Origin of the sequence: Delftia sp. WSY_7 (assembly GCF_043104845.1) — a bacterium.
GTDB lineage: Bacteria > Pseudomonadota > Gammaproteobacteria > Burkholderiales > Burkholderiaceae_C > Comamonas > Comamonas tsuruhatensis.
Genome location: NZ_JBICLB010000024.1, coordinates 1 through 115,343, shown reverse-complemented (window position 1 = coordinate 115,343; position 115,343 = coordinate 1). Strand labels below are relative to the sequence as shown.

Sequence of the window (115,343 nt, the reverse complement as noted above, 5' to 3'; positions counted from 1 at the left end):
CTGGCCATCGTGCTGCTGGCCAAGGCCATGTTCTACCTGCATTGGTAATGGACCCGCGCGGTCCCGGCCCGTGTCAACCGCGTTAAGCTCGCTGCTCGCATGGCTTGGAGCACGGGAGCGCAGAGGTGGCATCGCATTGGCAGCCGGGCTTGATCGCCCTGCACGGTAATCAGACGGAGGTGCTGGCCGACACGGTGCTGGCATGGCTGGCTGCGCACCCGCTGGACGTGCTGGAGCCGGAGGTGGTGCTGGTGCAGAGCAACGGCATGGCCGAGTGGTTCAAGATGCGCATGGCCGAGCAGCTGGGCGTGTGCGCCGCCGCGCGCGTGGAACTGCCCGCGCGCTTTGTATGGCGCAGCTACCGCCAGGTGCTGGGCCGCCAGGCCGTGCCGCGCGAATCGCCGCTGGACAAGACACCCATGACCTGGCGGCTCATGCGCCTGCTGCCGCAGTGCCTGCATCACCCGGCCTTCGCCCCCATTGCAGGCTTTCTGCGCCCCGGCGAGCCCGAGCGGCTGCTGCAGCTGGCCCAGCGCCTGGCCGACCTTTTCGACCAATACCAGATCTACCGCGCCGACTGGCTGGACGCCTGGGAGGCCGGGCATGACGTGCTGCCCATGCCCTTGCGCCCTGGTGTGGCGGACGCCTCGGTGCCCGAAGGCCAGCTGTGGCAGCCGCGCCTGTGGCGCGCCGTGCTGGCCGAGCTGGACGAGGACCAGCGCGGCGCCACGCGCGCGCGCCTGCAGGGACGGGTTCTGGCCGCGCTGCAGTCGGGCGAAGCGCCGGCCGCGCCGCTGGCGCGCCGCGTGGTGGTGTTCGGCATCAGCCAGCTGCCGCTGAGCCTGCTGGAGTTCCTGGCCGCCATTGCCCGCCACAGCCAGGTGCTGCTGGCCGTGCCCAATCCCTGCCGCTTCCATTGGGCCGACGCCATCGACGGGCGCGAGCTGCTGCGCATGGCGCGGCGCCGCCAGCCGCTGCGCGGCGGCCGCGACCTGGCGCAGCTGCCGCTGGAGGCCATGCATGCCCACGCCCATCCGCTGCTGGCCGCCTGGGGCCGGCAAAGCCGCGACTATGTGCGCCAGCTCGACGCCTTCGACACCACGGGTGCCGCAGCCCAGCTGCAGATGCCGCGCGTGGACCTGTTCGACGAAACCGATGCCGAGGACCTGCGCACCGCGCCGCTGCTGGCCCAGGTGCAGCAGCGCATACGCGACCTGGTGCCGCTGGCCGAGCACCCGCCGCTGGAGGTGGCGCGTGCCGACCGCTCCATCGTCTTTCACAGCGCCCACAGCGTGGTGCGCGAGCTGGAGGTGCTGCACGATCAGCTGCTGCAGATGCTGGCCCGGCCGACCGATCCCGGGCAGCCGGGGCAGGCACCGCTGGCACCGCGTGACGTCGTAGTCATGCTGCCGTCCATAGAGACCGCCGCGCCCTCGATACGCGCCGTGTTCGGCCAGTACGGCAGGCATGATCCGCGCCACATTCCCTTTGACATTGCCGACCTGGGCGCACGCGCCAGCAGCCCGCTGGCCGTGGCCCTGCAATGGCTGCTGCGCCTGCCGCAGCAGCGCTGCCGGCTCAGCGAGCTGTGCGACCTGCTGGACGTCCCAGCGATTGCCGCGCGCATGGGTCTGGCGGCCGACGACCTGCCCCAGCTCACGCGCTGGATGGCGGGGGCCGGCATCCGCTGGGGCCTGAATGCACCGCAGCGCCAGTCGCTGGGCCTGCAGGCCTGCGGCGAGCACAACAGCGCCTGGTTCGGCCTGCAGCGCATGCTGCTGGGCTATGCCAGCGGCGTGGCGCAGGACGGCCAGGCCTTCGGCGGCATCGAGCCCTATGACGAAGTGGGCGGCCTGTCGGCCGAGCTGGCCGGCGTGCTGGCCGCGCTGCTGGAGCGCATGCTGGCGTGGTGGCGCGAGGCCGAGCAGCCCGCCATGCCCGAGGCCTGGGCGCAGCGCTTTCGCGCGCTGCTGCAGGACTTCTTCAAGGCGCAGGACGATGAGGACGAGGCCATGCTGGCCGCACTGGACGCCGCTCTCACGGACTGGCAGCGCGCCTGCGAGCAGGCCGGCTATGCGCAGGCCGTGGAACTGAGCGTGGCCCAGGAGGCCTGGATGCAGGCGCTGGAGCAGCCCTCGCTGTCGCAGCGCTTTCGCGCCGGTGGCGTGACCTTTTGCACGCTGATGCCCATGCGCGCCATTCCCTTCGAGGTGGTCTGCCTGCTGGGCATGAACGATGGCGACTATCCGCGCCGCGCCACGCGCAGCGACTTCGACCTGATGGCGCTGCCCGGCCAGCAGCGCCCCGGCGACCGCGCGCGCCGCGACGATGACCGCCAGCTCATGCTCGAAGCCCTGCTGTCCGCGCGCCGCGCGCTCTACATCAGCTGGACCGGCCACCATGTGCGCGACAACAGCGAGCAGCCGCCCTCGGTCCTGGTCTCCCAGCTGCGCGACTACCTGGAGGCCGGCTGGCGCGGCGAAGGCGGCCAGCCGCTGCTGGCGCAGCGCACGCAGCAGCACCCGCTGCAGCCCTTCAGCCGCCGCTATTTCGAAGAAGGTTCGCCCTGGACCACGTATGCGCGCGAATGGCGGGCCGCGCATGCGCAGTCTGACGGCACGGACGCGTTGCCTCCGCTGCCCGCGCAGCCGCGCCCGCCCTTTGTCCCCGACGCCTCGGCGCCGCTGACGCTGGCCCGGCTCACCGATTTCCTGCGCCACCCGACGCGCGCCTACCTGCGCCAGCGCCTGCAGGTGCGCTTCGAGCAGGAGGACAACCCGGTCGTGGACGAGGAACTGTTCCAGCTCGACGGCCTGACCGAATACCTGCTGGTGCAGCAGTTGCAGCAGCAGGTGGCGGCCGGCCTTTCCGAGCCCGGGCAGGCGCCCCAGGCCATGGAAGACAGCGTGCGAGCCGCCGTGGCGCGCCTCACGCGCTCGGGGCGGCTGCCGCTGGCGGGGCTGGGCGAGCGCGGCGCGCGGGCGCTGCAGTCCTCGGTCACGCCTTCGCTGCGGGCCTGGCGCCAGCAACTGGATCGGTATGCCCATCCCGCGCCGCGCAGGCGGCTGCTGATCGAGGACGATGGCCTGGTGTTCGACGACTGGATCGACGGGCTGCGCCAGTCCTGCGAAACCGAAGAGTCCCCCGATGCGGACGACGCACAGTGCTGGCTGCTGCTGGACCCGCGCAACCTGCTCAATGCCAAGGGCCGGCCCCATGCCGACAAGCTCATGCCGGTCTACCTGCGCAGCCTGGTGCTGGCCGCCAGCGGCTCGCAGGCCGAGTTGCGCGTGGTGGCGCGCGACGGCCTGGTGCAGGTCCTGCCCATGGACCCCTCCGAGGCGCTGGCACGGCTGCGTGCATTGATGGCCCTGTGGCGCGAAGGCCAGAACGGTCCGCTGCCCCTGCCGCTGCGCAGCGGCCTGGCCATGGCCGAAGGCCTTCCCGCTGCGGCACAGCAGGCCTATGAGGGCGGCCATCTGGTCGGCGGCGAAGGCGAGGACCCGTCCTGGGCCCGCTGCTATCCCGATTTCGAGGCCTTGGCTGCCGATGGGCGCTTCGAGGCCCTGGCCCATGCCGCCCACGCGCCGCTGCTCGACTGGATGGCCGCGCAGGTGCAGGTCCAGCCCTACCAGGCGGATGCACCATGAGCACCAGCGAAGTGACCGGCGGCGTGACCAGCCATGTGCTCGACGCACAGCGTTTTCCGCTGTGGGGCAGCCGCCTGATCGAGGCCAGCGCCGGCACCGGCAAGACCTGGACCATCGCTGCGCTCTACCTGCGCCTGGTGCTGGGGCATGGCGAGGGCAGCCTGGACGGCATCAGCAGTACGGCCTTCGAGCGCCCGCTGATGCCGCCCGACATCCTCGTCATGACCTTCACGCGCGCGGCCACGCGCGAGCTGTCCGACCGCATACGCAAGCGCCTGATCGAGGCCGTGCAGTGCTTTCGCGGCGAGGCCGAACCTGCGCCCCACGACGGCTTCCTGCATGCGCTGCGCGAGGCCTACCCTGAAGGCGCGGCCCGTGAACGCGCGGCCTGGCGCCTGGCCATGGCGGCCGAATGCATGGACGACGCGGCCATCCACACCATCGACGCCTGGTGCCAGCGCATGCTGCGCGAGCATGCCTTCGACAGCGGCAACCTCTTCGACGAAACGCTGGAGCCCGACGAAAGCCAGCGACAGACCGAGGCCGCGCAGGACTACTGGCGCCAGCAGTGCTACCCGCTGTCCGACGAGCTGCTGGACGAGGTCCTGAAGATCTGGCCCCACGTCGGCGCCCTGGTCGATGACATGCGCGCCCTGCTGCGCGAGCCCCCCGTGCCCGGCGCGGGCGAGGGCAGCCTGGCTGACTGCCTGCAGCGCGCCATGGAGCAGCGCCGCAGCCGCCTGCTGGCCCTGGCGGCCGGCTGGGACGACAAGGCCCAGCGCCTGCAGCGGTGGCTGGATGGGCAGCTCGACGGGCAGGGTGCGTTGTGGGACAAGCGCAAGCTGCAGCCCGCGCGCTACACCGGCTGGCTGGCCGCGCTGGCCGACTGGTCGCGCGCCCCGCTGGACGGCCCGCTGGCGCTGACCGAGGCCGCGCGCCACCGCCTCAGCCCCGAGGGCCTGGCCGAGGCCTTCAAGGGATCGGCCGGCGATGTGCTCATGCCGCTGGAGCTGGCCGAGTTGCAGGCGCTGCTGGTGCAGCTGGAGCAACTGCCGCCCGTCAGCGTGGCCGTGCGCCTGCATGCGGCCGCGCGCGTGGCGCAGCGGCTGGCCCACCTCAAGCGCCAGGCCGGCAGCTTCGGCTTTGCCGACATGCTGCAGCGCCTGGACACGGCCCTGGCCGGCGACAACGGCGCCGTGCTGCGCGAGCGCATCCTGGCCCAGTACCCGGTGGCGCTGATCGATGAATTCCAGGACACCTCGCCGCTGCAGTACCGCCTGTTCGACCAGATCTACCGCACGGCGGCCAACGACCCGCACAGCGCCCTGCTGCTGATCGGCGACCCCAAGCAGTCCATCTACGGCTTTCGCGGCGCCGACATCTACAGCTACCTGCAGGCGCGCCGCGCCACCGAGGGGCGCCACTACGTGCTGGGCACCAACTACCGCTCCACCGAGGCGCTGGTGGGCGCCGTCAACCATTGGTTCGCGCAGGCCGAGCAGCGGCCGGGCGAGGGCGCCTTCATGTTCCGGCGCGGCAGCCACAACCCGCTGCCGTTCGAGCCCGTGGCCGCCCAGGGGCGCAGCGAGCAACTGCACACGCGCGACGGCGCCATGCCCGCCCTCACCGTGGCCTGGAGCGCGGGCCGCGACGAGGACACCGGCATTCCCCTGCCTTTGTCGGCCGACGAGGTGCGGCGGCGCTTCGCGGCCCATTGCGCCGAGCAGATCGTGCAGTGGCTGGCCGACCCGCAGGCCGGCTTTGTGCAGCCCGATGGCCGCCTTGTGCGCCTGCGGCCTGCCGACATCGCCGTGCTGGTGCGCACGGGCCGAGAGGCGGCTGCCGTGCGCCGAGAACTGCAGGCACGCGCCGTGGCCTCGGTCTACCTGTCGGACCAGGATTCGGTGTTCGCCAGCGACGAGGCCCATGACCTGCTGTACTGGCTGCGCGCCGTCGCCGCGCCGCTGGATGCCCAGGCCGTGCGCGCGGGCCTGGCCACGCGGCTCATCGGCCTGTCGCTGGACGAGCTGGCCTGGCTGGCCGCCGACGAGGAAGCCTTTGACGCGCGCAGCGAGCAGCTGCGCGAACTGCACAGCATCTGGCTGCGCCTGGGCGTGCTGGCCATGCTGCGCCAGACCCTGTACCGCCTGGACCTGCCCGCGCGCTGGCTGCAGGACCCGGCCCTGGGCGGCGAGCGGCGCCTGACCAACTACCTGCACCTGGCCGAGCTGCTGCAGACCGCCAGCGCCCAGCTGGAGGGCGAGCAGGCCCTCATCCGCTGGCTGGCCACCCAGATCGAGGCGCCGGGCAGCGGCAGCGAAGAGCAGGTGGTGCGCCTGGAAAGCGATGCCGACCTGGTCAAGATCGTCACTGTGCACAAGAGCAAGGGCCTGGAGTACCCGCTGGTCTGCCTGCCGTTCGCAGGCAGCTTCCGCCCCATGGAGCGGGCCAGAACGCCGTTCCTGACCCTGTCCGCGCAGGAGGGGGTGGAAGACGATGCCGCCCCGGCCCGCCGATTGCTGCTGGACTTCAGCGACGAAGACCTGGCCCAGGCCGACCGCGAGCGGCTGCGCGAGGACCTGCGCCTGTTCTACGTGGCGCTCACCCGCCCGCGCCATGCGCTGTGGCTGGGCTTGGCCCCGCTCAGGCGCGGCAACGGCAAGACCTGCGTGAACGAGCAGGGCGCCGCCGGCTACCTGCTGGGCGGCACCGAGCCGCGCTCGGCCCAGGGCTGGCTTGACGGCCTGCGACAGCTGTGCGGAGAAGACCCGCACATGGCCTGGCGCGATCTGGACGCCGAGCCGCTGCAGCGCACGCGCTGGCAGCCGCCGGACGCTGCCACGCCGCTGCACGATGCCCGGCCCTACGACGCGCGCTTCGACACCCGCTGGGGCATCGGCAGCTTCTCTGCCCTGGTGCGTGCCATGGCCGCGCCCAGCCTGCCCGTGCTGCCCGTGGCCGTGCAGCGCCCGGCCGAGGATGAGCAGGCGCTGGAGCCGCCGCCATCGCCGGAACTGGCGGACATTGCCGGCCTGGCCGGCCTGGCGGGCCTGCAGCCCCTGCAGGATGGACCGGCCGCTGGGCCTGCGGTCTGGCACCGCTTTTTGCGCGGCCCCGTGGTCGGCAACTTCGTGCACGACCAGCTTGAATGGCTGGGCGGCGAAGACTTTGCCCTGCCCGTGGACGGCCAGGGTGCGCTCGCTGATCGCCTGGTGCGCCGCTGCGAGCGCGCGGGCCGGGGCGAGCAGGCGCGCGACCTGCTGGCCTGGCTCACGGCCGTGGTCCACCAGCCGCTGGCGCCGCTGGATGTGACGCTGGCCACGCTGGGGCCGCAACTGTCCGAGATGGAGTTCTGGCTGCCCGCGCGCCAGCTGCCGGCCGATCGCATCGACCAGCTGTGCCGGCGCTTCATCCTGCCGGGGCAGGAGCGGCCCGTGCTGCCCCAGCGCTCGCTGCACGGCATGCTCATGGGCTTTGCCGACCTGGTGTTCTGCCACGAGGGCCGCTACTGGGTGCTTGACTACAAGAGCAACCACCTGGGCCCGGACGGCGCCGCCTACGGCCAGGAGGCCCTGGCCCGCGCCATGCTCCACCACCGCTACGACGTGCAGGCCGCGCTCTACCTGCTGGCCCTGCACCGGCTGCTGCGCAGCCGGCTGGGCACGGCCTACGAGCCGCAGCGCCAGCTGGGCGGCGCGCTGTACTACTTTCTGCGCGGCATCGATGGCCCGGCCGGTGGCATGCATGCCATGGCGCCCGAGCTGCCCTTGCTCGATGCGCTCGATGAACTGCTCGGTCCCGGCCGCGCCAACGCGGAGGAACTGCCATGAGCCCGCGCCCCCGTTCGCGCACCATCGATACGGCCACGCTGGACCTGTTCGATGAACGGCCGGGCGGCGAACCGCCGGGCGACGACTCGCCGGGCGACGCATCGCTGGGCGGCAAACCGCTGGGCGGCAAACCGCTGGGCGGCAAACCGCCGGGCGCCGTGCCGCCAGGCACCAATGAAGTGCTGGCCCTGCTGCGCCGCTGGGCCGACGCGGGCCTGCTGCGCCGGCTGGATGCGGCGCTGGCTTCCTTCGTCGCCGGGCAGGATGCACAGGCCGGGCCCGCCTTGCTGGTGGCCGCCGCGCTGCTGGCGCAGATGGAGGGGCGCGGCCACAGCTGCCTGCCCCTGGCGCCGCTGGCCGGCCACCCCAACGACGTGCTGGCCTGGCCGGCCGATGCGCTGCCCGCGCAGCAGGCCCTGTGGCAGATGCTGCCCGCGCGCCTGTCCGGCTGGGTGGCGGCGCTGAGCGCCAGCCCCGTGGTGCGCGTGGTGCACGGGGAGCAGGTAGATGGACAGGATGGCAGCGAGGACCTCGGCCAGCCCCTGGTGCTGGCCGGCGCAGACGGCCCCGCGCCGCTGCTGTACCTGCGCCGCTACTGGGACTACGAGCGCGCCGTGGCCGCGCACGTCATCCAGCGCACGGCGGCGCAGGCCGTGGCCGGACAGCCGCTGGACGAAGCCCAGGCCCGGCGCTGGCTGGACCGGCTGTTTCCGACTGCGGCGGAGGGCGGTCCCGTGGACTGGCAGAAGCTGGCCTGCGCGCTGGCGCTGCGCGGCCGGCTGTCGGTGATCACGGGCGGCCCCGGCACCGGCAAGACCTATACCGCCGCACGGCTGCTGGCCCTGCTGTTTGCCACGGCGCCCGACGCCGGCCAGTTGCGCGTGGCCCTGGCCGCCCCCACGGGCAAGGCGGCTGCGCGGCTGAAGCAATCGATCGACGGGGCCTTGCTGCAATTGCAGGGCAGCATGGGCGGCGAGATCGACCTGGCGGGCCTGGTGCAGCGCATGGGTGCGGCGCGCACCCTGCACTCCATGCTGGGCGCGCGGCCCGATACGCGGCACTGGGGATTCCATGCAGGGCGGCAGCTGGACGTGGACGTGCTCATCGTCGATGAGGCCTCCATGGTCCACCTGGAGATGATGGCGGCGCTGCTGGAGGCACTGCCGGCCGGCGCCCGCCTGGTGCTGCTGGGCGACAAGGACCAACTGGCTTCGGTGGAGGCGGGCGCCGTGCTGGGCGACCTGTGCCGCGATGCCCAGGCCGGGCGCTACCTGCCCGACACGCTGGACTACGCACTGCGCGTGGCGGGCCAGCGGCTGCCGCCGCAGTTCGCGGCGCCCGACGGCGATCGTGCGCCAGCGCTGGCGCAGCACACCGTCATGCTGCGCGAGAGCCGGCGCTTCGGGGGCCCCATCGGCCAGCTGGCACACGCCGTGAATGCCGGTGAGGCGGTGAAGGCCCAGGCCCTGCTCGATGCCGGCACGCAAGCCGGCGCCGGTTCCGAGCTGTGGGAACGCCATGGCGGCGGCGTGCACGCCGTGACCGAACTGGCCGTGCACGGGCGCGGCGGTCTTGCCAGCTATGCCCTCTATGCCCAGGCGCTGCAGGGCCGGCCGGATGCGGCCGGCGCCGACGAGGTAGCGCACCGCGCCTGGGTGGTCGCTGTGCTGCAGGCCTTCGAGCGCTTCCGGCTGCTGTGCGCCGTGCGCGAGGGCGATTGGGGCGTGTCCGGCCTCAACCGCGCGGTGGAGCAGGCCCTGGATGCGCAGGGCGTGATCCGCCGAGGCGGCGAATGGTATGCGGGCCGTCCCGTCATGGTCACGCGCAACGACGCGCAGCTGGGCGTGTTCAACGGCGACATCGGCATTGCGTTGCCGGGAGCGCACCAGGGGCAGCCAGGGCAACTGCTGCGCGTCTACTTCCTGCAGGGCGACGAATTGCGCTCGGTCGGCGTCAGCCGCATGGCCCATGTGGAGACCGCCTTCGCCATGACGGTGCACAAAAGCCAGGGCTCGGAGTTCGAGCACACCGCCCTGGTGCTGCCCTCGCGCGGCGGCAGCGTGCTGGGGCGCGAGCTGGTCTACACCGGCATCACGCGCGCCCGCCAGGCCTTCTCGCTGTTCTCCGAGGTGCCGGGCCTGCTGGCCTCGGCCGTTGGCAGCCCCACGCAGCGCGCCAGCGGGCTGCTGCGCTGGCTGCAGGAGTGAGTGAAGGCCCCGCGCCTCAGGCCGGGGTCTTGTCGCTGGCGTAGCGGGACATCATCAGCGCCGTATTGGTCTTGCGGTCGGCATTGACCTGCTGCACCGTGGGCCGCTCGGCCATGCGCGCCAGGTACTCGCGCACGGGCAGGTCGGCCAGAACGTCGCGCCCGCCAACGATCTTGCTGGCCGCGCTGACCAGGGGCAGGTGGACGATGGCGCAGCAGTCGGCCAGCGTGAAGCTGTCGCCCGCCACAAAGGGGGAGAAACGCGCGAGTTTGGCGAAGGCCGCCACGTTCTTGTCGAGTTGGGCCAGCGTGCGCTCCCGGGTGGAGTCGCTGACCTGGCCGCCGAAGAAGGCCTGCGGGTAGAGGATGCGCGCCACCAGTTCCAGGTGCAGGTCCAGGTACACGCACAGCTCGCGCACCTTGGCGGCCTCGAAGGCGTCGGCCGGCAGCAGGGCCGGCGAGGGCGACAGCGTCTCCACGTACTCGACCATGGCGGCCGACTCGCACAGACCCCGGCCGTCGTCGATGCGCAGGTAGGGCACCTTGCCCAGCGGAGAAAGCGCCATGTCGGTCTCTCCCAGCCAGGCCAGTTCCTCGTTGAAGGGCAGCTGCTTTTCCAGCAGGGCCAGCTTGACCTTGTTGTAGTAGTTGCTGGCCGCGAATCCGCACAGGGTGAGCATGGGTGTCTCCTTGGGTTGTTTGTGGTGAAGGCGAGGGTGCGCGCCTGTGATGGTAGGGGCGGGTAGGGCATGGCGCGGTCCCGGAGATGACGACTGGGGCAGACCCCTAGAATGGCGCCATGCCGCTTCGCCTGCCCTCCACCTTGGCTGCCTGCGCCCGCTGGGCGCTGGGCCTGTGGCTGTGCGTGGCGCTGGCATCGGCGTTTGCTCCGCTGGCGCGCGCCTCGGGCTGGGAGCGCCTGTGCTCGGCCGCTGGCGAATCGGTCTGGGTGCCCTCGCCGGCCGGTCAGGACAATGCCCTGGCCGGCAGCCACGGCATCGACTGCCCGCTGTGCCTGCCCCCGCTGGCGCCGCCGCCCGCCCGGTGCAGTGCGGCCCCGGCACCGCTGGTGGCAGATGCGCAGCCACGGGCGCACCCGGACTCCGTCCACAGCCTGGCCATGCCGGCCCTGCCCCAGGCCCGCGCACCGCCCCGGTGACTCCCGGATTCACTCCCGCTTCCTTCGCTTGGCCAACCCTTTTTGCAAGGCACGAAGACCGTGCCGCAATGCATTGAAATTTCTGGAGAAACCGTGATGACACTGCGTCAATGGACCACCCCTTTCCTGATCGCCGCCTCCCTGTCCATGGGCCTGGCCCATGCCCATGCCGATGCGGCCCATGTCAAGGCCGACGCCGCCTGGGCGCGTGCCAGCGTGCCGGGCCAGCAGGCCACGGGCGCCTTCATGCGCCTGACGGCCGAGGAGCCGCTGCGCCTGGTGGGCGTGGAGTCGCCCGCCGCCGGCGTGGCCGAGGTGCATGAAATGAAGATGGAAGGCGATGTGATGCGCATGCGCGCCATCGACGGCCTGGACCTGCCCAAGGGCGTGGCCGTGGACCTGAAGCCCGGCGGCTACCACGTCATGCTGCAGCAGCTCAAGAGCCCGCTGCTCAAGGACAGTCAGGTACCCATCACCCTGGTGTTCAAGGACGCCAAGGGCGAGACCTCGCGCCTGAGCCTGCAGGTCCCCGTGCGCGCCATGGCGCCCGGCGCAGGTGCGGCATCGGCTGCGCAGGGCGGCGCGCATGGCGGACACGGCGGACATGCCGGCCACTCCCACTGAGCTTTTTGTCATCCACCGGGTTTGTGCGCAGCGGGCCGTGCATGACTTGCGATGGACTTGGCGTGTGCCTGGGTTAAGCTGAGCGCATGGCCGGTGTGCTTCACCGGCATGTTCTTCCAACCCAGTCCTAGCGAGTGCTGCCATGAGTGATGCGTCCTCCTTCGGTTTCGGCAAGTTCATCCCCGGTTTCGACTTCCTGCAGGGCCTGGCCCAGAGTGCAGGATCGGCCACCGCCCGGCCCCTGGGGCGCCTGCCCGAATGGGTGGCGCCCACGGTGAGCATCGAAGAGGTGGACAAGCGCATCACCGAACTCAAGGCCGTGCAGTTCTGGCTCGACCAGAACGGCAAGGCGCTGGCCGCCACCATCCAGGCCCTGGAAGTGCAGCGCATGACGCTGTCCACCTTGCAGGGCATGAACGTCAGCATGGGCGAGCTGGCGCAGGCCTTCCAGTTCCCTGCAGCCGCAACCGCCGCGGCCACCGCTGCGGCCAAGGGCGCCGCCAGCGCGGGGCAGGGCGACCTTTCGGACTGGCCCATGTCCTCGGCCGCCAGCCGGGCGAGCAAGAAGGAAAAGCCGCAGCCCGAGCCCGCACAGGCCGCTGCCGCGCCGCCTGCAGCCCCCGAGGCGGGCAAGGCCGCCGACAGACCCGCAGCCGCGGAGACTGCGGCGCCCAAGGACGAGTCCGCCCAGGCCGCCGCCATGGGCCAGGCCATGCAGTGGTGGGGCGCGTTGACCCAGCAATTCCAGCAGATCGCCGCCAAGGCCATGGCCGAGCCCATGGCCCCGGAGGCCGTGGCGGCCGCCCAGCGCGCCACCGGCATGGCCGGGGACCTGGCCAAGGCCACCATGGACCGCATGGCGGCACAGGCCAGCGCCTTTGCTGCGCAGGCGGGCAAGGCGGCGGCGGTCTCCCCTGCCAAGGCGCCGTCCGCAAAGCCGGCGGCCAAGGCTGCGGTGCAGGCCGAAGCCCCCAGGACCGCTGCCAAGGCTCCCGCCAAAGCGGCTGCCAGGAAAACCGCTGCAAAGGCTGGAGCCAAGGCGCCGGCCGCCAGCAAGCCGGCAGCCAAGAGCCGGCCGGCGCGTTGACCGATCGGGCCGGACCCATGGATGCGCAAGGCCCCAGCCACCCGCAAGCCGGGTGCTGGCGGGGCTAGAAAGAAGGTTGGTATGTCGTTGTTTCCTGTAGGCCATGCCAGCCATTCCGACTGGCGCGCCGCGGCCGACGCGGTGCTGCAGCAGCTGCGCTTGCAGATGGCCGGGCCCGGCCACGCGCAGCGGCCCCGTCTGGGACTGGTGTACCTGTCCCATGCGCATGCCGCCCACGCACGGCCACTGCTGCAGCATCTGGCCAGGGCCCTGCCCCATGTGGCGGACTGGGCCGGCTGCTCGGCCGGCGGCGTTCTGGCCATGTCGCATGAGTACCTGTCAGGAACCGCGCTCGCGGTGATGCTGCTGGATGTACCGGCCGCCCACTACCGCCTGTATTCGGGCCTGGCGCCCCTGCATGCGCCTGGCGGCGAGGCCGGCTTCACCGCCCATTCGGCCCTGGTCCATGCCGCAGGCGGCCAGCCCGAGCTGGCCGAGCTGCTGTACGAGCTGTCCGAGCGCACCGAGTCCGGCCTGCTGTTCGGCGGCGTGGGCGATGACGGGGAAGATGGCGTGGAGGGCGTGCAGATCGCCTGCCGTACCGAGGATCTGCATGCGCAGCATGCGGACGCGCGCGGCATTTTTCGTGGTGGCTTTTCAGGCGTGGCCTTCGGTGCCGGCGTGCCCTGCATCACGGGCATGGCCCAGGGCTGCGTGCCGCTGGGCGAGGGGCTGGAGATCACCGAGGCGCGCGGGGCCCTGGTCACCGGGCTCGATGGCGATCCGGCCCTGCAGCGCCTGCTGCAACTGCTGGGCGTGGAGCTGGAAGGCAGCGACTGGCAGCCCGCGCTGACCACGGTCCGCACCACGCTGGCGGCCATTGCGCCGCCGGGCCGGGGCCTGGCCCACGGCGTGCTGACCGAAGAGGCCCAGGTGCTGACCCTGGTCGGACTGGACCCGCTGCGCCAGGGCGTGGCCCTGTCATCGGCCGTGGAGGCCGGGCATTCGGTGATCTTCTGCCGCCGCCAGGCCCAGGTCGCGCGCCAGGAACTGCTGCAACTGGGCGCTGCGCTGCGCGATGCGGCGGAGCCCGAGGAGGCGGCGCCCGAAGGCGAGGTACAGCCCCGCATCCGTGGCGCCATCTACATCAGTTGCCGGGGCCGCGGCGGCGGCCTGTTCGGCGGCCCCGATGCCGAACTGCGCACCCTGCGCCACGCACTGGGCGATGTGCCATTGATCGGCTTCGTTGCCGAAGCCGAGATCATGGACGCCCGCCTGCACCGCTTCGCCGGGGTGTTGACGGTGTTCACTGCCTAGGCGTCGTACACGCCGTACACACGGTACACACCGTCTGCACCTCAGACCGCGCGCGGGCGCACCGTGCCTGCGCTGCGATCCGGGTCCATGGCTGCGGCTCCCAGAAAATCGAAATCCACGGCCGGCTGCCTGCCGCTGACCAGGTCGGCCAGCGCCATGCCGGAGCCGCAGGCATGGGTCCAGCCCAGCGTGCCGTGGCCGGTGTTCAGGAACAGGTTGGCGATGGGCGAGCGTCCGATCAGCGGCACATTGCTGGGCGTGGCGGGGCGCAGGCCGCTCCAGAACTGGGCGCGGCCGGTATCGCCGGCGCCGGGGAACAGCTGCTGCACGCGCCGCACGATGGCCTCGCAACGCACGGGGTCCAGGTTGCGGTCGTAGCCGTTGAACTCGGCCGTGCCCGCAATGCGCAGGCGGTCGCCTTGCGCGCCCGTGTAGCGCGAGAACACCAGCTTGAACTCGTCGTCCGTGAGGCTGACCTGATAGGCCTTGGCGGGGTCCAGCACCGGCAGGGTCACGGAGTAGCCCTTGGCCGGATAGATGGGCAGGCGCAACCCCAGCGGCTGGGCCAGCAGCGGGCTGAACGAGCCCATGGCCAGCACATAGGCGTCGCCCTGGATGCGTTCATAGCGGCCCTCGGCATTGGTCACCTCCACATGGTCGATATGGCGGCTGGCGCCCGCGCCCGTGGTGCGCAGCGCCGTCACGTGGTGGCCGTGGCGGAACTGCACGCCCGTGGCGGCGGCAATGCGCGCCAGCTCACGTGTGAAGAGGTTGGCGTCGCCTGATTCATCCTCGGCCGTATAGGTGGCGCCCGCTATCTGCCCGCGCACATGGGCCAGGGCCGGCTCCAGGCGCACGGCCTCGTCGGCATCGATCAGGCGGCGGTCGCAGCCCAGGGCCTGCATCTGCTCGGTGGGCTTGAGCGCGCCCTCGAACTCGCGGGCGTTCGTATAGAAGTGCAGGATGCCCTGCATGCGCTGCTCGTACTGGATGCCGGTGTCCGACCGCAACTGCTGCAGGGCCTCGCGGCTGTAGGTGCCCAGGCGAACGATCTGCTGGATGTTGTGGCGCGTGCGCGCGGGCGTGCAGTTGCGCAGGAAGGACAGGCCCCAGAGCCACTGGCGCATGTCGGCGCGCAGGCGGAAGAGCAGGGGGGCGTCCTGCCGGCCCAGCCAGCCCAGCAGCTTCAGCGGTGCGCCGGGGTTGGCCCAGGGCTCGGCATGGCTGACCGAGATCTGCCCGCCGTTGGCGAAACTGGTTTCGGCGCCGGGCGCTGCCTGGCGGTCGATGACGGTCACTTCATGACCGAGGGATTGCAGATAGTAGGCCGACGTGGTGCCGATCAGGCCGGCTCCGAGAACGATGACGCGCATGACGATGCCCTTTCAAAGGCATGTGCCGGGTCACGCGAAAGCTGGCCGCTATGGTCTGGATAGCAGGCAGCCGGCGTCCGTCGTGACGCAGCTGCCGCTCCCCCTGTCCTTGGTACCTGAGAGATTCACCACCGTCCATGGGAACGGGGCTTGCTCCTTCGGTGCGCCGCACATTGCGTGCGGCGGCTCTCCAGACGGCATGTTGTGTTTGCAGTACGGAACCTGAGCGTGTATGGGAGTTTGCGCCTTCGGTGAGGCTCGGCACCGTGGCGCCCGCCTGCTCTCCTGCAGGGGCGATTCTATGGGGCTTGCGCAGCCAGTTCCAGTCGTATTGGGGATACCACCAGTTACCTGTATGTGGTGTGGCTGATTCAGGGTATTCCCTAGATCGCTCAAGCGCCTCCCTCGTAGCGCTGGGACGAGTCTCTGGTTTCATGTAAAAAAACTATTGAAATAGAAAAAAACATGATTTAGCCTATCGATATGTGCAGTGGTTTGTCAGTGCATGTTCTGGTCGATTGGACCTGCATGGGTTAACCATGGGTTGTATATATGTCTGATAGGCGACTTACCGTTGCACAGGTGCGGGTCCATGGAAACTGGTCCGTCACTGAAAAAATACAAGCACGGTGAATATGGTTTGTCGAGGGAGGAATGTTTTGCGTCGCAAACCCGACTGAAGGTGTGTCCGCTCAATGGGTAGTGGAGCAGCGCGCAAGCGTTGATGGAAATCCGCCTTTTTTTGATTGACGCGCAGGATCTGCGCGAAAAATTTTGCTTCCAAACTCACCGGCTGCAAGGTGAGTTGTGGGCTCGTGATTCAAATAGAACTATTCGAGGTACGGCGATGCAAATGCGCTGGGTACAACTGATGGCCATTGCCATTGGGAAAATCATTTTCCTGTCATATCTCCTTGAGAAAACGGGGAATATCATGCATGCTCTCAATCGCCTGCCTGGTTCGGCATTTTTTCGCAAGTGGCGTGCAGCGAAGTGCCTTTTCTCTTTGCTGCTGCTTTCATGCGCGGGTATCTCATCCACGGCACTGGCGGCGACCATCGTCTTCACGGTCACCGACAACAGCGACGCTCCCAATGCCAATGCAACGACACCAACCACCTGTGTCAGCACGCTGGGGGGCACCTTTGCTGGCGCATGTACGCTGCGAGCGGCCATTCAGGCAGCCAACTACACGCTGCAAACACTGGATCCGAGTGCCGATGTTTCCATCGTCTTTGCGCCGACACTGACCACGTCGGTACGAACCATACAGAGCGGGACATCCAAGGATGCGGCGGGAAACCTCCATCCGTATGTCGACAATCAGACGGTTTACGTGCGCTGTGCCAATACATTCATCAGCGGAGCCCAGTCCGGCGCCGTGACGGGAGCCACCAATGCCTGTGGTCAAAGCCAGATGATCAGCGGCGGCGATACGGGCACCACCACTGGTGCCGGTGGTGCCTGGTACTGGCTCAAAGGCACCGTGCCAGCCGGCACGGGCTCGTTGACCATCGATTTCGGGGGAGTCATACAAGTCCAGAACTGGGCGGACTCCCCCTGGGAAACTTTTTATCTTGGTGGGAAGAACATCACGCTCACCAATTCGCCCAACATGACCTGTGGCGAAGCGGTATTCGTCGTTGGCTCCCCGGCGAACAATATCACCATTGATCGCGTCGGCTTGGTGAATGTGGCGCCAACCCCTGCGGGAGAGGGGACGCCGTTCAACTGCGAGCTGTACGCGGAGATTCATCAAGGCGCACAAAACGTATTCTTTACCAATAGCACGATCAATTCCGCGATATGGAATGGAAATTACGGCAATAACAAGGGCTCGGCCATTTCCGTTGCCGCAAGCAACGGTGCAGGCACAGTTTCCAACATTGTTGTCGATAATTTCACGGTAACGAATCTGCCCAACCCTATCGGGGGAATGCAGCTCGAGCAGTTCTTCCAGGTCATGTCGAACATGACCGTCAACGGATTGACGATCAAAGATTCGAATATCGCACTGAGTCCGACTGGTGGAAATGCGCCCAGGGCCGTGGTGTCGGTTGATGGAACGATCAACCTGGGCAATGGAATTGGTCTTGCCGTGACGGGTAATACCTTCTCGCTGCCTATCGCCGCCTATACCGCTTCATCGCCAATGCATGTGTCGGCACCAACGGTGAATACGGCAGCCTCAGGCACGACGCAGGTAGTGACGGTGACCGATAACAATTTCACTGGCGGCGGGGACGGTTTGAATATTAGTGGGACGGGTACGGCACCAGGGTTGATTGGCAACAACAAGATGACAAGCCAGTCGAGAAGTGCCATTCGTATCACTACGCATGATTTCTTCAAGATTTCTCAGAACACGCTGTTTTCCGTGCCTGTGGCTGCAAACTCAGGTATCAGTTTGCTGACGACGGCCAATGGACAAACCGGATGGACCCCGACCCTTGGCGTTGGCGCCAGTGACACCGCCGCCTGCACCTGGACATTCAATATCACGGCAAATGCCAATGCGAGCGAGCCGGCACCGTATACGGTGGAAGCCTTTTGGTCGCCGACCGGCGCGGGCGCCAACGACGCACAGGTCTATCTGGGCTCAGGGACCATGGCCGGAGCCTCGGGAACGCTGACCGTTCCTTCGTATCTCAGCGGCCAGGTGCGGGTCACAGTGACGGACAGCAATTCCGGTGGAGCCCAGACCTCGCAGCTTTCAACGGCGGCAAGCGTCACCGGTTTTCCCTGTGCCCTGAAATCCGGCGTTCTGGCGACGACCAACAATCAACCTGTCGGCAGCAGCGACTTGCTGGAGGTCTACATTGTTGACGGCCAAGGCAATGCCTGGACGGGGGGCAGTGACACCGTTACCTTCGCAGCGCCGCCTGCAGGTGTCACGTTCAATGGCAGCTCCGCCGCAGTCAGCTGCACGACCGACTCCAGCGGAAAGTGCGCGTCTCCCATCAATGCCAGCAGCAGTGTCGCCGGAACATTCACGACACCCGTGACCTTGTCGTCGTCAGTCGCTGGTGCCACGTTCTCCAATCTTCCATTGGGTGGAAGTCCGGTATCTGGCGCAGTGACCTATCAGCCTTCGCCGGTTGCTTACAGCTTCACCGGACTGCCGGCCAGCACGAGCGGGTCTGAAATCGCCGCGAGTCCGCCATCGATTGCGGCCAATGGCGTCTCCACCAGCACCTTGGCCGTGCAGTTGAAGGATGCGTTAGGCAACCTTGTCACCACCTGTACCGATACGGTGGCCTTCACCCTCAATGCGGGGACGCAAGGCGTTCCTGCCGTCAGCGTCACGGGCTGCAGTGCCGGCATGTACACGGGGACGGTGACATCGCCGGTGCTGGTCGGCAGCGGCACCTTCGGGTTCACCATCAACGGGGCTGCGGCTGTTGCCACCGCAACGGTCTCCTATGCGGCCGCAACGCCGAGCACGAGTGCATCGACGATAGTCGCCACTCCGGCATCGATCGTGGCCAACGGCAGCTCCACCAGCGTGCTGCGCGTGCAACTGGTCGATGCCAGCAGCAATCCGATCAACACGTGCACGAACACGGTGGCGTTCACCCTGAACGGCGGAACGCAGGGAACGCCCAATGTGGGCGCGGCCTCGTGTACCGCCGGCATCTATACGGGCACCGTCACATCGCCCACGGCGGTCGGCAGCGGGATCTTCGGATTCACCATCAACGGCTCTGCCGCAGTTGCTACGGCTTCAGTGAGCTACACGGCGGGTCCGCCAAGTACCAGCGCCTCGACCATCGTTGCGAGTCCGACCTCGATCATTGCCAATGGCACTGCAACCAGCACATTGACGGCGCAGCTCAAGGATGCGTCAGGCAATTCGATTGCGACCTGTGCCAACACGGTGGCCTTCACGCTGAACGGTGGAACACAGGGCTCGCCCGCGGTCGGCGCGGGGGCGTGCAGCGCAGGGGTGTACACGGCCACCGTCACGGCACCTACCGCAGTCGGCAGCGGCACCTTTGGTTTCACCATCAATGGCTCGGCCGCCACGGCTACGGCTGCGGTGAACTACACGGCCGGCTCGCCCAGCAATGGCGCGAATGGAAACCTGATCAGTGCCAGTCCGCTCAGCGTTGTCGCAGACAACACTGCCACGAGCTCGATCAGCGTGACCCTGCGCGATGCCAATGGCAATCCCGCCACGGATACGGTGGCGCACACGATTGTCTTCACCAAAACGGGCGTGGGCACGACCACGCCGGCCGCACCCACGTGCACGATCGCGGCCAACGCCAATCCGGCCACCTGCTCCGTGACGGTGAAATCGGCCACGGTCGGCACCGCAAGCTTCACGGCGACGGACAACGGAGAGGCCGTGAGCAATGGCAGCCCGGTATCGGTCAACTTCATTGCCGGGCCGCCCAGCAATACAGCCAGTGGCAATCTGCTCAGTGCCACACCGCTCTCGGTGATGGCCGACGGTACGAGCACCGGCACGGTGACCGTCGCACTGCAGGACGCCAATGGCAATGCAACCGTCGATACGGTTGCCCACACCATCGGCTTTGTCCATACCGGCGCCGGCACGCCGTCGGCAACTTCCTGCACGATTGCGGCCAATGCGAATCCAGCGCGCTGCTCCATCACGGTGACATCCACCGTCGCGAGTGCGGCGAGCTTCACAGCCACGGACAACAACGGCACCACCACCCAGAGCGTGGCCAATGGCAGTCCGGCCGTGATCAACTTCACGGCCAATGCCGCCGACCCCGCCAGGTCGGGGGTGCGTACCGTCAGCAGTCCGGCCACGGCCAATGGCTCGGCGACGGATGTGCTTGAAGCGTTTGTGGGAGATGTCAACGGCAATCCGGTGGCCGGAAGCGTTGTCACGTTCTCTCCCACCGCAAACATCACCTTCAGCGGTACCTGCACCACCAATGCGGCTGGTACCTGCCAGGTCACCGCCAGGACAACCGTCGCGGGCTCCTACGCTTCCGGCGCAAGCATCGCGGGGGGCGCATTGAGCGGCAGCGGCATCAGCTCCGGCGGCAATACGTACGGCGCTACGGCTGCCTATGTCTTTACGGCAGGTGCCGTCGATCCCGCCAATTCGACCATGTCGGTCGATGTGAACAACCAGGCAGCCGGCGGCGGCCAGGACGTCGTTTCCGTGGTCACCAAGGATGCGTTCGGCAATCCGGTCACCGGCGTTGCCGTGAACTTCAGCGTGACGCCTGCCGGAGCGGCACCTGCCACCGCCAGTTGCACGACTGCGGGTGCGGCGGCGACCTGCTCGGTGTCGTTCACCAGCGTGACCGCATCGACTTACTCGGCTGCCGCCACGGTGGGTGCAACTGCCATCGGCAACAGCCCGCAATCGATGGCCTTTGTCGCCGGCAATGCCTCGGCAAGCAACTCGGGCCTGCGTGTCGTGAGCGACAACGCGGCGGCAAATGGCACGGCAACCGATGTGGTGGAAGCGTATGTGCGCGATGCTGGTGGCAACCCCAAGGGCGGCGAGGTCGTCACCTTTGCCGGTACCCCCGGCGTGAAGCTGAACGGTGGCGCGGACGGCGCGTCAGCCACTTGCACCACTGGAACAAGCGGCACAACTCTGGGCATCTGCTCGATCACTGCCACCAGCACAGCGAGTGGGACCTACAGCATTGCCACCAGCATTCCTGCCGGAACCCTGGGTGGCACGTTCACCGTGGGAGCAAACGCGTATTCGCCAAGCGCCGCACAAATTCATTTTGTGAGCGTGGTGAACCTCAGTGTCACCAAGGCCAACCCAGGCAGCCTGGCCGTAGGTTCGCCCTTCAACTACACCTTTACGGTAGCGAATGCAGCGAGTGCCTTCGGTTCTGCCAGCAGCGTGACCATCAAGGATCTGGTGCCTGCGGGCATCAGCATCACGGGCGTGCCGACCGGCGCGAACGTGGCCAGTGCAACATGCACCCCTAACGCCTTCCCGTTTGCGGGTAATGGCAGCGCCGTGCTGACTTGTACGGTGAACTTCACGACCTCGGTCGCAGCGGGTGGCAGCACCAGCTTCAACCTGCCGGCTGTTCCGACGGCGGTGGGTTCAAGCACCAACACGGCCTCCTACGATCCGTCGGGTGGCATCAGCCCGGTCAATCCGACGGCCGGTTGCACGACAGACTGCGCTTCCACACCGGTGACTCCAGTCACGCCTGGCACGCCTGCGCTGACGGTCACCAAGGCCAACCCCGGTAGTCTGGCTGTGGGCACGCCCTTCAACTATGCGTTCTCCGTGTCCAACGCCGCTGGAGCGTTTGGTCCTGCCAACAGCGTGACCATCAAGGACATGGTGCCTGCGGGGATCAGCATCACGGGCGTGCCGAGCGGTGCGAACGTGTCCAGCGCGACCTGCACGCCCAATACCTTCCCCTTCGTGGGCAATGGCACGGCGATCCTGTCTTGCACGGTGAGCTTCACCACGCCGGTGGCGGCCGGTGGCACCACCAGCTTCAACCTGCCAGCTGTGCCGACAGCGGTGGGCTCGAGCACGAACACGGCTTCCTACGATCCGTCGGGTGGCATCAACCCGGTCAATCCGACGGCCGGTTGCACGACGGATTGCGCATCGACGCCTTCCACGCCGGTGGCCCCTGGTACGCCTGCGCTGACGGTCACCAAGGCCAACCCCGGCAGCCTGGCTGTGGGGACTGCGTTCAACTACGCCTTCACGGTAGCGAATGCGGCTGGAGCGTTTGGCCCTGCCAACAGCGTGACCATCAAGGACCTGGTGCCTGCGGGGATCAGCATCACGGGCGTGCCGACCGGTGCAAATGTGGCCAGCGCGACCTGCACGCCCAATACCTTCCCCTTCGTGGGCAATGGCACGGCGATCCTGTCTTGCACGGTGAGCTTCACCACCCCGGTGGCAGCTGGCAGCAACAGCAGCTTCAACCTGCCGGCTGTGCCGACGGCTGTGGGTTCGAGCACGAACACGGCCTCCTACGATCCGTCGGGCGGCATCAGCCCCGTCAATCCAACGGCAGGGTGCACGACAGACTGCACTTCCACACCGGTGACCCCGGTCACGCCAGGCACGCCTGCGCTGACGGTCACTAAGGCCAACCCGGGTAGCTTGGCTGTGGGCGCGCCCTTCAACTACGCGTTCTCCGTGGCCAACGCTGCCGGGGCCTTCGGCCCCGCCACCAGCGTGACCATCAAGGACCTGGTGCCGGCAGGCATCAGCATCACGGGCGTGCCGACCGGTGCGAACGTGGCCAGTGCAACCTGCACACCCAACGCCTTCCCGTTTGCGGGTAATGGCAGCGCCGTGCTGACGTGCACGGTGAACTTCACGGCGGCAGTGGCGGCCGGTGGCAACACCAGCTTTAATCTGCCGGCAGTGCCGACGGCGGTGGGTTCGAGCACGAACACGGCCTCCTACGATCCGTCGGGTGGCATCAGCCCGGTCAATCCGACGGCGGGTTGCACGACGGATTGCGCATCGACACCGACCACACCGGTCACGCCTGGTACGCCTGCGTTGACAGTCACCAAGGCCAACCCCGGTAGCCTGGCTGTGGGCACGCCGTTCAACTACGCCTTCACGGTAGCGAATGCGGCTGGTGCCTTCGGTCCTGGCACCAGCGTGACCATCAAGGACTTGGTGCCTGCGGGGATCAGCATCACGGGCGTGCCGACCGGCGCAAACGTGGCCAGTGCAACCTGCACACCCAACGCCTTCCCGTTTGCGGGCAATGGCAGCGCCGTGCTGACTTGTACAGTGAACTTCACAACCTCGGTCGCAGCCGGGGGCAGCACCAGCTTCAATCTGCCGGCTGTTCCGACGGCTGTGGGCTCGAGTACGAACACGGCTTCCTACGATCCGTCGGGTGGCATCAGCCCCGTCAATCCGACGGCAGGGTGCACGACAGACTGCGCTTCCACACCGGTGACTCCGGTCACGCCAGGCACGCCTGCGCTGACGGTTACTAAGGCCAACCCGGGTAGCTTGGCTGTGGGCGCGCCCTTCAACTACGCGTTCTCCGTGGCCAATGCTGCCGGTGCCTTCGGTCCCGCCACCAGCGTGACCATCAAGGACCTAGTGCCTGCGGGGATCAGCATCACGGGTGTGCCGACTGGTGCGAATGTGGCCAGTGCAACCTGCACACCCAACGCCTTCCCGTTTGCGGGCAATGGCAGCGCCGTGCTGACTTGTACAGTGAACTTCACGACCTCGGTCGCTGCCGGGGGCAGCACCAGCTTCAATCTGCCGGCTGTTCCGACGGCTGTGGGCTCGAGTACGAACACGGCCTCCTACGATTCGTCGGGCGGCATCAGCCCCGTCAATCCAACGGCAGGGTGCACGACAGACTGCACTTCCACACCGGTGACCCCGGTCACGCCAGGCACGCCTGCGCTGACGGTCACTAAGGCCAACCCGGGTAGCTTGGCTGTGGGCGCGCCCTTCAACTACGCGTTCTCCGTGGCCAACGCTGCCGGGGCCTTCGGTCCCGCCACCAGCGTGACCATCAAGGACCTGGTGCCTGCGGGTATCAGCATCACGGGCGTGCCGAGCGGCGCAAACGTGGCCAGTGCAACCTGCACACCCAACGCCTTCCCGTTTGCGGGTAATGGCAGCGCCGTGCTGACGTGCACGGTGAACTTCACGGCGGCAGTGGCGGCCGGTGGCAACACCAGCTTTAATCTGCCGGCTGTGCCGACGGCTGTGGGCTCGAGCACGAACACGGCCTCCTACGATCCGTCGGGTGGCATCAGCCCGGTCAATCCGACGGCGGGTTGCACGACGGATTGCGCATCGACGCCTTCCACGCCGGTCACGCCTGGCACGCCAGCGCTGACGGTCACCAAGGCCAACCCGGGCAGCCTGGCTGTGGGAACTGCGTTCAACTACGCGTTCTCCGTGTCCAACGCTGCCGGTGCCTTCGGCCCCGCCACCAGCGTGACCATCAAGGACCTGGTGCCCGCAGGCATCAGCATCACGGGCGTGCCGACCGGTGCGAACGTGGCCAGTGCAACATGCACCCCTAACGCCTTCCCGTTTGCGGGTAATGGCAGCGCCGTGCTGACTTGTACGGTGAACTTCACGACCTCGGTCGCAGCGGGTGGCAGCACCAGCTTCAACCTGCCGGCTGTTCCGACGGCTGTGGGTTCGAGCACGAACACGGCCTCCTACGATCCGTCGGGTGGCATCAGCCCGGTCAATCCGACGGCCGGTTGCACGACAGACTGCGCTTCCACACCGGTGACTCCAGTCACGCCTGGTACGCCAGCGCTGACGGTCACCAAGGCCAACCCGGGCAGCTTGGCTGTGGGCACGCCCTTCAACTATGCGTTCTCGGTAGCGAATGCGGCCGGTGCCTTCGGCCCTGCCACCAGCGTGACCATCAAGGACTTGGTGCCTGCGGGTATCAGCATCACGGGCGTGCCGACCGGTGCGAACGTAGCCAGTGCGACTTGCACGCCCAATACCTTCCCCTTCGTGGGCAATGGCAGTACCGTGCTGACGTGCACGGTGAGCTTCACCACGCCGGTGGCGGCTGGCAGCAACAGCGGCTTCAATCTGCCAGCTGTTCCGACGGCGGTGGGTTCAAGCACCAACACGGCCTCCTACGATCCGTCGGGCGGCATCAGCCCCGTCAATCCGACGGCAGGGTGCACGACAGACTGCGCTTCCACACCGGTGACTCCGGTGACGCCAGGCACGCCAGCGTTGACGGTCACCAAGGCCAATCCCGGCAGCCTGGCTGTGGGCACGCCGTTCAACTACGCGTTCTCCGTGTCCAATGCGGCCAGTGCCTTTGGTCCCGCCACCAGCGTGACCATCAAGGACCTGGTGCCTGCGGGCATCAGCATCACGGGTGTGCCGACCGGCGCGAACGTGGCCAGCGCGACCTGCACGCCCAACACCTTCCCCTTCGTGGGCAATGGCACGGCGATCCTGTCTTGCACGGTGAGCTTCACCACACCGGTGGCAGCTGGCAGCAACAGCAGCTTCAATCTGCCGGCTGTTCCGACGGCGGTGGGTTCGAGCATGAACACGGCTTCCTACGATCCATCGGGCGGCATCAGCCCGGTCAATCCGACGGCTGGTTGCACGACGGATTGCGCTTCCACGCCGGTGACTCCAGTCACGCCGGGTACGCCTGCGCTGACGGTCACCAAGGCCAATCCCGGCAGCCTGGCCGTGGGCACGCCCTTCAACTACGCGTTCTCCGTGTCCAACGCTGCCAGTGCCTTCGGTCCTGCCACCAGCGTGACCATCAAGGACCTGGTGCCTGCGGGGATCAGCATCACGGGCGTGCCGAGCGGTGCGAACGTGTCCAGCGCGACCTGCACGCCCAATACCTTCCCCTTCGTGGGCAATGGCACGGCGATCCTGTCTTGCACGGTGAGCTTCACCACGCCGGTGGCGGCCGGTGGCACCACCAGCTTCAATCTGCCGGCTGTGCCGACGGCGGTGGGTTCGAGCACCAACACGGCTTCCTACGATCCGTCGGGTGGCATCAGCCCGGTCAATCCGACGGCGGGTTGCACGACAGACTGCGCTTCCACGCCGGTGACTCCGGTCACGCCTGGCACGCCAGCGCTGACGGTCACCAAGGCCAACCCTGGCAGTCTGGCCGTGGGTACGGCGTTCAACTACGCCTTCACGGTAGCGAATGCGGCTGGTGCCTTCGGCCCCGCCAACAGCGTGACCATCAAGGATCTGGTGCCCGCAGGCATCAGCATCACGGGCGTGCCGACTGGTGCCAATGTGGCCAGTGCGACCTGTACTCCCAACACCTTTCCGTTTGCGGGCAATGGCACGGCGATCCTGTCTTGCACGGTGAGCTTCACCACGCCGGTGGCGGCCGGTGGCAACACCAGCTTCAATCTGCCGGCTGTTCCGACGGCGGTGGGTTCGAGCACGAACACGGCCTCCTACGATCCATCGGGCGGCATCAGCCCCGTCAATCCGACGGCAGGGTGCACTGTGAACTGTGCATCGACACCAGCAACGCCGGTCACTCCCAGCACGCAGGTGCCGGTGGCTCCGACGCTGACGGTTTCGCCGACCACGGTGGGAGGCTATCCGCAGATTTCCGGCACCGGCACGCCGGGCTACACGATCACGGTGAAGGATGGCTCGACGACGCTGTGTACGGCAATCGTCGCGGCCGATCAGACGTGGAGCTGCACGCCGGGCGGCGGCTTGCCGACGCCGGGTCTGCACACGATCAGCGCGACCCAGACCAATCCAGGCAATGGCAATACCGGACCTGCCACAACGACTTCGCTCAACGTGCTCGGAAAGACCTTCACGGGTCCGACAGCCACCGGGGCAGGCAATGCCACGGCGACCTTGAGCGGTGGTGGCGCGGGCTGCGGGTTCGATGTGTCGCAGTCGTCCTTCGTCGCGGCTGCGGCGGGTGCGCCGGGCCAGTTGAGCTTCCCGTACGGCAATGTGCACTTCGTGGCCCGGGGCTGTACGGCCAGCAGCTCGATCACGGTCAGCGTCACCTGGCCGGGGCCGGTGACCGGCATGGCGTACTGGAAGTTCGGTCCAGCGTCCGCAGGGGCGGCGGACTCCTGGTATCAGCCTCCGGGTGCGGTGGTGTCGGGCAATACGACCTCGGTGGTGGTCACCGATGGCGGCCAGGGTGATGACGATCGCGCAGCCAATGGCGTGATCGTGGATCCCAGCGGTCCGGCGCGTGTGGGTGCGGCGCCGGGTGCCCGGCCGATCCCTGCGCTCGAACCGCGCATGCTCGCCATGGCCATGCTGCTGATGCTGGCCGCAGGCCTGTGGAATCTGCGCCGCAGACGCGGTTGACACACGGTTGAAGAGGCGCTGAACCATCGCCTGCCGAACCTGTTTCGGCAGGCGATTTCCATTGGGTAGAGGCGCTGTATCCCGGCGGCTCCAGCCTGCACGAAACCCCAGGCCGCCTTGCGGGCCTATCGCGCGTGCAACACGCCGTAAATGAGAACAATTTAGAATTTCGCGCTGATGGGTGCCTTGCATCCCTGGGTCCCGGCCGACGCACAGGCGCCTGGCCCCTTCATTCCTGCACGCCTGCCTTCCATGCACCGTTCTGTCCTGATGTTCCGTTGCGCACCGTGATGGACCGCTGAACGCCGCCGCCTGCTCCCCATGACTTTCAAGAAAATCTGGTTCCAGTTGCACTGGTTCGTCGGCATTACGGCCGGCACGGTGCTCATCGTCATCGGGCTGTCGGGCGCGGTGTTCTCGTTCCATGAGGATATCCTGGGATGGATGAATCCCGGCACTGCCTCCGTGCCCGCGCGCGATGCCGCGCCGCTGGCGCCGCCGCAGATTGCGCAGGCGCTGCGCGAGGCCGGCGAGCAGCGCGTGGTCCAGCGCATCACCGTCTTTGCCGAGCCCGGCCGCTCGGCCCAGGTGGCCTTCAAGCCGCCGGCCGGCCAGCGCCGGGGCCAGACGGTCTTTGTCGATCCCTACACGGGCGCGCAACTGCCTGAGCAGCACGGCGCGGAGTTCTTCGAATGGGTGGAGCGCCTGCACCGCTGGCTGCTGCTGTCGCGCGATGACGGCAAGCCGATCACGGGCACCCTGGCCGGCCTGTTGCTGATGCTGTCGCTGTCGGGCCTGTACCTGCGCTGGCCGCGCCGGCCGCTGTCCTGGCGCACCTGGCTGACCTTCGACCCGGCGCTCAAGGGCCGCTCCTTTCTCTGGGGCCTGCACTCGGTGGCGGGCACCTGGGCCCTGGTGGCCTATGTGGTGTTCACCTGCACCGGCATGTACTGGGCCTTTGGCGTGGTGCGCAGCACGGTGGATGGCTGGGCCGGCGTGCCGCCGCGCGTGGCCGCTCCCGCGGCGCCGTCCTCGAAACCCGGTGGCGGCCGGCCTGAGCCGGCTGGCGCGCAGCAGCCCATCGACATCGCGCCTGGCTGGGCCGCCTTCGAGCGCATCGCCCATGGCTGGCAGTTCGCCCAGCTGCGCCTGCCCGAGCGCGCGGGCCAGCCCCTGCAGATCAGCTGGCTGGATGCCGATGCCGCCCATGAGCGCGCGCGCAACCAGATGGCCCTGCTGCCCGATGGCACGGTGCAGCGCGACGAGCGCTATGCCGACCTGCCCACGGGCCGCCGCGCCGTGGGTGCCATCTACCCGCTGCACGTGGGCACTTATTTCGGCATGCCGGGGCGCATCTTCATGACGCTGGCCTCGCTGATCATGCCCCTGTTCGCCATCACGGGCTGGATGCTCTACCTGGACCGCCGGCGCAAGGCGCGTGCCCTGGCCAAGGAGCGCCAGGCGCTGATGGCGGACCCGCCACCGTCCGCCCCTGCGGGCCAGGACACCGTGCTGGTCGCCTTCGCCAGCCAGGCCGGCCGCGCCGAGCGCCTGGCCGTGGCCACCGTGGCCGCGTTGCGCGGCGCAGGCATGGCGGCCAGCCTGCAATCCGTGGCGGCGCTGGATGCCGAGCAACTGCGCCACCACCGGCGCGTGCTCTTCGTGGCCAGCACCTTCGGCGAAGGCGACCCGCCCGATGCCGCGCGCCGCTTTGCCCGCCTGCTGGGCGCGGCCTCGGGCTCGGCCCTGCCGCACCTGCAATACGGCCTGCTGGCGTTGGGCGATCGGCAGTACGCGGCCTTCTGCGGCTTTGGCCATGCACTGGACCACCAGCTGCGCCGCCTGGGCGCACAGCCCGTGTTTCCGCTGATCGAGATGGATGGCGAGGACGCCCAGGCCTGGCATGCCTGGCAGCAGGCGCTGGCAGGGCATTTCGGCGCCGTGCTGCCCGTGTGCGATGCCCTGCCTGCGTCTTCGGCGGAACCGCTTGCCGATGCCACGGCCTTTGCCTCATGGCCGCTGCAGGCGCGCAGCCTGTGCAACGCGGGCAGCCAGGGCGCAGGGCTTTATGTGCTGGACTTGGCACCGCCCGAAGGCGTGGCCCCGCTGTGGCGGGCTGGTGCGCTGGCCGAGGTGCTGCCACGCCATGGCGCAGCCACCGTGCAGGCCTGGCTGGCCGTCCAGGAATGTGATGGTTCGGCCCCCGTGCAATGGCGCCAGCAGAGCTGCACGCTGGGTGAGGCGCTGGCCGCCAGCGTGCTGCCGGCCCCGGGCGATATCGCCCCCGGCACCGCGCCCCAGGCCGTGGCCGATGCGCTGCGGCCGCTGCTGCCGCGCAGCTACTCGGTCGCCTCGCTGCCGCAGGACGGCCATGTGCGGCTGCTGGTGCGCCAGGCCCGCCATGACGGTGGCCTGGGCGTGGCGTCGGGCTGGTTGACGGCACATGCGGCCCCGGGCACATCCGTGGCCATGAGACTGGTGGAAAACCGCGCCTTCGAGCCGCGTGAAGAGGCAGATGCCGAGCCCGATGCGCCGGCCATCTTCATCGGCAACGGCTCCGGCTATGCCGGCCTGCGCGGCCACCTGCTGGCGCGCATGCACGCAGGCCGCCACCGCAACTGGCTGCTGTTCGGCGAACGCCAGCGGGCCCATGACGGGTACTGCGAGGCCGAGGTCTCCGGCTGGCTGGCCGCAGGCAAGCTGCAGCGCGCCGACTTCATCTACTCCCGCGACCAGGCCCGGCGCCGCTACGTGCAGGACGCCCTGCGCGAAGCCGCCGACCCCCTGCGCGACTGGATCGCCGACGGCGCCGTGCTCTACGTCTGCGGCAGCGCCGACGGCATGGCCGCAGGCGTTGATGCCGCGCTGGCCGACATCCTGGGCGCTACCGCCGTCGAAGATCTGATCGTCGAAGGCCGTTACCGCAGGGATGTGTACTGAGGTGAAGCGCCGCGTCTTAATGCACAGCGCATGAAACTGGCGCGGCCTAAGTCAGGGACACCGAGCAAGGGCCGCCCCGCCGCGAGGGTGTCGTCCCCCTCCCGCGTAGCGAGAGAGGGCGCCGTGCATACGGGGGAAGGCGCGTAAGCGCCTCAGGGGGTGATGTACCTCTCCTTGCCGAGATTGAGCATCAACCGGTTCGCCCAGCCGAACAGCGCGGCCGAGTGCAGCATGTCCAGGATTTCCTGGTCCGTGAGGCCGGCATCGCGCAGCGGCTGCAGCTGGGCAGCGCCAAAGCTGCCCGGCGCGCGCGTCAGGGCCAGCGAGGACTGGATGATGGCGCGTTCGCGCGCATTGGTGCCGGCCGTGTCGGGGTCGTCGAACATCTGTGCCATGACATCGTTGCGCTTGGCCAACTGCTCGAAGCGCTGGGCGTGGACCGATGCGCAGTACACGCAGCCGTTGGAGCGCGAGACGGCCGTGGCCGCCACCTCGCGCTCGGCGCGCGACAGGCCGCCGGGCGCGTACATGATGGCGTTGAAGGCCTGCGAGCGCTCCGACAGCACGCGCGGCTGGCGGGCCAGCAGCAGGTAGAAGTCCGACGTGCGCGCCTTGGGGTGGCTCAGGTCCAGCACGGCCTGCTGCTCGGCCGTGGCCGTGGCGGGGTCGAGCACGGGCAGCCAGGACGTCCAGTCCAGCGTCTCGCTGGTGTAGCCGTTGCGGCGCAGCGGCTCGCCCGGTGGCGGCAGGTTGGCGGGGTGCACGAAGGGTGCGGCGGCGGCTTCGGCAGCCGGTGCGCTGGCCTGGCCGCCCAGCGCGTCCATGGCCTGCACGCCCGCGAACAGGCGCAATTGGTAGGCGATGAAACCCACCAGCTGGGCCACCAGCACGGTGTCGTCGATGGACAGGCCGGACTCGGGCATGGCCAGCAGGGCGGCGCGGTCGCTCTCGGCGGGGTGCAGGGCCAGGGTGCGCACAAAGTGCAGGGCCGCATCCAGGCGGGCGTTGCCGGTCTGGGCGCCGGGCTGGGCCAGCACGGTGCGCAGCGCGGGCGTCAGGGCGTCGCCCAGGGATTCGGCACGCTGGCGGTATTCATCGGCCAGGGCCTGGACGCCGCTGACGCGGCATTGCTCGCTGGCCAGCACCAGACGCTCGGCGCGCGACAGGCTGTCGGCCAGGCCGTCGCCCAGCAGCAGGTCCTCGCAGGCCTGGGTGGCAATGGCCACCTTGTCGCGCTGGCGGCGCGTGGCGAAAACGGGGGACTGGTCGGTCAGGCCGGCCAGGCGGTCGATGGTGTCGTTGGCGGTGGTCATGGGTGTCTCAGGTCTTGTCTGCCAGGGCCCGCACGCGGGCTTCGGGGTCGGCGGGCGTCCATTCGCCGCCGTCGAGCTCGGGCTCGGAATAGGACTGCAGCTGGGCGTAGTGGTGTTCCAGGTCCTCGCGGTAGAACAGCGAGGCCAGGCCCTGGGCCAGCTTGCGTGCGCCGTCGCTGATGGCGGGGATATCACCCGACACCGTGCCGTGCGACAGCGCGGCCGGATAGCAAAAGCAGTGCACATGGTCCAGGCCGGGCAGGGCGCCGGGCGTCTTTTCCTGGAACTCGAACAGCGGGCCCAGGTCGGGCGAGTCCGACAGTTCCTGGTCCTCGGCACCCGCCTCGGGCACGAAGCGGTCGCTCCAGATGCGCACCTGGGGCGCCAGGTCGGCGAACTCGGGGCGCTGGCGCCAGTCGATGGCAAAGCCGGTGGAGACGATCAGGAAGTCCAGCGTAAACACGCCGCGCGGCGTGCTCACGCGCAGCTTGTCGCCTGCCTGCTCCACCTTCTGCACGGCGCAGCCCAGGTTGAAGTGGGCGTTGGCGTGGCGCGAGACGCGCAGCGTGCTGCCGTGCGGCGGTGGCACCTGCTGCACGTTGATGTAGTGGCGTATGCGCCATTTCCAGGCGTCGGGCAGCAGGAACTGGCCGTGCGTGAGGCCGGGCGTGCCCGAGCCCTTGGATTTGTTGATGCGCGGCAGGTCGCTGCGGCGCACCAGCAGGTCCACGCTGGCGGCGCCGTTCTCCAGCGCGGTGGCCGCGCTGTCCATGGCCGACGAGCCCGCGCCCACCACGCCCACGTGCAGGCCGGCCAGGCGGCGGTAGTCGAGCACGTCGGAGGAGTGCGCCCAGCGGCTGCGGTCCACGCCCTGCATGAAGGCGGGGATCTGCGGGCCGCCCAGGCCGTCGCGGCCCGTGGCCAGCACCACGCGGCGCGCCAGCCAGGTGCGCGAGGCGCCATCGGCCGTCACATCGACCTCGACCGTGCCGTCGGCCTGCGGGCGGATGGCGGTGACCTGGTGGCCATTGCGCACGTCGCAGCGCATCACGCGGCGGTACCAGCGCAGGTAGTCCATCCACTGCAGGCGCGGGATCTTGTCCAGCGCGGCCCAGGCTTCGCGGCCCCATTGGGCGATGAACCAGGCGCGGAAGGTCAGCGAGGGCAGGCCCAGCGCGGGGCCGGTCAGCTCCTTGGGCGAGCGCAGGGTTTCCATGCGCGCCGTCGTGGCCCAGGGGCCTTCGAAGTCCAGCGGGGCCTTGTCCAGCAAAACGGCCGCGATGCCCAGCTGGGACAGCGCGGCCGACAGGGACAGGCCGGCCTGGCCGGCGCCGATGACCAGGACATCGTGCACGGGCTGGCCGTCGCGGGTGGAGGGAGGGATCCAGGCCTTGGCAGGCCAGCCCAGGGCGACGAGGTCGTCGCGCAGGCGTTCGTCAAGGGCAGCCAGGCCCGCAGGGGCCGCGGCTGCCGGTTCGGTCAGGGACATAGACTCACCAGGAACTCACGAGGAAAGGCGCGCCAGCGGGGCAGGGCCTGCGGGCGCGCGCGGCATCAATCGATGCTGATTTTCGCGTCTTTGACCACCTGTGCCCATTTCAGGCGGTCGTTGTGCACGGTTTTCTTGAACTGCTCGGGCGTCTCTATGCGGATGGCATTGCCCTGGGACTCGAAGCGCGCACGCACCTCGGGCAGCTCCAGCACCTCGCGCACGGCCTGGCCGAGCTTGGCCACGATGGCCGGGTCCGTGCCCTTGGGCGCGAAGATGCCGAACCAGATCGAGCTGTCGAAGCCCTTGGTGCCCGTCAGGCCGCTGGAGGCGATGGTGGGCACTTCCTTGATCACTTCCACGGGCTTGGCCGTGGTCACGCCCAGCAGGCGCACCTTGCCGCTCTTGTAGTGCGGCAGCACGGTCTGGACCTGGTTCATGATGCAGCAGGTCTCGCCGCGCAGCACCGAGGTGATGGCCTCGGGGCCGCCCTTGTAGGGCACGTGGACCATGTTCAGCCCCAGGCGCGCATTGAACTCTGCAAAGGCCATGTGCGTGCCCGCGCCGTTGCCCGTGGAGGCGTAGTTGTACTTGCCGGGGTTGGCCTTGATCTCGTCCACGAACTCCTTGAGGTTCCTGACGTTGATCACGTTGGGGTTGATGGTCAGCACGTTGGACACATCGATCAGCGGCGCCACGGGCACGAAGTCGGTTTCCACGTCAAACGGCAGCTTCTTGTAAAGCGCCGCATTGCTGCCGTGCGTAGCCGCCGTGCCGAAGGCCAGCGTGTAGCCGTCCGGCTTGGCGCGCGCCACGATCTCGCTGGCGATGTTGCCGGCCGCACCCGACTTGTAGTCAATGATCAGGGGCTGGCCCAGGCGCTGGGACAGCGGCTCCTGCACGCCGCGCGCGATCACGTCCACGCCCGAGCCTGCCGGGAAGCCCAGGATCATGGTCACGGGCTGGTGCGGCCACGAAGCCGCCGAATCGGCTGCCACCGCTGCGGTGGAGCCGAGGACGGCCAGGGCCGCGGCGGCGGCGGGAATCCAGGAGCGGAAAAGCGAGGGGCGCATGGTGTGCAGGGAAATCCGGTGAATCAATTCCCATATTTTCCTGAGAACTTAATGAGCCACTTTTATATGCATATGTTGGTATGAAGCCAGTGTGGGCATGGCCGCAGCGCTCAGCAAAAAGCCCGCCGATGGGGCGGGCTTCATGCCGGGCGCAAGCGCCCATCAATGGCGGTAGGGGTTGTTGGGGCGGCGGTCATGGCGGTCCGGCACGCCGTCGCGGTCACGGTCCCAGCGGCCGGGTGCGTAGCCCCAGCGGCCACCGTGCTGCGACCACACGGGCTGGCGGTACACATAGCCGGGGCGCGCCTTGACCCAGTGGCCGGCCACCCAGGCATGGCGGTGGCCCTGCGGGCGCCAGTAGCCCGGCGCCCACACATAGCCGCGGCGCGGTGCCGGAACGGCCTCGTAGCGCATGGGGGGCGGCGCGCCGAACTGCACAGAGATGGCGGCACCCGGCGCCGCGTAGGTCACGTTGGCCTGGGCCTGCGCGGTCCCGGCCCATCCGGCCAGGGCCACGGTCGCGGCGATCAGCGGTGTGCGAAGGGAAATCATGGCGGCTCCTTGTCCTTGGTTCATCGGGCTGGAGTCCCTGTGACGGGAATCCATGACTGCATGGTGCGAGTGCTGCGTCAAGCCCGGGTTGCCGCGACGCGAAGTCTTGCAATCTTGTGTATCGCCTTGGTGAAGCCTTGTTGCCAGGTGCTGCAGCGCAGGCTGCCGTCCTGCAGCCGCCGTCAGACAGTGCCTCTTCTCAGGGCCGTGAACGCCGTGAATTCCCAGCTGCGCATGGCCAGCACCAGGGTGTAGCCCTCGCGCTGGCCCGGCGGCAGGCGCTGGTCCTGCAGGTGCTGCTGGGAAAAATCATGGGCCAGCCGCTGTATGCGTTCCACGAAGCTGGGCGCCAGATGCCGGCCGATGGAGCCGTGCACCATCAGCATGCCTTCGCCCGGCTGGTCGAAGCCGCCGCCGAAATAGTCGAGCACGGCGTTCTCGCGGAAGTACTCCATCACCGGCCCGCGTGCGCGCCAGCGGAAGGTCTTGGCCAGGCGCAGCCGGTAGCGGTTGCCGGGGCGCAGTTCGATGATGCCGATGCGGTCCAGCTGGGCCAGGTAGCGGATGCCTTCGGCCTCGGTCATGCGGTAGGTGGCCACGATCTGCTCCAGCGTCCACTGGCTGAGCACGCAGATGGCCATCAGCAGCAGCTTGCGGTCGGCGACCACGGCGTTCTCCTGCTCGGGCGTCATCTCCTGCAGCAGCGGCTGGCTGTCGGCCACGCGGCGCGCCAGGTCGGCGAAGTCCAGGCTCAGCGCGCGGCAGATGGCATCGATGCGCGACAGCGGCATGTCGCCCTTGGCCAGCATGCGCTTGACGCTGGACTCGGCCATGCCCAGGGCGCGCGCCAGGTCGGCATAGGTCATCTGGGCGGCCTTGAGTTCCTTCTTGAGGGCGATGACGAGGTCGGCGGTGGTGCTCATGGGTAGCGATTATCGATACCCGAGGTGCTGGTTTGCGCGGCGGGTGCAGAAAAACGATGCTGGAAGGGCCGATGGCTCGCCACACTCCGCCTCACTTTTCACGAGGAGCAACACATGCCATCCGTATCGATTTCACCGGCCGCCGCCCTGCGCGCGCTGTACTGGGGCGCTGCCCTGCTGCTGCTGGCCGCCTGGCTTGGCCCCGCCGTGCCGCAGCCGCAGGACTTTCACGCATTTGCCGATCAGCGTGCCTGGGGGGCGCTGCCCCATGCGCTGGATGTGCTCAGCAACCTGGGCTTTGCCTGGGCCGCCGTGGCGGGCGCGCGCCTGCTGCTGGACCGGCGTAGCCAAGCGCTGGCGCCGGCCCTGCGCTGGCTGGCCGCGCTGTTCTTCACGGGGCTGGCGTGTTCGGCCATAGGCTCGTCCGTCTACCACTGGGCACCCCACGATGCCACCCTGGCCGGCGACCGGCTGGGCATGTCCATGGCCTTTGCCGGCATGCTGGGGCTGGCGCTGCAATCGCGCATTGCCGACCGCGTGGCCGTGCGTGCCGCGGTGGCCATGCTGGTCGCCGCCGTGGCCTCGGTGCTGGTCTGGCTGCATGGCGGCAACCTGCTGCCCTGGGCGCTGGTGCAGGGCGGCGGCATGCTGGCGGTGCTGGGCCTGGCCTGCGTGGCGCCGCGCCATGGCGCGCTGGCGCTGCGCCTGGGCGTGGTGATTGCCTGGTATGGCGCGGCCAAGCTGCTGGAGTGGGGCGATGCGGCCGTCTTCGAGGCCACCGGCGGGCTGGTGTCCGGCCACAGCCTCAAGCATGTGGTGGCGGCGGCCGCCGCCCTGCCCGTGATCGCCGCGCTGCGTGCGGCCGGCACGGCGCGCATGACCAGTACGGGCACAATGTGCGCCGATGCGTGCGGCCACGGCGGCGCCACCAACCGTTGAGGGAAGACAAGATGTTCCAGCAAGAGACCGGCAGCCCGTCTGCCCCCACCGCAACGGCCGGCGCCGTGCCATCGGCCGCGCACGAGCACCCCAACCAGTTCGCCCTGCTGGGCCAGCGGCGCTTTGCGCCGTTCTTCTGGACGCAGTTTTCCGGGGCGGCCAACGACAACCTGTTCAAGTTCGCGCTCACCGTGATGGTGACCTACCAGCTCAGCGTCTCCTGGCTGCCTTCGGCCATGGCGGGGCTGGTGATCGGGGCGCTGTTCATCCTGCCGTTCCTGCTGTTCTCGGCCACCTCGGGCCAGCTGACGGACAAGTGGGACAAGACGCGCATGTTCCGCCTGGTCAAGAACCTGGAGATCGCCATCATGGCGCTGGCCGCCTGGGGCTTCATCCAGGCCAATGTGCCCTTGCTGCTGGGCTGCGTCTTCCTGATGGGCCTGCACTCCACGCTGTTCGGCCCCGTGAAGTTCGCCTACCTGCCCCAGGTGCTCAGCGAGCGCGAGCTGACGGGCGGCAACGGCATGGTGGAGATGGGCACCTTCGTGGCCATCTTGCTGGGCAACGTGGCCGGCGGCCTGCTGGTGGCCGTGCCCGAGGTCGGCCATCTGCAGGTGGCCGTGGCCTGCCTGGCGCTGGCGGTGATCGGGCGGATCTTTGCGCAGTTCATCCCCAATGCGCCGGCCACCGATCCGCACCTGGTCATCAACTGGAACCCCTTCACCGAAACCTGGCGCAACCTGCAGCTGGCCCGAGAGCAGCCCGCCGTGTTCCGCTCGCTGCTGGGCATCAGCTGGATGTGGTTCTTCGGCGCCGTGTTCCTCGCCCAGTTCCCCAGCTTTGCCAAGGAGGTGCTCCATGGCGACGAGCATGTGGCCTCGCTGCTGCTGGTGGTGTTCTCGGTGGGCATTGGCACGGGCTCGCTGCTGTGCGAGGTGTTCAGCCGCCGCCATGTGGAGATCGGCCTGGTGCCGCTGGGCGCCATCGGCATGAGCGTGTTCGCCGTGGACCTGTTCTTTGCTTCGCGCGCACTGCCGGCCTCCGAGCTGATGGGCGTGGGTGCCTTCTTTGCCCAGCCCGCGCACTGGCGCGTGATGGCCGACCTGGGCATGCTGGCCCTGTCGGCCGGCATCTACAGCGTGCCCATGTACGCGCTGATCCAGATGCGCAGCCAGCCCACGCACCGCGCGCGCATCATCGCGGCCAACAACATCCTCAACGCGCTGTTCATGATCGCCTCCAGCGTGCTGGCCGGCGCGCTGCTGGCGGCGGGCTTCAGCATTCCCCAGGTATTCCTGATCACGGGCATTGCCAATGCCGTGGTGGCGGCCTACATCTTCTTGCTGGTGCCCGAGTACCTGCTGCGCTTCGTGGCCTGGGTGGCCTCGCGCTTCGTGTACCGCTTCAAGGTGCAGGGCGACGAGCACATTCCGGCCACCGGCGCGGCCATCCTGGCCTGCAACCATGTGAGCTTTGTCGATGCCGTGCTGCTCATGGCCGCCAGCCCCCGGCCCATCTACTTTCTGATGGACCACCGCATCTTCCGCGTGCCCGTGCTGGGCTGGCTGTTCCGCCTGGCCAAGGCCATCCCCGTCGCGCCCCAGAAGGAAGATCCCGCCACCTACGAGGCTGCCTTCGAGCGCGCCGCCCAGGTGCTGCGCGAGGGTGATCTGCTGGCCATCTTCCCCGAGGGCGGCATCACGCGCGACGGGCAGCTGCAGGAGTTCCGGGGCGGCATCATGAAGATCATCGAGCGCGCCCAGGCCGATGGCCTGCAGGTGCCCGTGGTCCCCATGGCGCTGACCAATCTCTGGGGCTCGTACTTCAGCCGTATCGAGCAGGGCGGCGCCATGGTGCGGCCCTTCCGCCGTGGCCTGTTCAACCGTGTGGGCCTGAACGTGGGCCAGCCCATGGCCCAGGCCGAGGTGCAGCCCGCGCTGCTGCGCGAGCGCGTGCAGCGGCTGCTGGCGGCTTAAGAGGGGCTCTGTTCCTCCACCGTGAAGCTCAGGCCGGCATTGGCCTTGAGCCTGGCGATGAGCGCGTCGCCCATGGCAGGCGCCGTGGTCCAGATGCCGCCGGGCGTGTCCGGGGCGTCCTGCAGCAGGCAGACGGCGGCCTCGGTGATCATCTTGGACGTGGAGCCGTAGCCCGGATCGCGGTCGCCCTTGACGCCCACGCGCAGGCTGTGGCCAGCCGCGTCGGTGCCGATGAACAGCACGTCGTAGAAGCCCGATTCGCGCTCTTCGCGCGATGGCCCCTCGCCAGGCTTGGGGCCGTCGTCCGCGCCCAGCGACTTGTCGGCCGCCACGGCGTTGGCCAGGGCCTCGCCCTTTTCGCCCGCGCCTGTGACCATCATCTCGTCGTAGACAAAGTCGGCGCCATAGGCATGGCCCAGCAGAAAGTTGGAGCGGTGCACGTTGCGCGTGTTGATGGCCGCCATCACGAAGGGCGCCACCCACAGGCCCAGCACCTCGTCCACCATGGGCTTGCTGCCGGACGGCTGGCGCGGGCCCTCGAAACCCGGCGTGAGCGAGAACGGATTGCGCAGCAGCTCCAGCACGCCCGGCTGGGCGGCGGCCGCCGCCATGGTGGCCTTGAGGCTGGCGGCCGTGCCGCCCGAGAAAGTGCCCTTCATCTTGCGCACCCGGCCCCGCACGCGCTGGGCGGGCTGGCCGAAGCGGGCCTGCATCTCTCGCTGCAGCATGAACACGCCCAGGTCGAAGGGAATGGAATCGAAGCCGCAGGAGAACACGATGCGCGCGCCGCTGGCCCGGGCTGCGGCCTCGTGGGCATCGATCATCTGGCGCATCCACGCTGGCTCGCCGCACAGGTCCACATAGTCCACGCCGGCGCGGGCGCAGGCGGCCACGAGTTCGTTGCCGTAGAGCTGGTAGGGGCCCACCGTGGTCAGCACCAGGCGGGCCTGCTCCATCAGCGCCTGCAGGCTTGCGGGATTGCCGGTGTCGGTCACCACCAGCGGGGTATCGGCGGGCGCGCCCAGCTCGTCGCGCACGGCCGCGAGCTTGGCGGCATTGCGCCCGCCCATGGCCCAGCGCAGGCCGCTGCCTGCGGGGTAGCGCCTGAGCAGGTACTCCACCACCAGCCGGCCCGTGAAGCCGGTGGCGCCGTGGACGACGAGGTCAAAGGGTTTGGTCATGGGAGATCTCCATCAATCAGCGTGGCGAACGTGCGATTGCCCGCTGCACTGCAGCCGGGGTGGGCGCATTGTCTGTGGCGCGCCGCAGGGTTCCTGTCGCCCAGGTGCCGTGCCCGATGTCCTGTGTGCTGGTGTCACATGCAGGAACTTTTTGGGGTGTAAACAACAGTCAAAAACTTGAAAAGTACCGTTTGAAGATACTCGATGGCCTGTGTCTGGCCACTGTTACGGTTGAATGCAGACACGCAAGTTACGTCTGGGCACCATGCGTCCCGTGTTCAACCAATGCCCTTGAGGGGCACCTCGGCAAATGTCCTCTTCTCCCATCGTCGTTCAGCGTGATACCCGGGCCTGGCAACTGCAGGTGTGGGTGTCGTTCGGCATTGCGGTCTCGCTGTGCGCCATCGGCCTGGCATGGCTGCCCGGCGAGCAGCTGGAGCAGGCCTTCATGGTGATGGGCTATGTGTTCTGCCTCTCGGCCGCCTTCGTGCTGGCCAAGTTCGTGCGGGACAACGAGGGCGGCCGCAGCGGCGCAGGCGACACGCCCATGTGGAAGCTGGTGGTCTGGGGCGGCTTTGCCGTGTCCATGGCGCTGACCGGCTGGGGGCTGGTGAGCATGGACATCAACGTGACCTACAAGGCCTTCCTGGGCGTGAGCTGGCTCTATCTCATCACCACCGCCTTCACGCTGGCCAAGATGCTGCGTGACCGCCACGAGGCCGACCTGGCGCAGGCCCGCATGCATGGCCGCCGCGAGGCCGCGCAACCGGCCGACGCCGAGTGATGTCCACCCCTTCCCCGCATTTCCAGGAGTCCAAGCAATGATGGTCAACCAATCCGTTTTCACGCGCCTGCCGCGTGCCCTGCTGGCCGCTGGTGCGCTGTGCGCAGCCCTGGCCATGGCGCCTGCCCATGCGCAAAGCGAGGCCTCGGTGGCGCTGTCCATGCTGCCCGTGGCCTCCGTGGTGGGCACGGCTTCGGTGGCTTCGGCGGCCGCTGGCGCCGTGGTGGCCGTGCCTGCCGCTTTGTCGGTGGGCGGCGCGGTGCTGACCGTGAAGGCGGTGCAGGCCTCGGCCACGGGCACGGTCTACCTGCTGGAGCGTGCCTCCGACGGCGCCCAGGCCAGCGTAGAGGTGGTGGGGCGGGGCGCCTCCGCCTCGGCTTACGCCGTGGGCACGGTGCTGACCTGCAGCGTGATCGGCACGGGCGTCATCATCTCGGCGGCCGGCAAGGTGCTGGCCTTCATCCCCAACGAGATGGGCAAGGCCCTGCTGCACAACGAACGCCTGTGATGCCCGCCATGAAACCGCTGCTTTCTCCTTCCCCTGCAGCCCGTGCCGCCTGCCTGGGCCTGCTGCTGGCCGCCGCGCTGGGCACGGCCCATGCAGGGCGCAGCTGCGAGGACAAGCCCCTCACGCCCCAGTCCCTGCAAAAGGGGCTGGACCTTGCCCAGCGCACCTCGCAGGCGCTGGATGCCGAGTACGCGAAGAACGGCACCCGTGTCGTGCTGCTGGCGCGCGTGGGCCAGGACCTGAGCAAGTACGACCTGCACTACTCGCACTACGGCTGGGCCTACAGGACCCCCGAAGGCCCCTGGCGCGTGGCGCACAAGCTCAACGAATGCGGCACGGCCGGCGGCCATGTCTACCGCCAGGGCCTGGGCGAGTTCTTTCTGGACGACCTGTGGCGCTACGAGGCCGGCGTTCAGGTGCCCACGCCCGCCGTGCAGCAGGCGCTGTGGACCTTTCTGACCCAGCCCCAGACCGTGCTGCGCCTGCAGCACGAGCCCTACAGCATGGTCAGCTATGCCTGGGGCCAGCGCTACCAGCAGTCCAACCAGTGGGCCACCGAAACCCTGGCCGCCGCCATGGAGCCGGCCACGGTGCAGCGGCGCCAGCAGGCCCAGGCCTGGCTGCAGTTCAAGGGCTACGAGCCGGGCGTGCTGGTCATCCGCGCGCTGTCGCGGCTGGGCGGGCGCGTGACGGCCGCCAACATCGCCTTCGACGACCATCCCAACGACAAGCGCTATGCCAGCCGCATAGAGACCGTGACCGTGGAGTCGGTGACGCAGTGGCTGCAGCGCAGCCAGCTGGCGGGTCCGGTGCGCGTGCTGCCCTGAGCCGGACCGGCTCTTCCTCCGCCTGCGGTCTTCCTCGGCCGCAGGCCACTGAAACAGGAGTTTCCCCATGAGCAAGGCCCTGCGTCTGCCCGAGAAATGGTTCCGCCGAGGCCTGTGGCTGGTGGCGGTGGTGTTCGCGTCCTTCCTCATCGGCCTGGGCGGCCTGGTGGTGGGCGACCTGCCCCAGGTCGAGTCGCCGCGCACGGTGGAGGACTTCATCGCGCCCGAGGCGGCCGAGCCCGTGAAGGCCGAGATCAAGGCCGCCGATGCCGACCACGACAAGGCGGAAACGGCGCTGGAGAACGCACGGCTCAAGTACCAGGCCGCGCAGTCGCGCTACCGCTCGGCGCGCGAGACCTTCGACAACTGGGTGGCCACGCGCCGTGCCACCGCCCGGCCCGAGCAGGACAGCGAACTGCTGTCGCGCACCCAGGCGCTCGATGCCATCAAGCAGGAAGAGAACACCGCCCGCGCCTCCGTGGAGCGGCTGCAGGATACGAGCCTGCGGGCGCGGCAGCGCCTGGACGCGGCCAACCGCCAATGGGACGATCTGCGCGACGGGGCCATGGAGGCCTGGCGCACGGAGATGCGCGCCGTCGAGCTGCGTGTCTTTCTCTACCGCCTGGCGCTGACCCTGCCGCTGCTGCTGGCGGCCGGCTGGCTGTTCGCCAAACAGCGCAAGAGCACCTGGTGGCCCTTCGTCTGGGGATTCATCTTCTTTGCGCTGTTCGCTTTCTTCGTTGAACTTGTGCCGTACCTGCCCGACTACGGCGGCTACGTGCGCTATGTGGTCGGTATCGTGGTGACGGTGCTGCTGGGGCGCGCGGCCATCCTGGGCCTGAACCGCTATCTTGAAAGGCAAAAGCAGCAGGAATCGCTGCCGGAGACGCAGCGGCGCCAGGAACTGGGCTACGACGTGGCCCTGGCCCGCCTGGCCAAGGGCGTGTGCCCGGGCTGCGAGCGCCCCGTGGATCTGAAGGACGGCGCCATCGACTTCTGTCCCCACTGCGGCATCGGCCTGTTCGACCGCTGCGGCAGCTGCAACACCCGCAAGAGCGCCTTTGTACGCTTTTGCCACAGTTGCGGCACCCAGGCCGATGGCCACAGCAGGAAGGCGGGCGCGGTGCTGCCCCGGGCGCAGGAGCCCGGGCCGGCGCCAGGCTGAGCCGGCCTGGCCGTCAGGGGCTCCAAGCCCCTTGAAGCTGCACGGGGTTGTGGTACACCATGGCTTGCGCGCTCGGCCGGGGCGCAGATGTCTTCAGCGAGGATGCCATGTCACGCCAGCTGCCGTATCCCCCACAACACACGCCAGCGCAACCCGCCCACCCACCGGCCGGCGGGTCCGCCCATGTCCTTCCCCTTGCGGCCTGGGCCGTGGGGGCGGCCCTTCTGGCAGGTCATGTGCTGGCGGGCCCTTCTTCATGGAAAGCATGGGCGGCCTACGCCGCGCTGTCGGCATTGGCCGGCATGGCCTGGATCTGGCGCTGCCATGCAGCCGGCTTGCCGCTGACCCGGACGCTGCGCGGCCATGGCTGGATACAGGCCACGATGGCCTTGCTGCTGGCGGCATGGCAGCCGACCCTGGCCTGGGCTTGTGCCCTGCTGTGGCTGGCGGCCGTCGCCTGGCTGCCCTGGGATGGCGAGCGCGAGCAGGCGCTGCATCTGCCCACGGGCCAGGTGGTGGTGCTGTGCGCCATGCTGGCCATGCTCTGCGCCGTGGTGGTGGCCAGGCCCATGCCGCAGATGGCGCCGGGCCCGGTCGCCGTGCGCATCCTGTGGCTGGCCAGCGTGCTGCTGCCGCTGGCCGTGCATGCGCTGGCGCTGTGGCAGGCGCTGAGCCGCATGCAGCGCCAGTACACCGAGGAGCTGGCGCAGCTGTCGAGCTATTGCGGCCAACTGGCCGACGATGTGCAGCAGTTGCAAAAACGCGTGGGCTCGCTGCAATTGCCCACGGGGCGCGACACACTCACCGGCGTGGCCAATTACGCGCGATTGATGGATGTCGTCGATGGCCTGCGCGAACGCCATGCCCGCAAGCCCGAGCCGTTTTGCGTGGTGCTGCTGGAGCTGGACCCGTGGGTGGAGCGCGTGGGTGTTCACCAGGCCTACAAGGGCCCCTCGCTGCAGGACCGCGTGCTGCTCATGCTCAGCGGCCTGCTGGTCACGCATCTGCGCACCGTGGACGGCATAGGCCGCTACCGCGACGACACCTTCATGCTGGTGATGCCCGATACCGCCTCGGTCCAGGCCGTCTGGGCACTGCAGCGCGTGCGCGAGGGTGTGCGCCAGCAGCGCTGGAGCGAAACGCCCATCCCCGATCCCGACAAGGACCCGCTGACCCTGACCCTGGCCGTGGCGGAGTTCCAGGCGGGCGAGACCTCGGAGCGGCTGGTGCAGCGGGCCGAGGCAGCCCTGTTGCATGGCCGCGCCTGCGGGCGCAACCAGATCGTGGTGGCCGAGGATGTGCGGCCGCCGCGCGCGTCCTAGACGCACAGCCTGCGATAGGGCCTGTTCATCCCCTGCGGGGGAGCGCGCTCCTCGGGATTTCCCGGATGCGGTCACAATGGGCGCCCATCGGGGCCGCCGGCCCGCCGCGCTTCATTGCATGCCCGTGCTTTCCTCCATTTCCCGGAATCTTCCCGACCGCCTCCTTTGGGGGCCGAAGCCGGCGTCACCGCTGGTGGACGAGGCGCTGCACCTGGAGCGCTGGAAACGCCGCACCTGGCAGCTGCACATCTCCGTGCTGCTCAGCCATCTCTATGCGCTGCTGCTGTTCCTGGGCCATGCATGGGCCGGCTACGCGCCCTGGCCCGTGGTGCTGGGCTATGGACTGTGGGTGGCGGCCGGCATGGGCTTCATCACCTGGGCCTATGCCAGCGACTGGTGCCACAAGCTGCGCGATCCGGGCATGTTCCTCACGCACCAGCTGGTGTCCATCATCGGCGTGCTGGGCATGGTCATGGCGGCACCCGCGCTGGCGTTCCAGTCGATGGTGATGCTGATCGCCTTCAGCGCCGACGGTTTTCTCGCGCGCAGCCGCACCAGCTTCTGGCTGACGTGGATAGGCACCCTCGTTGCCGTGGCCGCCATCATCTGCTGGCGGGGTCCGCTGATGCGCATGACCACGGACACGGCTGCGGGCCAGCTGCTGGCCTTCGGCGTGGTGCTGGGGGCCGTGGTGCGCTGCAGCGTGCAGGCGACCTTCTTTCGCAGCATGCAGTACCGGCTGGGCATCGCCAATGACAAGCTGGCCGCTGCGCTGGCGCAGATCGAGGCCTTGCTGCGCCATGACGACCTGACCGGCGTCAGCAATCGGCGCGGCGTGATGGAGCGGCTGCACGAAGTGCGCACCGCCGCCCAGGAGCGTGGCGAGGTGCTGTGCGTGGCGTTGCTGGACATAGATCACTTCAAGCGCATCAACGACAGCTTTGGCCATGAAGGCGGCGATCGCGTGTTGCGCGCTTTCGGCGCGCTGCTGAAGTCGCAGCTGCGCAGTACAGATGGCGTGGGCCGCTATGGCGGCGAGGAATTCCTGCTGGTGCTGCCGGACACCGGCCTTGCCCAGGCCGGCGAATTGCTGGAGCGCCTGCGCCTGCGCATTGCCGAGGCTCCGTGGACGCACACCCTGGGCGATGGCGCCCGCGTCACCTGCACGCTGGGCGCGGCGCAGTACCGCACGGGCGAATCGGTGGAGGCCACCATCGCGCGCGCCGATGCGGCGCTGTACCGAGGCAAGGCCCAGGGCCGCAACTGCACGGTGCTGGAGCCGCAACAGGCCCCGCAGGCCTTGAGCGGCGCCCCGGCCCCCCGGACTGATGCCGGAATGCCTGACCGCTTGTGAGTGCAGCTCACGACGAGTGACAGAAAACATCGTTATTCATGCGCACCGATCGTCCATAGCATCGGCATCCATGCTCGGAATGGACAAGGGTGCAAATATGAACCAATGGTTCGCTGAAATCGCCGGCAACGGGCCCGAGGGCGCTGGCATCGTGGTGTCTGCGCAAGGCTGGGATAGGCATCTGCAGTCCGGCCCCCGCCAGTTGCAGGCCGGCCCGCTCCGCGCCGAACTGGCCGACGGCGGCCTGCGCAATGTCCGCTATGGCGGCGTCGACATCCTGCGCTCCATGGCCTTTGTGGCGCGCGACGGACAAGGTGACCGCTGTGTGCATGGCGCGGGCGAACTGAGCCTGCGCGAGCGGGCCGGCCGCTTCGAGGCCTTCTACGAAACGGTGGTGGACTGCGAGGAGCTGAGCCTGGCCTGGCGCGTGCGCATCGTGGGTTCGGCGCGCGGACTGAGCTTCACGTGCTGGGCGCGTGCCCAGGGGGATGTCGACGGCGGCCTGCAGCGGGGCCTGCGCGCCGGGCGGGCGGGCCTGGAACTGGTGTATCCGCTCAAGGTCCTGGCTGGCCGGCCCGTGCATGTCCAGCATGTCGATGGCAGCGCCGAAACCACCGTGCTGCCCGAGCCCGATGCGCTGCAGCGCCTGTCGCAGCTGTCTGGCATCGCCCATGAGCCCGCACCGGGCCTGCAGGTGGATTGCCGCCTGGAAGGCGCCGAGTTCGAGATGCTGGGCCAGCGCTGTGGCGGCAAGGCCTTTTTCCGGCTGCAGCCGCGCGCGTTGTCTCCTTCGCCCTCCTACCCGTTGACCCGGGGCCGGACCCTGGTGCAGATGGCCGGCCTCTCGTTTGTCTCGCCCGGCGCCCTGCAGTAGCACCGCAAGCAGCGCCAGGCCAGGCCTGGCCGGGCCTGGCCTGGCCTGGCCGGGTCAGCCTGTGCCTTGCAGGCGGGCGGCCTGCACGGTGGCCTCCAGCAGCTTTCTCTCCCTTTGCAGGTGGGCGGTGAACTGGGCTTGCTCCATGACCATGGGCTTGAAGCCGGCCTCGGCCAGCTTGCGCACCAGTTCCGGCTCGGCCAGCACGGCGGCGGTCTCCCGGGCCAGGCGCTCTGCAATGCGGGCATCGGTGCGGGCTGGCAGCAGCAGGCCTTGCCAGGCTTCGACATCGAACGCCTGCCAGACCGCCGTGTCCGACAGGCTGGGTGTCTGCGGCAAGGTGGCGGCCCGCTGGCGCGATGTCACCCCCAGGCCGCGCAGCTTGCCCTCGCGCACGAAGGACTGGACCAGGGCCACGGGCAGCACGGCCAGGTCGATCTGCCCGCCTGCCAGCTCGGTCAGCGCCTGCGGGCCGGATTTGTAGGGCACATGCGTCCATGACAGGCCGGCCTGCTGCTGGAGCATTTCGGCCGTCAGGTGCAGGCTGGTGCCCACGCCGTCGGTGCCCACGGTCAGCCGGCCCGGTTGCTGGCGTGACAGCTGCACCAGCTCGGCCGCCGTGGCGGCCGGCAGGTCGGGGCGGCCTGCCAGCACGAAGGCCGAAGAGGCCACGGGCGCCACGGGCAGCAGCTCCCTGAGGCCGTCATAGCGAAAGCGTTCTGGCGAGACCAGCGGCGCGATCAGCACGCAGCTGGCCACGCCAAACAGCACGGTGTGCCCGTCGGGCCGGGCCTTGATGACACGCTGGGTGGCGATGGTGCCCGAGGCGCCCACCGTGTTCTCTATGACCACGGGCTGGTGCAGCCGCTCGGCCAGCCTCGGCATGACAAGGCGTGCGGCCACGTCCACGCTGCCGCCTGGCGAGAAGGGCACCACCACGGTCAGCGGCTGGCTGGGCCAGGCGTCGGCCCCAGCCGTGGAGGCGCGGGCTGCCGGCGCAAGCCAGGGCGCGCCCAGCATCCAGGCCGCCAGTTGCCTGCGGTTGAGGCTCATGCCAGCCTCCCGGCAGCGCCCAGCCAGGGCAGCTGGTCCGCGTGGTAGCGCCAGGTCTGGAACACGCTGTTGAGCCGGCCGGGGCCGGTGCGGCGCGCTGCGGCATCGGGATACTCGGCGAACCAGGGCAGGATGTATTCCCAGACCACTTCCCCCGCAGGCGTGACCTCGAAGAGCCGGCCCGTGGCCGATTCGGTGATGTGGGTGTTGCCGTTCCACAGGCGCTGGGCATTGCCCATGAAGGCGGTGTAGAAGGCGTTGACCATCTCGTCCTGGTAGCTCCAGACCACGCGGTGGTCGGCCGGATCGATCTCCACCACGCGCGAGAAGGCCACGTGGGCGCCTTCGCGGAAGTTGCCGTTGTCGAAGGCCAGGATGTGGCCGTTGGCCAGTGCCACGGGCGCATGCTGGTGCGAGACCACGGAAGGTGGAATGTGCAGCGTCACCGCGCCGCTGGCCTTGTCCACGGCGATGATGCCGGAGGTGGTGCGCAGGCTCATGAGCACACTGCCGTCGGCCCTCACGCCCAGCCCGTTGACCAGCGGCCAGTGGTATCGGCCAAAGCCCGGGTGGATGGGGAAATCCTCGGGCTCCAGGTGCTCCCAGGCCTTCCACTCCCAGACCAGGCGGCCGCTGCGGTCCACCTCGCGGATCACGTCGCCGTACATCACCTCGCCGGTTCCGTGCGCGGTGCCGCCGGGCACGCGCTCGGCAAAGCCCTCGGGCACGGGCGCGCAGGCGGCATAGAGCAGGTGGCCGTTGGGCAGCCATTGCGCGTCATGGTGGTGGTCCGGGTCCTCGTGGCGCCAGACGATCTCGCCCTGCGGCGTGACCTCGTAGAAATCGCCACCGTGCCACATGGACCACGGCGCATAGCGGTCGGGCGAGCGGGGATGGTTGCCGTTGTAGCCCAGGTTGCCGTTGGGCAGGATCACGGCATGGCGGCCCGCGCGCACGGGCAGTTTCCATTCATGGGCCACGCGGCCCTCGACGTCCACCAGGTAGACATGGCCGTCGGCCGTCTGCGGCGCGATCAGGGTGTAGCCGCCGGCCGAAAGGGCGGGGTCGTGGGCGATGAGTCCGACGCCGCGGCGGCGCTGGGTGACTTGGTCTACGGTGCTTGCCATGGGCTGCTTTCAAAGGAGGGCGGGGAATGAGCGCCACTGTAGGCAGTCGCAAGCGTCAGGAATAGCTGTTTGTTTTGGATGAGGTGTCAGATAAAAATTTACACTCCGCGCCATGCCCGCAATCTCCCAGGCCTTTCGCTGTTTCGACGAGGTGGCGCGCCGTGGCTCGGTGCGCAAGGCCGCCGTCACGCTGCACCTGACGGCGGCGGCCGTGAACCAGCAGATCCTCAACCTGGAGGCCCAGGTCGGCGTGCCGCTGTTCGACCGCCTGCCGCGCGGCATGCAGCTGACAACCGCCGGGGAGCTGATGCTGGCGGCCGTGCGGCGCAGCCAGCGTGACTTCGACAACGCGCTGGCCCAGGTGGAGGACCTGCGCGCCCTGCGCCGGGGCCATGTGCGCGTGGGTGTGTCGCATGCCACGGCCGAGTACCTGCTGCCGCTGGTGATCTCCAGCCTGCATGCACGCTATCCGGGCATCACCTTCAGCGTGCGTTCGGGCACGGGCGAGGAGCTGCTGCGCGGCGTGGCGCAGGGCGAGATCGATGTGGCCTATTGCCTGCGCCGCCCGCCGCCGCCCGGCGTGCAGGAGGTGCGGGCCTGGCCCCAGCCGCTGGGCGCGGTGATGGCCCCCGGCCATCCGCTGGCCACCGAGCCGCGCCTGCTGCGCCTGCGCGATTGCGTGGCCTATCCGCTGATCCTGATGGCGCCGGGCATGGAGCTGCGCAGCATGCTGGAGCAGATGGACAGCGCAGCCCTGCACCAGCAGCGGCCGCTGGTGGAGACCAGCTCCGTGCCCATGGTGCGGCGCCTGGTGGCCGGCAGCACGGCCCTGGGATTCCTGGTGCCCGACAACGTGGCCGAGGATGTGGCGGCCGGCCGCCTGCTCTGGCGGCCCCTGCACGATGCAGGAGCACAGCTGCCAAGCTGTCTGTACCAGCGCATCGGCTACACCAGGGCGGCCGCCATGCGCCTGTTTCTGGACGAGCTGGAGCGCGTGGCCGACGAGATGCGCGCCGGCTTCGAGACCGGCGTGTCCTGGTCGCTCAAGGATATGGCGACCTGAGTGGAACCGCTGACGCTGCGGCGTCAGACGCCGCGAGCGCGCTCGGCCTTGAAGCGCGCGCGCATTTCGCTGAAGTTGCCGGCCTCCAGCGCGTTGCGCACTTCCTGCATCAGGTTCAGGTAGTAGTGCAGGTTGTGGATGGTGGTGAGCATGGGGCCCAGCATCTCGCCGCAGCGGTCCAGGTGGTGCAGGTAGGCGCGCGAGAAGCCGTCGCGTCCGCCTTGCTCCCAGCTCACGCCGCTGGCGCCGGCGCAGGCGTGGCAGGTGCAGCTGGGGTCCAGCGGCTGGTGGTCGGTCTTGTGGCGTGCATTGCGGATCTTCAGGTCGCCATAGCGCGTGAAGATGGTGCCGTTGCGCGCATTGCGCGTGGGCATGACGCAGTCGAACATGTCCACGCCGTCGGCCACGCCCTGCACCAGGTCCTCGGGCGTGCCCACGCCCATCAGGTAGCGCGGCTTGTGGGCCGGCAGGCGGTGCGGCGTGTGGGCCATGATGGCCAGCATTTCGTCCTTGGGCTCGCCCACCGAGACGCCGCCCACGGCGTAGCCGGGGAAGTCCATCTCGACCAGGGCCTGCAGCGATTCCTCGCGCAGGTTCTCGTACATGCCGCCCTGCACGATGCCGAACAGCGCGTTGGGGTTGCCCAGGCGCTGGAATTCGTCGCTGGAGCGCTTGGCCCAGCGGCGGCTCATCTCCATGCTCTTGCGTGCCTCGGCCTCGGTGGTCTTGTGGCCGTTGGTCTCGTAGGGCGTGCATTCGTCCAGCTGCATGACGATGTCCGAGTTCAGGATCGTCTGGATCTGCATGCTGACTTCGGGCGACATGAACAGCTTGTCGCCATTGACGGGGCTGGCGAAGTGCACGCCTTCCTCGGTGATCTTGCGCATGGCGCCCAGGCTCCAGACCTGAAAGCCCCCCGAGTCGGTGAGGATGGGCTTGTCCCACTTCTCGAAGCCGTGCAGGCCGCCGAAGCTCTGCATGATGTCCAGCCCCGGGCGCATCCACAGGTGGAAGGTGTTGCCCAGGATGATCTGCGCGCCCATCTCCTGCAGGCTGCGCGGCATCACGCCCTTGACGGTGCCATAGGTGCCCACGGGCATGAAGATGGGTGTCTGCACCACGCCGTGGTTGAGCGTGAGCTGGCCGCGGCGCGCGTGGCTGGAGGGATCGGTCTTGAGCAGGTCGAATTGCAGCATAGCCCTCCATTGTCCCAGATGGCCGCATGTGCGTGTCGGACGCTCCGTGACTGTCCCCGGAGCCCGTCTGGCTTAGCCGGCCCGCGTCTACACTGGGGTGGTTGCGATTCGCCAGCTACAAAAAAGGAGGTCCGCATGCTGAAGATCATGATTGCCGTCGATGGGTCCGAGCCCTCGCTGGATGCCGTGCACCACGCCATCTCCCTGGTGCGCCAGGGCCTGCAGGCGCATTTCGTGCTGGCCCATGTGCAGCAGGAGGCCTCGCTGTTCGAGCTGGCCACGCAGGACTCGGACATGATCGCCGCCGCCAGCGTGGACGCCGGCATGCACCTGGTGGCGCCGGCCGTGGCCCTGGTGCGGGCGGCCGGCATTTCCTACGAGGTGGAGATCGGCCTGGGCGAGCCCGCCGCCGCGCTGGCCGACATTGCCGAGAGCACGGGCTGCGAGCAGATCATCATCGGCGCGCTGGGCCAGGGCGGCCTGCGGCGCGTGCTGATCGGCTCGGTCTCGCGCGAGGTGGCGCGCAACAGCCGGCTGCCCGTGACCATCGTCAAGCATGCCGAGCCGCACGATGAAGAAGGGGAAGAGGACCTGGGTCCCGAGTGAGGGGGTGCCGGGCGCGCGCGGGCTTTCAGGCGGCCCGCCGTTGCTGGCCCTGATGGGACTGGTGCCGGCCTGCATGGGCGCCGTAAGCTCCGTAGGCACCATGAGCGTGCGCATGCGCGTGGGGTTGCAGCTTGCCGTGCGGCAGGCTGGCCAGACGCTGGAACATGCGGCGGCAGTAGCCGCGTATGCCCAGGCATTTGTTGATCTCATCCACCGGCAGGGGCCCGGAGACCACGACGATGCTGTCGGCCTGGTCCCAGTCGCCGGCCGCGCGCAGCCGCCTGCGCGTGCACAGCGCCCAGGCATGGATGCGCGTGGGCGAGCCATGCTCATGGACCTGGCCCGTGACCAGGTCGAAGGCAATGGCCACCAGCTCGGTCCTGAGCCGGCAGCGGCGCTCGCCCGTGATGGCACTGGGCGTCTCGCGCATGTCGTACAGGCAGTAGCTGCCGGCCTTGAGCTGGTATTGCAAATCCATGGCGGACCTCCGCGGTTCGTTCTGGGGCGGGTTTCCGGGCCTGTGTGGAAAGGCCCGGGGCATCGGCGCATTCTGACGCATGGCCCCGGCCGCTGGCAATGCAGCCAGCGGGGCGGGGCTTCCCCGCGAAGGGCAAGCGGCAAAGCGTGCCCGCGAGGGCCGGCCTTCTAGAAGTCCAGAAGGCTGAAGCCCACGCTGAGCACGGTGCGCTTGTAGTTGTAATCGATCAGGCTGTCACCGTATCCGCTGAAAAGCTGGACATGCAGGCGCAAATTGCTCTTGCCACCGTTCCATCCTTCGCCTAGGGTGCGCAGCCATTCGACGCGGCCGGAGCCGCGGCCCTGGCCCAGCGAGCCGCGCGCAGTGAAGCCCAGATAGTTCTGCGCATTGACGTTCCAGCCCAGTTTCACCTCGCCCCGGCCTATGTAGTCCTGGATGCGCGGGTTGTCGTCGTGCTCGGCGCTTTCGCGGATGCGCTGCCAGGCCTTGGCGTGCAGCTGCCAGCGGTTGTCCAGCTCGAAGCCGGTCATCAGATACCAGCGGTTCCAGCTGCGCGACAGCGGATCGCTCTGGCCGTTGGACTGGTGCACCAGTCCCACGCCGCTGTAGCGCCAGCGCCAGCCGAAGGGCAGCCGGGCATCGGTGGGGTAGACGTAGAAGATCTCGGGCTCGTGGTCCGTGTTGCGGAAGGGCCGCGAGATGGCGGGGCTGAACAGCTGCCAGTACGACTGCTGGGTGTAGCCGACCCACAGCGAGTCCTTGCCCGCCGAGGTGCTGCCGGTCAGCAGGCCCTGGGCGACCTTGGTGCGCACCGACAGCTGCACGCGCATTTCCTCGGTCTTGTAGGGCTGCGACTGCGCAGGGTCCTTGCCGGGCGTGGTGGGCTGCCGGTTGACATGGTCGGCCGTCACCACGGACACGGACATGGGCCGATAGCCGCGGAAGCTGAAGGTGCCGCAGTCGCTGCCCGGTTCCAGCTCGAAGTAGCGCGACAGCTCGCTGTAGCGCGGGTCGCGGCAGCCGCCGTTGGTGGGGGTGGTGGGCAGCGCCAGGCCCTGGCCGCTGTCGGCCGTCACCACGGGGGCGGGCGTGGGCAGGGCGCCAGGATCGGCTGCGGCGCTGGCGGCCGGAGCACTCCAGCCGGTGGCTGGCGGCGCGGTCAGCGGTTGCTGCTGCTGTGCCCAGGTGTCGAAGCAGGCCAGGCGAGACTGGTTGTCCGTGGTGGCGGCGCACTGGCGCCAGGCGTCCTCGGACAGGGGGCGGGGCGCTGTCTGCGCCTGGGCGCCGAGCCAGGGCGTGGCGCCCAGGCCCATGGCCAGGGCCCACTGCAGGGGTGTCGGCGTGCGGCTTGGGCGCTTGCGGCGATCCAGGTGTGGAGGATTCGTCATGGCAGGGGTCCGGTGATGGAAGGAGCGAAGAGTAAGGGGTAATGAGTGAAGAGGCAGCAGGGGGCTCGTGTGCAGGCTCGGGGGCCGGTCAGGGCGCGAGCTTGCGCAGCACGAAGGGCCGGGGCGCGGCATCCTCGCCTTCGAGGTAGTTGCCGCGGATCTCGCGGGCGCAGCTGCCTTCGACGACATCGCCCAGCCAGGTGGCGGTGATGCGCTTGCCGTCGGCGCTTTCTTCCAGCGTGATGTGGTCATCGGCCACGTCGCCGACCATGGGCCGGGTGTCTGCGCCGCGCGCGATCGTGCCCTTGACGTTGCCCTTCCACTGGGGGTGCGGTCCCAGCTGCAGGCGCACGGGCTGGGCCTGGCCTTCGACCGTGCCGGTCCATTCGCCCTGCAGCTGGCTGTCCTTCATTTCCTCGCCCTCGGGGCATGAGAGAGGGGGCTGTGCGGAGGCTGTGCGGGCGGCCTTGGGTGCGGCCTTGGTCTGGGCGGTGGACTGTGGGGTGGGCTGTGCGGTGGGCTGCAAGGCGGTGCTGGAGCAGGCGGCGGTCACGGCCACCAGCGCCAGGCTGAGAACGGGGCGGTAAAAACGCATGCGGTGTCTTTCGGGGAATCAGGAGTCGGCGGGCGTGGACTGCTGTGCCTTGAGCGCGAACTCGGCGCGCAGCTGGCGCAGCTTCTCGCGCGGGTCTTCGCGCGAGGTGGCGGCGTCCAGGCCCATTTCCTTGATGAAGCGGCTGGGCAGGGTGGAGACCATCTCGCGGCCCTTCTTGCGGCGCTTGGTCCAGCTCACGGCCAGCGATCGCCGGGCGCGCGTGATGCCCACGTACATGAGGCGGCGCTCTTCCTGCAGGCGCTGGGCGGTCTCGTCGCTGACCTTTTGCTGGCGGCCATCGTCGTCGTCGAGCTTGAAGGGCAGCATGCCCTCGGTCACGCCGACCAGCATCACATGCGGCCATTCCAAGCCCTTGGAGGCGTGCAGCGTGGACAGGATGACCATGTCCTGCTCCTTCTCGCGCTCGCTGATGGTGGACAGCAGGGCGATGTTGCGCGCCACCTCCAGCAGGCTCTTGACCTCGGTGTGCGTGGTCGTGCCCGCCGCATCCTCGATCTGGCCGCCGGCGCGCTGGGCCATCCAGTCGCAGAACTCCAGCACGTTGCTCCACCGCGCGGCGGCCACCGATTCGCTGTCCTCGCTGTCGTAGAGGTACTGCTCGTAGCCGATCTCCTTGAGCCAGTCGAGCATGAAGCCGCGCGACTGCTCGGCGCCCAGCGTGTGGCGGGCGCGGTATTCGAGGTCGTTGATGTAGCGGCCGAACTCCAGCAGGCTGTCATGCGCCTTCTTGGGCAGGGCCGCTTCCAGCATGTGCGCGAACAGGGCGCCGAACATGCTGAGCTTGTGCTGCGAGGAAAACTCGCCCAGCTTGCCCAGCGTGGTGTGGCCTATGCCGCGCCTGGGCGTGCCGATGGCGCGCAGGAAGGCGGGGTCGTCGTCGTTGTTGATCCACAGCCGGAACCAGGCGCACAGGTCCTTGATCTCGGCGCGGTCGAAGAAGCTGGTGCCGCCCGAGACCTTGTAGGGAATGTTGGCCTTGCGCAAGGCCTTCTCGAAGGGCTTGGCCTGGTGGTTGGCGCGGTAGAGGATGGCGAAATCCTTCCAGTCCGGCGGCGGGTTGCTGGCCGCGCGCAGGCTCTGGATGCGGGCCACGGCGCGCTCGGCCTCGTGCTCCTCGGTGTCGCAGTCCACGATGCGCACGGGCTCGCCTTCGCCCAGCTCCGAGAACAGCGTCTTCGGATAGAGCTTGGGGTTGGGCTGGATCACGTTGTTGGCCGCACGCAGGATGGCCGAGGTGGAGCGGTAGTTCTGCTCCAGCTTGATCACCTTGAGCTGCGGGAACTCCAGCGGCAGCTTCTTGAGGTTGTCCAGCGTGGCGCCGCGCCAGCCGTAGATGCTCTGGTCGTCGTCGCCCACGGCCGTGAAGTGGGCCCGGCTGCCCACCAGCAGCTTGAGCAGCTCGTACTGCGTGGCGTTGGTGTCCTGGTATTCGTCCACCAGCACATGGCCCAGCAGGCGCTGCCATTTCTCGCGCACCTCGGCGTGGTTCTTGAGCAGGCGCATGGGCATGCCGATCAGGTCGTCGAAGTCCACGCTCTGGTAGGCGGTCAGGCGCTCTTCGTAGCGCTGCATGATCAGCGCCGTGCTGCGTTCGTTGTCGTCCTGGGCCATGGCCAGGGCCTTGCGGCTGTCCCAGCCGGCGTTCTTCCAGTTGCTGATGGTCCATTGCCACTGGCGCGCCGTGGCCAGGTCGGTGGTGCCGCCCGAGCAGTCCTTGAGGATGCCCGTCACGTCGTCGGCATCCAGGATGCTGAACTGGGGCTTGAGGCCCAGCACATGGCCGTCCTCGCGCACCATGCGCACGCCCAGGGCGTGGAAGGTGCAGACCAGCACATCCTTGGCCTGTCGGCCGATGAGGCCGGCTGCGCGCTCGCGCATTTCGGCCGCTGCCTTGTTGGTGAAGGTGATGGCTGCGATGCGCCGTGGCGCCATGCCCGTCTCGATCAGGCGTCCGATCTTGTGCGTGATCACGCGTGTCTTGCCCGAGCCCGCGCCGGCCAGGACCAGGCAGGGGCCTTCGGTGTAGTGGACGGCCTGGAGCTGGGCCAGATTGAGTCCTGCGGACATGGGTGCGTTGCGCGGGGAAAGGCGTGAAAGTGAGGGAAGCGGGAGCATACCGCTTCGGGGATCGGGGCCGTCCGGGCAGGTGTAAGCACCCTTGGAATTCGGCGACAAATCTCGCGACCCGCGGGGAGCTGTCTGTGGCTGTACAGCCACCGATAGAAAAGTTCACATTGATGGGTGTGATCGTTGAGCGAAAACTATCGAAAATATCAGTGCTCGCCTATATTTGCTCCAGGCGACCTCGATCTGTTCATTTCCCGCTGCTATCCGGGGAGGCGTTGAAGTTGGCTCGCACTACCGATGAGATTGGCCTGGCTGCCGAGCTGTGGTCGCCGCTGCTCAAGCAGCGTTTTGAGACATTGTTTGCCGTGGCGTCCCGCAAGTCGCTGCGCGGCTGGCGGCAGGTGCCCCTGGTCAGCGCCCAGGTGCTGGTGGTGGACGGCAGCCTGCCCGTGCCCGAGGCGGCCGGATGGCTGCCTTGCGTGGTCTATGTGGGCGGTGTGCCCCAGGGGCAGCACCTGGAACGCACGCCCCAGCGCCTGGCCACCTATCTGGATCTGGATTTCACGCTCTCCGACCTGATCGACATGCTGGACCGGGCCGCCGTCTTTCTCATGGACTGGACGGTGCGCCAGCAGGTGGCGTCCTCGCAGACCCTGGTGCGCGCGCTGGATGACCTTCGGCAGCAGGCTGAGGGCTGCCGCTATCAATTCCGGCTCAAGGCCTGGGTGGCGCTGCCCGCGCCCTGGAACAGTGCCGAATCCCTGCGGGCCCTGGCCATGCTGTGCCGTGGCCCGATGGATGTGGCCACACTGTGCGAGCACAGCGGCATGGCGCCTGCCGCCGTGGCCGAGCTGCTGCGCCACCCCCGGCTGCGCGGCACGCTCGATTGCAGCCTGAGGCCGGCCCGTGCGGACGATCCGACGCCGCTGGGCGGCCACCGCGCGCAGGCGCACGGGGCTGCCACTGCCGTGGCGCCAGGCCTGTCGCGCCAGTGGGTGCAGCGGCTGACCGGCTGGATACGCCGCGGAGGGCAGGCATGAGCATGTGGATGAGCGACCAGCCCGGTGCGGGACTGGTGCGGGTGAGCCTGATCGGCCCCATGGGCATCGGCAAGACCACGGCGCTGCGCAGCCTGTGCGGAGCGCTGATGGCCGCAACGGATGTGCCCAATCTCGACCGGGCCGCCCATTCCAAGGAGTTCACCACCGTGGGCGCGGAGTTCGGCGAGATCGATCTGGGCGAGGGAATGCGGCTGCAGCTGGTGGGCAGCCCGGGCCAGGACCGCTTCGACTTCGTGCGCCGCTGGGTGCTCAATGCTTCGGTGGGCGTGCTGCTGATGGTGGATGTGCGCGATGCCTCGGCGCCGGACTATGCCGCGCAGCTCCTGTCCGAGATCGCCACCTTGGAGGTCGAACCCCAGGTGCTGCTGCTCAGTTGCCGTGACGCCAGCGAACAACAGCAGGAGGCGTTCAGCACCGCCTTGGCCGATCGAGGTCGCGGTATAGTGCCTGTCATCCAGGCGGACCCCCGTGACCGGCAGCAGTTGCTGGATGCGCTGGGGGTGCTCGTTTCCTTGCTTTCCTTGCAAAGTCAGGCATGAAGACACCAACGCATCCCCAGATTTCCTCCACCGTGATCGAAGCTGGCCAAGTTGCACTCAATCGCGTGGTGGCGCCTCTCGAGGGCGTGCATATCGCCTTGCTGTGCACGCCCGATGGTTTCGAGATCACGGCCCTGCGGGTCAAGAGCGAGCTGCCGACGGAGCGCCTGTCTGCCATGGCGGGCTCGCTGATGGCCATGGCAAAGGCCGTGGCCGCCGAGATAGGCCACAAGTCCTGCCACCGCCTGACCTTCGAGACCGAACTGGGTACCGTCCTTTTCCAGGCCGTGGGCGGCAGCCACCCGGCCATCCTGTGCATGGTGGTCGATCAAAGCGCCCTGCTGGGACGTGCGCTGTGGGCCGCGGGCGAAGTGGCCGGCGATCTGTCCCGTCTCTGATCCCCGTATCCGATTCAAGAGTTTTCTCCCCCGAGGAGCGGGCGCGATGAGTCCATCGCATCGCCTGCCCTTGCTATTTGAAAGAGGTGGCATATGGCTTCGATACATGATTCTCTGAACGGCCTGCTGGGCATCGATGGCGCCCTGTGCGCAGCCCTGGTGGACAGCACCAGCGGCATGCTGATGGGCAGCGCGGGCTCCGGCCTCGACATGGAGCTGGCCGCCGCCGGCAACACGGAGGTGGTGCGCGCCAAGCTCAAGACCATGCGCATGCTCAAGCTGGACGATGCCATCGACGACATCCTGATCACCCTGACCCACCAGTACCACGTCATCCGGCCCGTGGCCGCCCATGAAGGCGTGTTCTTCTACCTGGTGCTGGACAAGAGCCGCTCCAACCTGGCGCTGGCCCGCCGCAAGGTGCAGGAGATCGAAAAGGACCTGGCACTCTGAGAGCGCCCGCGCTCTTGCCGCCAGACCTGCCGGAGACGGATTCCGGCAGGTTTTTTTTCGCCCGCCGTCACCGGTGCGCCACGGGCGCGCAGCGTACGCGCCGGCTTGCTGCCAGAATCGCCGCGTGCTGTCCGTCCTGCTGATCACCTTCCCCTTCTTCGCTCTCGTGGCCTGCGGCTTCGCAGCCACCTGGCGTGGCGTGCTGCCGCAGGCGGCGATACCGGGGCTCAACGCCTTCGTGCTGTATTTCGCGCTGCCCTGCATGCTGTTTCGCTTTGGCGCGCAGACGCCGATCGCGCAACTGCTGGATGTGGGCGTCTCCGTGGTCTACCTGCCGTGCGCGCTGCTGATGGTGGGCGCCACCGTGGCGCTGACCGTGCGGCGCGTGGGCTGGAACGATGCGGCCTTCGGCGCGCTGGTGGCGGCCTTTCCCAACACCGGCTTCATGGGAGTGCCCATGCTGGTGGCGCTGCTGGGCGAGCGTGCGACGGGCCCGGTCATCGTCACCATGGCCATCGACATGGTGGTGACCACCTCGCTGTGCATTGCGCTGTCGCGCCTCGGAATGCCGGGCGGGCACGGTGTGACGGTGGCATTGCGCCGCGCGCTGGCGGGCATGGCCTCCAACCCCATGCCCTGGTCCATCGTGCTGGGCGCAGTGGCGTCGGCTGCGGGCTGGACGCTGCCCGGCCCCATCGACCGCACCGTGGCCATGCTGGCGGGCGCGGCCTCGCCCGTGGCGCTGTTCACCATAGGCGCCGTGCTGGCGCGCTCGCAGATGAACAGCCATGAGCGCGTGGCCGCGCGCGATTACGTGCCCATCGCGCTGGCCAAGCTGCTGGTCCATCCGCTGCTGGTCTGGGCCGTGGCCCGCGCGGCCATGGCGCTGGGCCTGCCGCTGGGTGAGGAGGCCTTCGTGGCCCTGGTGCTGCTGGCCGCACTGCCCAGCGCCAGCAATGTCTCGCTGCTGACCGAGCGCTTCGGTGCGCATGGCGGGCGGGTGGCCCGCATCATCCTGGTGTCCACGGTGCTGGCCTTCCTGAGTTTCTCGGGTGCCGTGGCGTTGATGACCTGAGCAGGTCCGAGCGGCAGGCCTGGGCAGGCCCGGTCAGTCCAGGCCTGTCGGCAGGCTGGCGCTCTCTACAATCGCGCCCATGTTTTTCACCACCTTGACGGGATTGCATGAAACCCTCCCCCTCTGTCCCGGCCGGCGCCCCCACGGGCGCGGGCCTGCTCTGGATGGTGACGCTGGCCTGCCTGCTCTGGGCCCTGGTGTCCTGGCTGGCCAATGGCAATCTGGACGGCTACCACGACATGCTGGAGAACTATGCCTGGTCCCAGCCGCTGCAGCTGGGAACGCACAAGCACCCGCCGTTCTTCGCCTGGGTGGTCGGCCTGTGGTTCATGGTGTTTCCGCAGAACGACGCCTTCTACCGCCTGCTGTCCTATGCCAATGTGGGCGTGGGCCTGTGGGGTGTCTATGTGCTGGGCCGGCGCCTGGGGCTGGCGCGCCTGGCGCCGCTGGGGGCGCTGCTGCTGCTGTGGTGCTTCCCGTATACGACGCTGGCCGGCAAGTTCAACGCCAACAGCCAGCTGCTGTCCCTGTGGCCCTGGGCGGCGGCCCTGCTGCTGGCCAGCTGGCAGGAAAAGGGTGTGCGGGGCCTGACCTTCAGCGTGGCCCTGGGCGTGGTCTCGGCCGCCTGCATGCTCAGCAAGTACTACAGCGGCGTGTTCCTGGCCGGTTTTCTGCTGCCCATCCTCCTGGTGCGCGAAGGTCGCCAGTGGCTGCTCACTCCCAGGCCCTATGTGGCGCTGGCAGCCTTTGGCCTGGCGCTGGCGCCGCATGTGGCCTGGATTGCCCACCACCAGTGGGTGACGCTGGGCTATGCCATGGACCAGGGCGGCGGGCAGGTGGTGTGGGGCTATGTGCTGCGCTTTGCGCTGGCGCCCATCTTCTACTGGCTGCCGGCCTGGCTGGCCGTGTGCCTGGTGTATGGCTTCATGCAGGCCCGCCAGCAAGGCGGTGGCTGGCTGCGCTGGAGCGCGCGCTTTCTGCGCCGCAGCTGGGCCTGGCAGGGGCGGGGCGACACCTTGTTCTGGCTGGCCCTCATGCCCTGGCTGACGACGCTGGGCTTTGGCGCCACCGGCGTGGTGGAGCTGTCCACGCCCTGGGCCATTCCCATCGGCTATGCCTTCGTGCTGCTGTGGCTGCGCAACCTGGACGCCGAGGCGCCTGCCGCGACGCAGGCCGCCCTGGCCGCGCTGCGCCGCGCCTGGTGGCCGAGCCTGGCCGTGGTGCTGGTGATTGGCGTGGCCGCGGGTTGGGGCAATGCGCGCAAGAGCAGTTCCGACTACTACCGGCCCGCGGCCGATGCGGCCCAGGCCATCGTGCTGTCCTGGAACCAGCGCCACCCGGAGCAGCCGCTGCAGTGGGTGGGCGGCGACTGGGCGGAAAACGCCATGCTCTCCTTCTATGCACAGCCGCATCTGCGCACCATCCCCGGCCTGCCCGACAGCGAATATGCGCGTGTGCTGGCGCTGCCGGACTGGCGCCGCCAGCCCGGCCTGCTGCTGTGCCCGCGCGGCCCCGTGGCCGGCGAGCCCGGGCCGACCGCGAAATCGCGCGATTGCGAGCGGCAGGCGCAGGCCTGGCTGGCGAAGCTGGGCCTGCCGCAGGAGCCGCGTGTGCTCACGCTGCAACGCTCGGGCTGGCGTTTTCCTGTGCCCACACCTTATGCGTATGCGGTTTTTGATGTGTTGCCGCGCGCGGGCAGCCAGCCCGCTGACAATGCTGGCCTATGACCGAATTGCATGCTGACATTGCTCCGGCCGCTCCCAAGGGAATGCTGCCGCGCGCGCCGCTGCGGCTGAGCTGCGTGGTGCCGGCCCACAATGAAGAGGGCAACCTGGAGGCGTTCCTGCGCGCCCTGGACGCGATGGTGCGCACGCTGACGCCCGACTACGAGCTGATCGTCGTCAACGATGGCAGCCGCGACGCCACGCACGAGATCGCGCTGCGCATGGCGCAGGAGCTGCCCGTGCGCTACCTGGCGCTGTCTCGCAACTTCGGCAAGGAGGCGGCCCTGTCGGCCGGCATAGACCATGCGCGCGGCAATGCCGTGGTGCTGATCGACGCCGACTTCCAGCATCCGCTGCAGATGCTGCCCCAGATGTGCGAGCTGTGGCAGTCCGGCTACGACATGGTCTATGGCGTGATCGCCGACCGGGGCGCCGAAAGCGGCGCCAAGCGCGTGGGCACCAATCTGTTCTACCGGCTCATGAATGCCGGCAACCTGGTGAAGATCCCGCCCAATGCCGGCGACTTCCGCTGGCTGGACCGCTGCGTGGCCGACGCGCTCAAGGCACTGCCCGAGAGCCACCGGTTCATGAAGGGCCTGTACGCCTGGGTGGGCTTCAAGGCGGCGGCACTGCCGTTCGTGCCGGCCGACCGCACGGCCGGGGCGTCCAGCTTCAATTTCCGGCGCCTGGGCTCGCTGGCCCTGCTGGGGCTGACCTCGTTCACCACCTTGCCGCTGCGCGTGTGGAGCATCGTGGGCGGGATGATCTCGCTGGCGGCCCTGCTCTACGGGCTGTGGATCACCATGGAGACGCTGATCTTCGGCAACCCGCTGGACGGCTGGCCTACGCTGGCGGCCAGCATCATGCTGTTCTCGGGCGTGCAGCTGATGTCCATCGGCATCCTGGGCGAGTACATCGGCCGGATCTATGACGAGGTCAAGCGCCGTCCCACCTATCTGCTGGCGCGCGACGAGGACCGCAGCCCGCTGGCGCCGCGGGAGTAGCCATGCACGATGTGATCGCGCAGCTGCGCCGCCTGCCGCAGGCGCTGCAGTTCGTGCTGGTGGGCGGCTGCGCGGCCGCCACGCACCTGGCCGTGGTCGCCCTGCTGGTGCAGCTGGCGGGCATGGCGCCGCTGCATGCGAATGTGCTGGCCTTTCTCGTGGCCTTCGTGGTCAGCTACAACGGCCATGCGCTGTTCACCTTCGTGCAGACCCAGGCGCGTGGCCGGGCCGTGGTGGCCAAATACTTCGCCGTGGCCTGCGTCTCCTTCGTGGCCAATGAGCTGCTGTACTGGGCGGCCCTGCACTGGCTGCACTGGCACTATTTCTGGAGCCTGGCCCTGGTGCTGGTGCTGGTGGCGGTGGGCACCTTCGTCCTGGCCAAGTTCTGGGCCTTTGCGGCCCCCGGACGCAAGGAATCCCCATGAACACCATGCCTGCCATAAACGGGGAGAAGTCCCCGGCCAGAACCGTCGTCCTGTGCGCCGACGACTATGCGCTGCACCCCCTGGTCGATGAAGCCGTGGAGCAGCTCACGCTGCAGGGCCGGCTGTCGGCCACCAGCTGCATGACCACCTCGCCGCACTGGAGGCAGGCGGCCAGGCGCCTGCCCGCGCTGCGCCCGCGCCTGTCGCTGGGCCTGCACTTCAACCTGACCGAAGGCCATGGCCTGCAGCCCTCCTCCGGCATAGGGGCGGTGATTGCGCGCGCCTACGCAGGACGGCTGGGCAGCGCCGCCATGCGCGACGCCTGGCGCCGCCAGCTCGACGCCTTCGAGGACGCGCTGGGCATGGCCCCCGACTTCATCGACGGCCACCAGCACGTGCACCAGCTCCCCGGCGTGCGCGCCGCGCTGGTGCAGGAACTGCGCCAGCGCTATGGCGACAACGCCGACGACCTGCCCTGGGTCCGCTCCACCACCCCGGCCGGCCAGCTCTGGCGCGACCCCAAGGCCGCCATCATCGCCCTGCTCGGCGGCTGGACCACCACCCGCCGCCTGCGCCGCCAGGGCGTGCCGCTCAACCACGGCTTCGGCGGCGTCTACGCCTTCGACAAGCCCACGCCCGAAGGCTATGGCCGCCACATGGCCCAATGGCTGGCCCAGCTGCAGCCCGGCAGCCTCATGATGTGCCACCCCGCCACCGCCCCCGTCCAGGGCGACGCCATAGGCGCCCAGCGCGCCGTCGAATACGCCTACCTGCGCTCCGACGCCTTCGCCCAGGCCCTCGAACAAGCGCACTGCCACATCGCCCAAGGCCCCCTCACCCCGCTGTTCACATCGAACTAGCAAGCGGCAATAGAAAAAGCCCGGCCAAAAATGACCGGGCTTTCAGGGCGCAACGCAAAAAACCGACGCACCCCAAGGCGAGAGACACCGAGGAAGGGCCGCCCCGCACCGAGGGTGTCGTCCCCCTCCCCCGCGAAGCGGGTAGAGAGGGGGAAGGCGCGCCAGCGCCTCAGGGGGTGCCTATCAATACTCCCAGAAGATGCGCTGCAGCTGCTTCGTGTCCTGCGTCTTGGTCAGGGCCACGGCGGCCAGCAGGCGGGCCTTCTGCGGGTTCAGGTCATGGGCGACGACCCAGTCGTACTTGTCGTCGGGCTGCTCGGCGTTGCGCAGCACGAAGCCGGCCGGCACGCGCGAGCTGCGCACCACGATCACGCCCTTTTGGCGCAGTTCATTGAGCTTGGGCACGATGCGGTCGGCCACCGAGCCGTTGCCCGTGCCGGCGTGCACGATGGCCTTGACGCCGGCCTTGCCCAGCGCGTCGATGGCCGTGGCGGGCACGTTGCCGTAGCCATAGACGATGTCCACGGCGGGCAGGTCGGTGATCTGCTCGATGTTGAACTCGCTGCCCCTGGTGTGGCGCTTGACGGGGGCGCGGAACCAGTAGGTCTTGCCCTCGACCACCATGCCCAGCGGGCCCCACTGGCTGGAGAAGGCATTGGTCTTGATGTTGGTGAGCTTGGCCACATCGCGCGCGGAGTCGATGTTGTCGTTCATGCTGACCAGCACGCCCTTGCCCGCCGAGTCCTTGGAGGCGGCCGTGGCCACGGCGCCCAGCAGGTTCAGCGCGCCGTCGGCCGAGATGGCCGTGCCGGGGCGCATGGAGCCGACCATGACGATGGGCTTGTCGGTGGGCACCACCAGGTTCAGGAAGTAGCCGGTCTCCTCCAGCGTGTCCGTGCCGTGGGTGACGACGATGCCGTCCACGCCGGGCTGCTTGGCCAGCTCGTTGACGCGGCGTGCCAGCGTCAGCAGTTCCTTGTTGGTGAAGCTTTCGGAGGCGATCTGGAAGACCTGCTCGCCAGAGACGTTGGCGATGTTGCTCAGCTCGGGCAGGCCTGCCAGCAGCTTGTCCACGGGGACCTTGGCGGCCGTGTAGGTGGCGCTGTTGACGGCGCTGGCGCCCGCGCCGGCAATGGTGCCGCCCGTGGCCAGGACGACCACGTTGGGCTTGCCGGCCTGTGCGGCGGGAGCGGGTGCAGGGGCGGTCGCCGCGGCGGGCGCTGCGGCTGCGGGGGCCTGGCTGGCGCCGGGCTGGGACGCGCAGCCTGCCAGCGCAAGCGCGACGGCCATCAAGGTCATACGGAAGGGGGTGAACGGCATGTATCGCTCCTGGAAAGGCATTGAATGATCCAGCCTTGTGGGCTGAATGCGGCACGATGCAATAAACATGCCCCGCCTGCATCAGCGCAAATCCCGATGGGAGCCGTGCGGCGGATGCGCTAAAAGCGCTTCCGAAAAAGGAGCGGTGAACGCTTTGTGGGATTGCACCAAAGGCCTGAAAGGCTTGAGGTTTTTTGGGGCCGTTCCAGAGGCTGTGCCACGTTCAGATGGCCAGCGGGTCCACGTCCACCAGCCAGCGCACCAGGGCGCGGTGCTCGGGCTGTGCCCTGATCCAGTGCAGATGCGCCTGCCAGGCCCAGAGAAAGCGCAGCAGGGCGGGCCGCTGGGCCGACTCGATCAGCATCTGCGCCCGCTCCACATTGGCCACGCGCTGGACGGACATGGGAATGGGCGGGTAGAGAAACACATCGTCCACATGGGGCAGGCCGGCCTGGCGCGCGGCTTGGGCGGCGGCGGCCAGAAAGGCCTGGGCGGCCTCCTGGCTGCGCGCATCGGCCCGCACGATGGCCTGGAAGGCAAACGGCGGCATGCCCGCATCGCGCCGCTCGCGCAGCTGGCGCGCCGCAAAGGCAGGGTAGTCGTGCGAGCGCAGCGCGGTGTAGACGGGATGGGACGGGTCATGCGTCTGTATCCACATCTCCGGATGGCTGCCCTGGGCGGCCACGTAGTGCGCGTCGCGCCCTGCGCGGCCGGCCGCCTGCATCAGCAGGCTGAACAGGCGTTCGGGCGCGCGGTAGTCGCTGGAAAACAGCGCGCTGTCGGGCTGCACGGCGGCCACCAGGGTGATGCGCCGGAAGTCATGGCCCTTGGCCACCATCTGGGTGCCGACCAGCACATCGATGTCGCCGGCATGCACCTGGGCCAGCTGCTCCTCCAGCGCGCCCTTGGCGCGCGTGGTGTCGGCGTCGATGCGCGCCACGCGGGCAGGCTCGCGGTCGGGGCGCTGCACGTTGCGCAGCAGGCGGGCCAGTTCTTCCTCCAGCTGCTCCGTGCCCTTGCCCAGCGGCAGGATGTCGGGATTGCCGCAGCCGGGGCAGGCCATGGGCACGCGCTGGGTGTAGCCGCAGTGGTGGCAGCGCAGCGTGCGGTCGGCCTTGTGGAAGACCTGGTGGGCACTGCAGTGCGGGCAGTCGCTTTTCCAGCCGCAGTCGGCGCAGAACAGCACGGGCGCGAAGCCGCGGCGGTTGAGCAGCACCAGACTTTGCTCGCCGCGCTGCACACGCTCGGTGATGGCATCGATCAGCGGCGGCGAGAACACGGCCTTGCGCGGCTGCTGGCCCATGTCCACCAGGCGCACGCGCGGCAGGGCGGCCGCGCCGATGCGGCTGGGCATGTGCAGGCGCAGGTAGCGGCCGCCCTGCGGCTCGTCGGCATTGGGCGGGCGGCTGGCGTGCCAGCTCTCCAGCGAGGGCGTGGCGCTGCCCAGGATGACCTTGGCGCCGGTATCGCGCCCGCGCCAGATGGCCAGGTCGCGCGCCGAGTAGCGCGCGCCTTCCTGCTGCTTGTAGCTGGCGTCGTGCTCCTCGTCCACCACGATCAGCGACAGCCCCGGCAGGCTGGCGAACACCGACATGCGCGTGCCCAGCACGATGCGCGCCGTGCCCGTGTGTGCCGCCAGCCAGCTCTTGAGCCGCTGCGGGTTGGTCATGCCGCTGTGCATGCTGACCACGCAGGCCGCGCCATACTGCGGCGCAAAGCGCGCCAGGAAGCGCTGCTCCAGCTGGGGCGTGAGATTGATCTCGGGCACCATCACCAGCACCTGGGCGCCGGGGTCGGCATCCAGCGCGGCCTGGGTGGTCCTCAGGTAGACCTCGGTCTTGCCGCTACCCGTGCTGCCGTAGAGCAGGAAGGGGCCGGGGTGGGCGGCCACCTGCGCGAACACATCGGCCTGCTCTGCGCTGAGCACGATGGGGGGAATGTCTGCCGCCGCCGCTGCAGTCGCAGCCGCGAGGGGCTGCGCTGCCTGCACTGCCTGCGTCGCCTGTGCGGCCTTGGACGCTTTCTTGGAGGCGGTCCTGGGCGGCCTGAGCCGGCGCGCCAGTTGCTCGGCCGTCATGTCGCGCAGCTGCGGCGGCAAGGCCGTCACGGCGATCTCGCCCACGCTGCGCTGGTAGTAGTAGGCGGCGAAGGCCACCAGCCGCCGCCAGGCCGCCGGCAGCGGCGCGATGCCCTCCAGCACGGCGCAGATGGCGCGCAGCTCCACGCCTTCGGGCACGGCGGGCGGCTGGGCCGGCGCGTCCCAGACCACGCCCAGCAGTTCCCGGCGTCCCAGCGGCACGCGCACCAGGGTGCCCGGCTCCAGCGGCTGCTCGCAGGTGTAGCTCAGCAGATCACCCACGGCGCTGTGCGCCGGCGTCTGGACGGCGACATGGACGGTATGGGCGGGAAGGGGCATGGGAAGAAAGCGGGGCCTGAAAACGCTGGCGCCGTAGGGCACGAACAGCGGCAACAAAGCCGCCAAGCATAAGCCTTGGGCAGCGTCCGAGGCGTGGGAAGCGGCGTTCTACACCAGACATCCCGGGCGGTGGCTACGGGTTTCTGGGTATATCGCCAATTTCTGTGGATAACTTTGTGGGGATTATTCGGATCTATGGCCATCCCCCCATTTGTCTGACCTTTCCGAGTGGTGCATTCTGAAAACGGTGCTATCAAAAAAAATCTTCAAAAACAACGGCTTATATCGATATGTCGCCCGCGTTCAGGCGCGGGTGACAACTGTGAGTCCTAAGACCTCGCTCAGATTTTTCTGTGCATAAGATGGTCTGTGGCCATCTTGTGCAGCAAGCGCCGGCCGGGCGCGCGGACTGTGGACAGCGCGGCCCAGCCGGGCCGGTGGCTGTCACGGCAGGGGGCCGGCGCTGCGCTGGCATCCGGTCCTGCGTGTGATGAGGAGCAGGGCGGGCGCTCAGCGCTGGCGCATGGCGCGCGAATGGCCGTGGACGGCCTCGACCAGGGCGGCCACATGCTCGGGCGGCGTGAACTGGCTGATGCCGTGGCCCAGGTTGAAGATGTGCGTGGGGCCCGTGGTGGTCCTGTCGGTGTGCGGGGCGCCGAAGCTGTCGAGCACGGCGCGCGCCTGCTCGGCCACGCGCTCGGGCGGCGCGAACAGCACATTGGGGTCGATGTTGCCCTGCAGCGCCTTGCCGGGTCCGCCCACCTCGCCGCCGACGATGGCGCGGGCGCGGGCCAGGTTGGCCGTCCAGTCCAGGCCCAGCACCTCGCAGTCCAGGTCCTTCATGTCGGGCAGCCAGATGCCGCCGCCCTTGGTGAAGACGATGCGCGGCACGTCCTGCCCATCGACGCCCGTGCGCTTGAGTCCGGCCAGCACGCGCTTCGTGTAGGCCAGGCTGAATTCCTGGAAGGCGCCATCGGCCAGCACGCCGCCCCAGCTGTCGAACACCATCACGGCCTGGGCGCCCGCATCGATCTGGGCGTTGAGGTAGGCGGCCACGCTGTCGGCGTTGACGGACAGGATGCGGTGCATCAGGTCGGGGCGCGCATACATCAGGCTCTTGACCAGGCGGTAGTCGTCGCTGCCCTTGCCCTCGACCATGTAGCAGGCCAGGGTCCAGGGACTGCCCGAGAAACCGATCAGCGGCACGCGGCCATCGAGCGCGCGGCGGATGCTGGTCACGGCGTCGAACACATAGCGCAGCTTGTCCATGTCGGGCACGGCCAGCTCGGCCACGGCGGCCTCGTCGCGCACCACCTTGGCAAAGCGCGGGCCTTCGCCTTCGGCAAAGGACAGGCCCAGGCCCATGGCGTCGGGCACGGTCAGGATGTCGGAGAACAGGATGGCCGCGTCCAGCGGGAAGCGCTCCAGAGGCTGCAGCGTGACCTCGGTGGCGTAGTCCACGTTGGTGGCCAGGCCCATGAAGCTGCCGGCCCGGGCGCGCGTGGCCTTGTATTCGGGGAGATAGCGGCCCGCCTGGCGCATCAGCCACAGCGGCGTGTAGTCGGTGGCCTGGCGCCGGCAGGCGCGCAGGAAGGTGTCGTTGGTCAGGGGGGCGAAGCTCATGGTGGGCGATTGTCGCCGAGTCGGCTTCGCCAGGTTGCCGCGATGCCCGAGCAGCGCAGGGCGTCTTGCCCCGGGTTAACCCTGGTCAATATCGGCGGCAACGGGCTTTTTGAGGCCGCTACATTGTGCGGCGTGCGTTCCGCACGGGAATCCGTCCATGCAAGGAGAGAGTTTGCGATGCAGCGAAGAACCCTGACCCAGATCCTGGCCCTGGCACCGGCCTCGGCCGTTTGGGCTGCCAGCGGGCTGGCTGGAAGTGCCACGGCGGCCGAGCCGCTGTTTCCGGGCAAGGCGCCGCTGCGCATCGTCGTCGGCTACCCGCCCGGTGGCGCCACCGACCGCGTGGCGCGCATCGTGGCCGACAAGCTGCAGGCGCGCGTGGGCTCGCCCGTGGTGGTGGAGAACAAGCCCGGCGCGGGCGGACGCCTGTCGGCCCAGTATGTGAAGAACGCGCCGGCCTCCCAGCCCGCGCTGCTGCTGGCAAACCCGGCCGTGATGCTGGTGGCGCCCCTGGTGTTCCCCGACTCGGGCTACGACCCCGACAAGGACTTCCGCCCGGTCAGCGAGGTTAATCGCTACGAATTCGGCGTGGCCGTGGCCAGTGCCGTGCCCGTCAGGCAGCTGTCGCACCTGCTGGCCTGGCTGCGTGCCAATCCGCAGCAGGCCAACGTGGGCGTGCCGGCCACGGGCAGCCTGCCGCACTTCTTCTCGCTGATGCTGGGCGAGGCCGCCAAGGTCCGGACCGAAACCGTGGGCTACAAGGGCTCGGCCCCGCTGCTGACCGACCTGGTGGGCGGCCAGGTACCGCTGGCCATCGACACCTTCGACGTGCTGCTGCCCCAGCACGAGGCCGGCAAGATCCGCGTGCTGGCCGTGTCGGGCGAGCGCCGCAGCACCATGGCGCCGGACATCCCCACGCTCAAGGAATCGGGCCTGAACCTGTCGGGCATGGGCTGGAACACCTTGTTCGCGCCCCAGAGCATGGCGCCCGACATTGCCGAGCGCCTGTCGCGCATGGTGCAGGAGATCATGAAGGAGCCCGACACGCGCCAGAAATTCGAGGCCAGCCGGCTGACCCCGGTCTCCAGCAGCAGCGCGCAGACGGCCGAGATGCTCAAGGCCTACCGCGCCCAGTGGACGCCGGTGGTGCAGCGCTCGGGTTTCAAGCCCTGAACCTTCGACAAATCGGCCCGTGAGGGCCTTTTTTCATGGGGCCTAGGGTTTCCTCGGTGCCTGGGCGCTTGTGGTGGAAAGGGTCTGGCGACTAACATTTACCGACCATTCGGTAAATTATGTTTGATCTGCCGCATAAAGACGGCAGACAGGCCACGGAGACTTCCATGCCCCCATCGCTGGTTCTGGTTGAGCAGCACGACGCCGTCCGCACCCTGGTGCTCAATCGCCCCGACGCGCTCAACAGCTTCAACGCGCAGCTGCACGAGCAGCTGCTTTCGGCCCTGGAGCAGGCCGCCGGCGATGCCTCGGTGCGCTGCGTGGTGCTCACGGGCGCGGGGCGCGGCTTTTGCGCGGGCCAGGATCTGTCCGACCCCGAGGCCGCGCCCGACCAGAACCTGGGCGACCTGATCGAGCGCCGCTACCAGCCGCTGTGCCTGCGTCTCAAGTCCATGCCCGTGCCCGTGGTGGCCGCCGTCAACGGCGTGGCTGCCGGCGCGGGCGCCAATATCGCGCTGGCCTGCGACCTGGCGCTGGCCGCACGCTCGGCCAGCTTCATCCAGGCCTTTGCCAAGATCGGCCTGGTGCCCGACTGCGGCGGCACCTGGCTGCTGCCGCGCCTGGTGGGCCGTGCGCGCGCCCTGGGCCTTGCGCTGCTGGGCGACAAGCTGCCTGCGGCCGAGGCCGAACGCATCGGCCTGATCTGGCGCTGCGTGGAAGATGCCGATTTGCGCAGCGAGGCCCAGGCCCTGGCGCAGCGCCTGGCCGCCATGCCGGTGCGGGCCCTGGCGCGCACGCGGGAGGCCATGGACTCGGCCCAGCTGCTGGACTACGAACATGCGCTCACGCGCGAGGCGCGCCAGCAGGGCCAGCTGGGCGCAGCCCACGACTACCAGGAGGGCGTGGCCGCCTTTCTGGGCAAGCGGGCTGCCGTGTTCTCGGACCGCTGAGGAGCGGCGCCATGCAAGACACCCACACCCCGGGCGAGGCCGCCCAGCGACTGGCCGAGCAGGTGCGCGACGGCATGCTGGCGCGCGACCGCGCCGCGCAAGGCCTGGGCCTGCGCATCACCGAGATCGCGCCCGGCACGGCGCGCATGGAGATGGCCGTGCGCGACGACATGCTCAATGGCTTCGACATCTGCCACGGCGGCTTCATCACGGCGCTGGCCGACACGGCCTTTGCCTATGCCTGCAATGCGCGCAACGAGATGACGGTGGCCTCGGGCCTGAGCGTGGACTTCGTCGCGCCCGGGCGGCCCGGCGACGTGCTCACCGCGCAGGCACGCGAAGTCTCGCGTGCAGGCCGCACCGGCGTCTATGACGTGCAGGTCACCAACCAGCGCCAGGAAGTGATCGCGCTGTTCCGTGGCCGCTCGCACAGCTTCAAGGGCCGGCCCACCGTGCCCGGCCTGGACCAGCCCGTCTGAAAAGGCCCAGCCATGCCTGTCCAGCGCCCCGCCCCCGGCGAACTCGACCCCATCGAAACCGCCAGCCGCGACGAGATCGCCTCGCTGCAGCTGCTGCGCCTGCGCTGGTCGCTGCAGCATGCCTACGACCATGTGCCGCATTACCGCCGCGCCTTCGACGAGAAGGGCGTGCATCCGTCCGACCTGCGCACGCTGTCCGACCTGGCCCGCTTTCCCTTCACCACCAAGAAGGACCTGCGCGAGAACTACCCGTTCGGCATGTTCGCCGTGCCGCGCCAGAAGGTGGCGCGCGTGCATGCCTCCTCGGGCACCACGGGCAAGCCCACGGTCGTGGGCTACACGTTGAATGACATCGACAACTGGGCCAACCTGGTGGCGCGCTCCATCCGCGCGGCGGGCGGGCGGCCTGGCGACATGGTGCATGTGGCCTACGGCTACGGCCTGTTCACGGGCGGCCTGGGCGCGCACTACGGTGCCGAGCGCGCGGGCTGCACCGTGGTGCCCATGTCGGGCGGGCAGACCGAAAAGCAGGTGCAGCTGATCCAGGATTTCCGGCCCGACATCATCATGGTCACGCCCAGCTACATGCAGGTGATCGTGGAGGAGATGCAGCGCCAGGGGATGGACCCGCGCGAGAGCTCGCTCAAGATCGGCATCTTCGGCGCCGAGCCCTGGACCGAGGCCATGCGCCGCGAGATCGAGGGCAAGGCGGGGCTGGACGCCGTGGACATCTACGGCCTGTCCGAAGTCATGGGCCCGGGCGTGGCCAGCGAATGCGTGGAGAGCAAGGACGGGCCGGTGATCTGGGAAGACCATTTCTATCCCGAGATCATCGACCCCGACACGGGCGAGGTGCTGCCCGACGGCAGCGAGGGCGAGCTGGTCTTCACGTCGCTGTCCAAGGAAGCCATGCCCATCGTGCGCTACCGCACGCGGGACCTGACGCGGCTGCTGGCGCCGACTTCGCGCAGCTTCCGGCGCATGGGCAAGATCGTGGGGCGCAGCGACGACATGCTCATCATCCGCGGCGTGAACCTGTTTCCCACGCAGATCGAGGAGATCGTGCTGCAGAACGCCCAGCTGTCGGGCCAGTACCAGCTGGTGGTCACGCGCGAGGGCAACCTGGACCGGCTGGCCGTGCGCTGCGAGATGCAGCCGGGCACGCAGGGCGACACCGAGGCGCTGGCACTGTGGGTGCAGCAGCGCATCAAGACCCTGGTCGGCGTGAGCGCCGAGGTCGAGGTGCTGCGGCCCGATTCCATAGAGCGCACCCTGGTGGGCAAGGCCCGCCGCGTGATCGACCACCGCAGCCGCTGAGCGCGCACAGGAGTCCCATGGCCCGAGGCCGATCTTCCGGATACGACGACCAGCGCGAACTGATCCTGGGCCATGCCGCCGCGCTGTTCGCGCGCAGCGGCTACCCCGGCACTTCGATGAACGAGGTGGCCCAGGCCTGCGGCCTGTCCAAGCCCACCATCTACCACTACTTCCGCGACAAGTACGCGCTGCTGGTGGACATCACCGATGGCCACATGACGCGGCTGCAGGCCCTGGTGGACGAGGTGCAGGCCATGGGCCTGCCGCCCGAGCCGCGGCTGCGCATGCTGATCGAACGCTTCGTGCAGGAGTACGCCCATGCCCGGCATGCCCACCGCGTGCTGACCGAGGACGTGCGCTTCCTGCAGGACGAGGACCGCCAGCGCGTGGTGGGCAAGGAGCGCGCCGTGGTCGAGGCCTTTGCCCAGGCGGTGGCCCAGCTGCGGCCGGACGCCGACGGCGCGGGCCTGTCCAAGGCGCTGGCCATGCTGCTGTTCGGGATGATGAACTGGATGTTCACCTGGCTGCGGCCCGACGGAACGCTGGACCACGAGGCCATGGCCCCCGTGGTGGCCGACCTGTTCCTCGGAGGCCTGCCGGCCGTGCAGACCCCAGGCAAACCCGTGCATCAAACCGCTGGCAAAAAAATAGTTACCACGGTAAATTGTGGCGCCTGACGGCACCGCGCCCCATCCAACACAAAGGAGACAGACATGAAGCGCATGACAAAACTGGGCCTGCTGGCCGCAACCCTGGCCACGGTCTGGGGCTCGGCCCTGGCCGACATCAACGTGGGCGTGGTGGTCTCGGCCACCGGGCCGGCCGCGTCGCTGGGCATTCCCGAAAAGAACACGGTGGCGCTGATGCCGCGCACGGTGGCGGGCCAGAAGGTCAACTACATCATCCTGGACGACGCCTCCGACACCACGGCGGCCGTGGCCAACACGCGCAAGCTGATCAGCGAGAGCAAGGTCGACGTGATCCTGGGCTCCAGCATCACGCCCAACTCCCTGGCCATGGTGGACGTGGTCTCCGAGGCCAAGACGCCCATGATCACGCTGGCGGCCTCGGCCAAGATCGTCGAGCCCGTGGATGCCAAGAAGTTCTGGGTCTTCAAGACGCCCCAGCACGACGCCATGATGGCCGCCGCCATCGGCGAGCACATGGCCAAGGCCGGCATCAAGACCGTGGGCTACATCGGCTTCAACGACGCCTATGGAGAAAGCTGGCTGCAGGAATTCCGCAAGGTGGCCGAGGCCAAGGGCCTCAAGCTCACCGCCACCGAGGCCTATTCGCGCAGCGACACCTCGGTCACGGGCCAGACGCTCAAGCTCATGGCGGCCAAGCCCGATGCGGTGCTGATCGCCGGCTCGGGCACGCCGGCCGCACTGCCGCAGAAGTCGCTCAAGGAGCGCGGCTACCAGGGCAAGATCTACCAGACCCACGGCGTGGCCAATGCCGACTTCCTGCGCGTGGGCGGCAAGGATGTGGAAGGCACGCTGCTGCCCGCCGGCCCCGTGCTGGTGGCCCACCAGCTGCCCGACAGCAACCCGGTCAAGAAGTCCGCCGTCTCCTATGTGGAGGCCTACGAGGCCGCCAACGGCAAGGGCACGGCTTCGACCTTTGGCGCGCATTCCTGGGATGCGGGCCGCGTGCTCGAAGCGGCGATTCCCGCCGCGCTCAAGAAGGCCCAGCCCGGCACGGCCGAGTTCCGCGCCGCGCTGCGCGATGCGCTGGAGCAGACCAAGGACGTGGCCGGCGCCCACGGCATCTTCAACATGACGCCCACCGACCACCTGGGCCTAGACCAGCGCGCGGCCGTCATGGTCAAGATCGAGAACGGTACCTGGAAGTACCAGCCCTGAACCTGCAGGCCTGAGGCCGCAGCGGCTGCCGCGCCTGGTGGCGGCCGCTGTGGCGCTTGGCCGCGTCTGCTCGAAAGTCGATCATGGATCTGCAAATCGCCCTGCTGCTGGGGCAGGACGGCATCGTCAACGGCGCCGTCTACGGCCTGATGGCGCTGGCCCTGGTGCTGGTGTTCTCGGTCACCCGCATCATCTTCATCCCGCAGGGGGAGTTCGTCGCCTTCGGCGCGCTCACCCTGGCCATGATGCAGGCCGGACGCGTGCCCACCACGCTGTGGCTGCTGCTGGCCCTGGCCGCCGCCGTGCTGGTGGTGGACCTGCTGCGCTGGCGCGCGGGCAGCCAGGTGAGCTGGCCCGCCACCTTCCTGTGGTGCCTGGCGCTGCCGGCCATTGCCGTGGCCCTGGCCTGGGGGTTGCGCCCGTCCTCGCTGATGCTGCAGGCGCTGGCCACCCTGGTGCTGATCACGCCCATGGGGCCGCTGCTGTACCGCCTGGCCTACCGGCCGCTGGCCCATGCCTCGGTGCTGATGCTGCTCATCGTCTCGGTGGCCATGCACGGCGTGCTGGTCGGCCTGGGGCTGCTGTTCTTCGGGGCCGAAGGCTCGCGCACCCCCGCGTTTTCCGAGGCGCAGCTGCGCCTGGGCGACATCACGATCTCGGGCCAGTCCCTGGTGGTGGTGGGCGTGACCCTGGTGCTGGTGGCCCTGCTGTTCGTGTTCTTCGAGCGCTCCATGATCGGCAAGGCGCTGCGCGCCACGGCCATCAACCGCGTGGGCGCACGCCTCATGGGCATTCCCACGGCCATGGCCGGCGACGTGAGCTTTGCGCTGGCCGCGCTGATCGGCGCCATCTCCGGCCTGCTGATCGCGCCGCTGACCACGGTGTACTACGACACCGGCTTTCTGATCGGCCTCAAGGGCTTCGTGGCCGCCATCGTGGGCGGGCTGGCCAGCTACCCGCTGGCCCTGGCCGGCGCGCTGCTGGTCGGGCTGCTGGAGGCCTTCTCGTCGTTCTGGGCCAGTGCCTACAAGGAGGTGCTGGTGTTCACGCTGATCATCCCGGTGCTGTGGTGGCGATCGCGCAATAGCCACCATGTGGAGGAAGAAGAATGAGCGCCCCCGTTTCCTCGCAGGCCGCGGCGCCTGCCAAGGCCGCCTCGGGCGGCATCAGCACGCGCGTGCTCACGGTGGCCGCCATTGCGCTGCTGGCCGCGTCCTGGGGCTTCCTGCCCGATTTCACCGTCGTCATCCTCAGCTACATCGGCCTGTTCGCCATGGTGGCGGCAGGCCTGGTGATGCTGACCGGCGTGGGCGGCATGACCTCGTTCGGCCAGGCGGCCTTCGTGGGCATCGGCGCCTATGCCACGGCCTGGGTCTGCACGGCGCCGGCCTCGGTGGCGGCGCTGGGCGGGCTGGTGGGCGCGGCGGGCCTGCCCTGGGTGGGCCTGGCGCTGGGCCTGCTCATCACCTTCGTCGTGGCCTGGCTGCTGGGCGCGGTCACGGTCAAGCTGCAGGGCCACTACCTGCCGCTGTGCACCATCGCCTGGGGGCTGAGCCTGTACTACCTGTTCGGCAACATGGAGTTCCTGGGCGGGCAGACCGGCATCACGGGCATTGCGCCGCTGGTGATCGGCGGCGTCTCGCTGGCCTCGCCGCGCGCCATGGGCGTGGTGATCTGGGCCGTGCTGCTGGTGGCGCTGTGGCTGCTGCACAACCTGCTGGACTCGCGCGAGGGCCGGGCCATCCGCGCGCTGCGCGGCGGCCGCGTCATGGCCGAGTCCATGGGCATCGACACGGCGCACTACCGCGTCAAGCTCTTCGTGCTGGCGGCCCTGCTGGCCACGCTGTCGGGCTGGCTCTACGCCCACATGCAGCGCTTCGTGAGCCCGGCGCCCTTCAACCTGAACGTGGGCATCGAGTACCTGTTCATGGCCGTGGTCGGCGGCGCCGGCCACCTGTGGGGCGCGGTGCTGGGCGCCACGCTGATCACGCTGATCAAGCAAAAGCTGCAGGACATATTGCCGGCCCTGCTGGGCACCAGCGGCAACTTCGAGGTCATCGTCTTCGGCCTGCTGATGGTGCTGGTGCTGCAGCGCTTTGCAGAAGGCCTGTGGCCCACGCTGCAGGCGCTCACGGCGCGCTGGGTGCGCCGGCCCGTGTCCGATCTGAAGCTGGCGGACGCTGCGCCGCTGGCGCAGCGCGCGCTGCCCGTGGCGGGCCAGGTGCTGCTGGCGGCCGAGCATGTGACCAAGCGCTTTGGCGGGCTGGTGGCCAACAACGATGTGGCCATGACGCTCAAGGCCGGCGAGGTGCATGCGCTGATCGGCCCCAACGGCGCGGGCAAGAGCACTTTCTTCAACATGATCTCGGGCGTGGACTCGCCCACCGAGGGCCAGGTGCGCTTCATGGACCAGGCCATGAACGATGCGCCCTCGCGCCGCTTTGCCGCCCTGGGCCTGGGCCGCACCTTCCAGCATGTGCGCCTGCTGGGCCAGCGCAGCGTGCTGGAGAACGTGGCCGTGGGCGCGCACCGGCGCGCGCACCGGGGCTGGCTGGCCTCCATGCTGCGCCTGGACCGGGCCGAGGAGGCCTCGGTACTGGCCGAGGCGCGCCGCCAGATCGAGCGCTGCGGCCTGGGCGCCTTCGCCGACGTGCCGGCCGCCTCGCTGGCCCTGGGCCAGCAGCGCATCGTGGAGATCGCACGCGCCCTGGCCGGACAGCCCGCGGCCCTGCTGCTGGACGAGCCGGCCGCCGGCCTGCGCCACCTGGAAAAACAGGCCCTGGCCGACCTGCTGCGCCAGCTGCGCGCCGAGGGGCTGGGCATTCTCGTCGTCGAGCACGACATGGAGTTCGTCATGAATCTTGCGGACCGCATCACGGTGCTGGAGTTCGGCACCGTGATCGCCGAAGGCACGCCGGCCCAGATCCAGGTCAACCAGCGCGTGCTGGATGCCTACCTGGGCGGCGGCGACGACGACGAGGCAACCGGAGAGACGGCATGAGCGATACCCTTTTGCAGCTCAAGGGCCTGAGCGTGTCCTACGGTCCCGTGGAGGCCGTGCACCAGGTGGATCTGGATGTGCGCAGTGGCGAGATCGTCACCGTCATCGGCCCCAACGGCGCGGGCAAGACCACGCTGCTGTCGGCCGCCATGGGCCTGCTGCCCTCGCGCGGCGAGATCCATCTGGACGGCAAGCGCATCGCACGCCCCGGCGTCGAGGTCATGGTGGCCAACGGCGTGGCCCTGGTGCCCGAAAAGCGCGAGCTGTTCGGCGAGATGTCGGTGGAGGACAACCTGCTGCTGGGCGGCTTCTCGCGCTGGCGCCGGGGCCTGCGCGACCAGACGCAGCGCATGGACGAGGTCTTTGCCATCTTCCCGCGCCTGAGGGAGCGGCGCCCGCAGATGGCCTCCACCCTGTCGGGCGGCGAGCGCCAGATGCTGGCCATCGGCCGCGCGCTGATGGCGCGCCCGCGCCTGCTGCTGCTGGACGAGCCCTCGCTGGGCCTGGCGCCGCTGATCGTGCGCGAGGTGCTGCAGGTCGTGGCCGGCCTGCGCGACCACGGCGTCTCGGTGCTGCTGGTCGAGCAGAACGCGCGCGCCGCCCTCAAGGTGGCCGACCGTGCCTACGTGCTGGAGATGGGCGCCGTGGCCCTCAGCGGCGCGGCCAGGGAGCTGCTGCACGACCGGCGCATCATCGATACCTATCTGGGGATGGGGCGCAGTGCGGAGGCGGCGGCGGTGGCCTGAGACGCAACCCCCAGCCACAACGAAAAAGGCTGCCAGACCGGCAGCCTTTTTGCGTCTGCAGCGTGGCGCTCAATCCAGCTTGATGTTGTTGGCCGAGATCACCCGGCCCCACTTGCTGCGCTCGGCGCGCACGAACTGGCCCATCTGCTCGGCGCTGCCGGGCATGGGCTCCACGCCCATGGCGGCCAGGCGTGCCTTGGTGCGGGTGTCGGCCAGGGCCTGCTGCAGCGACTGGCTGAACTTCTTGACCACCTCGGCCGAGCTGCCCGTGGGCACGACGATGCCCTGCCAGGCATAGCCCTCGAAACCTTTCAGACCCTGCTCCTGCAGCGTGGCGATCTGGGGCAGCACGTCCACGCGGGCGGGGCTGGCCACGCCGATGGCCTTGAGCTTTTTCTCGCTCAGGAAGGGAATGATGGTGGCGCTGTCGGCCCACATGGCAGGGATCTGGCCGCCGACCACGTCCTGCACGGCAGGGGCCGCTCCGCGGTAGGGCACATGGGTCATGTTGGTGAGGCCCGCCTGCTCCCGGAACAGCTCGCCCACCAGGTGGTGGGGGCTGCCCAGGCCGGCCGAGCCCCAGCTCACGCCGGTCTTTTGCTGTTTGGCCCAGGCCAGGAATTCGGCGAGGTTGGTGGCGGGCACCTCGTTGTTGACCACCAGCAGCATGGGAAAGCGCACCAGCATGCCCACGGGCTTGAAGTCGCGCTCGGCGTTGTAGTTGAGCTTGCTGAACAGGAAGGGGTTGGCCGCCAGCGTGGCGAAGTCGGCCGTGAACATGAGGTTGCCGTGGTCGCGCGAGCGGGCGCTGTACTCGGCCGCGATGTTGGTGCCTGCGCCGGGCTTGTTATTGATGACGATGACCCGCTCCATGTTGCGGCCCATGGCCTCGGCGATGACGCGGGCGACCACGTCCGAGCCGCCGCCGGCCGCATAGCCCACGACCCATTCCAGGGGCTTGTCCTGTGCCAGGGCGGCAGGCCCTGCGGCCAGGGCCAGGCCCGAGCAGGCCAGTGCGGCCAGAAACTGCTTGCGTTGCATCCTTGTCTCCATGTTGTATGCGGCGCCCTTGTGAGATGTCCAAGGTGTGAGGCGGGCGCCTTTGTGGGGATGGCAGGCCGCCGCACGGGCGGCGGCGCGCGGCTTCAGGCGGCCGCGTGCACCGGGGCGACCGGTGTCACGGCGCCGCGCTCGGCCGGGTCCGCGCCGGCAGGCGCAAGTCCTGCGCTGGCGCGGGCCAGTTCGAGCGCATGCAGCAAGGTGCCCTGGTGGCCGATGTGGTTGGCCAGCAGCAGCACGAGGCGGGCATTGAGGGCATGGCTTTGCGCGGTATCGAGCCCCTGGTGGGTGGCGATCAGGGCTTCGTAGAAATCGTCGCAGGCCTGCAGGTTGGGGTGGGTGGACAGCAGCATGGCGGTCTCCTTTGGATGGGGCGTAAGAGGTTCAGGCCGTGGCGGCGGCGCCGCAGGCTCTTTGGAGAGCGGCGCGCACGCCGGCCTCGTCGGGGCGGCGCCAGCGCGCGCAGACATGCTGGTCGGGCCGCAGCAGGTAGCTGGTGCCGGGGCGCGCATCCAGGCGTCTGGCCGCCAGGCCGCGCGCATCGATGAGGTCGGCGTCTGGTGCATGGGCCTCGCCCTCTGTCGCGATGGACAGGTTGAGCACGCCGGGCAGCGCCTGCGCCCAGGCCGGCGTGGGGCCGAAGTGCAGCAGCGTGAAGTCCGGGCCCAGGGCGCGCAGCAGCCAGGCCGTGCCGTCCACGCCGGGCCGGCGCATGGGCGCATCGGCCAGCACGGCGCCGGGCAGCTGCGTTCCGTCGAAGGTGTCGGTGTCGGGCGTGTTGAGCGCCGAGCCATGCAGCGTGGCCGGCACGGACAGCCGCCCGCTGTTGACGATGCGGCGCGCGAATTCATGGTCGCGCGCCAGGTCCAGCACGGCGTCGCGGAACAGGCGGCTGATCTCGCTCTTGGGCGTGATGAAGTCGGTAGCGCGCGTGGAGTTGCGGATGTTCTCGTCGGCCGCGTATTCGCGCTCGGCGCCATAGGTGGCGATCAGCGAGGCATCGGCCTGGCCGCGCAGCACGCGGTCCAGCTTCCAGGCCAGGTTCTCGGCATCCTGCACGCCGCTGTTGGCGCCGCGTGCGCCAAACGGCGAGACGCCGTGGGCGCTGTCGCCCGCGAAGACCACGCGGCCATGGACGAAGCGGTCCATGCGCAGACAGGCGAAGGTGTAGACGCTGGCCCATTCCAGCTCGAAGGGCGCGTCCTTGCCCAGCAGGGCGCGGATGCGGGGAATGATGTTCTCGGGCTTTTTCTCTTCCTCGGGATCGGCGTCCCAGCCCAGCTGGAAGTCGATGCGCCAGACATCGTCGGGCTGGCGGTGCAGCAGCACGCTCTGGCCCGGGTGGAAGGGCGGGTCGAACCAGAACCAGCGCTCGGTGGGGAATTCGGCATGCATCTTCACGTCGGCGATCAGGAAGCGGTCGCGGAAGATGCGGCCATGGCTTTCCTGGCCCAGCAGGCCGCGCAGCGGCGAGCGCGAGCCGTCGCAGGCCAGGACCCATTGCGCATCGATGCGGTAGCTGCCGTCGGGCGTCTCCACGGTCAGCAGCGCGCCCTCGGCCTGCGGCTCGAGCGCCGTGACCTTGCTGTGCCAGCGCAGGTCGATCAGCGGCAGCTGCAGGGCTCGCTCGACCAGATAGGCCTCGGCGTAGTACTGCTGCAGGTTGATGAAGGCCGGGCGCTCGTGGCCGTCCTCGGGCAGCAGGTCGAAGCGGTACAGCGGCTGGTCCTTGAAGAAGACCTTGCCCAGGTTCCAGGACACGCCCTTGTCCACCATCGCCTGGCCCACGCCCAGGCGGTCCCAGATCTCCAGCGTGCGCTTGGAAAAGCAGATGGCGCGCGAGCCCGTGGACAGCCGGCAGTCGTTGTCCAGCAGCACTACGCGCTGGCCGCGCTGGGCCAGGTCGATGGCCAGCGACAGGCCCACGGGGCCGGCGCCGACGATGACCACGGGATGCCGGGCGGGCGTGTCCGCACCGGCGTCCTGGTCGGCATGGCGCTCGTAGGGGATGTGGATGGCCTGTATGTCTGCGCCGCTGCCGCGCAGCGCTTGCAGGGAGATGGCGGGGTGGGACATGGGGTTCGTCCTCTGTCGTGGGCGTATGAGAGAGAAAAGGCGCAGCCATCCCCGCCGGCATCAGGGAATGCCGGTGCGCGGGCGGGTGCGATGGGCAGGCGTGCCGGTGCTCAGGACCGGCACGCCGCCGTGGTTCAGCCTTCGAGCGCTTCCCACATCTGGCGGTCGCGCTCGGCGGTCCAGATGCGCGGGTCGGCATGGCCCGAGGCCTCGTCGTAGGCGCGGGTCACATCGAAGGGCATGCAGTGGTTGAAGATCACCCACTGGCCGTACTTGGGCTGCAGCTTGGCGAAGGCGGCCTCGTAGACCTTGCGCAGGTCCTGCTGGGCGTCGGCGCCGGCCTTGACCTCGGTCCACAGGTCGCTGATGAAGTCGCGCGTGCCGGCCAGGCCGGCCTGCACCTCGGCCGGCGTCTGCAGCGCGGCGCCCCGGCCGGGCACGAGCTTTTCGGGCTGCAGGGCGGCGATGGCGTCCAGCGTGTGCGGCCAGTCCTGGAAGTAGGCATCGCCCGCATAGGGCGTGGCGCCGAACTCCACCAGGTCGCCGCTGAACAGCACCTTGTCCTGGGGCAGCCAGACCACGGTGTCGCCCTTGGTGTGGCCGCGGCCCAGCTGCAGGATCTGCACCTCGAGCTTGCCCAGCCACAGCGTCATCTTGCCGGTGAAGGTCAGGGTGGGCCAGGTCATGCCATCGGGCACGCTTTCCACGTTCTGGAACAGGCGCGGGAAGCGGCCGATCTCGCTGGCCTTGTCCTGCTCGCCGCGCTCCACGATGAGGTCGTAGGTGTCCTGGCTGGCAATGATGTGCTCGGCGCCTTCCGCGAAGAAGGCTGAGGCGCCCAGCACGCGCACCGCGTGGTAGTGCGACAGCGTGACGTACTTGATGGGCTTGTCCGTGACCTCGCGGATGCGGCGGATCACGTCCTGGGCCATGACGGGCGTGGCCTGGGTGTCGATCACCATCACGGCGTCGTCGCCAATGATGATGCCGGTGTTGGGGTCGCCCTCGGCCGTGTAGGCGTAGGCGTGCTCGGAGAGCTTGTCGAAGCTGACCTGCTTGATTTCGAGGTCGGCGGCGGAGGCAAAGGTCTTGGTGGTCATGGGTATCCTGCTTTTGAAATGGACAAACGCATTTGTTTTTATCGAATGCCTGAATGCTAGGGAAAAATTCAACATTGAACAATTCGTTTGGCATAGTGAAAAACCCTCGGAGCCGCAAACTCCGGGTTCCAGCCCTCACAATGCCTGCCATGTCCGATGCCGCCTCTTCCCCGAACAGCCCCGTCTTCCTTCCTGACAGCAGCGATGACGAGCCCGCGCGCGGCCCGCGCGGCATCCAGAGCGTGGAAGTCGGCGGCCAGTTGCTCAAGGCACTGGCACGCACGGGCCGGCGCATGGCGCTCAAGGATCTGGCGCGCGAGGCCGAGATGACGGCGGCCAAGGCCCACCCCTACCTGGTGAGCTTTTGCAAACTGGGCCTGATGGAGCAGGACCGTGCCAGCGGCCACTACGGCCTGGGGCCGCTGGCCATACAGATGGGGCTGATCAGCCTGCAGCAGGCCGATCCCGTGCGCCTGGCGATCGCCGAGCTGCCCGCGCTGGCGCAGGAGGTGGGCAGCACGGTGTCGATTGCCATGTGGAGCGGCCAGGGGCCGACCATCATCCGCGTGGAAGAGGGGCCCACCCATGTCTATGTGGCCATGCGCCACGGCACGCCCGCATCGCTGCGCCACACGGCCACGGGCAAGATCTTTGCGGCCTTTGGCGAGCCCGGGCGCATTGCGCCCCTGCTGGACGCGGAAGGCCACAGCCTGGAAGAGCCCGCCTTTGCAAAGGAGTTGGCCGCCATCCGCGCCAGCCGCCTGAGCCGGGTCGAGAACCAGCTGCTGTCAGGCGTGAGCGCGCTGGCCGTGCCGGTGTTCGACGGCTTTGGCCAGTTGGTGCTGGCCATTGCCGCCATCGGCCCCTCGGCCACGCTGGACCTGGATCCCCAGGGCCGGCCGGCCCGGCTGCTGCAGGCCCAGGCGCGCAGCCTGTCCCAGCGCCTGGGAGCGCCGGCCCAGGCCTGAGCCCGTCGCTTGCGGCGGCTCAGTTGGTGAGCAGCAGCTGATCCCGGGCAGGCGCACGCCCTTCCAGCGTGAAGCCGGCCACCGTGCGCGACAGGTGGTGGGCCTGCTCGTTGAGCACGGACGATGCGGCGGTGGACTCCTCCACCAGCGCGGCGTTCTGCTGCGTGGCGCGGTCCATGTCGGCCACGGCCTGGTTGATCTGGCCGATGCCCACGCTCTGCTCGGTCATGGCGCCGTTGATCTCGACAATGATCTGGGAGACGCGCTGGATGCCGTCCACGATCTCGCCCATGGTCTGGCCGGCCGCGCGCACGCGCTCCGTGCCCATGGCCACGCTGGCGCCGGAGGCGTCGATCAGGGTCTTGATCTCCTTGGCGGCCGCCGCGCTGCGGTGGGCCAGGCTGCGCACCTCCGAGGCCACCACGGCAAAGCCCCGGCCCTGCTCACCGGCGCGGGCGGCCTCGACGGCGGCATTGAGCGCCAGGATGTTGGTCTGGAAGGCGATGGCGTCGATGACGCCGATGATCTCGCCGATCTTGGACGACGCCCGGGAGATGTCGTCCATGGTGCTCACGGCGCTGCCCACCACGTCGCCACCCTTGGTGGCCGAGCTGCTGGCCGACTGCGCCAGGCGCGTGGCCATGGCGGCCGCCTCGGCCGACTGGCGCACATTGGCCGTCAGCTGCGACAGCGAGGCCGAGGTCTCCTGCAGGCTGCTGGCCGAGGATTCGGTGCGGTTGGACAGGTCCAAGTTGCCCAGCTTGATCTCGTCGGTGGCGGTCTTCATGGACTCCACGCCGTTGCGCACATCCTTGAGCACGGTGCCGATCTGCTCGACGAAGCCGTTGAAGGACGAGGCGATCTGCGCCACTTCGTCATTGCCCGACACCGGCAGGCGCTGCGTCAGGTCGCCGCCGCCCGAGCCGATCTTGTCCATGGCGTCGCGCACCTGGGACAGGCGTCGGAAGGACTGGGCCGTCAGCGCCGCCGCCACGGCCGTGGCCAGGCAGGCCAGCAGCACGATGGCGATGGCCAGCGTCTTGAGCACGCTTTGCAGGCCGGTCGTGGCCTCGGCCTTGTCCAGCGCGACCACCAGCAGCCAGTCCGTGCCTTGCACCGGGCGGGCCTTGAGCAGCTTGGCGCTGCCGCCCAGGTTCACTTCCAGCGGCGCCGTGGCGCTGGCCAGCGCGGTCAGCGCGGCCGGCGTCAGCAGCTCGGAGATGTCGGACGTGGGCTTGAGCAGCAGCTTGGCATCGGCATGCGCCAGCACCTGGCCGTCACGGCTGACCACGAAGCCCAGGCTGCCGGGCGTGGGGCGGATGGCGGAGACCACCTCGCGCACGCCCTCCAGCGGCACGGCGCCGCTGATCACGCCCTGCAGCGCGCCGCCGCGCAGCATGGGCGCCACGAAGGCCACATAGGGCACGCCCGTGGTGGAGTCGCCATAGGGCTTGGTCAGGGCCAGCTTGCCGGCCTGTACGGCGCTCTTGTACCAGGGGCGGGCCGTGGGGTCGTAGTCGGGCGGAGTGCTGGTGGTGGACTTGTAGGTCTTGTCTTCCCAGCCCACCGTGGTGATGGGAAAGCCGCTGGCCTGGCCCATGTGGGCGGCAAAGCCCTGCGGGTCGCCGTGCTCGATCACGGCGGCGGCGGCGCTGACGGCGCGTGCCTTGGAGGCCACCCACTGGTCGATGGCCATGGTGTTGCCGGCGGTGATGGCGTCCAGGTCCTGTTCAATGGTCTGGAAAGTGCTGCCGCGAACGATGTGGTACGTGGCAGCCCCCGTGATGGCAAGGGCGCCGACCACGGTGGCTGTGCTGATGGCAAGGATCTTGGAGCGAAGGGTCTGGAGCATGGCGCGGCAAGGGAAGACTGAGGACTCCGCAAGCCGCAATGGCCGGGCATGCGGCCCTGTCATTAACGCACAATTTGTTTCATTTTTGACGACATGCCAACCCTGTGGTGGCGTGCACCAACTTGCACGCAACACCTGTCATAGAGGCATTTGCTGCAGTGCACCATTGCAGTGCGGTGTGACATGTTGCTGTAACGCAACCGTCGCGGGACTTTCATGGCCGCTTTCCACAATGGCGGCACGCAGGCAAACCGAGTGGCACAGGCAGGTCACCGACTGCGTCCAACATGACGAGGAAGGCGGGCATATGGACGTTCTGGACACCCTTCGCAACGCGGCGATCGAGATCGCCAAGCCCCCGCTTTCCGCGCTTCTCCAGCCACCCCAGGCCGCGGACAAACCGCTGCGGCTGGATGTGCGCTGGGCCCGCCATCTCGACGAGGTGCGCCAGGTGCAGCGCCTGCGCCACGCGGTGTTCGCCGCCGAGATGGGCGCCGTGCTGCAGACCCCGCTGGCCGGGCACGACATCGACGCCTTCGACGATTTCTGCGAGCACCTGATGGTCTGCGATGCCGACAAGGGCGTGGTCATCGGCACCTACCGCCTGCTCACGCCCACCCAGGCGCTGCGCGCCGGGGGCCTGTACTCCGACCAGGAATTCGACCTGGGCCCGCTCGCCGCCTGGCGCCCGCGCATGGTGGAGCTGGGCCGCAGCTGCGTGCACGCATCGCACCGCCAGGGCGGCGTGATCCTGGCGCTGTGGGGCGCGCTGGCCGAATTCATGCAGCGCAACCGGCTCGACGCCATGGTCGGCTGCGCCAGCATCCCCATGCAGTACCCGGGGCTGGCCCATGGCGAGGGCCCGGCGCGCGTCTGGCAGCAACTGCGCCAGACCCATCTGGCCGAGCCCGAGCTGCAGGTGCGTCCCCGCGTGGCCCTGCCCGAGGAGCTGGCATCCGTCAGCACCAGCGGCATGAGCGTGGAGCCGCCCGCGCTGATCCAGGGCTATCTGCGTACGGGCGCCAAGGTGCTGGGCGCACCGGCCTGGGACAGCGACTTCAACACGGCCGACCTGCCCATCATGATGCGCATGCAGGACCTGCCTTCGCGCTACCTGCGCCTGTTCACGCGGCGCGGCTGAGGCCGTCGCAGCGTTTTGGGGAAATTGGGAATTTTCGGAAAGAGAGGGCGGAGCCGGCTTCTTGTGCAATGGGCCGGACCGTGATGTGCATCACAGGGCTGTCACAAAGACCGTGCATGATGCTGGATGTGGGCTGAAGCAGACACCCGGACGGAGGCAGGTAACCTGCACCGGACTGACCGGGCCTTGGTCCACGCCAATTGCAGGCCGCAGCCTCTTCGGGGCTGCGGCTTTTTTCATGGGCAATTCCTGAGTTACCGGGCAGTGGGCGGGGCATCGGCCAGAAGGCGCTGGTGTTCGATCTTCACGCAGCGGTCCTGCACGGTCCACAGGCCCGCAGCGCGGGCCAGTTCCAGGGCCTTGTCGTTGACCACGCCCAATTGCAGCCACAGGCAGCGCGCGCCGACGGCAACGGCCTCGGCGGCCAGCGGCGGGATGTCCTCGCTCTTTCGGAAGCAATCGACCATGTCGATGCGCAGGCCCTTTGCGGCCAGCGCGGCCGCAGCGTCGGCCAGGCTGGCATGCGCGGGCTCGCCCAGGATGAGGCCGCTCTCGCGCGCCACCACGGGGTTGACGGGAACGATGCGGTAGCCATGGCGCTGCATGTACTGCGAGGCCTGGTGGCTGGGCCGCTCGGGCTGCGGCGACAGGCCGACCACGGCCAGGGTGCGGCACTGCACGAGGATGTCGCGCAGGCGGGAGTCTGTTGCTGTATCGCTCATGCGCCGCAGTGTACGCAGCGCCTGCCGTTCAGGCGGGCAGGGCTGTCGCGTCCGCAGCATGGCGCCGGCGCAGCACCATCCCCCAGCCCAGCCCCAGCACGGCGGCCGTGGCCGAGGCCAACAGCACGCCCAGCTTGGCGGCATTGAGCAGGGCCTCGCTGTCAAAGGCCAGCGTGGCGATGAAGATGGCCATGGTGAAGCCAATGCCTGCCAGCAGGCCTGCCAGCAGCGTGTCGCCCCAGCCCATGCCTGGCGGCAGCGCGCACAGCCGCAGGCGCACGGCCAGCCAGCAGCTGATCAGCACGCCCAGCGGCTTGCCCAGCACCAGGGCCAGGGCCACGCCCCACATCACGGCCGAGGTGCCCGCCGCATCGATGCCAGCGGTGCCCGCCCCCTGCAGCGGCACGCCGGCATTGGCCAGCGCAAACAGCGGCATCACGCCAAAGGCCACCCAGGGATGCAGGTCCGCCTGCACGCGCTCCACGGGCGCGGCGCTTTCGCGGCCGGCCAGCGCATGCACGGGCGTCACCAGGCCCAGCATCACGCCTGCCAGCGTCGGATGGGCGCCGGTCTGCCAGATGCCCCACCAGAGCACGGCTCCCGGCAGCACATAGGCCCAGGCGCGGCGCACGCCCAGCGACTGCAGCAGGAACACGCCGGCCAGGCCGGCGGCGGCCACCAGCAGCTGGCTCCATTGCAGCCCGCCCGAATAGAACAGCGCAATGATGAGCACGGCCACCAGGTCGTCGATGATGGCCAGCGCCAGCAGGAACACGCGCAGCGCGGGCGGCAGGCCCCGGCCCAGCAGGGCCAGCACGCCCATGGCAAAGGCGATGTCGGTGGCCGTGGGCACGGCCCAGCCATTGCGCAGCGGCGGCGCGGCGTTGAAGGCCAGGAAGATCAGGGCCGGCGCCACAACGCCGCCCAGCGCGGCCATCACGGGCAGCAGCGCCTGGCGCGGCCGGGCCAGTGCGCCGGAATGCATCTCGCGGCGTATCTCCATGCCGACCACGAGAAAGAACACGCTCATCAGCGCATCATTGACCCAGAAATGCAGGGATTGCGACAGCTGCCACGGGCCCAGGCCCACGCTCAGCGGCGTGTGCCACAGCGCCTCGTAGGAGCCGGCCCAGCCGGAGTTCGCCCAGAGCAGGGCGGCGGCCGCTGCCAGCAGCAGCACGATGCCGCCCGCGGCCTCGGCATGGGACCAGCGGGACAGGAAGGCGCCGACGCGATCGGCGAAAGACAGGAAAAGGGGCGTGCGCGGGCCGGACGGCCGCGGGGTCGTGTAGGTGTTCATGTGCAAAGCAGCAAAGGGGCCTTGCGGCCCCGGTGCGCAGGCGGCCCGACCTGCGCTGAAAACACCTGTCCTGCCGCCCCATGCGGTCTGGACACCCAGCCGCCATTATAAAAGAAGCCCCCACTCCCTTTGCTGCGCAAGGTCCGCTGCCCCCCGAGGGGGCCGCTTTTTGCCTTGGGGCGGCCCGGCGGCAAAAAATCGGCTGCCGGGACTCTTGCGCAAGACCCTGCGGATTCAGGGCCTGGGCGGCTCATTGCGCGAGACGCATTCGGCCAGCAGCCCCAGCGAGGACAGCGCAATCATGAAGACCAGGAACACATAGGCCGCCGTAGCCACGCCCAGGCTCATGCTGAAGCCCCATTGCAGCACCGAGCAGGCCATGCCGGTCTGCGGATACATGGCCGTGCATTGCGATGCGGCCGGCATGTGCACGTACCAGGTGATGGCCACCAGCATGGCGCCCGCCACCATGGCGGCGTTGGCCCAGGGATGGGTCTGCGGGTGGTAGAGCGCATAGATCAGCGCCACGGGAACGGCCAGGCCCCAGGCGAACATCATCAGCCAGCTGAACACCGGCGAGACCGCCAGGATGGACTGCAGCCACTCCATCTTGGGCAATCCGTTGACGAAGCCCAGCAGATCCCACACAAAGGGCAGGACGATCCCCGCCACAGCCAGGCTGGCCAGTCCCAGCGCCAGCAGCAATCCCTTGCCGCGTGAACGATGGTGCACACCCGAAGGGTGCGAATGGGTGATCAGTGCATGCATGGCCCACCTCCTGTGTCGTGCAGGGCGGGCAGTTGCCGCGCGGGCGGGTCTCCGGAGTCGGGCGGCAGCCGCGGCGCCTAGCGTTCGGATTGCGGTATTCCCCGGATGCATCCAGTCTAGGACGGCGTGCGCTGCAACAAATGTAGGCCTGGGACCTACCCAAAATCGGGGTTTTTCCCAGGAGGGCGTGCCGTCAAAGCGCGGCCAACGCCCCAAGTACTTCGTTCTTCGATAGCAGCTCGCTGAGCACCACCGGGGGCTTGCCCGGCGCATGCAGCACATAGACGGGCACGCCGCTGCGGCCCAGTTGCTGCAGCGCGGCGGTGATGGCCGGGTCGCGCCGCGTCCAGTCGGCGCGCAGCAGGGTCACGCCGTGCTTGTCGAAGGCGTCCAGCACCTCCTCATGGTTGAGCGTGGTGCGCTTGTTGACCTGGCAGGTCACGCACCAGGCGGCCGTGTAGTCCACGAACACGGGCTTGCCCGCCGCCTGCAGCTCGGCCACGCGGGCGGCCGACCAGGGCTGCCAGCGCTCGCCTGCAGCGGACGCCATGCCCGTGCCCTCCGCCTGGGCAGGCGTGGTGATCAGGGGCGCGGTGGTGGCCAGCAGCGCGCCTGCCAGCACCACGGCCAGCGTGGCCAGCACGGCCCGCGTGCGGCCCTTGAGCGTCAGCGTCCAGACCAGGGCGCTGAAGGCCAGCAGCAGGGCCAGCAGCGCGGTGGCGGCGTCGATGCCGCTCTGGTGCCCCAGCACCCAGACCAGCCAGACCACGGTGGCGAACATGGGGAAGGCCATGGCGCGGCGGAAGGTATCCATCCAGGCACCCGGGCGCGGCAGCCAGCGCACCACGGCGGGGACGAAGCTGGCCAGCAGATAGGGCAGGGCCATGCCCAGGCCCAGGGCGGCGAACACCGTCAGCGCCTGCAGGGCCGGCATGTCGATGGCAAAGCCCAGCGAGGCGCCCATGAACGGCGCCGTGCAGGGCGAGGCAATGGCCACGGCCAGCACGCCGGACAGAAAGGCATCGGCCACCGGATGGCGCGCATGGGCCGCAGCCCAGCGGCCGGGCAGCATGGAGCCGAACTCGAACAGGCCTGCCAGGTTCAGCCCCAGCAGCGTGAACAGGGCTGCCAGCAGGGCCACGATGGCCGGCGACTGCAGCTGAAAGCCCCAGCCCAGCTGCTCGCCCGCCGCGCGCAGGGCCAGCAGCAGTCCGCCCAGGGCCAGGAAGGACAGCACCACGCCGGCCGTATAGGCCAGCCCGCCCAGGCGCTGGGCGCGGCGGTCCTGTCCATGGCGTGCAAAGCCCAGGATCTTGATGGCCAGCACCGGGAAGACGCAGGGCATGAGGTTCAGGATCAGTCCACCCACCAGGCCACCGAGCAGGGCCATCCACAGGCTGGTGGCGCTGGCAGCAGGCGCAGCGGCCTGGTTGGCCGCCAGGGCGGCGGCCAGTGCGGGGGAAACGCTGGCCATGGCGGCGGCCGTCCAGCGGCCCTCGACCGGGGCCTCGGCGCGCCAGGCCACGGGCTGGCCCTGCTCCAGCGCTGCGGCGCGCTCGGCGGGTGGCAGGGCCAGAACCACGGGAAGTTTGGCCGGAGTGTCGCCGCGCATGTCGGACAGGGGCAGCTCGGCCACCCAGGCCGCACCATCCCAGCGCTGCTGCCAGTCCTTGCCCAGTTCTGCCGCGTGGTGGAAGGTGTCGGAAGATTCGGGATAGAAGTCCAGCGTGCGGCCCTGCAGGGATTCCGGCAGGCCCTCGATGCGCAGCTGCACGCGCTCGTCGGGCGTCCTGCCTTGTGCGGCAGGCTGGCTGGCCGGCACCACCTTGGCCTGGGCTGGCGCAGACAGTGCCTGGGGCTTGAGCGCCCAGGCCTGGGTGAAGGCCTGACCCTGGCCTGCCGTGCTGCCCTGCACGGGCAGCTGCAGCTGGAAATCGCCTTCCTCGGGAATGCACTCCACGCGGCAGACCAGCCAGTTCGCATGCAGGCGCAGGTCCAGCATGCCGGACGCGGGCGGCTTGAAGTCGGCGGCCACCTGCACGGGCACGGGCAGCAGCACCTGGCCTTCATAGCCGTAGTTGAGCAGCGGGCCCACGCGCAGCGCCTCGGGCACGGGCCACTGGATCTCGCCAGCCGTCAGGCCTGCAGGCAGCTGCCAGTTCAGCTCGGTGGCCAGGCCGGAGTCACCGGCGTTCTTCCAATAGGTATGCCATTCGGGCTGGTGGGTGATCAGCAGGCCCAGCCACAGCGTCTGGCCGGGCTGAACGCCTTCGGGTGCCTGGGCCACGAGCTCGGCCCGCACGCGTGGCGTGTCCACGGCCGCGGCCGCCCCGCTGCCGGTCTTCAGGCGCAGCTGCGCGCCGGCAGGGGTGGCAAGCAGGCTGGCGGCGGCAAGGAAAAAGGCGAGGAGCCAGAAGGCGAGGTGCTGGGGGGCAGTGTGGCGAAGAGGTGGTTGGTGCGGCATGGCGGACTGTGGGAGCCAGGGGCATGGTCTTTGGTTCCCCCGGCTGCAGGCTGCGATGGTAGCGGGCCGTCCAGAGAGATCGCCTGTGGCCTGCTGCAGGACGATTGGCAAAAGATATCGTTGCATAGGCGCTTGGTATTGGACAGGCGATAGGTCCGTTGCCCATCATGGGCCGGCCACCCATCCGGGATAGAGCAACACAAGGAGACAAGCCATGCAGGAGACATCTCGCCGCCAATTCCTGGCCGCCGGCGCGGCAGCGGCCGCCGCCTGGGGGCTGCCGCAGCACGCGCGCGCGGCCGCTGCCTATCCCGACAAGTCCGTGCGCGTGATCGTGCCCTTTCCCGCCGGTGGCACCACCGACGTGGTGGCGCGGCTGGCCATGCAAAAGCTCGGGGAGCTGACCGGCCAGTCCTTCGTGGTGGACAACAAGGGCGGTGCCAACGGCGTCATCGGCACGGAACTGGCCGCGCGCGCCACGCCCGACGGCTACACCCTGCTGATGAACACGGCGGGCGCGCAGACCCTGAGCCCGGTGCTCTACAAGACCAGCTACGAGGCGCTGGCCAGCTTCGAGCCCATCAGCCATCTGTGCGACGTGGGCTTCGTCCTCATTGCGCGCAAGGACCTGCCCGTGAACAGCCTGCAGGAGCTGGTTGACATGGCCAAACAGGGCAAGCCGCTGAGCGTGTCCTCGGGCAGCAGCATGATTTCGCTGATCACCGAGCAGTTCAAGAAGGTGATTGGCGCGCCGGGCATCGTCAACGCCCAGTACAAGGGCACGGCGCCGCAGATGCAGGCCGTGGTGGCGGGCGAGGTGGATTTCTCGTTCGACTCCTTCACCTCGGTGGAGATGATCCGCACGGGCAAGGTCAAGGCCCTGGCCGTGCTGCTGCCCCAGCGCGCCGAAGTCTTTCCCCAGGTGCCCACCATCAAGGAGGCCGGCGTGGACGGCATGGGCTTCAGCTCCTGGTCGGGCCTGCTGGCGCCAAAGGGCACGCCCCGCGACATCGTGGCCCAGCTCGCGCAGCAGATGGACAAGGTCATGCAGATGCCCGACGTGCTGGCCAAGCTGCGCAGCTACAGCTATGTGCCGCGCCGGGGCACGCCCGAGGAGTTCGCGCGGCTGATCGAGTCCGACAACGAGCGCTGGAAGCGCATCGTCAGGGAATCCAACTTCAAGGTCGAATGAGACGCGGGGCGGGGGCTAAGATCATGGCCATGCCAAGCTCCCCGCCTCCACACACGTCCCTCGGTACCTGGCCATCGCGCTGGTGGGCCGAAGTATCGGCGCGCGATTTCGCGCTGGCCCAGGCGGGGCTTGCCGCGGAAACCGTGGCGGTGCTGCCCGTGGCCGCCGTGGAGCAGCATGGGCCGCACCTGCCGCTGTCCGTCGATGCCCGCCTGCTGCAGGGCGTGATCGATGCGGCCCTGCCGCTGTTGCCGGCCGACCTGCCCGTGCTCTTTCTTCCTCCTCAGAACATCGGCTTCAGCGTGGAGCACCAATCGTTTGCCGGCACGCTGACGCTGTCGCCCGCCACGGTGATCGCGCTGTGGACCGAACTGGGCGCCTGCGTGGCGCGGGCCGGCGTGCGCCGGCTGCTGCTGCTCAACGGCCATGGCGGACAGGTCAGCGTGATGGACATCGTGGCGCGCGAGCTGCGCATGCGCCACGGCCTGCTGGTCTACAGCAGCAGCTGGTTCGGCCTGGTGGACGATGCGGCCAATGCGCAGTTCAGCGCGCATGAGCACCGCTTCGGCATCCATGGCGGGGAGGTGGAGACGTCGATGATGCTGCACCTGGCGCCTTCGACCGTGCGCATGGAGCATGCGCGGGACTTTCATTCCACTTCGGAGGATCGGGCGCAGCGGCATGCCTTGCTGGGCAACGGGCGAAGCGCCAAGATGGGCTGGGCCATCGAGGATTACAACGTTTGCGGCGCCGTTGGCAATGCAGCCGGGGCTGCGGCCGAGCGTGGTGCAGCCATGGTGCAGGCGTCGGCTAGAGGGCTGGTGCAGTTGCTCTCGGAGATGCATGCACTGGCCCCAGATACGGTGGGGCGGGCGCCGGAGCCGTTGTAGGTTTGTTGCGGGTTCGTTTTTGGACCCTGCCGGAAGGTGGTTTTTCGAGGCCGGGTCTCGGCCCGGCGGCCGACCTACTTTCTTGCGGCGCAGCAAGAAAGTAGGCAAAGAAATGCGCCCAAATGTCCGCGACCCCTTCGCTGCGCTGCGGGGCCACCTGCGCCGTGACGGTTGCGGGGTTCGCCGTGAAACTCTCTTCGCGCTGCGCGCTACGTTCAAACATCACGGCGAGTCAGATGACGAAGCAGTCCTGTCCTTCGGCAGGACTGCAACCCCGCAACCGCCACGACGCAGGCGCTGACATACGGGGAGTTGTTGCGGGCCTTCGCTGCGCTCGGCCCTTTTTACTGTTTCGGGATCTTGGCCTGGACGATCACGTCGCCCCAGCGCTTGATTTCCGATTGCAGCAATTGCGCGGTGTGCTCGGGCGTACTGGACTGGGCCTGGACGTTCATTTCGCGCAGTTTCTGCGTGACTTCGGGGGAATTCACGGCGGCGGCGATTTCCTTGTTCAGGCGGGCGATGATTTCCGGAGGGGTCTTGGCGGGGGCGGCCAGGGCGTTCCAGGAAGAGGCGACGAAGCCCTTGATGCCCGATTCCTGGGCCGTGGGCACGCCGGGCAGCAGGGCCGAGCGCTTGTCGCCGGTGATGGCCAGCAGGTTGACGGCCTTGGAGTTGATCTGGCCCATGATGGGCGTGAGGATTTCGACGGCCGCGTCGATCTGCCTGCCCCGCAGCGCCGTGACCACGGCGGGCGTGCCGTTGAAGGGCACGATCTGGGCGTCGATGCCGGCGGTGGTCTTGAACAGTTCGGCCGCCAGATGCTGGGTGCTGCCGATGGCGATGCTGCCGATGTTGAGCTTGCCGGGGTTGGCCTTGGCCCAGGCCACCAGCTCGCCCAGGTTCCTGAAGCGCGAGTCGCTGGCGGTGAGCACGCCGATGTCGAAGTAGCCCAGGGTGGAAATCGGCGTGAAGTCCTTGACCATGTCGAAGGGCAGTTGGTTGAACAGCCCCACGGTGACGGCGCTGCCGTTGGACATGAGGAACAGCGTGTGTCCGTCAGGTGCGGATTTGGCCACGGTGTCGGCTGCGACGATGCCGCCCGCGCTGGGCTTGTTGTCGATGATGACGGGCTGGCCCAGCTGCGAGGCCAGCTTTTGCGCAACGACGCGCGAGGTGACGTCGGCCACGCCGCCTGCGCCAAAGGGCACGACGATGCGGATGGGCTTGTTCGACAGGGGCTGTGCCTGGCTGGTGATGGCGGCCAGCAGCAGGGCCGCGCAGGCCAGGGCGCTGCGCGTGAAGCGGCGTTTGTTCATGGGTCTTTTGTCTCCTGGCCGGCCAGTGTGGCGCAAAAGCGCAGGCCGGCCCAGATCGCCCGTGTTCTGGCTGCTATGCCCTGGCGCAATAGCCGTGTGGCGGCCTGGCCGGGGCTGGATCAGGCGTGCGTGATCCAGCTGCGGTGCTCGTCCGTGTCCAGGTGGTTGAGCGTGTTGAAGGTCTGCAGCATCAGGCGCTTGGGGCTGGTGGTGAACTCGGTCACGGCGCTGTTGCGGATGCGCATGTTCAGCGCAATGGTGACCTCCGGCGAGGTGCCCAGCACATGGCCCACGGCGGTGGAGATGGGGCCGCCGCTGCTGACCAGCAGCACGTTTTCGTCGGCATGTTCATGCCGCACGCGCTCCAGCACCTGGCGCACGCCGCCGGAGAAGTCGTCCCAGCTGGGCATGCCCTTGGGGCTGATGGTGCCGGCCATCCACTGGGCCAGGGCATCGCACAGCAGCCGGAAGTGGTGGCGGTACAGCTCGGGCGTGTCGGGCTTGGGCAGGGGCGCCGGATGGATGGCCTGCAGCAGCGCGCCGCTGTCGTATTCATCGAGGCCTGCAAGCGCCTGGGTGCGGTGCTGCTCGGCAGGCAGGCTGCCCAGGCCTTCGGCAATGCCGGCCAGCGTCTGCGCATGGCGGCGCAGCGTGCCCGTGTAGACCGCGTCGAAGCGCAGGCCGCGCTCTCGCCAGTAGGCACCCAACCTTTGCGATTGCGCCTGGCCGCGTTCGCTGAGCTGGTCGTAGTCTTCGGCACCAAACGAGGCCTGGCCATGGCGCACAAGATAGAGGGTTCCCATGGCGCGGATTGTGGCCAGCGCTGGCGCCGACGTTTGTCCTGCGGGCGACTGGCTGCCGCCTTGGCGACAGATTCCAGCAGCCCGGCAGGCCCTACAACAGCACTTGGCCGCTCACGCACTCCACCACATGGCCGCCTATCCACAGCGCGCCCTGGGCGTCCTCGCTGACATGCACGCGGCCGTCGCGGCCCACGCAGCAGCCCTGGCTGGCGATGTAGGGCGCGCGCAGCAGGCCTTCGCCGCGCAGCCACAGGGCCAGGCTGGCGTTGAGGCTGCCGGTGACGGGGTCTTCGGTGACGCCGACGGGGCTGGCGAAGCCTCGCACTTCCAGGCTGGGGGCGGCATCCGCATCGGCCCCGGCCGGGCGCTGGCCCGTGGCAAAGGCGCGTGCCTCGCGGCTGCTGCGGCCGATCAGTGCCGGTGCATCTTGCGCGCTTTCGTACAGCGCGCAGGCACCCACCTTGGTGTTCAGCGCCTTGAGCCTTGCATGGTCGGGCTCCAGCGCCAGCACCTGATCGGGATGCTCGAAGAGCACGCCCATCCAGCGCGGGCCGTTGTCCAGCCAGGCGGCGCGCAGGATCTGGCCGGGCTCCGCGCCCAGCGCGGCAGCCACCTCGGCCAGCAGGCCCGGCTCCACGGCGCCGATGTCGGTGGCCGGTGCCTGGAATGCCAGGCGTCCGTCCTGGCGCGCAATCGAGATCAGCCCCTTGGCGCATTCCTGCACGATGCGCTGCGCCTGCTGCGGCACGCCGCCCTGCGCCAGCCAGGCGTGGCAGCTGCCCAGCGTGGGATGGCCGGCAAAGGGCAGCTCGCCGCCCGGCGTGAAGATGCGCACGCGGTAGTCGGCGCCTGCGGCGCGGCCGGCCTCGGTGGGCGGCAGCACGAAGGTGGTCTCCGACAGATTGGTCCAGGCCGCGAAGGACTGCATCTGCGCATCGGTCAACCCGGTGGCGTCGAGCACGACGGCCAGCGGATTGCCCAGGTAGGGCCGTGCCGTGAACACGTCCACGGTCATGAAGGGGCGCTGGCGGGAGACGTATGCAGGTGTCATGGCAATGGGCAGATGGAAGGGAGGATGGAAAAGCCGACGGCAAGCCGGACTTTGGTTCGACTGCGTGTCGGCTTCCCTCTGGCCCAAGCAGGTAACTGGCCCAAACACCAGGGACGCCGAGCAAGAGCCGCCTCACGGCGGGGGCACCTAGCCGAGGGCGTCGTCCCCCTCCCTTGCGAAGCAAGTAGAGAGGGGGAAGCGGCGCTAGCCGCTCAGGGGGTGGTTTACATCGTGGAGCGGATGGCGTCGGCCAGGGCGGCGATGCCCTTGTCGATCTGCTCGGCCGACACCGTCACGTACGACAGGCGCAGCGTGTTGGCCTGGGGCTCGTCCGCGTAGAACGGCGCGCCGGGCACGAAGGCCGTGCCGCGTTCCACGGCGGCGGGCAGCAGCTTTTGCGCATCCATGCCCTTGGGCAGGCGAACCCACAGGAACATGCCGCCCACGGGACGGGTCCACTGCACGTCCAAGCCGGCCATCTCGCGTTCCAGCGCGGCCAGCATGGCGTCGCGCTGGCGCTTGTACATGGCGCGGATGGTGGGCACGTGGCGGTCCAGGAATCCGTCCTTGATGACCTCGGACACCACGCGCTGGTTGAAGCCGGGCGTGTGCAGGTCGGCCGCCTGCTTGGCCTGCAGCAGCTTGTTGTAGACGGACTTGGGCGCCACCAGGAAGCCGATGCGCAGGCCAGGGGCCAGCACCTTGGAAAACGAGCCCAGGTAGATCACGCCTTCGGGGTTGCGCGCGGCCAGCGGCAGGGCAGGGGGCTGCTCGAACCACAGGTCGCCATAGGGGTTGTCCTCGATCAGCGGGATGTCGAGTTCACGCGCCTTGTCCACCAGGGCCTGGCGGCGTGCCTCGGCCATGGTGCGGCCGGTGGGGTTCTGGAAGTTGGGCAGCACGTAGGCCAGGCGGGCCTTGTCGGCGCCGGTGCCGGCCTTGGTGGCGAAGTCCTCGACGAGGATGCCGTCGTCATCGCTGTCCACGCCCACGGGAATCGGTTCCTGCGGCGCAAAGGCCTGCAGCGCGCCCAGGTAGGTGGGCTTTTCGACCAGCATGCGGCTGCCGCGGTCCAGGAAGACCTTGCCGATCAGGTCCAGCGCCTGCTGCGAGCCCGTGGTGATCAGCACCTGGTCGGGGTCCACTTCCCAGGGCAGGAAGTCGGCCACGGCCTGGCGCAGGGGCGCGAAGCCTTCGCTGGTGGCGTATTGCAGGGCCGCTGCGCCATCGCGCTGCATCACGGTCTGGCAGGCCTGGGTGAACGCGTCCAGCGGGAAGGCCAGCGGCGAGGGCAGGCCGCCCGCCATGCTGATGATGCCGGGACGGTCGGTGAGCTTGAGGATTTCGCGGATGGCGGAGGGGTTCATCTTGGCAGCACGGTCTGCCAGCGTCCAGGTCGTCATAAAAAAAGCAGTTCCAGGTCTTTGCGGTGCCCGCCATGCGGGCGGGCTGGTATGGATTGCCATGCCGTCGTGGGGCACGGGCCGGCCGCATGTGAAGAGCGCAGTGCGGATGGTGCTTTCGCTCTTGCGCCGGCAATGAGGGTATTTTGTCGCGGCCGTGAAGGGTCTGCGCATCCTCCCTTCAATAGCTGGGCAGGCCAGTACGGCCTTTGCCTGGGTGTGGATGGCGGACCCTCATGCGGCCACCATCCACATCGCCGTCAGCGCCAGCATGGCCGCCATGGCACGGTTGAACCACAGCAGCCTGCGTCCCTGGGCCAGCCAGTGGCGCAGCAGTGCGCCCACGCAGGCATACAGCAGATTGCTGGAGAAGGCATAGGCGGCCATGACGGGCAGCACCACGGACAGGCGCTCGCTCAGGTCGTCGTGCCCCGCCAGCCAGCCGGCCACAATGGCCAGGGCCAGCAGCCAGGCCTTGATGTTCACGAATTGCAATCCCACGCCCTGCCAGAAACCCACCTGCAGCTGCTGCTGAGATTGCAGTGACGCCATCTGTGCGCTGCGGCTCAGGCGCCAGGCCATCCACAGCAGGTAGCCGATGCCGGCGGCCTTGACCAGCCACAGCAGCAGCGGTGCCGCCACGATCGCCGCGCCCACGCCGGCCGTGCTCAGCACCAGCAGCAAGCACCAGCCCACGGGCACGGCCAGGACGAAGCGCAGCGCCGGGCGCAGGCCGTGGTTGGCGGCCAGGGCCGTGGACAGCGTGGTGTTGGGGCCGGGGCTGAAGCTCATGGAAGCGGCGAGCAGCAGCAAGGCGGTGAGTTCGGACAGTGGCATGAGGCGGTGGCCCCGGAGGTCTCCATACAGGCGGCAAGGGGCTGTTGGGGAGGAGGGCACGGCAGGCCTGCTCCGCAGCACGAATGCCTGCAATATAGGTGCAAGACCTGTACAGTACCAATACAGTTGAACCCTCAATTGCATGTTCTGTATCGGCGCCCATCCCGATACAGTGACGTTTTGGTGACCCTCTCATGCCCGTTCCCCTTTCGCGGCTGGCGCCGCAGACCCTGAGTACCCAGTTGGCCGAACGCCTGGGAGAGCGCATCCGCATGCGCCTGCTGCCGGCGGGCGCACGCCTGCCCTCGGTGCGCGAATGCGCGCGCCAGCAGGGCGTGAGCACGCACACGGTGGTGGCCGCCTATGACCTGCTGCAGGCCCAGGGCCTGGTCGAGGCGCGGCCGCAAAGCGGCTTTTTCGTGCGCGATTTCGTGCAGGACGCACCGCTGCTGCAGTCCGAACAGGCCCGCGCCGCGCCTGCGGACGAGGCCACCGGCGCGCCCAAGGGCACGCGCATCAATGCCTCCATGCTGGTGCGCGGCATGTTCCACCAGAGCGTGGGCGGCAGGCCCCAGCCCGGCGCGGGCGTGCTGCCGGCCCAATGGCTGGAGGCAGGCTTTCTGGCCGCTGCCATGCGCAAGGCCTGCTCGGGAAAATCCCTGCACGACTCCTGCGTGGGCTATGGCGACCCGCTGGGCGACCTCAGCCTGCGCGAGGCGCTGTCGCGGCGCCTGGCGCGCCTGGGCATTGCGGCGGCGCCGCAGCACATCATCACCACCATGGGCGCAACGCATGGGCTGGACGTGGTCAGCCGGGCCCTGCTGCAGCCGGGCGATCCGGTGATGGTGGAGGAGCCCGGCTGGGCCGTGGAGTTCGCGCGCCTGGCATCGCTGGGCATGCGCGTGCTGCCCGTGCCGCGCGGCCCCGACGGGCCGGACCTGGCCGTGATGCAGCGGTACTGCGAAAGCTGTGCGCCCAAGCTCTACGTCAGCGTGAGCGTGCTGCACAACCCCACCGGGTACAGCCTGTCGCCGGCCAGCGCCCACGAGGTGCTGCAGCTGGCGCGGCGATTCGGCTTCTACGTGGTGGAGGACGATACCTATGGCGAGATCGCGCCCGACCACGCCGCACGCATGACCGTGCTGGACCGCCTTGGCCACAGCATCTACGTGAGCGGCTTCGCCAAGCTGCTGGCGCCCAACTGGCGCGTGGGCTATCTGGCGCCGCCGCCTGCGCTGGTGGAGCGCCTGGTGGACACCAAGCTGCTGTCCACGCTGACCACCCCCGCACTGACGGAACGCGCCCTGGCCCACTGCATGGACCAGGGCCAGCTGCGCCGCCATGCCGAGCGCCTGCGCCAGCACCTGGCCCAGGCCCGCATGCGCAGCGTGGCACTGGCCCAGCAGGCCGGTGCCCGCTTCGCGGCCGAGCCGGCCGGCATGTTCGGCTGGGTGGACACCGGCGTGGACACCGAAACCCTGGCCCAGCGCCTGCTGGACGCCGGCTACTTCATCGCCCCCGGCTCCATGTTCCACGCCGGCCGCCAGCCCAGCACCTGCATGCGCATCAACTTCGCCACCACGCAGGAACCCGCCTTCTGGCGCATCTTCGAACGCGAAGTCCAGGCCATGCGCGGCAGCGCATAGAAAAGGGAATGGGAGAGAGGAGAGGGGGAGGGGGCGGAAGGCGGGGAAGACTGTATCGACCCGCAAACATAGATCAGACCAGCAGCGCAAAAAACCGACGAGGCCCAAAGCGAGGGACACCGAGCAAGGGCCGCCCCGCCGCGAGGGTGTCGTCCCCCTCCCCCGCGAAGCGGGTAGAGAGGGGGAAGGCGCGTCAGCGCCTCAGGGGGTGCCCCCAGTCAATGCGCCCGCATCTTCGTACGCAGGCGCGCAATCGCCTGGCTGTGCAGCTGGCACACACGCGATTCGGTCACGCCCAGCACAGCGGCGATTTCCTTGAGGTTCATGTCGTGCTCGTAGTACATGCCCATGATGTACTGCTCGCGCTCGGGCAGGGCCTTGATGGCTTCGACCAGGGCCACGCGCAGGCGGTGGTCGCGCAGCAGCGCAAAGGGGTCGGCGCCGCTGTCGGCCACGTGGCGTTCGAGGAAGTCCTCGCCCTCGTCGCCGCCTGACATGTCTTCCAGGTAGACCAGTTGCGTGCCGCGCACCTTGCCCAGCAGCGACTGGTAGTCGTCCAGGTCCATGCCCAGCTCGTCGGCGATCTCGGACTCCAGCGGGGTGCGTCCCAGGCGCTGCTCCAGGCGGTGCAGCGCGTGCTCTATGTCCTTCTGGCTCTTGCGCGAGCTGCGGCTCATCCAGTCGCCCTCGCGCAGTTCATCGAGCATGGCGCCGCGGATGCGCTGGCTGGCGAAGGTCTCGAATTGCACGCCCTGCTCGCTCTCGAAGCGGGACAGGGCTTCGGCCAGGCCGATCATTCCGACCTGTATCAGATCATCAAGCTCCACATTGGGAGGCAGCTTGGCGATCATGTGCAGCGCGATCCGGCGTACCAGGGGTACGTGCCGACGGATCAGTGCATCGCGGTCGAGTTGGCCTTTGGCGGTGTACATGGCAGTCAGTGGCTCCAGGCATGGGATGCAGGCAGCGGTGCGTAGCCGGCGGCCAGGTCCTGGCCGCCATGCGGCAATACGCTGCCCGCATGGTTGAGCAACTGCAGCGCCAGGCGCTGCAGGTCCGGTGCATGGTGCAGGCGCACGGGCAGCAGCCCGGGCGCGTGGCCCAGATGGCGCTGTGCGCAGCGCAGCAGCGCGTCGATCTGTGACTGGCGCCGTTGCGCATCCTCGGCCTGGCTGCGGGCACCGGTCTGTCCGCGGCGCCAATCGTAGCTGGTCACATCCACGGGGTCAGCGCCGGGCAGCAGCGGCGCCAGCAGGCAGCGCAGGCCGGCATGCACGGCCAGCTGCTTGAGTTGGCGGTAGCAGCCCAGCACGCGGGGACCGTGTTCGGGCAGCACCATCAGCGGGTGCACGGCCTGGCCGGGCAGATTGCGGGCCAGCGTGTCGGCATCGGCATACAGCATGACGATGGCATAGCCGCGCACATGGCGCTGCAGCCATTGCATGGGCGTCATGCCGGCTTGCCGTGCCTGCAGGGGCAGCAGCTCCAGGCCCTGGCGGGCAGGCAGCACGGCCACCGAGCTGTGACGGGGGTCGGGGTGCAGGCCGGTACGGGCCTGCCAGGCGCTTTGCTGCAGCAGCTGGGCCAGGCCAGGCGCGTCGGCCGCCTCGCCCTGGCTGGCATCGAGCACCAGGACGGGCATGCCCAGGCGCTGCAGGCTGGCGCAGACCGGCCACAGCAGGGATTGCTCGGACTGGCCTTCAGGGTCGGCCGCCGTGTCGCGCAGCATGGCCAGCACACGCAGGCTGGACGGTGCTGCGGCGCCGGGCTGGCCGTGCAGGCCCAGGCCCTGGTGCAGTTGGGGGAAGGTCTCAAGCATGGCTGACCTCGCTGTCCATGGTGCTGGGGCTGGACGGGGTGAAGAAGAAGTCCAGGTCCAGCGCCTTGGGATCGAAGGCCGAGCGGGTGGAGGCGCGCATGGAGGCGGAGACCAGCTGCTGCGCATCGGCGCGCTCCCAGTCTTCGGGCACGCGCTGGCCGTTGGTCACGCCGCGCAGCTGCATCTGGTGGCGGATCAGCGTGTCCACCGAGGGGCCCAGCTTCACGGCCTCGTCCACCTTGGTGAGGATGGCCTGGCTGGAGCCGCGTGCCTTGAAGGCCTGCATCACATCGTCCAGCGCATCGCCCTGGCCGGCCGCGTTCACGGCCAGCAGCTTTTGCACGCCGGGCAGGTCCAGCAGGTCCAGGATTTCGTCCTTGCGCGGATCGCGCGGGGCCACGCCCGTGGTGTCGATCAGCACCAGCTGCTTGTTGGCCAGCAGGCCCAGCAGGTCCTGCAGCGCGGCGCGGTCATGGGCCAGGTGGGCGACCATGCCCAGCATGCGGCCGTAGGAGCGCAGCTGGTCGTGGGCGCCGACGCGGTAGGTGTCCAGGGTGATCAGGCCGACGCTGGAGGCGCCGTACTTGGCCGCGCACAGGGCCGCCAGCTTGGCCGTGGTCGTGGTCTTGCCCACGCCGGTGGAGCCCACCAGGGCGAAGACGCCGCCTTGCTCGTACAGCGGCTCCTGGCCGGCGTCGGTGCGCAGATTGCGTTCCAGCACCTGCATCAGCCAGCGCACGGCGTCGCCGGCGGACAGGTCCTGGGGCATGTGCTCGACCAGGGCGCGGGCCAGCACGGGGGAGTAGCCCGCGCGGATCAGCTTGTGCGTGAGATTGGCGTGGATGGGGTTCTGGCGCGTCTGGCCCAGCCAGGTCAGGGTGTTGAAGCGCTCTTCGATCAGGTCGCGCACGGACTGCAGCTCATCGCGCAGCGCCTGGGAGGCCATGGCTGGAGCGGGTTCGCTGCGCAGGGGCTCGCGCAGCGGCGCCTCGGCGCTGGCGCGCAGCGGATTGTGGCGGGCCACGGAAGGCGCGGGCTGTGCCTTGAACGGCTGCTGTGCGGCCATGGGCGCGGCGGCCGGCGCTTCGCGCAGGGCGTCGCCCAGGCTGCGGCGCTGGGCAAAGCTGGGCAGGGGCTCGTCGACGCCGGCCTCGTGGCGGCGGCGCAGCATGCGTTCGCGCACGTAGTCCTGGAAGGACAGGGTGCTCATGGCCAGTTGCTCGGTGTCTTCCTGCACGCTCTGGCGCAGGCCGGCGGGCTCGGCACCATCTGCCGACAGCGAGGCTGCCAGCGAAGCCGCCTGTGAGGGCGCCGGCGAAGCCTGCTGTGCCGTGCGCGGCTGGGTATGTGCCTGGATCAGCTGGGCCTGCAGCTGGGGACGCAGGCCCGTGGTCTCCTCGGCCGAGCGGCGCTCGATGGCCTGCTGCAGCGGCGTGCTGCTGGCGGCGGCCTTGCTGTGCTCCAGCGTGTCCTCGGCCGTGGCCATGACCTCGACGCCGTCGGGCGTGCTGCGGTTGGACAGGATCAGGGTGCCCGCTCCGAAAGCCATGCGCGCCTTGGCCAGGGCCTCGCGGGAGGTAGGGGCGTAGAAGCGTTTGATGTTCATGCGGATGCACCTTTAAGAATCGAGCCGATGCGGATGGTGTGCGTCTCGGGGATCTCGCTGTGGGCGAGAACCTGCAGACGCGGCGCCACGCGGCGCACCAGGCGGGCAATGGAGTTGCGGATGGAATCGGGGACCAGCAGGCAGGCAGGCAGGCCCAGCTCTTCTTGCTGGTTGGCCATGTCGGCCGCCTTCTGGGTGAGGATCTCGGCCACGCCGGGATCCAGTGAGGGGGCGCCGGGGTTGGACAGGGCCTGCACCAGCAGGCGCTCGAGTCCGGGCTCGATGGCGATGACGTTCAGCTCGCGGGTCGGGCCGTAGATCTGCTGGACGATGGACGGCGACAGCGCAATGCGCACGCGGCGGGCCAGCTCGACGGGGTCCTGGGTGGTCGAGGAGTGCTCGGCCAGCGTCTCGATGATGGTGCGGATGTCGCGGACGTGCACCGAGTCCTCCAGCAGCAGCTGGAGCACTTTCTGGAACGTCGTGATGGACACCATTTTCGGAATGACTTCTTCGATCAACTTGGGAGCCAGCTTGGCCACATGCTCCACCAACTGCTGCGTCTCGGTACGGCTGATCAGCTTGGCGGCATGCACTTGCATCAAGTGTGACAAATGGGTGGCCATCACGGTTTCCGAATCAACCACGGTAAAGCCTGCCATTTGTGCCGCTTCCTTCTGGCGTTCGTCGATCCAGTGGGCGGGCAGGCCGAAGGCCGGGTCGGTGGTCTGGGTGCCGATCAGCGGGGTGCTGATGCCGCCCGGATTGATGGCCAGGAACATGCCGGGGAAGGCCTCGCCCTCGCCCACCATCACGCCGCGCAGGGTGATGCGGTAGGCGCTGGGCTTGAGCTCCAGGTTGTCGCGCACATGCACGGCCGGGGGCAGAAAGCCCACTTCCTGTGCGAACTTGCGGCGCACGCCCTTGATGCGGGTCAGCAGGTCGCCCTGGCGGCCCTTGTCCACCAGGGTGATCAGGCGGTAGCCCAGCTCCAGGCCCAGCAGGTCCACGGGCTGCAGGTCGTCCCAGGTGGCTTCGCCGTCGCTGGGCGCGGCCACGGGGGCAGGGGCCTGGGTTTGCTGGGCGGCGCGTTCCTGCTGGCGGCGCGAGAGCATCCAGGCCAGCCAGCCCAGCAGTGCGCCCGTGCTCAGGAACACGACGTGGGGCATGCCCGGAATGACACCCAGCAGGCCCAGCACGCCGGCCGTGATGCCCAGCACCTTGGGCGACATGAACAGCTGCTGCGCGATCTGCTGGCCCATGTCGGTTTCCTTGCCCACGCGCGAGATCACCATGGCCGCGGCCACCGAGATCAGCAGGCCGGGGATCTGTGCGACCAGCGCATCGCCCACGGCCAGCAGGATGTAGCTGTCGGCGGCCTGGCCGGCCGACAGGCCGTGCTGGATCATGCCGATGGCGAAGCCGCCGATGATGTTGATCACCAGGATCAGGATGCCGGCGACCGCGTCGCCGCGCACGAACTTGCTGGCACCGTCCATGGAGCCGAAGAAGTTGGCTTCCTCCTGCACCTCGGCGCGGCGGCGCTTGGCTTCCTTTTCGTCGATCAGGCCGGCGTTCAGGTCGGCATCCACGGCCATCTGCTTGCCGGGCATGGCGTCCAGGGTGAAGCGGGCCGAGACTTCGGCGATACGCTCGGCACCCTTGGTGATCACCACGAAGTTGATCACCACCAGGATGGCGAACACGATCAGGCCGACCGCGAAGTTGCCGCCGATCAGGAAGTGGCCGAAGGCCTCGATCACCGCACCGGCCGCTCCGGGGCCGGTGTGGCCTTCCAGCAGCACCACGCGGGTGGAGGCCACGTTCAGCGACAGGCGCATCAGCGTGGTCAGCAGCAGCACCGAGGGGAAGGCCGCAAAGTCCAGCGGCCGGATCATGTAGGCCGCCACCATCATCACCATCAGCGCCACGGCGATGTTCAGCGTGAAGAACGTGTCCAGCAGCCACGGCGGAATCGGCAGCACCATCAGCGCCAGGATGGCCACCACCAGCAGCGGCGCCATCAGGCCCTGGGCGAACCTGGTGTTCTCGCCCGACCACATCGATTGCAGGGATTGGAGCGGATTCGTCGTCATGGAGCAGTACCTTCAGTGGTCGCGGCGGCGGGCGCGCGGCGGCCCTGGTGCGGATCGAGTTCGGCGGGCACGGCGGGTTCGCCGAGATCGCCAGGCATGGGGCCTTCGCCGCGCAGCGCGGCCTTCAGGCGGTAGACATAGGCCAGGACCTGGGCCACGGCCGTGTACAGCGCGGCGGGAATGGCCTGGTCCAGGTCGGCGTGCGCGTACAGGGCGCGCGCCAGCATCGGGGATTCGAGCACCGGTATCTTGTGGGCGCCCGCGACCTCGCGGATCTTCAGCGCCACCAGGTCCGTGCCCTTGGAGATGACCTGCGGGGCGGCCATGGTCTTTTCGTCGTAGCGCAGCGCCACGGCATAGTGCGTGGGGTTGGTGACCACGAAGTCGGCGCGCGGCACGGCGTTGACGCTGGCACGGTCGGCGATCTCGCGCTGCTTCTGGCGGATCTTGCTCTTGATCTGCGGGTTGCCGTCGGACTCCTTGTGCTCCTGCTTGACTTCCTCGTGGCTCATCTTCAGGCGCGACTTGAACAGGTAGGCCTGCAGCGGCACGTCGATCACGGCCATCAGGAACACCACCAGCAGCAGCAGGGCCACGCCGCTGGCCAGCCACTGCCCGGTCATGGTCAGCGCCATGGCCGAAGGCTGGGAGGAGATGGCGGCGATCTCGGCGATGTGGCTGCTCAGGAACTTCCAGGCCACGAAGGAGAGGATGGCCGTCATCGCCACCATCTTGGCCACGGTCACCATCTGCTGCTTGGAAAACAGATTGGTCAGGCCCGACAGCGGGTTGAGGCGGTTGAACTGCGGCTGTATGGGCTTGAGGCTCAGGATCCAGCCGCCGGCCAGCATGCCCGACAGCACGGCCGCGGCCGTGGTCACGGCGGCAACGCCCAGGGAAATCTTCAGGCCCAGGCTGCCCATGGACAGCATGCGCTCCATCATCAGGGCCGGGGTCTTGGCCGTGTGCGCGTCGAACGCCAGTTGCTGGGCCAGCGCCATGCGCAGGTGCTGGATCAGGGGCTCGGCGCCCATCAGCATCATCAGCGCGCCCGTGCCCAGGATGGCCAGGTGGGACAGGTCCCGGGAGCGCGCACCCTGGCCGTCAGAACGCGTTTTCTGCAGTTTGCGTTCGGTGGCTGGCAGGTTTTTGTCTTGGCTGGAGTCCATGGCGCAATGACGGAAGGATTTGCGTCATTGTCGGAACAAGCCGGATGGGCGAAGCCCCGATAAGCAGGGCTCAAGCGGCGCTTATGCGCTGTCTGGGTTGTGGTGCGGCAGGCAGCGGCACGCCGGCAAACCCTTGCCCCGCAGCGGGAAGGGTTGCCGTGCAAATGCAAATGCAAAGGCGCATGGCGCCCCGGGGTGTGTCAGAACCCCAGGCTGGCCAGCAGATCGTCCACTTGGGACTGTGAAGTCACCACATCGGGTGTCTTCTCGGGATCGACCACGGGGCCGGCCAGGTGCTCCTTGGGCTTTTCCAGCGGCTCCAGCGCCGTCTGCTGCGGGTTGGGCGAGGTCTGGATGAGCAGCTGCACCAGCTGGTCCTCCAGGTCGGCGGCCAGCGACACCACGCGGGCGATGACCTGGCCCGTGAGATCGTGGAAGTCCTGGGACATCATGATCTCGGTGAGGTGCTCATCGGCCTGCTGCGTGTCCTGCTCGACCTCTTCGAGGAAGTTCATCACCCGGCCCTTGGCCACGGCCGCCACGGGATCCTCGACCAGCTGCGCGCGCATGGCGCGCACGCGCTCGGCCAGCCGGTCCTGCTGGCTCTTGGCCAGCTCGACACGGTTGAGGACCTTCTCGGCGGCCTCTCCGGTCAGCCGCGCAATGTAGGAAAGGCGGCTTTGCGCATCCGGCAGCTCACCCATGCTGCCGCGCAATCGGTCCGCATAGCCCAGCTCGTTGAGCGAGTCATGCAGCTGGCGCGTGAGAACGCCTACCTTGTAGTGGACGCTGTCGGGGACATCCGGGTTGCTCATGGCGCGCGCCCTACAGGCCCAGCTTTTTGAGGATCAGGTTGACTTTCTCTTCCAGCGTGGCCTTGGTGAAGGGCTTGACGATGTAGCCTGCCGCACCGCCCTGGGCCGCTGCCACGATGTCCTCCTTGCGGGCCTCGGCCGTCACCATCAGCACGGGAAGGTGCTTGAGTTTGTCGTCCTGCTTGATTTCGGTGAGCAGCTGGAAGCCGTTCATGTTCGGCATGTTGATGTCCGTCACCACGAAATCGAACTTGCTGTTGCGCAGCTTGTGCAGTGCCACGACGCCGTCTTCGGCTTCATCGGCTTCGGGAAAGCCGCTCTCCTTGAGCAGATTGCGCACGATGCGCCGCATGGTGGAGAAGTCGTCAACGATCAAAAAACGCAGGGCATTAGCCACGTGAGGCCCTTTCGGTCGGTAGGTGCTCGGTACTGGTAAGAATCCGCCGCGATGGTAACAATATGAAACCTTCTTGGCGCAATGTGGGAATTTTCCTGCTTTTCGGCAGCATCGGGCTCAAACCTTAATTTGTTACACGATCAGGTGACGCGGGCGCCGAAGGGGCGGCTGCGGCTGCGGGCGCGGCGGCAGCGGGCTGCGCGGCAGTCTCGCCGGCCGTGGCTTCGGCTGTGGCTGCATTCGCGGTGCCGCCGGCCAATGACGGCGGCAAGGCGTTGCGCGTCACGGGCCCACGGTGGCCCAGCAGGCGCTTTTCGGCCTCCTGCGTGAGCACGGTGATGGTGATGCGCCGGTTCTGGGGCGCGCGCGGATCGTCGGGCAGCAGCAGGTCGCTGCTGGCCAGGCCCGTGATGCGTGCCAGCTGGTTCAGGGGCATGCCGGCGGCCACCAGCTCGCGGCGCGAGGCGTTGGCGCGGTCGGCCGACAGCTCCCAGTTGCTGTAGCCGCGGTCGGCATTGCCGTAAGGGGCCGCGTCGGTGTGGCCGGACAGGCTGATGCGGTTTTCCGCGCCTGCCAGCGCCGCGCCCACCTCGCGCAGGATGTCGCGCATATACGGTTTGACCAGGGCGCTGCCGCTGTCGAACATGGGGCGGTTTTGCTCGTCCACGATCTGGATCTGCAGGCCGTCGGGCGTCACGTCGGTGCGGATCTGAGAACGGAATTCGTTCAGGCGCGCATTGCTGGTGATCATCGCGTCCACCTTGGCCTTGAGTGCCTTGATGCGGTTGGAGTCCACCTGGGCCTGATCGGCGCGGCCCGAATCGACGCTGGTGCGCCGGTTGGAGCTGTCGGCCGCCTCGGAGCGCCGTACCTGGCCGTGCACCTTGGCCAGGTCGTTGCCGCCGCCGGGAATCACGCTGGAGCTGTTGCCTGCGCCATCGCCGCCGGCCATCGCCACCTTCAGCGGCGAGGAAAAATACGCCGCGATGCCCTGCAGCTCGCCCTTGGCCGTGGAGCCCAGCAGCCACATCAGCAGGAAGAAGGCCATCATCGCGGTCACGAAGTCGGCGTAGGCGATCTTCCAGGCGCCGCCGTGGGGCGCATGCGCCGTCTTCTTGACGCGCTTGATGATGATCGGCTGTAACTTTTTCTCTGCCATGGCTTGACGCTGCTGGGTGCAGGATTACTTCTTGCCCTTGACGTGGGTTTCCAGTTCCAGGAAACCGGGGCGTTCGGTAGAGAACAGCACCTTGCGGCCGAACTCGATGGCGGTGGCGGGGTTGTAGCCCTGCATGCTGGCCAGCAAGGTGGTCTTGATGCACTCCAGTTCCTTGGCGGCGTCCTGGGCGCGCTGCTCCACCAGGCCGGCCATGGGCTCCACCAGCGCATAGGCCAGCAAGATGCCCAGGAAGGTACCGACCAGGGCCGAGGCGATCATGCCGCCCAGCACCGAAGGAGGCTGGCCCACCGAGCCCATGGTGTTCACCACGCCCAGCACGGCCGCAATGATCCCGAAGGCGGGCAGGGCGCCAGCCAGGCGGGTCAGTGCGTTGACGGGGGCATGGGCCTCGGCGTGGTGGGCCTCGATCTCGCTGTCCATCAGCGACTCGATCTCGTGGGAATTGAGATTGCCCGACACCATCATGCGCAGATAGTCGGTCAGGAACTCCACCACATGGTGGTCCGCCAGCAGCTCGGGGTACTTGGTGAAGATGGGCGACTCGTTGGGTGCCTCCACATCGCCTTCGATGGACATCAGGCCCTCCTTGCGGGCCTTTTGCAGAATCTCGTACAGCAGGGCCATCAGCTCCATGAAGCGGGCCTTGGTGTAGCGCGAACTCTTCATCACGCCAGGGATGGCCTTGGCCGTGGCCTTGAGCACCTTGGGCTGGTTGCACACGATGAAGGCGCCGATGGCGCCGCCGCCAATGGTGATCATTTCAAAAGGCAGTGCCTTGAGAATGACCTGGACGTTGCCCCCGTGCAGCACATAGGTGCCGAAGATGCAACCGAAGGCGACGATGTATCCGATGATGACAAGCATGGGAGTGGATTGTGAGGCAGTGACTCGGCAGGGTTGAGGGAAAAAGCTAGGTGATTGGCGTTCAGATTGGCGGTTCTACCTTGCCATGGCGCTGTGACCGTGGCAGGAAGCTTGTTCATGCGCGGCGATCAGCGATGATTGTGTGCGGGCTGCCAGTTTTTTATTCTTCGGCCTGCTTTCTCTTTACTTGATCCATTTATGCCGTCCTCCAGAACGCTCCCCGACATTGCCTTGGTCATCATCGCCAAAGATGAGCAGCGGTGCATTGCGCGATGCATAGACAGTGCCATCAGCTTCGTGAGCCGCGTCGTGGTGTTGGACACAGGCTCCACTGACAGAACGGCCGAGATTGCATCCGGGCGCGGAGCCCAGGTGCACCATTTCCAATGGTGTGACGATTTTTCCGCTGCTCGAAACAGGGCACTGGAGCTGGCGGACGCCGACTGGAATCTGGTGCTGGATGCGGACGAGTGGTTGTCTGCGGGAGGGGAGTGGCTGCGCGTCTTGGGCCCGTTGGCGCACATGTTGGGAACCGTGGAAATACAAAGCACTTTCGAGAGTGAGCGCTTCATTCAAGTCGGTCAATCATCGATCACCAGACTGCTCCCGAGAGGGGTGCGTTACCAGGGAGTGGTGCACGAGCAGCCCTGTTCTGACTTGCCGCGTGTGGCAACACCGCTCGTCGTTCTGCACGATGGATATCTGCCTGACCAGATGCAGCGAAAACAGGGAAGGAATCGGCGCCTGTTGCTGCGGGAACTCGGCACAAGCCCGGAAAGTTCCTATGTCCGCTACCAGCTTGGCGTGGATGCCGAACTCGGGAGGAACTATTCCGATGCATGTGACTACTTTGCTGGAGCGCTGGCAGGCCTGTGCCAAGGTACGGCCTATGAGCATGACCTCTGCATCCGGTATCTCTACTGCCTGGATAAGGCGGGGCGCTATGAGGAGGGCATGGAATTTGCGCAGGCGCAAATGGAAATGTGGCCAGATTCGCCTGACTTCTTTTTCGCACTGGGAGGGCTGATGCTGGATGTCGCCATTGATGGCTCTCCTGGCGAGGCTGATCACTGGCTGGCGATGGCCGAGGCAGCTTGGCAGCGCTGTCTAGAAATCGGCGAGGTGGCGCCAAGCCGTCACGGCAGTGTGGCTGGAAGAGGCAGCTACTTGGCCGCCCACAATCTGGCCGTGATGTATGAACAGCTTGGCAGGACCGAGAAGGCACAGGCGCTGAGGCGCGGCTACCCGATGCCTGCATGAGGTCTGGACCGCGGGGCATAGGATGAGGTGCTCCTGCATTCGTTCGCACCTCGCCGTGTATTGTGCAAAAAACGGGGGGTTCACTCTGTTGATCCGGAGTCTGCACATGGGCACTGTGCGGCAGGATAGTCGGTATTTGCCTTGATGTTTTACTGAACTAGGCACCTGATCCGACCTGAGAACCAATGACTGATGCCAACTATCTGCAGCAGGCGCTGCAACTGCATGACCAATGGGATTTCGATGCAGCACGCGAGGCCTACGCACAGGCGCTGAGACACGCCCCTGGTGATCACCAAGCGCTTTATGGCATGGGCTTGTTGCTCGGCCAGCACATGTTGCTCAGTGCTGAGTCCATGCCTTACCTGGAGGCTGCGATCGGCGCCAAGCCGCGGGCATTTGCATACTGGCGCACCTATATCAATATGCTGATCCGCGAGGGGCTGAGCGATATGGCGCGCTCGCTGATCGAGTTGGCCAGGAGTCAAGGCATGCAGCAGATCGCCTTGGAGCGCCTGGAAAAGGATCTGGCCTTGACGCAAGGGGTGGAAGCCGCAGCATTCCTGGAGGCGCAGGTCGTCGCTTGGGAGGCCCAATGCCCGCCCCCAAGCCCTGATACACCTGCACCACAGATGCAGATTCCCGCGGAATTGCTCAAGGCGCTGTCCCGCCAGCTCCAGCAAAGGAGCTTCAAACAGGCGGACGACTTGCTGGCTTCGGCCTTGCATGACTACCCGCGCAGTGCCTTGCTGTGGCAAACCAAGATCAACATGGAGCTGGAGCGTGGTGACCGTGCCGCTGCCCTGAAAGCGGCATACCAGTCTACAGCGGCATTGCCCCGAGACTCGAGCTTGTTCATGCTCCTTGGCGAGGTGCATCTGGAGGCGAAGGAAGCTGCGCAGGCCGAACCCGCCCTGCGCCAGGCTGTCCTGCTTTCGCCGCAGTCGTCGAAAGCCCATGAATTGCTAGGCAATGCCCTGCTAGCCCAAGGACAGGCTCAGGCGTCCTACACTCATTTTGTCCAGGCCCTATTGCTGGCGGCCGATGTGGAATCCCAGGCACTGGTCCAGTTCCGCCTGATCAGCGCGCTGCATGAAGGCGGTCGGCCCCAACTGTGCGCCCAGTTCCTCAGCATGCTGCTGCTGCAGCCCCTGGACTCCAAGCTTTATTTGGCGTGTGGGGACTGGATGCGCAAGCTGGGCTGGAATCTGCAGGCTGAAATGGCCTACCGCCAGGCCCTGCAACAGGAGCCCGATCTGTTCATGGCCATGGTTGGCCTGAGTCTTTCCCTCTCTGGCGATGCCGCTCGACTGGCCGAGCGTGAAACGGTGCTGCGCAGGATCGTGGAGCTGAGTGGCGATTCCAACCGCATGCTGGCTCGAGCTGATTTGGCCTATGTGCTGTTTTCCCAGGAGAGATGGGAGCCAGCGCTGGAACTGCTTGCCGCCATCTTGGAGGAGTCACCGGGAGACTCGCGTGCGCATCGGCTGCGTTGCCTGCTTCTGCTTGAGAAAATGGATCTCGACGCCCTTGAGATTGCCCTGCGCGAAGGCTTGGCGCATCTGAACGATGACCACGACTTGCTGTATATCAAGGCACTTTACTGGGGGCGCCGTGGAGATGTCCGAAAGGCGCTGGCCCAGTATGACGCAATGCTGGTCAAGCATCCGAACAGCGCAGGGGCGCACAGCGCGCGATTGCTGACGCAACTGCATTTCCCCGGGGCAAGCGCCGTGCAAATCGGCCAGTCGTGCCGGGAGTTCGGCCAATTAATGCGTCGTTTGCATGGAGATCCTCAGCATCAGCATGGGAACAGCAAGGATCCCGGCAAGGTGCTGCGCGTCGGCTTCGTCTCTGCCGACCTGCGTGGGCACGCCGCAGCCAAGTTCTTCCTGCCAACGATGAGGGAGCTGGCTAAGTGCAGGGAGATCGAATGCATTGCCTACTGCAACAATGATCTCTATGACGATGTCACCAAGGAGTTCATGGAGCTGTTCCAGCAATGGCGGGGCGTGCAGGATATGTCGACCGACGCCCTGGTGCACATGATGCAGGAGGATGGGATTGATGTGCTGATAGATCTCAGCGGCCATACCAAGGGGCATCGGCTCGATGTCCTCGCGCGTAGGCCCGCTCCCGTGCAGCTGACCTGGATCGGCAATCCTGGCGGCACGGGATTGCAAACCATGGATTACATCGTTCTGAGTGATCTTTTCCTGGATCGGCCCGCTGTCCGCGAGCAACTGACCGAGCGCATCCTGCGCCTGCCCCTCGCCTATGTATTTGACGGTGGTATCCACGAAGAGCCTGTCGCCTCCTTGCCCGCGCAGCGCAATGGCTACCTCACGTTCGGCTCCTTCAATCGTCTCGTCAAGGTCAATCGGGAAGTCGTTCAGGTGTGGGGAGCGATTTTGCAAGCACTGCCCACAGCAAGGCTGGTGATCGGTGCATGTGAACCCTCGGGTCCTCCCGCTCATCTGCGCGGCTGGCTTCAGGACGCCGGGATCTGTGAGGAGCGCGTGAAATTCTCGTCCCGCATGGGATTCGAGGGCTATCTGCGTGCGCACCACGATATCGATATCTGCCTGGATACCTTCCCCTTCACGGGCGGAGTGGTTACCAATCACGCACTGTGGATGGGTGTGCCCACGCTGACCCTGGTGGGGGATCTGCTGTGCGGGCGCCAGTCTGCCGAAGTCCTGGCGCGCGTGGGGCTGACGCAGGATTTTGCAGCGGCAGACCTCGACGGGCTGCTGCAATTGGCCCGTTACTGGAACGCAAACCTTCCGCGTTTGGCGCTGATCCGTCAGTCGCTGCGTCCTGCTCTGCAGGCGTTGGAAGTGCGCCAGGCGGAAATCGCCGCCAAGTCCGTGGTCATGGGCTTGCGTGAAGCCTGGCGCCGCTGGTGCGATAGGCGCGAGGTGGAGGATCTCCGCATCAGCTATCAGGATCTTGGGTTGGAGCCTCCAAAGCCGCTGGGACTGTGACGATGATGTCTTGAACGCCAGGCTCGCGAGAGTTGCGCGCCTCCTGCACTCCATGCAGGGGGCGTGCCTTGTCTTGCGGCTTGCATGATGGAATCGCAAAGAATGAGGGGCAAAAAAATCCTCAAGTCCGGCTGGTGGGTGCCGAAAAGCAGCTCAGTAGATGGAGCAAACATCTTGAGTTCCGCCAGAGGCAAGACGTCGATGGTGGGTTGATTGGACCGGCGCCGCCATGCCAAGCATGGGTGGTCTGCTGGATTTCATACAGATATCACTAAGGAG

General features: G+C 68.3%; 87 protein-coding genes and 1 riboswitch (1 of these 88 running past the window's edge). Of the genes, 46 read left to right on the top strand and 41 right to left on the bottom strand.

All coding sequences use genetic code 11. The features are described from left to right. The 4 genes from ACF8ME_RS10705 to recD form a co-directional block, all read left to right on the top strand. Positions 1 to 48 carry the end of a CopD family copper resistance protein gene (locus ACF8ME_RS10705; RefSeq protein WP_160855567.1) on the top strand. It extends 405 nt beyond the left edge of the window, so 48 of the gene's 453 nt are visible here — the last part of the coding sequence; its start codon lies beyond the left edge, outside the window; the stop codon is at positions 46 to 48. A 77-nt stretch (positions 49 to 125) separates the two neighbouring features. Then, the gene (gene recC, locus ACF8ME_RS10700) at positions 126 to 3,650 is read left to right on the top strand and encodes an exodeoxyribonuclease V subunit gamma (RefSeq protein ID WP_392416368.1); all 3,525 of its coding nucleotides are present in this window, start codon (positions 126 to 128) and stop codon (positions 3,648 to 3,650) included. After that, complete coding sequence (recB, locus tag ACF8ME_RS10695; RefSeq protein WP_392416366.1) at positions 3,647 to 7,480, top strand: exodeoxyribonuclease V subunit beta; 3,834 nt, start codon at positions 3,647 to 3,649, stop codon at positions 7,478 to 7,480. The genes recC and recB overlap by 4 nt, the downstream gene beginning before the upstream one ends. Continuing rightward, entirely contained in the window at positions 7,477 to 9,687 is a 2,211-nt protein-coding gene (recD, locus tag ACF8ME_RS10690) for an exodeoxyribonuclease V subunit alpha (RefSeq protein ID WP_392416365.1), read from the top strand. Before recB ends, recD begins: the two co-directional genes overlap by 4 nt. A gap of 16 nt (positions 9,688 to 9,703) precedes the next feature. Here recD and ACF8ME_RS10685 read toward each other — a convergent pair whose 3' ends face one another. Next, entirely contained in the window at positions 9,704 to 10,366 is a 663-nt protein-coding gene (locus ACF8ME_RS10685; protein WP_312841371.1) for a glutathione S-transferase, read from the bottom strand. 119 nt (positions 10,367 to 10,485) lie between these two features. Here ACF8ME_RS10685 and ACF8ME_RS10680 point away from each other — a divergent pair, with 119 nt between their 5' ends. From ACF8ME_RS10680 to ACF8ME_RS10665, 4 genes are all read left to right on the top strand, one after another. Further along, complete coding sequence (locus ACF8ME_RS10680) at positions 10,486 to 10,845, top strand: hypothetical protein (protein ID WP_392416362.1); 360 nt, start codon at positions 10,486 to 10,488, stop codon at positions 10,843 to 10,845. A gap of 96 nt (positions 10,846 to 10,941) precedes the next feature. After that, positions 10,942 to 11,469, top strand: a complete 528-nt coding sequence (locus ACF8ME_RS10675) for a copper chaperone PCu(A)C (protein ID WP_016450406.1) — start codon at positions 10,942 to 10,944, stop codon at positions 11,467 to 11,469. A 142-nt stretch (positions 11,470 to 11,611) separates the two neighbouring features. Continuing rightward, positions 11,612 to 12,556, top strand: coding sequence for a PhaM family polyhydroxyalkanoate granule multifunctional regulatory protein (locus tag ACF8ME_RS10670; RefSeq protein WP_312841372.1), 945 nt, complete (start codon positions 11,612 to 11,614; stop codon positions 12,554 to 12,556). 81 nt (positions 12,557 to 12,637) lie between these two features. Further along, positions 12,638 to 13,873: an FIST N-terminal domain-containing protein gene (locus ACF8ME_RS10665; protein WP_392416361.1), complete on the top strand. Its 1,236-nt coding sequence runs from the start codon at positions 12,638 to 12,640 to the stop codon at positions 13,871 to 13,873. Positions 13,874 to 13,914: 41 nt separating this feature from the next. On the opposite strand, the gene ACF8ME_RS10660 is transcribed toward ACF8ME_RS10665, so the two are convergent. After that, on the bottom strand, positions 13,915 to 15,246 hold the full coding sequence (locus tag ACF8ME_RS10660; protein ID WP_392416359.1) for a D-amino acid dehydrogenase: 1,332 nt from the start codon (positions 15,244 to 15,246) through the stop codon (positions 13,915 to 13,917). A gap of 93 nt (positions 15,247 to 15,339) precedes the next feature. Continuing rightward, a riboswitch (glycine riboswitch) is annotated at positions 15,340 to 15,450 on the bottom strand. Between the two features lie 520 nt (positions 15,451 to 15,970). Between ACF8ME_RS10660 and ACF8ME_RS10655 the strand changes: the two genes are divergently transcribed. Together ACF8ME_RS10655 and ACF8ME_RS10650 are read left to right on the top strand one after the other, a co-directional pair. Continuing rightward, a complete protein-coding gene (locus ACF8ME_RS10655; RefSeq protein ID WP_392416357.1) occupies positions 15,971 to 27,037 on the top strand; it encodes an invasin domain 3-containing protein in 11,067 nt (3,688 codons plus the stop codon). Positions 27,038 to 27,358: 321 nt separating this feature from the next. Continuing rightward, a complete protein-coding gene (locus tag ACF8ME_RS10650; protein WP_392416355.1) occupies positions 27,359 to 29,977 on the top strand; it encodes a PepSY domain-containing protein in 2,619 nt (872 codons plus the stop codon). A gap of 152 nt (positions 29,978 to 30,129) precedes the next feature. Here the strand turns inward: ACF8ME_RS10650 and ACF8ME_RS10645 are convergent, their stop codons facing one another. The 5 genes from ACF8ME_RS10645 to ACF8ME_RS10625 all read right to left on the bottom strand — a co-directional run bounded on the left by ACF8ME_RS10645 (position 30,130) and on the right by ACF8ME_RS10625 (position 35,327). Next, the gene (locus ACF8ME_RS10645; protein ID WP_012202463.1) at positions 30,130 to 31,290 is read right to left on the bottom strand and encodes a peroxidase-related enzyme; all 1,161 of its coding nucleotides are present in this window, start codon (positions 31,288 to 31,290) and stop codon (positions 30,130 to 30,132) included. Between the two features lie 7 nt (positions 31,291 to 31,297). Then, positions 31,298 to 32,779: a SidA/IucD/PvdA family monooxygenase gene (locus ACF8ME_RS10640; RefSeq protein WP_392416353.1), complete on the bottom strand. Its 1,482-nt coding sequence runs from the start codon at positions 32,777 to 32,779 to the stop codon at positions 31,298 to 31,300. A gap of 65 nt (positions 32,780 to 32,844) precedes the next feature. Further along, positions 32,845 to 33,852 carry a tripartite tricarboxylate transporter substrate binding protein gene (locus tag ACF8ME_RS10635; protein ID WP_017406536.1) on the bottom strand — a complete coding sequence of 336 codons (1,008 nt, stop codon included), beginning with the start codon at positions 33,850 to 33,852 and terminating at the stop codon, positions 32,845 to 32,847. 162 nt (positions 33,853 to 34,014) lie between these two features. Continuing rightward, on the bottom strand, positions 34,015 to 34,404 hold the full coding sequence (locus ACF8ME_RS10630; RefSeq protein WP_016450353.1) for a YXWGXW repeat-containing protein: 390 nt from the start codon (positions 34,402 to 34,404) through the stop codon (positions 34,015 to 34,017). Positions 34,405 to 34,586: 182 nt separating this feature from the next. Next, the gene (locus ACF8ME_RS10625) at positions 34,587 to 35,327 is read right to left on the bottom strand and encodes a helix-turn-helix transcriptional regulator (protein ID WP_012202467.1); all 741 of its coding nucleotides are present in this window, start codon (positions 35,325 to 35,327) and stop codon (positions 34,587 to 34,589) included. Between the two features lie 114 nt (positions 35,328 to 35,441). Between ACF8ME_RS10625 and ACF8ME_RS10620 the strand changes: the two genes are divergently transcribed. Further along, positions 35,442 to 36,266 (top strand): hypothetical protein, encoded by an 825-nt coding sequence (locus ACF8ME_RS10620; protein WP_202759428.1) that lies wholly within the window; start codon positions 35,442 to 35,444, stop codon positions 36,264 to 36,266. An 11-nt stretch (positions 36,267 to 36,277) separates the two neighbouring features. Continuing rightward, positions 36,278 to 38,242: an MFS transporter gene (locus tag ACF8ME_RS10615; protein ID WP_392416351.1), complete on the top strand. Its 1,965-nt coding sequence runs from the start codon at positions 36,278 to 36,280 to the stop codon at positions 38,240 to 38,242. Here ACF8ME_RS10615 and ACF8ME_RS10610 read toward each other — a convergent pair. Then, a complete protein-coding gene (locus ACF8ME_RS10610) occupies positions 38,239 to 39,423 on the bottom strand; it encodes a saccharopine dehydrogenase family protein (RefSeq protein WP_392416349.1) in 1,185 nt (394 codons plus the stop codon). The genes ACF8ME_RS10615 and ACF8ME_RS10610 overlap by 4 nt on opposite strands. Before the next feature lie 310 nt (positions 39,424 to 39,733). Between ACF8ME_RS10610 and ACF8ME_RS10605 the strand changes: the two genes are divergently transcribed. From ACF8ME_RS10605 to ACF8ME_RS10575, 7 genes are all read left to right on the top strand, one after another. After that, on the top strand, positions 39,734 to 40,207 hold the full coding sequence (locus tag ACF8ME_RS10605) for a YiaA/YiaB family inner membrane protein (RefSeq protein ID WP_012202471.1): 474 nt from the start codon (positions 39,734 to 39,736) through the stop codon (positions 40,205 to 40,207). 37 nt (positions 40,208 to 40,244) lie between these two features. Continuing rightward, on the top strand, positions 40,245 to 40,715 hold the full coding sequence (locus ACF8ME_RS10600) for a hypothetical protein (protein WP_016450357.1): 471 nt from the start codon (positions 40,245 to 40,247) through the stop codon (positions 40,713 to 40,715). Between the two features lie 8 nt (positions 40,716 to 40,723). Next, positions 40,724 to 41,542, top strand: coding sequence for a DUF2145 domain-containing protein (locus ACF8ME_RS10595; RefSeq protein ID WP_016450358.1), 819 nt, complete (start codon positions 40,724 to 40,726; stop codon positions 41,540 to 41,542). A gap of 67 nt (positions 41,543 to 41,609) precedes the next feature. Further along, positions 41,610 to 42,707, top strand: a complete 1,098-nt coding sequence (locus tag ACF8ME_RS10590; protein ID WP_392416348.1) for a serine endopeptidase — start codon at positions 41,610 to 41,612, stop codon at positions 42,705 to 42,707. A 302-nt stretch (positions 42,708 to 43,009) separates the two neighbouring features. After that, entirely contained in the window at positions 43,010 to 44,029 is a 1,020-nt protein-coding gene (locus ACF8ME_RS10585) for a GGDEF domain-containing protein (RefSeq protein ID WP_227472683.1), read from the top strand. Between the two features lie 193 nt (positions 44,030 to 44,222). Then, positions 44,223 to 45,383 carry a diguanylate cyclase gene (locus ACF8ME_RS10580; protein ID WP_227740886.1) on the top strand — a complete coding sequence of 387 codons (1,161 nt, stop codon included), beginning with the start codon at positions 44,223 to 44,225 and terminating at the stop codon, positions 45,381 to 45,383. A 97-nt stretch (positions 45,384 to 45,480) separates the two neighbouring features. Further along, positions 45,481 to 46,257 (top strand): hypothetical protein, encoded by a 777-nt coding sequence (locus tag ACF8ME_RS10575; protein ID WP_017406527.1) that lies wholly within the window; start codon positions 45,481 to 45,483, stop codon positions 46,255 to 46,257. A 54-nt stretch (positions 46,258 to 46,311) separates the two neighbouring features. Here the strand turns inward: ACF8ME_RS10575 and ACF8ME_RS10570 are convergent, their stop codons facing one another. Together ACF8ME_RS10570 and ACF8ME_RS10565 are read right to left on the bottom strand one after the other, a co-directional pair. Then, on the bottom strand, positions 46,312 to 47,310 hold the full coding sequence (locus ACF8ME_RS10570; protein ID WP_392416346.1) for a Bug family tripartite tricarboxylate transporter substrate binding protein: 999 nt from the start codon (positions 47,308 to 47,310) through the stop codon (positions 46,312 to 46,314). Further along, positions 47,307 to 48,437, bottom strand: coding sequence for an aryl-sulfate sulfotransferase (locus ACF8ME_RS10565; RefSeq protein ID WP_212646624.1), 1,131 nt, complete (start codon positions 48,435 to 48,437; stop codon positions 47,307 to 47,309). Before ACF8ME_RS10565 ends, ACF8ME_RS10570 begins: the two co-directional genes overlap by 4 nt. 112 nt (positions 48,438 to 48,549) lie before the next feature. On the opposite strand from ACF8ME_RS10565, the gene ACF8ME_RS10560 reads away from it, so the two are divergent. Further along, the gene (locus ACF8ME_RS10560) at positions 48,550 to 49,500 is read left to right on the top strand and encodes a LysR family transcriptional regulator (RefSeq protein ID WP_016450365.1); all 951 of its coding nucleotides are present in this window, start codon (positions 48,550 to 48,552) and stop codon (positions 49,498 to 49,500) included. A 23-nt stretch (positions 49,501 to 49,523) separates the two neighbouring features. On the opposite strand, the gene tgt is transcribed toward ACF8ME_RS10560, so the two are convergent. Then, a complete protein-coding gene (tgt, locus tag ACF8ME_RS10555) occupies positions 49,524 to 50,696 on the bottom strand; it encodes a tRNA guanosine(34) transglycosylase Tgt (protein ID WP_046988757.1) in 1,173 nt (390 codons plus the stop codon). A gap of 135 nt (positions 50,697 to 50,831) precedes the next feature. Between tgt and ACF8ME_RS10550 the strand changes: the two genes are divergently transcribed. Then, on the top strand, positions 50,832 to 51,302 hold the full coding sequence (locus ACF8ME_RS10550; RefSeq protein ID WP_034397960.1) for a universal stress protein: 471 nt from the start codon (positions 50,832 to 50,834) through the stop codon (positions 51,300 to 51,302). Positions 51,303 to 51,327: 25 nt separating this feature from the next. On the opposite strand, the gene ACF8ME_RS10545 is transcribed toward ACF8ME_RS10550, so the two are convergent. The 4 genes from ACF8ME_RS10545 to ACF8ME_RS10530 form a co-directional block, all read right to left on the bottom strand. Then, the gene (locus ACF8ME_RS10545; RefSeq protein ID WP_012202483.1) at positions 51,328 to 51,780 is read right to left on the bottom strand and encodes a hypothetical protein; all 453 of its coding nucleotides are present in this window, start codon (positions 51,778 to 51,780) and stop codon (positions 51,328 to 51,330) included. Between the two features lie 167 nt (positions 51,781 to 51,947). Continuing rightward, positions 51,948 to 53,168 (bottom strand): phospholipase A, encoded by a 1,221-nt coding sequence (locus ACF8ME_RS10540; RefSeq protein ID WP_047219272.1) that lies wholly within the window; start codon positions 53,166 to 53,168, stop codon positions 51,948 to 51,950. A gap of 88 nt (positions 53,169 to 53,256) precedes the next feature. Then, positions 53,257 to 53,763, bottom strand: a complete 507-nt coding sequence (locus ACF8ME_RS10535) for a hypothetical protein (RefSeq protein WP_392416344.1) — start codon at positions 53,761 to 53,763, stop codon at positions 53,257 to 53,259. Positions 53,764 to 53,781: 18 nt separating this feature from the next. Further along, positions 53,782 to 55,851, bottom strand: a complete 2,070-nt coding sequence (locus ACF8ME_RS10530) for an ATP-dependent helicase (RefSeq protein WP_392416342.1) — start codon at positions 55,849 to 55,851, stop codon at positions 53,782 to 53,784. Positions 55,852 to 56,132: 281 nt separating this feature from the next. Between ACF8ME_RS10530 and ACF8ME_RS10525 the strand changes: the two genes are divergently transcribed. The 9 genes from ACF8ME_RS10525 (at position 56,133) to ACF8ME_RS10485 (ending at position 63,390) form a co-directional block, all read left to right on the top strand. Next, complete coding sequence (locus tag ACF8ME_RS10525; protein ID WP_016450372.1) at positions 56,133 to 56,891, top strand: hypothetical protein; 759 nt, start codon at positions 56,133 to 56,135, stop codon at positions 56,889 to 56,891. Beyond that, positions 56,888 to 57,451 (top strand): ATP/GTP-binding protein, encoded by a 564-nt coding sequence (locus ACF8ME_RS10520; RefSeq protein WP_392416340.1) that lies wholly within the window; start codon positions 56,888 to 56,890, stop codon positions 57,449 to 57,451. Before ACF8ME_RS10525 ends, ACF8ME_RS10520 begins: the two co-directional genes overlap by 4 nt. Beyond that, on the top strand, positions 57,448 to 57,849 hold the full coding sequence (locus tag ACF8ME_RS10515; protein ID WP_016450374.1) for a hypothetical protein: 402 nt from the start codon (positions 57,448 to 57,450) through the stop codon (positions 57,847 to 57,849). Before ACF8ME_RS10520 ends, ACF8ME_RS10515 begins: the two co-directional genes overlap by 4 nt. Positions 57,850 to 57,942: 93 nt before the next feature. Continuing rightward, positions 57,943 to 58,302, top strand: coding sequence for a hypothetical protein (locus tag ACF8ME_RS10510; protein ID WP_016450375.1), 360 nt, complete (start codon positions 57,943 to 57,945; stop codon positions 58,300 to 58,302). A gap of 124 nt (positions 58,303 to 58,426) precedes the next feature. Further along, positions 58,427 to 59,377: an AEC family transporter gene (locus tag ACF8ME_RS10505; RefSeq protein ID WP_392416339.1), complete on the top strand. Its 951-nt coding sequence runs from the start codon at positions 58,427 to 58,429 to the stop codon at positions 59,375 to 59,377. A gap of 107 nt (positions 59,378 to 59,484) precedes the next feature. After that, complete coding sequence (locus ACF8ME_RS10500) at positions 59,485 to 61,104, top strand: glycosyltransferase family 39 protein (protein WP_392416338.1); 1,620 nt, start codon at positions 59,485 to 59,487, stop codon at positions 61,102 to 61,104. Next, positions 61,101 to 62,105, top strand: coding sequence for a glycosyltransferase family 2 protein (locus ACF8ME_RS10495; RefSeq protein WP_016450378.1), 1,005 nt, complete (start codon positions 61,101 to 61,103; stop codon positions 62,103 to 62,105). The genes ACF8ME_RS10500 and ACF8ME_RS10495 overlap by 4 nt, the downstream gene beginning before the upstream one ends. A 2-nt stretch (positions 62,106 to 62,107) precedes the next feature. After that, on the top strand, positions 62,108 to 62,530 hold the full coding sequence (locus ACF8ME_RS10490) for a GtrA family protein (RefSeq protein WP_017406517.1): 423 nt from the start codon (positions 62,108 to 62,110) through the stop codon (positions 62,528 to 62,530). Next, positions 62,527 to 63,390, top strand: coding sequence for a ChbG/HpnK family deacetylase (locus ACF8ME_RS10485; RefSeq protein ID WP_392416336.1), 864 nt, complete (start codon positions 62,527 to 62,529; stop codon positions 63,388 to 63,390). The genes ACF8ME_RS10490 and ACF8ME_RS10485 overlap by 4 nt, the downstream gene beginning before the upstream one ends. Before the next feature lie 183 nt (positions 63,391 to 63,573). Here the strand turns inward: ACF8ME_RS10485 and ACF8ME_RS10480 are convergent, their stop codons facing one another. The 3 genes from ACF8ME_RS10480 to hemE form a co-directional block, all read right to left on the bottom strand. After that, positions 63,574 to 64,710, bottom strand: coding sequence for an asparaginase (locus tag ACF8ME_RS10480; protein ID WP_209672377.1), 1,137 nt, complete (start codon positions 64,708 to 64,710; stop codon positions 63,574 to 63,576). 223 nt (positions 64,711 to 64,933) lie between these two features. Then, positions 64,934 to 67,126: a primosomal protein N' gene (gene priA / locus ACF8ME_RS10475; RefSeq protein ID WP_392416378.1), complete on the bottom strand. Its 2,193-nt coding sequence runs from the start codon at positions 67,124 to 67,126 to the stop codon at positions 64,934 to 64,936. Between the two features lie 510 nt (positions 67,127 to 67,636). Next, complete coding sequence (gene hemE / locus ACF8ME_RS10470) at positions 67,637 to 68,749, bottom strand: uroporphyrinogen decarboxylase (protein ID WP_046987045.1); 1,113 nt, start codon at positions 68,747 to 68,749, stop codon at positions 67,637 to 67,639. 177 nt (positions 68,750 to 68,926) lie between these two features. Between hemE and ACF8ME_RS10465 the strand changes: the two genes are divergently transcribed. The 9 genes from ACF8ME_RS10465 to ACF8ME_RS10425 all read left to right on the top strand — a co-directional run bounded on the left by ACF8ME_RS10465 (position 68,927) and on the right by ACF8ME_RS10425 (position 78,280). Beyond that, on the top strand, positions 68,927 to 69,922 hold the full coding sequence (locus ACF8ME_RS10465; RefSeq protein WP_016450384.1) for a tripartite tricarboxylate transporter substrate-binding protein: 996 nt from the start codon (positions 68,927 to 68,929) through the stop codon (positions 69,920 to 69,922). 167 nt (positions 69,923 to 70,089) lie between these two features. After that, complete coding sequence (locus tag ACF8ME_RS10460) at positions 70,090 to 70,872, top strand: enoyl-CoA hydratase-related protein (RefSeq protein WP_392416334.1); 783 nt, start codon at positions 70,090 to 70,092, stop codon at positions 70,870 to 70,872. 11 nt (positions 70,873 to 70,883) lie between these two features. Further along, the gene (gene paaI / locus ACF8ME_RS10455) at positions 70,884 to 71,351 is read left to right on the top strand and encodes a hydroxyphenylacetyl-CoA thioesterase PaaI (protein ID WP_392416331.1); all 468 of its coding nucleotides are present in this window, start codon (positions 70,884 to 70,886) and stop codon (positions 71,349 to 71,351) included. 12 nt (positions 71,352 to 71,363) lie between these two features. Continuing rightward, positions 71,364 to 72,668: a phenylacetate--CoA ligase PaaK gene (gene paaK / locus ACF8ME_RS10450; RefSeq protein ID WP_343740681.1), complete on the top strand. Its 1,305-nt coding sequence runs from the start codon at positions 71,364 to 71,366 to the stop codon at positions 72,666 to 72,668. 17 nt (positions 72,669 to 72,685) lie between these two features. After that, a complete protein-coding gene (locus ACF8ME_RS10445; RefSeq protein WP_016449263.1) occupies positions 72,686 to 73,345 on the top strand; it encodes a TetR/AcrR family transcriptional regulator in 660 nt (219 codons plus the stop codon). A 36-nt stretch (positions 73,346 to 73,381) separates the two neighbouring features. Beyond that, positions 73,382 to 74,533, top strand: coding sequence for an ABC transporter substrate-binding protein (locus ACF8ME_RS10440; RefSeq protein WP_016454722.1), 1,152 nt, complete (start codon positions 73,382 to 73,384; stop codon positions 74,531 to 74,533). Between the two features lie 83 nt (positions 74,534 to 74,616). Continuing rightward, positions 74,617 to 75,645, top strand: a complete 1,029-nt coding sequence (locus ACF8ME_RS10435) for a branched-chain amino acid ABC transporter permease (RefSeq protein WP_012202505.1) — start codon at positions 74,617 to 74,619, stop codon at positions 75,643 to 75,645. Beyond that, positions 75,642 to 77,534 carry an ATP-binding cassette domain-containing protein gene (locus ACF8ME_RS10430; RefSeq protein ID WP_392416329.1) on the top strand — a complete coding sequence of 631 codons (1,893 nt, stop codon included), beginning with the start codon at positions 75,642 to 75,644 and terminating at the stop codon, positions 77,532 to 77,534. Before ACF8ME_RS10435 ends, ACF8ME_RS10430 begins: the two co-directional genes overlap by 4 nt. Further along, on the top strand, positions 77,531 to 78,280 hold the full coding sequence (locus ACF8ME_RS10425) for an ABC transporter ATP-binding protein (protein WP_047219451.1): 750 nt from the start codon (positions 77,531 to 77,533) through the stop codon (positions 78,278 to 78,280). The genes ACF8ME_RS10430 and ACF8ME_RS10425 overlap by 4 nt, the downstream gene beginning before the upstream one ends. A 69-nt stretch (positions 78,281 to 78,349) precedes the next feature. Here the strand turns inward: ACF8ME_RS10425 and ACF8ME_RS10420 are convergent, their stop codons facing one another. From ACF8ME_RS10420 to ACF8ME_RS10405, 4 genes are all read right to left on the bottom strand, one after another. Beyond that, positions 78,350 to 79,321, bottom strand: coding sequence for a Bug family tripartite tricarboxylate transporter substrate binding protein (locus ACF8ME_RS10420; RefSeq protein WP_392416327.1), 972 nt, complete (start codon positions 79,319 to 79,321; stop codon positions 78,350 to 78,352). Between the two features lie 104 nt (positions 79,322 to 79,425). Further along, entirely contained in the window at positions 79,426 to 79,692 is a 267-nt protein-coding gene (locus tag ACF8ME_RS10415; RefSeq protein WP_013800326.1) for a DUF2783 domain-containing protein, read from the bottom strand. A gap of 31 nt (positions 79,693 to 79,723) precedes the next feature. Next, positions 79,724 to 81,415: an FAD-dependent oxidoreductase gene (locus ACF8ME_RS10410; protein WP_034368449.1), complete on the bottom strand. Its 1,692-nt coding sequence runs from the start codon at positions 81,413 to 81,415 to the stop codon at positions 79,724 to 79,726. Between the two features lie 134 nt (positions 81,416 to 81,549). Continuing rightward, positions 81,550 to 82,515 (bottom strand): MBL fold metallo-hydrolase, encoded by a 966-nt coding sequence (locus ACF8ME_RS10405; RefSeq protein ID WP_392416325.1) that lies wholly within the window; start codon positions 82,513 to 82,515, stop codon positions 81,550 to 81,552. 149 nt (positions 82,516 to 82,664) lie between these two features. Here ACF8ME_RS10405 and ACF8ME_RS10400 point away from each other — a divergent pair, with 149 nt between their 5' ends. Then, positions 82,665 to 83,483, top strand: a complete 819-nt coding sequence (locus tag ACF8ME_RS10400) for an IclR family transcriptional regulator (protein ID WP_016449271.1) — start codon at positions 82,665 to 82,667, stop codon at positions 83,481 to 83,483. A gap of 19 nt (positions 83,484 to 83,502) precedes the next feature. Here the strand turns inward: ACF8ME_RS10400 and ACF8ME_RS10395 are convergent, their stop codons facing one another. Continuing rightward, positions 83,503 to 85,335 (bottom strand): methyl-accepting chemotaxis protein, encoded by a 1,833-nt coding sequence (locus ACF8ME_RS10395; protein WP_043790849.1) that lies wholly within the window; start codon positions 85,333 to 85,335, stop codon positions 83,503 to 83,505. 307 nt (positions 85,336 to 85,642) lie between these two features. Between ACF8ME_RS10395 and ACF8ME_RS10390 the strand changes: the two genes are divergently transcribed. After that, the gene (locus tag ACF8ME_RS10390) at positions 85,643 to 86,476 is read left to right on the top strand and encodes a GNAT family N-acetyltransferase (protein WP_026062563.1); all 834 of its coding nucleotides are present in this window, start codon (positions 85,643 to 85,645) and stop codon (positions 86,474 to 86,476) included. 254 nt (positions 86,477 to 86,730) lie between these two features. Here the strand turns inward: ACF8ME_RS10390 and ACF8ME_RS10385 are convergent, their stop codons facing one another. The 4 genes from ACF8ME_RS10385 to ACF8ME_RS10370 all read right to left on the bottom strand — a co-directional run bounded on the left by ACF8ME_RS10385 (position 86,731) and on the right by ACF8ME_RS10370 (position 91,730). Then, on the bottom strand, positions 86,731 to 87,198 hold the full coding sequence (locus tag ACF8ME_RS10385; protein ID WP_392416323.1) for a CoA-binding protein: 468 nt from the start codon (positions 87,196 to 87,198) through the stop codon (positions 86,731 to 86,733). A gap of 28 nt (positions 87,199 to 87,226) precedes the next feature. Further along, positions 87,227 to 88,498, bottom strand: a complete 1,272-nt coding sequence (gene nhaA, locus ACF8ME_RS10380; protein ID WP_392416321.1) for a Na+/H+ antiporter NhaA — start codon at positions 88,496 to 88,498, stop codon at positions 87,227 to 87,229. Positions 88,499 to 88,732: 234 nt separating this feature from the next. After that, entirely contained in the window at positions 88,733 to 89,266 is a 534-nt protein-coding gene (locus ACF8ME_RS10375; RefSeq protein ID WP_016449276.1) for a hypothetical protein, read from the bottom strand. A gap of 193 nt (positions 89,267 to 89,459) precedes the next feature. Beyond that, positions 89,460 to 91,730 carry a protein-disulfide reductase DsbD family protein gene (locus ACF8ME_RS10370; protein WP_392416320.1) on the bottom strand — a complete coding sequence of 757 codons (2,271 nt, stop codon included), beginning with the start codon at positions 91,728 to 91,730 and terminating at the stop codon, positions 89,460 to 89,462. A gap of 214 nt (positions 91,731 to 91,944) precedes the next feature. On the opposite strand from ACF8ME_RS10370, the gene ACF8ME_RS10365 reads away from it, so the two are divergent. Both ACF8ME_RS10365 and ACF8ME_RS10360 read left to right on the top strand, forming a co-directional pair. Further along, positions 91,945 to 92,922, top strand: a complete 978-nt coding sequence (locus tag ACF8ME_RS10365; protein WP_016449278.1) for a tripartite tricarboxylate transporter substrate binding protein — start codon at positions 91,945 to 91,947, stop codon at positions 92,920 to 92,922. A gap of 29 nt (positions 92,923 to 92,951) precedes the next feature. Then, the gene (locus ACF8ME_RS10360; RefSeq protein ID WP_392416318.1) at positions 92,952 to 93,812 is read left to right on the top strand and encodes a creatininase family protein; all 861 of its coding nucleotides are present in this window, start codon (positions 92,952 to 92,954) and stop codon (positions 93,810 to 93,812) included. A gap of 344 nt (positions 93,813 to 94,156) precedes the next feature. Here the strand turns inward: ACF8ME_RS10360 and ACF8ME_RS10355 are convergent, their stop codons facing one another. The 5 genes from ACF8ME_RS10355 to ACF8ME_RS10335 all read right to left on the bottom strand — a co-directional run bounded on the left by ACF8ME_RS10355 (position 94,157) and on the right by ACF8ME_RS10335 (position 99,225). Continuing rightward, positions 94,157 to 95,131: a Bug family tripartite tricarboxylate transporter substrate binding protein gene (locus tag ACF8ME_RS10355; protein WP_392416316.1), complete on the bottom strand. Its 975-nt coding sequence runs from the start codon at positions 95,129 to 95,131 to the stop codon at positions 94,157 to 94,159. A 119-nt stretch (positions 95,132 to 95,250) separates the two neighbouring features. Next, positions 95,251 to 95,934 (bottom strand): histidine phosphatase family protein, encoded by a 684-nt coding sequence (locus tag ACF8ME_RS10350; RefSeq protein WP_016449281.1) that lies wholly within the window; start codon positions 95,932 to 95,934, stop codon positions 95,251 to 95,253. Between the two features lie 91 nt (positions 95,935 to 96,025). Further along, positions 96,026 to 96,985, bottom strand: a complete 960-nt coding sequence (locus ACF8ME_RS10345) for a PhzF family phenazine biosynthesis protein (RefSeq protein ID WP_392416314.1) — start codon at positions 96,983 to 96,985, stop codon at positions 96,026 to 96,028. A gap of 224 nt (positions 96,986 to 97,209) precedes the next feature. Further along, entirely contained in the window at positions 97,210 to 98,388 is a 1,179-nt protein-coding gene (locus ACF8ME_RS10340; RefSeq protein ID WP_392416312.1) for a PLP-dependent aminotransferase family protein, read from the bottom strand. A gap of 234 nt (positions 98,389 to 98,622) precedes the next feature. Beyond that, entirely contained in the window at positions 98,623 to 99,225 is a 603-nt protein-coding gene (locus tag ACF8ME_RS10335; protein ID WP_392416310.1) for a LysE family translocator, read from the bottom strand. Between the two features lie 194 nt (positions 99,226 to 99,419). On the opposite strand from ACF8ME_RS10335, the gene ACF8ME_RS10330 reads away from it, so the two are divergent. After that, on the top strand, positions 99,420 to 100,871 hold the full coding sequence (locus ACF8ME_RS10330) for a PLP-dependent aminotransferase family protein (protein WP_016454351.1): 1,452 nt from the start codon (positions 99,420 to 99,422) through the stop codon (positions 100,869 to 100,871). A gap of 218 nt (positions 100,872 to 101,089) precedes the next feature. Here ACF8ME_RS10330 and ACF8ME_RS10325 read toward each other — a convergent pair whose 3' ends face one another. The 9 genes from ACF8ME_RS10325 to motA all read right to left on the bottom strand — a co-directional run bounded on the left by ACF8ME_RS10325 (position 101,090) and on the right by motA (position 110,817). Further along, on the bottom strand, positions 101,090 to 101,803 hold the full coding sequence (locus tag ACF8ME_RS10325; protein WP_012202528.1) for an RNA polymerase sigma factor FliA: 714 nt from the start codon (positions 101,801 to 101,803) through the stop codon (positions 101,090 to 101,092). 5 nt (positions 101,804 to 101,808) lie between these two features. Then, positions 101,809 to 102,690 carry a hypothetical protein gene (locus ACF8ME_RS10320; protein WP_016449286.1) on the bottom strand — a complete coding sequence of 294 codons (882 nt, stop codon included), beginning with the start codon at positions 102,688 to 102,690 and terminating at the stop codon, positions 101,809 to 101,811. After that, a complete protein-coding gene (flhF, locus tag ACF8ME_RS10315) occupies positions 102,683 to 104,296 on the bottom strand; it encodes a flagellar biosynthesis protein FlhF (RefSeq protein ID WP_016449287.1) in 1,614 nt (537 codons plus the stop codon). Before flhF ends, ACF8ME_RS10320 begins: the two co-directional genes overlap by 8 nt. After that, positions 104,293 to 106,392, bottom strand: a complete 2,100-nt coding sequence (flhA, locus tag ACF8ME_RS10310) for a flagellar biosynthesis protein FlhA (RefSeq protein ID WP_016454350.1) — start codon at positions 106,390 to 106,392, stop codon at positions 104,293 to 104,295. Before flhA ends, flhF begins: the two co-directional genes overlap by 4 nt. Continuing rightward, positions 106,389 to 107,561, bottom strand: coding sequence for a flagellar biosynthesis protein FlhB (locus ACF8ME_RS10305; protein ID WP_016449289.1), 1,173 nt, complete (start codon positions 107,559 to 107,561; stop codon positions 106,389 to 106,391). The genes flhA and ACF8ME_RS10305 overlap by 4 nt, the downstream gene beginning before the upstream one ends. A 200-nt stretch (positions 107,562 to 107,761) precedes the next feature. Beyond that, complete coding sequence (locus ACF8ME_RS10300; protein WP_016449290.1) at positions 107,762 to 108,376, bottom strand: protein phosphatase CheZ; 615 nt, start codon at positions 108,374 to 108,376, stop codon at positions 107,762 to 107,764. Between the two features lie 10 nt (positions 108,377 to 108,386). Then, positions 108,387 to 108,773: a chemotaxis response regulator CheY gene (gene cheY, locus ACF8ME_RS10295; RefSeq protein WP_012202534.1), complete on the bottom strand. Its 387-nt coding sequence runs from the start codon at positions 108,771 to 108,773 to the stop codon at positions 108,387 to 108,389. A gap of 124 nt (positions 108,774 to 108,897) precedes the next feature. Continuing rightward, on the bottom strand, positions 108,898 to 109,932 hold the full coding sequence (motB, locus tag ACF8ME_RS10290) for a flagellar motor protein MotB (protein WP_392416308.1): 1,035 nt from the start codon (positions 109,930 to 109,932) through the stop codon (positions 108,898 to 108,900). Between the two features lie 24 nt (positions 109,933 to 109,956). Beyond that, positions 109,957 to 110,817 (bottom strand): flagellar motor stator protein MotA, encoded by an 861-nt coding sequence (gene motA / locus ACF8ME_RS10285; RefSeq protein WP_016449292.1) that lies wholly within the window; start codon positions 110,815 to 110,817, stop codon positions 109,957 to 109,959. A gap of 231 nt (positions 110,818 to 111,048) precedes the next feature. Here motA and ACF8ME_RS10280 point away from each other — a divergent pair, with 231 nt between their 5' ends. Beyond that, the gene (locus ACF8ME_RS10280; protein ID WP_392416307.1) at positions 111,049 to 112,077 is read left to right on the top strand and encodes a glycosyltransferase; all 1,029 of its coding nucleotides are present in this window, start codon (positions 111,049 to 111,051) and stop codon (positions 112,075 to 112,077) included. 185 nt (positions 112,078 to 112,262) lie between these two features. Then, a complete protein-coding gene (locus ACF8ME_RS10275; RefSeq protein ID WP_392416305.1) occupies positions 112,263 to 115,064 on the top strand; it encodes a tetratricopeptide repeat protein in 2,802 nt (933 codons plus the stop codon). Positions 115,065 to 115,343 lie beyond the last annotated feature (279 nt).

Coding starts and splice junctions, on each gene's coding strand:
- ACF8ME_RS10520 (WP_392416340.1), top strand. CDS start 56,888: ATGAGCATGTGGATGAGCGACCAGCCCGGTGCGGGACTGGTGCGGGTG.
- motB (WP_392416308.1), bottom strand. CDS start 109,932: ATGGCAGAGAAAAAGTTACAGCCGATCATCATCAAGCGCGTCAAGAAG.
- ACF8ME_RS10665 (WP_392416361.1), top strand. CDS start 12,638: ATGTCGTTGTTTCCTGTAGGCCATGCCAGCCATTCCGACTGGCGCGCC.
- ACF8ME_RS10375 (WP_016449276.1), bottom strand. CDS start 89,266: ATGCATGCACTGATCACCCATTCGCACCCTTCGGGTGTGCACCATCGT.
- ACF8ME_RS10395 (WP_043790849.1), bottom strand. CDS start 85,335: ATGCTCCAGACCCTTCGCTCCAAGATCCTTGCCATCAGCACAGCCACC.
- priA (WP_392416378.1), bottom strand. CDS start 67,126: ATGCCCCTTCCCGCCCATACCGTCCATGTCGCCGTCCAGACGCCGGCG.
- ACF8ME_RS10445 (WP_016449263.1), top strand. CDS start 72,686: ATGGCCCGAGGCCGATCTTCCGGATACGACGACCAGCGCGAACTGATC.
- ACF8ME_RS10540 (WP_047219272.1), bottom strand. CDS start 53,168: ATGACGAATCCTCCACACCTGGATCGCCGCAAGCGCCCAAGCCGCACG.
- ACF8ME_RS10350 (WP_016449281.1), bottom strand. CDS start 95,934: ATGGGAACCCTCTATCTTGTGCGCCATGGCCAGGCCTCGTTTGGTGCC.
- ACF8ME_RS10400 (WP_016449271.1), top strand. CDS start 82,665: ATGTCCGATGCCGCCTCTTCCCCGAACAGCCCCGTCTTCCTTCCTGAC.
- flhF (WP_016449287.1), bottom strand. CDS start 104,296: ATGAACATCAAACGCTTCTACGCCCCTACCTCCCGCGAGGCCCTGGCC.
- ACF8ME_RS10305 (WP_016449289.1), bottom strand. CDS start 107,561: ATGGACTCCAGCCAAGACAAAAACCTGCCAGCCACCGAACGCAAACTG.
- ACF8ME_RS10610 (WP_392416349.1), bottom strand. CDS start 39,423: ATGACCAAACCCTTTGACCTCGTCGTCCACGGCGCCACCGGCTTCACG.
- ACF8ME_RS10500 (WP_392416338.1), top strand. CDS start 59,485: ATGAAACCCTCCCCCTCTGTCCCGGCCGGCGCCCCCACGGGCGCGGGC.
- flhA (WP_016454350.1), bottom strand. CDS start 106,392: ATGACGACGAATCCGCTCCAATCCCTGCAATCGATGTGGTCGGGCGAG.
- ACF8ME_RS10385 (WP_392416323.1), bottom strand. CDS start 87,198: ATGAGCGATACAGCAACAGACTCCCGCCTGCGCGACATCCTCGTGCAG.
- tgt (WP_046988757.1), bottom strand. CDS start 50,696: ATGCTGCAATTCGACCTGCTCAAGACCGATCCCTCCAGCCACGCGCGC.
- ACF8ME_RS10355 (WP_392416316.1), bottom strand. CDS start 95,131: ATGAACAAACGCCGCTTCACGCGCAGCGCCCTGGCCTGCGCGGCCCTG.
- ACF8ME_RS10685 (WP_312841371.1), bottom strand. CDS start 10,366: ATGCTCACCCTGTGCGGATTCGCGGCCAGCAACTACTACAACAAGGTC.
- ACF8ME_RS10680 (WP_392416362.1), top strand. CDS start 10,486: ATGCCGCTTCGCCTGCCCTCCACCTTGGCTGCCTGCGCCCGCTGGGCG.
- ACF8ME_RS10565 (WP_212646624.1), bottom strand. CDS start 48,437: ATGGCAAGCACCGTAGACCAAGTCACCCAGCGCCGCCGCGGCGTCGGA.
- ACF8ME_RS10410 (WP_034368449.1), bottom strand. CDS start 81,415: ATGTCCCACCCCGCCATCTCCCTGCAAGCGCTGCGCGGCAGCGGCGCA.
- ACF8ME_RS10300 (WP_016449290.1), bottom strand. CDS start 108,376: ATGAGCAACCCGGATGTCCCCGACAGCGTCCACTACAAGGTAGGCGTT.
- ACF8ME_RS10585 (WP_227472683.1), top strand. CDS start 43,010: ATGGCCTGGATCTGGCGCTGCCATGCAGCCGGCTTGCCGCTGACCCGG.
- ACF8ME_RS10530 (WP_392416342.1), bottom strand. CDS start 55,851: ATGTCCGCAGGACTCAATCTGGCCCAGCTCCAGGCCGTCCACTACACC.
- ACF8ME_RS10425 (WP_047219451.1), top strand. CDS start 77,531: ATGAGCGATACCCTTTTGCAGCTCAAGGGCCTGAGCGTGTCCTACGGT.
- paaK (WP_343740681.1), top strand. CDS start 71,364: ATGCCTGTCCAGCGCCCCGCCCCCGGCGAACTCGACCCCATCGAAACC.
- ACF8ME_RS10460 (WP_392416334.1), top strand. CDS start 70,090: ATGCCCCCATCGCTGGTTCTGGTTGAGCAGCACGACGCCGTCCGCACC.
- hemE (WP_046987045.1), bottom strand. CDS start 68,749: ATGAGCTTCGCCCCCCTGACCAACGACACCTTCCTGCGCGCCTGCCGG.
- ACF8ME_RS10550 (WP_034397960.1), top strand. CDS start 50,832: ATGCTGAAGATCATGATTGCCGTCGATGGGTCCGAGCCCTCGCTGGAT.
- recD (WP_392416365.1), top strand. CDS start 7,477: ATGAGCCCGCGCCCCCGTTCGCGCACCATCGATACGGCCACGCTGGAC.
- ACF8ME_RS10465 (WP_016450384.1), top strand. CDS start 68,927: ATGCAGCGAAGAACCCTGACCCAGATCCTGGCCCTGGCACCGGCCTCG.
- ACF8ME_RS10575 (WP_017406527.1), top strand. CDS start 45,481: ATGAACCAATGGTTCGCTGAAATCGCCGGCAACGGGCCCGAGGGCGCT.
- ACF8ME_RS10370 (WP_392416320.1), bottom strand. CDS start 91,730: ATGCCGCACCAACCACCTCTTCGCCACACTGCCCCCCAGCACCTCGCC.
- ACF8ME_RS10325 (WP_012202528.1), bottom strand. CDS start 101,803: ATGTACACCGCCAAAGGCCAACTCGACCGCGATGCACTGATCCGTCGG.
- ACF8ME_RS10345 (WP_392416314.1), bottom strand. CDS start 96,985: ATGACACCTGCATACGTCTCCCGCCAGCGCCCCTTCATGACCGTGGAC.
- ACF8ME_RS10330 (WP_016454351.1), top strand. CDS start 99,420: ATGCCCGTTCCCCTTTCGCGGCTGGCGCCGCAGACCCTGAGTACCCAG.
- ACF8ME_RS10570 (WP_392416346.1), bottom strand. CDS start 47,310: ATGAGCCTCAACCGCAGGCAACTGGCGGCCTGGATGCTGGGCGCGCCC.
- ACF8ME_RS10545 (WP_012202483.1), bottom strand. CDS start 51,780: ATGGATTTGCAATACCAGCTCAAGGCCGGCAGCTACTGCCTGTACGAC.
- ACF8ME_RS10340 (WP_392416312.1), bottom strand. CDS start 98,388: ATGACGACCTGGACGCTGGCAGACCGTGCTGCCAAGATGAACCCCTCC.
- ACF8ME_RS10560 (WP_016450365.1), top strand. CDS start 48,550: ATGCCCGCAATCTCCCAGGCCTTTCGCTGTTTCGACGAGGTGGCGCGC.
- ACF8ME_RS10590 (WP_392416348.1), top strand. CDS start 41,610: ATGAGCAAGGCCCTGCGTCTGCCCGAGAAATGGTTCCGCCGAGGCCTG.
- ACF8ME_RS10510 (WP_016450375.1), top strand. CDS start 57,943: ATGGCTTCGATACATGATTCTCTGAACGGCCTGCTGGGCATCGATGGC.
- ACF8ME_RS10405 (WP_392416325.1), bottom strand. CDS start 82,515: ATGACCACCAAGACCTTTGCCTCCGCCGCCGACCTCGAAATCAAGCAG.
- ACF8ME_RS10435 (WP_012202505.1), top strand. CDS start 74,617: ATGGATCTGCAAATCGCCCTGCTGCTGGGGCAGGACGGCATCGTCAAC.
- recB (WP_392416366.1), top strand. CDS start 3,647: ATGAGCACCAGCGAAGTGACCGGCGGCGTGACCAGCCATGTGCTCGAC.
- ACF8ME_RS10635 (WP_017406536.1), bottom strand. CDS start 33,852: ATGCGCCCCTCGCTTTTCCGCTCCTGGATTCCCGCCGCCGCCGCGGCC.
- ACF8ME_RS10515 (WP_016450374.1), top strand. CDS start 57,448: ATGAAGACACCAACGCATCCCCAGATTTCCTCCACCGTGATCGAAGCT.
- ACF8ME_RS10320 (WP_016449286.1), bottom strand. CDS start 102,690: ATGCTTGAGACCTTCCCCCAACTGCACCAGGGCCTGGGCCTGCACGGC.
- ACF8ME_RS10620 (WP_202759428.1), top strand. CDS start 35,442: ATGCCATCCGTATCGATTTCACCGGCCGCCGCCCTGCGCGCGCTGTAC.
- ACF8ME_RS10630 (WP_016450353.1), bottom strand. CDS start 34,404: ATGATTTCCCTTCGCACACCGCTGATCGCCGCGACCGTGGCCCTGGCC.
- ACF8ME_RS10625 (WP_012202467.1), bottom strand. CDS start 35,327: ATGAGCACCACCGCCGACCTCGTCATCGCCCTCAAGAAGGAACTCAAG.
- ACF8ME_RS10535 (WP_392416344.1), bottom strand. CDS start 53,763: ATGCGTTTTTACCGCCCCGTTCTCAGCCTGGCGCTGGTGGCCGTGACC.
- nhaA (WP_392416321.1), bottom strand. CDS start 88,498: ATGAACACCTACACGACCCCGCGGCCGTCCGGCCCGCGCACGCCCCTT.
- ACF8ME_RS10605 (WP_012202471.1), top strand. CDS start 39,734: ATGTCCTCTTCTCCCATCGTCGTTCAGCGTGATACCCGGGCCTGGCAA.
- ACF8ME_RS10670 (WP_312841372.1), top strand. CDS start 11,612: ATGAGTGATGCGTCCTCCTTCGGTTTCGGCAAGTTCATCCCCGGTTTC.
- ACF8ME_RS10495 (WP_016450378.1), top strand. CDS start 61,101: ATGACCGAATTGCATGCTGACATTGCTCCGGCCGCTCCCAAGGGAATG.
- ACF8ME_RS10675 (WP_016450406.1), top strand. CDS start 10,942: ATGACACTGCGTCAATGGACCACCCCTTTCCTGATCGCCGCCTCCCTG.
- ACF8ME_RS10490 (WP_017406517.1), top strand. CDS start 62,108: ATGCACGATGTGATCGCGCAGCTGCGCCGCCTGCCGCAGGCGCTGCAG.
- ACF8ME_RS10655 (WP_392416357.1), top strand. CDS start 15,971: ATGGAAATCCGCCTTTTTTTGATTGACGCGCAGGATCTGCGCGAAAAA.
- ACF8ME_RS10390 (WP_026062563.1), top strand. CDS start 85,643: ATGGACGTTCTGGACACCCTTCGCAACGCGGCGATCGAGATCGCCAAG.
- ACF8ME_RS10480 (WP_209672377.1), bottom strand. CDS start 64,710: ATGCCGTTCACCCCCTTCCGTATGACCTTGATGGCCGTCGCGCTTGCG.
- ACF8ME_RS10645 (WP_012202463.1), bottom strand. CDS start 31,290: ATGACCACCGCCAACGACACCATCGACCGCCTGGCCGGCCTGACCGAC.
- ACF8ME_RS10615 (WP_392416351.1), top strand. CDS start 36,278: ATGTTCCAGCAAGAGACCGGCAGCCCGTCTGCCCCCACCGCAACGGCC.
- motA (WP_016449292.1), bottom strand. CDS start 110,817: ATGCTTGTCATCATCGGATACATCGTCGCCTTCGGTTGCATCTTCGGC.
- ACF8ME_RS10420 (WP_392416327.1), bottom strand. CDS start 79,321: ATGCAACGCAAGCAGTTTCTGGCCGCACTGGCCTGCTCGGGCCTGGCC.
- paaI (WP_392416331.1), top strand. CDS start 70,884: ATGCAAGACACCCACACCCCGGGCGAGGCCGCCCAGCGACTGGCCGAG.
- ACF8ME_RS10275 (WP_392416305.1), top strand. CDS start 112,263: ATGACTGATGCCAACTATCTGCAGCAGGCGCTGCAACTGCATGACCAA.
- ACF8ME_RS10440 (WP_016454722.1), top strand. CDS start 73,382: ATGAAGCGCATGACAAAACTGGGCCTGCTGGCCGCAACCCTGGCCACG.
- ACF8ME_RS10640 (WP_392416353.1), bottom strand. CDS start 32,779: ATGTCCCTGACCGAACCGGCAGCCGCGGCCCCTGCGGGCCTGGCTGCC.
- ACF8ME_RS10335 (WP_392416310.1), bottom strand. CDS start 99,225: ATGCCACTGTCCGAACTCACCGCCTTGCTGCTGCTCGCCGCTTCCATG.
- ACF8ME_RS10415 (WP_013800326.1), bottom strand. CDS start 79,692: ATGCTGCTGTCCACCCACCCCAACCTGCAGGCCTGCGACGATTTCTAC.
- ACF8ME_RS10360 (WP_392416318.1), top strand. CDS start 92,952: ATGCCAAGCTCCCCGCCTCCACACACGTCCCTCGGTACCTGGCCATCG.
- ACF8ME_RS10595 (WP_016450358.1), top strand. CDS start 40,724: ATGAAACCGCTGCTTTCTCCTTCCCCTGCAGCCCGTGCCGCCTGCCTG.
- ACF8ME_RS10660 (WP_392416359.1), bottom strand. CDS start 15,246: ATGCGCGTCATCGTTCTCGGAGCCGGCCTGATCGGCACCACGTCGGCC.
- ACF8ME_RS10600 (WP_016450357.1), top strand. CDS start 40,245: ATGATGGTCAACCAATCCGTTTTCACGCGCCTGCCGCGTGCCCTGCTG.
- ACF8ME_RS10430 (WP_392416329.1), top strand. CDS start 75,642: ATGAGCGCCCCCGTTTCCTCGCAGGCCGCGGCGCCTGCCAAGGCCGCC.
- ACF8ME_RS10485 (WP_392416336.1), top strand. CDS start 62,527: ATGAACACCATGCCTGCCATAAACGGGGAGAAGTCCCCGGCCAGAACC.
- ACF8ME_RS10650 (WP_392416355.1), top strand. CDS start 27,359: ATGACTTTCAAGAAAATCTGGTTCCAGTTGCACTGGTTCGTCGGCATT.
- ACF8ME_RS10365 (WP_016449278.1), top strand. CDS start 91,945: ATGCAGGAGACATCTCGCCGCCAATTCCTGGCCGCCGGCGCGGCAGCG.